The sequence below is a fragment of the Chitinophaga sp. 180180018-3 genome, assembly GCF_037893185.1.
Taxonomy (GTDB): Bacteria; Bacteroidota; Bacteroidia; order Chitinophagales; family Chitinophagaceae; genus Chitinophaga.
In genome coordinates, this window is sequence record NZ_CP140772.1 from 7,211,372 (window position 1) to 7,326,714 (window position 115,343).

At 46.0% G+C, this 115,343-nt stretch carries 107 protein-coding genes (2 of these 107 running past the window's edge); 52 read left to right on the forward strand and 55 right to left on the reverse strand.

The genetic code is table 11. From position 1 onward, the window contains the following. From UNH61_RS28365 to UNH61_RS28380, 4 genes are all read right to left on the reverse strand, one after another. Nucleotides 1-563 carry the 5' portion of an MBL fold metallo-hydrolase gene (locus tag UNH61_RS28365; RefSeq protein WP_326995379.1) on the reverse strand. It extends 841 nt beyond the left edge of the window, so 563 of the gene's 1,404 nt are visible here — the first part of the coding sequence; its start codon is at nt 561-563; the stop codon falls past the left edge of the window. 131 nt (nt 564-694) lie between these two features. Next, complete coding sequence (locus UNH61_RS28370) at nt 695-1,054, reverse strand: metalloregulator ArsR/SmtB family transcription factor (RefSeq protein ID WP_012788619.1); 360 nt, start codon at nt 1,052-1,054, stop codon at nt 695-697. A 212-nt stretch (nt 1,055-1,266) separates the two neighbouring features. Beyond that, nucleotides 1,267-1,944, reverse strand: coding sequence for a tRNA (adenosine(37)-N6)-threonylcarbamoyltransferase complex dimerization subunit type 1 TsaB (gene tsaB, locus UNH61_RS28375; RefSeq protein WP_326995380.1), 678 nt, complete (start codon nt 1,942-1,944; stop codon nt 1,267-1,269). Nucleotides 1,945-1,952: 8 nt separating this feature from the next. Next, nucleotides 1,953-2,618 (reverse strand): 3-hydroxyacyl-CoA dehydrogenase family protein, encoded by a 666-nt coding sequence (locus UNH61_RS28380; RefSeq protein WP_326995381.1) that lies wholly within the window; start codon nt 2,616-2,618, stop codon nt 1,953-1,955. A gap of 99 nt (nt 2,619-2,717) precedes the next feature. Here UNH61_RS28380 and UNH61_RS28385 point away from each other — a divergent pair, with 99 nt between their 5' ends. Then, a complete protein-coding gene (locus UNH61_RS28385) occupies nt 2,718-3,101 on the forward strand; it encodes a RidA family protein (protein ID WP_326995382.1) in 384 nt (127 codons plus the stop codon). Nucleotides 3,102-3,161: 60 nt separating this feature from the next. On the opposite strand, the gene UNH61_RS28390 is transcribed toward UNH61_RS28385, so the two are convergent. Next, complete coding sequence (locus UNH61_RS28390) at nt 3,162-4,835, reverse strand: L,D-transpeptidase family protein (RefSeq protein ID WP_326995383.1); 1,674 nt, start codon at nt 4,833-4,835, stop codon at nt 3,162-3,164. 166 nt (nt 4,836-5,001) lie between these two features. Here UNH61_RS28390 and UNH61_RS28395 point away from each other — a divergent pair, with 166 nt between their 5' ends. Next, complete coding sequence (locus UNH61_RS28395) at nt 5,002-5,334, forward strand: cupin domain-containing protein (RefSeq protein ID WP_326995384.1); 333 nt, start codon at nt 5,002-5,004, stop codon at nt 5,332-5,334. A gap of 59 nt (nt 5,335-5,393) precedes the next feature. Here UNH61_RS28395 and UNH61_RS28400 read toward each other — a convergent pair whose 3' ends face one another. From UNH61_RS28400 to UNH61_RS28410, 3 genes are all read right to left on the reverse strand, one after another. Further along, entirely contained in the window at nt 5,394-6,944 is a 1,551-nt protein-coding gene (locus UNH61_RS28400) for an Rne/Rng family ribonuclease (RefSeq protein ID WP_326995385.1), read from the reverse strand. 454 nt (nt 6,945-7,398) lie between these two features. Continuing rightward, nucleotides 7,399-8,241, reverse strand: coding sequence for a tetratricopeptide repeat protein (locus UNH61_RS28405; RefSeq protein ID WP_326995386.1), 843 nt, complete (start codon nt 8,239-8,241; stop codon nt 7,399-7,401). A gap of 24 nt (nt 8,242-8,265) precedes the next feature. Next, nucleotides 8,266-8,553 (reverse strand): HU family DNA-binding protein, encoded by a 288-nt coding sequence (locus UNH61_RS28410; protein ID WP_073084475.1) that lies wholly within the window; start codon nt 8,551-8,553, stop codon nt 8,266-8,268. A gap of 219 nt (nt 8,554-8,772) precedes the next feature. Here UNH61_RS28410 and mutY point away from each other — a divergent pair, with 219 nt between their 5' ends. From mutY to UNH61_RS28440, 6 genes are all read left to right on the forward strand, one after another. After that, on the forward strand, nt 8,773-9,846 hold the full coding sequence (gene mutY / locus UNH61_RS28415; RefSeq protein ID WP_326995387.1) for an A/G-specific adenine glycosylase: 1,074 nt from the start codon (nt 8,773-8,775) through the stop codon (nt 9,844-9,846). 196 nt (nt 9,847-10,042) lie between these two features. After that, the gene (locus UNH61_RS28420) at nt 10,043-10,501 is read left to right on the forward strand and encodes a single-stranded DNA-binding protein (protein WP_326995388.1); all 459 of its coding nucleotides are present in this window, start codon (nt 10,043-10,045) and stop codon (nt 10,499-10,501) included. A gap of 131 nt (nt 10,502-10,632) precedes the next feature. Then, nucleotides 10,633-11,970 carry a gliding motility-associated protein GldE gene (gldE, locus tag UNH61_RS28425; RefSeq protein WP_326995389.1) on the forward strand — a complete coding sequence of 446 codons (1,338 nt, stop codon included), beginning with the start codon at nt 10,633-10,635 and terminating at the stop codon, nt 11,968-11,970. 28 nt (nt 11,971-11,998) lie between these two features. Further along, nucleotides 11,999-12,601 (forward strand): hypothetical protein, encoded by a 603-nt coding sequence (locus UNH61_RS28430; RefSeq protein ID WP_326995390.1) that lies wholly within the window; start codon nt 11,999-12,001, stop codon nt 12,599-12,601. Nucleotides 12,602-12,671: 70 nt separating this feature from the next. Continuing rightward, nucleotides 12,672-13,244, forward strand: a complete 573-nt coding sequence (locus tag UNH61_RS28435; protein WP_326995391.1) for a DUF3109 family protein — start codon at nt 12,672-12,674, stop codon at nt 13,242-13,244. 104 nt (nt 13,245-13,348) lie between these two features. After that, the gene (locus UNH61_RS28440) at nt 13,349-14,722 is read left to right on the forward strand and encodes a LutB/LldF family L-lactate oxidation iron-sulfur protein (protein ID WP_326995392.1); all 1,374 of its coding nucleotides are present in this window, start codon (nt 13,349-13,351) and stop codon (nt 14,720-14,722) included. Nucleotides 14,723-14,725: 3 nt separating this feature from the next. Here the strand turns inward: UNH61_RS28440 and UNH61_RS28445 are convergent, their stop codons facing one another. The 5 genes from UNH61_RS28445 to carB all read right to left on the reverse strand — a co-directional run bounded on the left by UNH61_RS28445 (nt 14,726) and on the right by carB (nt 23,770). Continuing rightward, complete coding sequence (locus UNH61_RS28445) at nt 14,726-15,922, reverse strand: energy transducer TonB (protein ID WP_326995393.1); 1,197 nt, start codon at nt 15,920-15,922, stop codon at nt 14,726-14,728. Further along, complete coding sequence (locus UNH61_RS28450) at nt 15,915-16,496, reverse strand: sigma-70 family RNA polymerase sigma factor (RefSeq protein WP_326995394.1); 582 nt, start codon at nt 16,494-16,496, stop codon at nt 15,915-15,917. The genes UNH61_RS28445 and UNH61_RS28450 overlap by 8 nt, the downstream gene beginning before the upstream one ends. A 204-nt stretch (nt 16,497-16,700) precedes the next feature. Further along, a complete protein-coding gene (purH, locus tag UNH61_RS28455) occupies nt 16,701-18,215 on the reverse strand; it encodes a bifunctional phosphoribosylaminoimidazolecarboxamide formyltransferase/IMP cyclohydrolase (protein WP_326995395.1) in 1,515 nt (504 codons plus the stop codon). Between the two features lie 133 nt (nt 18,216-18,348). Continuing rightward, nucleotides 18,349-20,463: a ComEC/Rec2 family competence protein gene (locus UNH61_RS28460; protein WP_326995396.1), complete on the reverse strand. Its 2,115-nt coding sequence runs from the start codon at nt 20,461-20,463 to the stop codon at nt 18,349-18,351. Nucleotides 20,464-20,953: 490 nt separating this feature from the next. Beyond that, nucleotides 20,954-23,770 (reverse strand): carbamoyl-phosphate synthase large subunit, encoded by a 2,817-nt coding sequence (carB, locus tag UNH61_RS28465; protein ID WP_326995397.1) that lies wholly within the window; start codon nt 23,768-23,770, stop codon nt 20,954-20,956. A 202-nt stretch (nt 23,771-23,972) separates the two neighbouring features. On the opposite strand from carB, the gene UNH61_RS28470 reads away from it, so the two are divergent. The 4 genes from UNH61_RS28470 to UNH61_RS28485 all read left to right on the forward strand — a co-directional run bounded on the left by UNH61_RS28470 (nt 23,973) and on the right by UNH61_RS28485 (nt 26,722). Next, nucleotides 23,973-24,632, forward strand: a complete 660-nt coding sequence (locus UNH61_RS28470; RefSeq protein ID WP_326995398.1) for a hypothetical protein — start codon at nt 23,973-23,975, stop codon at nt 24,630-24,632. 219 nt (nt 24,633-24,851) lie between these two features. Then, nucleotides 24,852-25,094, forward strand: coding sequence for a hypothetical protein (locus tag UNH61_RS28475; protein WP_326995399.1), 243 nt, complete (start codon nt 24,852-24,854; stop codon nt 25,092-25,094). 55 nt (nt 25,095-25,149) lie between these two features. Beyond that, on the forward strand, nt 25,150-26,076 hold the full coding sequence (locus tag UNH61_RS28480) for a DUF692 family multinuclear iron-containing protein (protein WP_326995400.1): 927 nt from the start codon (nt 25,150-25,152) through the stop codon (nt 26,074-26,076). A gap of 4 nt (nt 26,077-26,080) precedes the next feature. Then, entirely contained in the window at nt 26,081-26,722 is a 642-nt protein-coding gene (locus UNH61_RS28485) for a hypothetical protein (RefSeq protein ID WP_326995401.1), read from the forward strand. Between the two features lie 20 nt (nt 26,723-26,742). Here the strand turns inward: UNH61_RS28485 and UNH61_RS28490 are convergent, their stop codons facing one another. Together UNH61_RS28490 and UNH61_RS28495 are read right to left on the reverse strand one after the other, a co-directional pair. Further along, complete coding sequence (locus tag UNH61_RS28490) at nt 26,743-27,897, reverse strand: MFS transporter (protein ID WP_326995402.1); 1,155 nt, start codon at nt 27,895-27,897, stop codon at nt 26,743-26,745. Between the two features lie 48 nt (nt 27,898-27,945). After that, nucleotides 27,946-28,692, reverse strand: a complete 747-nt coding sequence (locus UNH61_RS28495) for a DeoR/GlpR family DNA-binding transcription regulator (protein WP_326995403.1) — start codon at nt 28,690-28,692, stop codon at nt 27,946-27,948. A gap of 83 nt (nt 28,693-28,775) precedes the next feature. On the opposite strand from UNH61_RS28495, the gene UNH61_RS28500 reads away from it, so the two are divergent. After that, entirely contained in the window at nt 28,776-29,318 is a 543-nt protein-coding gene (locus UNH61_RS28500; RefSeq protein ID WP_326995404.1) for a 5'(3')-deoxyribonucleotidase, read from the forward strand. A gap of 10 nt (nt 29,319-29,328) precedes the next feature. Here the strand turns inward: UNH61_RS28500 and UNH61_RS28505 are convergent, their stop codons facing one another. Next, nucleotides 29,329-29,868 carry a hypothetical protein gene (locus UNH61_RS28505; protein WP_326995405.1) on the reverse strand — a complete coding sequence of 180 codons (540 nt, stop codon included), beginning with the start codon at nt 29,866-29,868 and terminating at the stop codon, nt 29,329-29,331. Between the two features lie 143 nt (nt 29,869-30,011). After that, nucleotides 30,012-30,608, reverse strand: a complete 597-nt coding sequence (locus UNH61_RS28510; RefSeq protein ID WP_326995406.1) for a helix-turn-helix transcriptional regulator — start codon at nt 30,606-30,608, stop codon at nt 30,012-30,014. 481 nt (nt 30,609-31,089) lie between these two features. Between UNH61_RS28510 and UNH61_RS28515 the strand changes: the two genes are divergently transcribed. The 4 genes from UNH61_RS28515 (at nt 31,090) to UNH61_RS28530 (ending at nt 35,773) form a co-directional block, all read left to right on the forward strand. Continuing rightward, entirely contained in the window at nt 31,090-31,365 is a 276-nt protein-coding gene (locus UNH61_RS28515) for a hypothetical protein (RefSeq protein WP_326995407.1), read from the forward strand. A gap of 221 nt (nt 31,366-31,586) precedes the next feature. Continuing rightward, the gene (locus tag UNH61_RS28520) at nt 31,587-32,732 is read left to right on the forward strand and encodes a hypothetical protein (RefSeq protein WP_326995408.1); all 1,146 of its coding nucleotides are present in this window, start codon (nt 31,587-31,589) and stop codon (nt 32,730-32,732) included. A 114-nt stretch (nt 32,733-32,846) separates the two neighbouring features. After that, on the forward strand, nt 32,847-34,760 hold the full coding sequence (gene acs / locus UNH61_RS28525) for an acetate--CoA ligase (RefSeq protein ID WP_326995409.1): 1,914 nt from the start codon (nt 32,847-32,849) through the stop codon (nt 34,758-34,760). A gap of 71 nt (nt 34,761-34,831) precedes the next feature. Continuing rightward, nucleotides 34,832-35,773 (forward strand): alpha/beta hydrolase, encoded by a 942-nt coding sequence (locus tag UNH61_RS28530; protein ID WP_326995410.1) that lies wholly within the window; start codon nt 34,832-34,834, stop codon nt 35,771-35,773. Between the two features lie 177 nt (nt 35,774-35,950). Here UNH61_RS28530 and UNH61_RS28535 read toward each other — a convergent pair whose 3' ends face one another. From UNH61_RS28535 to UNH61_RS28565, 7 genes are all read right to left on the reverse strand, one after another. Next, nucleotides 35,951-36,517, reverse strand: a complete 567-nt coding sequence (locus UNH61_RS28535) for a L,D-transpeptidase (RefSeq protein ID WP_326995411.1) — start codon at nt 36,515-36,517, stop codon at nt 35,951-35,953. Nucleotides 36,518-36,756: 239 nt separating this feature from the next. Further along, nucleotides 36,757-37,974 (reverse strand): IS4 family transposase, encoded by a 1,218-nt coding sequence (locus UNH61_RS28540; protein ID WP_326992991.1) that lies wholly within the window; start codon nt 37,972-37,974, stop codon nt 36,757-36,759. A 116-nt stretch (nt 37,975-38,090) separates the two neighbouring features. Continuing rightward, complete coding sequence (locus tag UNH61_RS28545; protein ID WP_326995412.1) at nt 38,091-41,030, reverse strand: insulinase family protein; 2,940 nt, start codon at nt 41,028-41,030, stop codon at nt 38,091-38,093. 145 nt (nt 41,031-41,175) lie between these two features. Further along, a complete protein-coding gene (locus tag UNH61_RS28550) occupies nt 41,176-41,523 on the reverse strand; it encodes a hypothetical protein (RefSeq protein WP_326995413.1) in 348 nt (115 codons plus the stop codon). A gap of 29 nt (nt 41,524-41,552) precedes the next feature. Beyond that, nucleotides 41,553-42,503: an outer membrane beta-barrel protein gene (locus tag UNH61_RS28555; protein WP_326995414.1), complete on the reverse strand. Its 951-nt coding sequence runs from the start codon at nt 42,501-42,503 to the stop codon at nt 41,553-41,555. Between the two features lie 16 nt (nt 42,504-42,519). After that, entirely contained in the window at nt 42,520-43,614 is a 1,095-nt protein-coding gene (locus UNH61_RS28560; protein ID WP_326995415.1) for a zf-HC2 domain-containing protein, read from the reverse strand. A 32-nt stretch (nt 43,615-43,646) separates the two neighbouring features. Continuing rightward, entirely contained in the window at nt 43,647-44,132 is a 486-nt protein-coding gene (locus UNH61_RS28565; RefSeq protein ID WP_326995416.1) for an RNA polymerase sigma factor, read from the reverse strand. Nucleotides 44,133-44,512: 380 nt separating this feature from the next. Here UNH61_RS28565 and kbl point away from each other — a divergent pair, with 380 nt between their 5' ends. The 4 genes from kbl (at nt 44,513) to UNH61_RS28585 (ending at nt 48,669) form a co-directional block, all read left to right on the forward strand. Then, complete coding sequence (gene kbl, locus UNH61_RS28570; RefSeq protein ID WP_326995417.1) at nt 44,513-45,703, forward strand: glycine C-acetyltransferase; 1,191 nt, start codon at nt 44,513-44,515, stop codon at nt 45,701-45,703. 142 nt (nt 45,704-45,845) lie between these two features. Continuing rightward, nucleotides 45,846-46,652 carry a class D beta-lactamase gene (gene blaOXA, locus UNH61_RS28575; protein WP_326995418.1) on the forward strand — a complete coding sequence of 269 codons (807 nt, stop codon included), beginning with the start codon at nt 45,846-45,848 and terminating at the stop codon, nt 46,650-46,652. 186 nt (nt 46,653-46,838) lie between these two features. Continuing rightward, a complete protein-coding gene (locus UNH61_RS28580) occupies nt 46,839-47,858 on the forward strand; it encodes a VWA domain-containing protein (protein WP_326995419.1) in 1,020 nt (339 codons plus the stop codon). A 13-nt stretch (nt 47,859-47,871) separates the two neighbouring features. Continuing rightward, on the forward strand, nt 47,872-48,669 hold the full coding sequence (locus UNH61_RS28585) for a tetratricopeptide repeat protein (RefSeq protein WP_326995420.1): 798 nt from the start codon (nt 47,872-47,874) through the stop codon (nt 48,667-48,669). A gap of 55 nt (nt 48,670-48,724) precedes the next feature. On the opposite strand, the gene UNH61_RS28590 is transcribed toward UNH61_RS28585, so the two are convergent. From UNH61_RS28590 to UNH61_RS28610, 5 genes are all read right to left on the reverse strand, one after another. Continuing rightward, the gene (locus UNH61_RS28590) at nt 48,725-48,862 is read right to left on the reverse strand and encodes a hypothetical protein (RefSeq protein WP_339070469.1); all 138 of its coding nucleotides are present in this window, start codon (nt 48,860-48,862) and stop codon (nt 48,725-48,727) included. 291 nt (nt 48,863-49,153) lie between these two features. Continuing rightward, nucleotides 49,154-50,302 carry an efflux RND transporter periplasmic adaptor subunit gene (locus tag UNH61_RS28595; RefSeq protein WP_326995422.1) on the reverse strand — a complete coding sequence of 383 codons (1,149 nt, stop codon included), beginning with the start codon at nt 50,300-50,302 and terminating at the stop codon, nt 49,154-49,156. Nucleotides 50,303-50,325: 23 nt separating this feature from the next. Next, nucleotides 50,326-53,577, reverse strand: a complete 3,252-nt coding sequence (locus tag UNH61_RS28600) for an efflux RND transporter permease subunit (RefSeq protein ID WP_326995423.1) — start codon at nt 53,575-53,577, stop codon at nt 50,326-50,328. 69 nt (nt 53,578-53,646) lie between these two features. Further along, nucleotides 53,647-55,062, reverse strand: coding sequence for a TolC family protein (locus UNH61_RS28605; RefSeq protein WP_326995424.1), 1,416 nt, complete (start codon nt 55,060-55,062; stop codon nt 53,647-53,649). 117 nt (nt 55,063-55,179) lie between these two features. Beyond that, entirely contained in the window at nt 55,180-56,043 is an 864-nt protein-coding gene (locus UNH61_RS28610; RefSeq protein WP_326995425.1) for a helix-turn-helix domain-containing protein, read from the reverse strand. A gap of 141 nt (nt 56,044-56,184) precedes the next feature. On the opposite strand from UNH61_RS28610, the gene ispG reads away from it, so the two are divergent. The 6 genes from ispG to UNH61_RS28640 all read left to right on the forward strand — a co-directional run bounded on the left by ispG (nt 56,185) and on the right by UNH61_RS28640 (nt 62,172). Next, entirely contained in the window at nt 56,185-58,146 is a 1,962-nt protein-coding gene (gene ispG, locus UNH61_RS28615; protein WP_326995426.1) for a (E)-4-hydroxy-3-methylbut-2-enyl-diphosphate synthase, read from the forward strand. An 82-nt stretch (nt 58,147-58,228) separates the two neighbouring features. Beyond that, complete coding sequence (locus tag UNH61_RS28620; protein WP_326995427.1) at nt 58,229-58,588, forward strand: hypothetical protein; 360 nt, start codon at nt 58,229-58,231, stop codon at nt 58,586-58,588. 232 nt (nt 58,589-58,820) lie between these two features. Further along, on the forward strand, nt 58,821-59,819 hold the full coding sequence (locus tag UNH61_RS28625; protein ID WP_326995428.1) for a c-type cytochrome: 999 nt from the start codon (nt 58,821-58,823) through the stop codon (nt 59,817-59,819). 21 nt (nt 59,820-59,840) lie between these two features. Continuing rightward, nucleotides 59,841-60,260, forward strand: coding sequence for a DsrE family protein (locus UNH61_RS28630; protein WP_326995429.1), 420 nt, complete (start codon nt 59,841-59,843; stop codon nt 60,258-60,260). A 78-nt stretch (nt 60,261-60,338) separates the two neighbouring features. Further along, complete coding sequence (locus UNH61_RS28635; RefSeq protein ID WP_326995430.1) at nt 60,339-61,256, forward strand: substrate-binding domain-containing protein; 918 nt, start codon at nt 60,339-60,341, stop codon at nt 61,254-61,256. Nucleotides 61,257-61,278: 22 nt separating this feature from the next. Continuing rightward, a complete protein-coding gene (locus tag UNH61_RS28640) occupies nt 61,279-62,172 on the forward strand; it encodes a LysR substrate-binding domain-containing protein (protein WP_326995432.1) in 894 nt (297 codons plus the stop codon). A 20-nt stretch (nt 62,173-62,192) separates the two neighbouring features. Here UNH61_RS28640 and UNH61_RS28645 read toward each other — a convergent pair whose 3' ends face one another. The 6 genes from UNH61_RS28645 to UNH61_RS28670 all read right to left on the reverse strand — a co-directional run bounded on the left by UNH61_RS28645 (nt 62,193) and on the right by UNH61_RS28670 (nt 65,803). Further along, nucleotides 62,193-62,699: a GNAT family N-acetyltransferase gene (locus tag UNH61_RS28645; RefSeq protein ID WP_326995434.1), complete on the reverse strand. Its 507-nt coding sequence runs from the start codon at nt 62,697-62,699 to the stop codon at nt 62,193-62,195. A 290-nt stretch (nt 62,700-62,989) separates the two neighbouring features. Further along, entirely contained in the window at nt 62,990-63,481 is a 492-nt protein-coding gene (locus UNH61_RS28650; protein ID WP_326995435.1) for a hypothetical protein, read from the reverse strand. Nucleotides 63,482-63,600: 119 nt separating this feature from the next. Continuing rightward, entirely contained in the window at nt 63,601-64,092 is a 492-nt protein-coding gene (locus UNH61_RS28655; protein WP_326995436.1) for a hypothetical protein, read from the reverse strand. Nucleotides 64,093-64,218: 126 nt separating this feature from the next. Beyond that, nucleotides 64,219-64,692, reverse strand: coding sequence for a hypothetical protein (locus UNH61_RS28660; protein WP_326995437.1), 474 nt, complete (start codon nt 64,690-64,692; stop codon nt 64,219-64,221). Then, on the reverse strand, nt 64,683-65,162 hold the full coding sequence (locus UNH61_RS28665; protein ID WP_326995438.1) for a sigma-70 family RNA polymerase sigma factor: 480 nt from the start codon (nt 65,160-65,162) through the stop codon (nt 64,683-64,685). Before UNH61_RS28665 ends, UNH61_RS28660 begins: the two co-directional genes overlap by 10 nt. Before the next feature lie 140 nt (nt 65,163-65,302). Continuing rightward, the gene (locus tag UNH61_RS28670) at nt 65,303-65,803 is read right to left on the reverse strand and encodes a GNAT family N-acetyltransferase (protein WP_326995439.1); all 501 of its coding nucleotides are present in this window, start codon (nt 65,801-65,803) and stop codon (nt 65,303-65,305) included. A 147-nt stretch (nt 65,804-65,950) separates the two neighbouring features. Between UNH61_RS28670 and UNH61_RS28675 the strand changes: the two genes are divergently transcribed. From UNH61_RS28675 to recR, 4 genes are all read left to right on the forward strand, one after another. Continuing rightward, nucleotides 65,951-66,274: a hypothetical protein gene (locus UNH61_RS28675; protein WP_326995440.1), complete on the forward strand. Its 324-nt coding sequence runs from the start codon at nt 65,951-65,953 to the stop codon at nt 66,272-66,274. A gap of 26 nt (nt 66,275-66,300) precedes the next feature. After that, nucleotides 66,301-66,834 (forward strand): hypothetical protein, encoded by a 534-nt coding sequence (locus UNH61_RS28680; protein WP_326995442.1) that lies wholly within the window; start codon nt 66,301-66,303, stop codon nt 66,832-66,834. Between the two features lie 66 nt (nt 66,835-66,900). Further along, nucleotides 66,901-68,367 carry an Ig-like domain-containing protein gene (locus tag UNH61_RS28685; RefSeq protein ID WP_326995443.1) on the forward strand — a complete coding sequence of 489 codons (1,467 nt, stop codon included), beginning with the start codon at nt 66,901-66,903 and terminating at the stop codon, nt 68,365-68,367. A 62-nt stretch (nt 68,368-68,429) separates the two neighbouring features. After that, complete coding sequence (gene recR / locus UNH61_RS28690) at nt 68,430-69,047, forward strand: recombination mediator RecR (RefSeq protein WP_326995444.1); 618 nt, start codon at nt 68,430-68,432, stop codon at nt 69,045-69,047. A 92-nt stretch (nt 69,048-69,139) separates the two neighbouring features. Here the strand turns inward: recR and UNH61_RS28695 are convergent, their stop codons facing one another. Further along, on the reverse strand, nt 69,140-69,358 hold the full coding sequence (locus tag UNH61_RS28695; protein WP_326995445.1) for a hypothetical protein: 219 nt from the start codon (nt 69,356-69,358) through the stop codon (nt 69,140-69,142). 404 nt (nt 69,359-69,762) lie between these two features. Between UNH61_RS28695 and UNH61_RS28700 the strand changes: the two genes are divergently transcribed. From UNH61_RS28700 to UNH61_RS28725, 6 genes are all read left to right on the forward strand, one after another. Then, nucleotides 69,763-70,779 (forward strand): homocysteine S-methyltransferase family protein, encoded by a 1,017-nt coding sequence (locus UNH61_RS28700; RefSeq protein WP_326995446.1) that lies wholly within the window; start codon nt 69,763-69,765, stop codon nt 70,777-70,779. A 45-nt stretch (nt 70,780-70,824) separates the two neighbouring features. Beyond that, nucleotides 70,825-73,584 carry a methionine synthase gene (gene metH / locus UNH61_RS28705; RefSeq protein WP_326995447.1) on the forward strand — a complete coding sequence of 920 codons (2,760 nt, stop codon included), beginning with the start codon at nt 70,825-70,827 and terminating at the stop codon, nt 73,582-73,584. A gap of 12 nt (nt 73,585-73,596) precedes the next feature. Further along, a complete protein-coding gene (locus UNH61_RS28710) occupies nt 73,597-74,361 on the forward strand; it encodes an exodeoxyribonuclease III (protein WP_326995448.1) in 765 nt (254 codons plus the stop codon). 22 nt (nt 74,362-74,383) lie between these two features. After that, nucleotides 74,384-74,686: a DUF4286 family protein gene (locus UNH61_RS28715; protein ID WP_326995449.1), complete on the forward strand. Its 303-nt coding sequence runs from the start codon at nt 74,384-74,386 to the stop codon at nt 74,684-74,686. Nucleotides 74,687-75,002: 316 nt separating this feature from the next. Beyond that, the gene (locus UNH61_RS28720; protein ID WP_012788562.1) at nt 75,003-75,272 is read left to right on the forward strand and encodes an HU family DNA-binding protein; all 270 of its coding nucleotides are present in this window, start codon (nt 75,003-75,005) and stop codon (nt 75,270-75,272) included. Nucleotides 75,273-75,427: 155 nt separating this feature from the next. Next, nucleotides 75,428-75,544, forward strand: a complete 117-nt coding sequence (locus UNH61_RS28725; protein ID WP_326995450.1) for a 30S ribosomal protein THX — start codon at nt 75,428-75,430, stop codon at nt 75,542-75,544. Between the two features lie 55 nt (nt 75,545-75,599). Here the strand turns inward: UNH61_RS28725 and pdxH are convergent, their stop codons facing one another. Then, on the reverse strand, nt 75,600-76,247 hold the full coding sequence (pdxH, locus tag UNH61_RS28730) for a pyridoxamine 5'-phosphate oxidase (RefSeq protein ID WP_326995451.1): 648 nt from the start codon (nt 76,245-76,247) through the stop codon (nt 75,600-75,602). 86 nt (nt 76,248-76,333) lie between these two features. Between pdxH and UNH61_RS28735 the strand changes: the two genes are divergently transcribed. Next, on the forward strand, nt 76,334-77,467 hold the full coding sequence (locus UNH61_RS28735; RefSeq protein WP_326995452.1) for a DUF3298 domain-containing protein: 1,134 nt from the start codon (nt 76,334-76,336) through the stop codon (nt 77,465-77,467). Between the two features lie 111 nt (nt 77,468-77,578). Here the strand turns inward: UNH61_RS28735 and pyrH are convergent, their stop codons facing one another. From pyrH to UNH61_RS28765, 6 genes are all read right to left on the reverse strand, one after another. Beyond that, nucleotides 77,579-78,268 (reverse strand): UMP kinase, encoded by a 690-nt coding sequence (gene pyrH, locus UNH61_RS28740; protein WP_326995453.1) that lies wholly within the window; start codon nt 78,266-78,268, stop codon nt 77,579-77,581. Between the two features lie 209 nt (nt 78,269-78,477). Next, on the reverse strand, nt 78,478-79,302 hold the full coding sequence (tsf, locus tag UNH61_RS28745; RefSeq protein WP_326995454.1) for a translation elongation factor Ts: 825 nt from the start codon (nt 79,300-79,302) through the stop codon (nt 78,478-78,480). 123 nt (nt 79,303-79,425) lie between these two features. Then, nucleotides 79,426-80,433 carry a 30S ribosomal protein S2 gene (gene rpsB, locus UNH61_RS28750; protein WP_326995455.1) on the reverse strand — a complete coding sequence of 336 codons (1,008 nt, stop codon included), beginning with the start codon at nt 80,431-80,433 and terminating at the stop codon, nt 79,426-79,428. 84 nt (nt 80,434-80,517) lie between these two features. After that, nucleotides 80,518-80,907, reverse strand: coding sequence for a 30S ribosomal protein S9 (gene rpsI / locus UNH61_RS28755; protein WP_326995456.1), 390 nt, complete (start codon nt 80,905-80,907; stop codon nt 80,518-80,520). A 14-nt stretch (nt 80,908-80,921) separates the two neighbouring features. Further along, nucleotides 80,922-81,365, reverse strand: coding sequence for a 50S ribosomal protein L13 (gene rplM, locus UNH61_RS28760; RefSeq protein WP_326995457.1), 444 nt, complete (start codon nt 81,363-81,365; stop codon nt 80,922-80,924). A 239-nt stretch (nt 81,366-81,604) separates the two neighbouring features. Next, on the reverse strand, nt 81,605-82,294 hold the full coding sequence (locus UNH61_RS28765) for a zinc metallopeptidase (protein ID WP_326995458.1): 690 nt from the start codon (nt 82,292-82,294) through the stop codon (nt 81,605-81,607). A 561-nt stretch (nt 82,295-82,855) separates the two neighbouring features. On the opposite strand from UNH61_RS28765, the gene radA reads away from it, so the two are divergent. The 6 genes from radA to ricT all read left to right on the forward strand — a co-directional run bounded on the left by radA (nt 82,856) and on the right by ricT (nt 89,094). After that, nucleotides 82,856-84,235, forward strand: a complete 1,380-nt coding sequence (gene radA / locus UNH61_RS28770) for a DNA repair protein RadA (RefSeq protein ID WP_326995459.1) — start codon at nt 82,856-82,858, stop codon at nt 84,233-84,235. 35 nt (nt 84,236-84,270) lie between these two features. After that, a complete protein-coding gene (locus tag UNH61_RS28775) occupies nt 84,271-84,960 on the forward strand; it encodes a ComF family protein (RefSeq protein ID WP_326995460.1) in 690 nt (229 codons plus the stop codon). Between the two features lie 141 nt (nt 84,961-85,101). After that, nucleotides 85,102-85,623 carry a glutathione peroxidase gene (locus UNH61_RS28780; protein ID WP_326995461.1) on the forward strand — a complete coding sequence of 174 codons (522 nt, stop codon included), beginning with the start codon at nt 85,102-85,104 and terminating at the stop codon, nt 85,621-85,623. A gap of 119 nt (nt 85,624-85,742) precedes the next feature. Further along, nucleotides 85,743-86,291 carry a hypothetical protein gene (locus tag UNH61_RS28785; protein ID WP_326995462.1) on the forward strand — a complete coding sequence of 183 codons (549 nt, stop codon included), beginning with the start codon at nt 85,743-85,745 and terminating at the stop codon, nt 86,289-86,291. A gap of 32 nt (nt 86,292-86,323) precedes the next feature. After that, entirely contained in the window at nt 86,324-87,463 is a 1,140-nt protein-coding gene (locus tag UNH61_RS28790) for a hypothetical protein (RefSeq protein WP_326995463.1), read from the forward strand. A gap of 146 nt (nt 87,464-87,609) precedes the next feature. Continuing rightward, nucleotides 87,610-89,094: a regulatory iron-sulfur-containing complex subunit RicT gene (gene ricT, locus UNH61_RS28795; protein ID WP_326995464.1), complete on the forward strand. Its 1,485-nt coding sequence runs from the start codon at nt 87,610-87,612 to the stop codon at nt 89,092-89,094. A 235-nt stretch (nt 89,095-89,329) separates the two neighbouring features. Here ricT and UNH61_RS28800 read toward each other — a convergent pair whose 3' ends face one another. Then, the gene (locus UNH61_RS28800) at nt 89,330-90,382 is read right to left on the reverse strand and encodes a nucleoid-associated protein (RefSeq protein WP_326995465.1); all 1,053 of its coding nucleotides are present in this window, start codon (nt 90,380-90,382) and stop codon (nt 89,330-89,332) included. A gap of 153 nt (nt 90,383-90,535) precedes the next feature. Between UNH61_RS28800 and UNH61_RS28805 the strand changes: the two genes are divergently transcribed. Continuing rightward, on the forward strand, nt 90,536-91,435 hold the full coding sequence (locus UNH61_RS28805; protein ID WP_326995466.1) for an SMP-30/gluconolactonase/LRE family protein: 900 nt from the start codon (nt 90,536-90,538) through the stop codon (nt 91,433-91,435). A 101-nt stretch (nt 91,436-91,536) separates the two neighbouring features. Here UNH61_RS28805 and UNH61_RS28810 read toward each other — a convergent pair whose 3' ends face one another. From UNH61_RS28810 to lptB, 8 genes are all read right to left on the reverse strand, one after another. Then, nucleotides 91,537-94,557: a glycoside hydrolase domain-containing protein gene (locus UNH61_RS28810; protein WP_326995467.1), complete on the reverse strand. Its 3,021-nt coding sequence runs from the start codon at nt 94,555-94,557 to the stop codon at nt 91,537-91,539. A gap of 116 nt (nt 94,558-94,673) precedes the next feature. Next, on the reverse strand, nt 94,674-96,158 hold the full coding sequence (locus UNH61_RS28815; RefSeq protein ID WP_326995468.1) for a RagB/SusD family nutrient uptake outer membrane protein: 1,485 nt from the start codon (nt 96,156-96,158) through the stop codon (nt 94,674-94,676). Between the two features lie 21 nt (nt 96,159-96,179). Beyond that, entirely contained in the window at nt 96,180-99,347 is a 3,168-nt protein-coding gene (locus UNH61_RS28820; protein ID WP_339070474.1) for a TonB-dependent receptor, read from the reverse strand. Between the two features lie 246 nt (nt 99,348-99,593). Then, a complete protein-coding gene (locus UNH61_RS28825) occupies nt 99,594-100,682 on the reverse strand; it encodes a FecR domain-containing protein (RefSeq protein WP_326995470.1) in 1,089 nt (362 codons plus the stop codon). Between the two features lie 72 nt (nt 100,683-100,754). Continuing rightward, a complete protein-coding gene (locus tag UNH61_RS28830) occupies nt 100,755-101,309 on the reverse strand; it encodes an RNA polymerase sigma-70 factor (RefSeq protein ID WP_326995471.1) in 555 nt (184 codons plus the stop codon). A 133-nt stretch (nt 101,310-101,442) separates the two neighbouring features. After that, the gene (fabG, locus tag UNH61_RS28835; protein WP_326995472.1) at nt 101,443-102,192 is read right to left on the reverse strand and encodes a 3-oxoacyl-[acyl-carrier-protein] reductase; all 750 of its coding nucleotides are present in this window, start codon (nt 102,190-102,192) and stop codon (nt 101,443-101,445) included. Between the two features lie 17 nt (nt 102,193-102,209). After that, the gene (locus UNH61_RS28840) at nt 102,210-103,742 is read right to left on the reverse strand and encodes a GH3 auxin-responsive promoter family protein (RefSeq protein ID WP_326995473.1); all 1,533 of its coding nucleotides are present in this window, start codon (nt 103,740-103,742) and stop codon (nt 102,210-102,212) included. Between the two features lie 22 nt (nt 103,743-103,764). After that, on the reverse strand, nt 103,765-104,526 hold the full coding sequence (gene lptB / locus UNH61_RS28845; protein WP_326995474.1) for an LPS export ABC transporter ATP-binding protein: 762 nt from the start codon (nt 104,524-104,526) through the stop codon (nt 103,765-103,767). Between the two features lie 159 nt (nt 104,527-104,685). Between lptB and metF the strand changes: the two genes are divergently transcribed. Continuing rightward, entirely contained in the window at nt 104,686-105,639 is a 954-nt protein-coding gene (metF, locus tag UNH61_RS28850) for a methylenetetrahydrofolate reductase [NAD(P)H] (protein WP_326995475.1), read from the forward strand. Nucleotides 105,640-105,924: 285 nt separating this feature from the next. Here metF and UNH61_RS28855 read toward each other — a convergent pair whose 3' ends face one another. The 3 genes from UNH61_RS28855 to UNH61_RS28865 all read right to left on the reverse strand — a co-directional run bounded on the left by UNH61_RS28855 (nt 105,925) and on the right by UNH61_RS28865 (nt 109,041). Further along, on the reverse strand, nt 105,925-106,569 hold the full coding sequence (locus UNH61_RS28855) for an outer membrane beta-barrel protein (RefSeq protein WP_326995476.1): 645 nt from the start codon (nt 106,567-106,569) through the stop codon (nt 105,925-105,927). Nucleotides 106,570-106,804: 235 nt separating this feature from the next. Further along, nucleotides 106,805-107,428 (reverse strand): porin family protein, encoded by a 624-nt coding sequence (locus tag UNH61_RS28860; RefSeq protein WP_326995477.1) that lies wholly within the window; start codon nt 107,426-107,428, stop codon nt 106,805-106,807. 206 nt (nt 107,429-107,634) lie between these two features. After that, nucleotides 107,635-109,041, reverse strand: a complete 1,407-nt coding sequence (locus UNH61_RS28865) for a thioredoxin-like domain-containing protein (RefSeq protein ID WP_326995478.1) — start codon at nt 109,039-109,041, stop codon at nt 107,635-107,637. Between the two features lie 35 nt (nt 109,042-109,076). Here UNH61_RS28865 and rlmD point away from each other — a divergent pair, with 35 nt between their 5' ends. The 6 genes from rlmD to cysS all read left to right on the forward strand — a co-directional run. Beyond that, nucleotides 109,077-110,576, forward strand: coding sequence for a 23S rRNA (uracil(1939)-C(5))-methyltransferase RlmD (gene rlmD, locus UNH61_RS28870; protein ID WP_326995479.1), 1,500 nt, complete (start codon nt 109,077-109,079; stop codon nt 110,574-110,576). 6 nt (nt 110,577-110,582) lie between these two features. Then, on the forward strand, nt 110,583-111,410 hold the full coding sequence (locus UNH61_RS28875; protein ID WP_326995480.1) for a rhomboid family intramembrane serine protease: 828 nt from the start codon (nt 110,583-110,585) through the stop codon (nt 111,408-111,410). A 47-nt stretch (nt 111,411-111,457) separates the two neighbouring features. Then, nucleotides 111,458-112,387 carry a rhomboid family intramembrane serine protease gene (locus UNH61_RS28880; RefSeq protein ID WP_326995481.1) on the forward strand — a complete coding sequence of 310 codons (930 nt, stop codon included), beginning with the start codon at nt 111,458-111,460 and terminating at the stop codon, nt 112,385-112,387. Nucleotides 112,388-112,502: 115 nt separating this feature from the next. Beyond that, complete coding sequence (locus UNH61_RS28885; RefSeq protein ID WP_326995482.1) at nt 112,503-113,615, forward strand: endonuclease/exonuclease/phosphatase family protein; 1,113 nt, start codon at nt 112,503-112,505, stop codon at nt 113,613-113,615. A 73-nt stretch (nt 113,616-113,688) separates the two neighbouring features. Beyond that, a complete protein-coding gene (locus tag UNH61_RS28890) occupies nt 113,689-114,831 on the forward strand; it encodes an endonuclease/exonuclease/phosphatase family protein (RefSeq protein ID WP_326995483.1) in 1,143 nt (380 codons plus the stop codon). Nucleotides 114,832-114,987: 156 nt separating this feature from the next. Further along, on the forward strand, nt 114,988-115,343 hold the start of the coding sequence (gene cysS / locus UNH61_RS28895) for a cysteine--tRNA ligase (RefSeq protein WP_326995484.1). 1,144 nt of this gene lie beyond the right edge of the window; only the first 356 of its 1,500 coding nucleotides appear in the window; the start codon lies at nt 114,988-114,990; the stop codon falls past the right edge of the window.

Genomic DNA, 115,343 nt, shown 5'->3' on the forward strand with positions numbered 1-115,343 from the left:
TTACCACAGGCAGATCCCGGTCCATGTGCAGGATATACGATCACGTTATCCGGTAATGTCTTAATACGATTATTCAGCGAATCAAAAAGATGAGCAGCGAGCTCCTCTTTAGTGAGGTTGCCACTGAACAGATCCGGTCGGCCAACATCCCCCACAAATAATGTATCTCCCGTAAAAACAGCATATGGTTGTTCCTGCTCATCCAGCAACAGGTAGCACGACGATTCCAGTGTATGCCCCGGTGTGTGCAATACTTTCAGAGATACCCTGCCGATTTGGAAAACTTCATTGTCTTTCGCCAGATAAGCCTCAAAACCTGTCTGCGCATCCGGGCCATACACAATCTTAGCACCGGTAGCTGCAGCCAGTTCAAGGTGACCGGAAACGAAATCAGCGTGAAAATGGGTTTCAAAAATGTACTTAATGGTGGCGTTGCGTTCTTTTGCCAGTTCCAGATAAACGTCGATATCTCTCAACGGATCTATCACTATAGCTACCCCTTCTGATTCTACGAAGTAAGCCGCTTCTGACAAACAGTTGGTGTACAATTGTTTTACGAACATGGTTTTTGATTTTTACAAATTTACAACTTCTCCGGGGCTACACTTATGGATATAATCTATATCAAAATAAAAAAGTAGCCGCCTGGCTACTTTTTTATATAAATTCTTCCGTATGTGATACGGTATTGCTTTTAACCAACAAGTTCTTCCACAAATTTCGCCACCTCAGCAATACGTTGCTTATTAATGGTGTAGTGGATAAACTTACCATCTCTTTCTGTAATTACAATGCCAGCACGCCTTAAAATAGCGAGATGTTGCGATGCTACCGATTGTTCCAGACGCAATTTCACATAAATCTCTGTCACAGTCATTTTCTTATGATCTTCCAGCAGCTTAATCATCTGCTGACGCAGCTTATGGTTGATAGCACGTAAAACCATAGCAGCTTTCTTTACGGCAATGTAATCCAATTTGATCTGGTCTTTTTCATTGGTACCTCTAGAAATAATAAGAGTATTAGAAGAGGTAGTTAATAATGTTTTTTCCATCGCATTAATAGTTTAAAAAATGATGAAATGAAAGGGATCAACGGACAGTACTCGCAAATAGTTAGACAACAATTGCGGTAATCGATTTATACAAAAATATAATATCTGTCACAATAAAAAAAATTTCCATACCTTATTTTATCATATATATGCCCCAGATACTTGCAAATTAGATGTAATTTGACAATGTCATGACAAATAGAATGAATGTATTAAGGCTTTTGAGGAGAATAGAAAGGTTTGAGGTAAAATGGACTGAAATAAGCCAGATCAACAAATTGTTTTTCATTAAAAGCAGCCTCAGAAATAACAGCCATATGAGCGGCATTTATCTGATATTGGGCAAATATAGCATTTTTGTGTGAAGATAGCATTACCTGCCATTTCGGACTTCCATCGCCGAAAAAAATAATACGATGCGTGGACAACTGTTGCTCAAAAGACGCAGGCTCCAGTATCATAGCCTGTGGAGGTAATATTTCCTGTAACTGTACATCGTAAACAGCCGTAAACACTTCCTGCCGCCGCGCATCCAGCATAGGACAATACCATGCCGATGCATCACTAACGGTAGTCAACATTCCCTGCGCCATCATCTTCAGCGTGGAAATCGCCAGCAGCGGCTTATTCCAGGCATAACACAAACCTTTCGCAGTAGCCACACCTACCCGCAAACCCGTATAGGAACCCGGGCCGGCACTTACCGCAATGGCATCCAGCTGTCCAGGCAAAATACCCTGTTCTTTCAGGATCTGCTGCACAAATAGCGTCATCGTTGCTGCATGATCCTGCTGCTTCTCATTGATCAGCGTCTGAATAACTTTCCCATCCCGGGAAAGACTTACGGAGCCTGATGTAGTTGCAGTGTCTATATTGAGTATAAGTGCCATGAAAAAAATTAAATCGCTTCGTATGCTGTTTGTAATGAGGCGGCCACCTGGTATCTGTCGTCGCCGGTAGCTTCGTGAACCGCTTTCAGCACTTCATATACATGCCGTATCCCGATCCGCTCACTCCATTCAAATGGCCCGTGAGGATAATTAGTACCTAGTCGCATGGAAGTATCAATGTCTTCCCGGGATGCGGTACCCTCTTCTGCCGTCAGGTATGCCTCATTGATGATCATACAGATCACCCGCGGCGTTACCATTCCCACAGCATCAGACACCAGCGCATATTCCCATCCCAACTGATAGACGATATCGTCCAGAACAGCCTGCTGTCCTTCATCGATAAGAGACACCTCCAACACCGGCGTGTTGATCAGCCCGGGTAAAAAGTTGCAGCCCATGATATTAAATCCCTGCTCAAAAGCATACTGATTCATCACTTCTGTCAGCGATGTTTTTACCATCCCCGCTAATACAGGAATACCCGGATTTTTTGCATACACACGGGCATTCTCCGGCCGGTCATCGAATATCAGATCCAGCACCAGATCAAATGACCTGAGCGATAATACTTCTTCCAGGCTTGTTTTCCACTGTATCTCGTGCCGCCCGGCTATCTCCTTCCCCTGCAACTCCTCAAAACGCTGGGCATCTGCTATTACCAGGATATTCATGCGTTAAATTTCGGCAAACCTAATAAAGAATCATTAATTATAGCACATCCCGCCCCAGATGGTATGGCGCCTCATCAATTATTATTTACTTTCGTTGCTATGGAAAAACAAATCATAAATACCAGCAAAGCCCCCGCTCCTATCGGGCCTTATAATCAATCTGTAAAGGTGGGCAATACCCTGTATGTATCCGGCCAGATTCCTATTGATCCCGCTTCCGGCGAATTGATCAAATCCGGTATTGTGGATGAAGCCCATCAGTCCATGAAAAACCTCGGAGCTGTGCTGGAAGCAGCAGGCATGGATTTCCGGAACATAGTAAAAACTACCATCTTCCTCACCGATATGAATACATTTCCGCAGGTAAACGAAGTATATGGCAGCTACTTTTCCGGGGATTATCCTGCCAGAGAAACAGTACAGGTAGCCGCACTTCCGAAAGGAGTAAACGTGGAGATATCTGTAATAGCGGTTAGCTTTTAGCTGTCAGCATCCAGCTAAGCGAAGACTGATAAACGCCTCCGCTTAGCTGGATGCCGGTTGCTAGCGGCCAAACAACGCTTTTGCCAGCTTTTCATCATGCCCGTATACGTCGTTGCGGAAGTTAAGCTTTCCGTTACTGTCTACGAACGCTGTGAAGTATACAATGAAAACCGGTATTTTTTCTTTCAGGGTAACAAATTTCTCTTTGTTACCATTCATTGCTTCATCTATTTTCTGTTCTGTCCAGGTAGAATCATCCCTCAACAGCCATTCTGCCAGATGTTTGGGCTCAGCTATCCTGATACAGCCATGACTGAATGAACGGTCGTTTTCTCCGAACAGGTAACGTGCAGGTGTATCGTGCAAATAGATATTATACTCGTTCGGGAAAAGGAACTTTACTTTCCCCAATGAGTTTTTACCTCCCGGTTTTTGCCGTACAATGTAAGGGAAATTGGCGCCGGAGTATTTGCTGAAATTAATAGATCCTGGAGAAATTGTTTTCCCACTGGCTCCTACTATTTCCATATTCTGACGCGCCAGATAACCCGCCCCACTGCGTTTCAGACCGGGTAACACTTCTTTGGCCAATATTCCCGGAGGTACGTTCCAATACGGGCTGAACACAACATAGCGAAGGTCTTTTGTAAAGATCACCGTGCTTGCCCCTGGCTTTCCAACCACCACATTACAGCTCCACGCCAGCTTTCCTTTATCGTATACGTGCATTTTAAACTGGGGAATATTCACCAGGATATAATCGGTTGTTGGCTCCATGGGCACCCAGCGGAGGCGCTCCATATTCAACAGGATCTTTTGTACCAGTTGTTGTATAGGAATATTCAGGGCATCCAGCACACCTTTGTTAATAGTACCGTCTTCTTTTAATCCCATACGGTTCTGAAAACTACGTACTGCTGTATCCAGCGCTGCAGTGAAACGCTTGCTGCTATCAGTTCCCGGCAGATCCCCAAATGCTTCCAGGCGATATTTCACCTGCGCAATCACTTCTGACGAATCTCCTTTCTTAAAACTTTTCTGTGTAGTACGGATAGAATCCCACTTGCTGGTTGATTCAATCTTAGCCAGTTTTTTCAACTGCTCACGGAGCATTTTATAGTGCCTGTTCACCGGTTCGTCGTCCTGGAAAGTATTGTTGCCTTTTTTATTCACCACCGAATCCAGGAGGCTTTCCATATCTATTTTCTTGCGGGGGATAAACCATTCCAGGTCTTTCGCTGAATCGGCGGTAAGCCCACCCCATACTTTATTTCCGTAAGCAAAGAACTGAGTAGTGAGCATCATTTCAATGCGCGGGATAGCCGTATCTCCAGGCTTCAGCCCTTCGTCGCTCACCAGCAATGTATCGGTTAACTGCTGCAGCTCCGGCGTCATCAGCGTACTGTCTTTAATCCCATAAGCAGCGTCGTTCTTCATCATATTAATGAAGTTACTCGCCTGCTCTGTCAGCCCGTCTTTGTTGATCCAGGCGTAATGAAAATCACGCTTACGATAAAAATTCAGAATATACTCATCATACGCATTGTAGGTCTTATGCGTTTGCAGAAATTTACTGACGAAGTTGCTGTCTAACGTTTGTTCTATATACGCCTGTTTGGTATAGTGAGTGGTATCTCTCGTCCTTGTCTTTTTTTGGGTTCCGACCTGTTGTTGACAGGCAACAAAAATCAAAACGGCCGACAAAGCGAGTACAGAGTAAAAACGTGTAGTCATATGTGTTAAGGGTGTATTTTAAAACTTTAAAACAACACGACAATAATACTATTGGGGATTAAAGGGTATTGTAACGGTAAATGTATGAAATATATACGCTTATACAACCCTGCCATTGCCGGAATCTCCTGTAACCGTTATATTTAATATCTAAATAACACCCGGTATGAATAAACCCGTTTCCCTGGATAATATTCCTGTTAAGAATACGATTGCCGGCCATTATGGCCAGTTTGTGCATGGGAGTAAAAGTACGTTGGCATTTTGGGAGATAACAGCCGGATCTGTATCTCCTGTTCACGAGCACCCGCATGAGCAGATCACTTACGTGGCGGAAGGTATTTTTGAGATGGAACTGGCAGGGCAGCGGTACACGCTGCGGCAGCACGATACGCTGGTAATTCCGCCGAATACGCCACATGGTGGCAGGGCGCTTACCGACTGCCGGCTAATCGACAGTTTCAGCCCTGCGCGCGACGATTACCGTTTTGGGCAATAAAACAAATGACCGGTGCAATTAGCTGCCCGGTCATTTGTTTTAATAATATTTCGCTCGGTTTAGAGTTTAATTTCTTCATCGTTTGCATCAAAGAAACGATATTCAGTGAGGTGGTAGTTGTTATCGGCTTTCAGGCGTATCCACTTCTTATAATGGAAATACCATTTCCATTGTTTAGACACGAGGAATCCTTTGGTAAGGTAAGCATACAGGATTGGATGTACGCGGATAGTCAGTCCTTTATGCTGATGGTTAAGCAGGTATTGGAGATTTTTCTCAATATCTTCCAGGATAAGCATGGAAGCACCTATTTTTCCGGTACCACGACAGGTTGGGCAATCTTCTGCAACAGAAATGGTGATTTCAGGTTTCACCCGTTGACGGGTGATCTGCATCAGACCAAATTTTGAGATAGGCAGGATAGTGTGTTTAGCTCTGTCCTGTGCCATGAATTTCTCCATTGCCTCGAAGATGGCCTTTTTGTTTTCCGGCAGTTTCATATCAATGAAGTCAATGATAATGATACCGCCCAGATCCCTCAGGCGCAGCTGGCGGGCAATTTCAGCAGCAGCTTCCAGGTTGGAGGCCAGCGCATTCTGCTCCTGGTTATTGCTGGAGCTTTTATAGCCACTGTTCACGTCTACCACATGCAACGCTTCAGTAGCCTCAATAATGAGATATACACCACTGTCGAGATTTACAGTTTTACCAAACGAGGCTTTTACCTGGCGGGTAATACCGAAATTATCGAAGATGGGAGAACCGTTGTTATAGTAGTTGACAATATCAGATTTCTCAGGCGCTATCTTCTGGATATACGTCTTTGTATCTGTATAAATGTTTTTATCGTTGACCACAATACGATTGAAACTCTCGTTGAGCAGATCCCGAAGTATGCTGGTAGTCTTCGTTTGCTCGCTCAGAATCTTCTGGGGCGCCTGGCCGCCATTAAGATTCGCCTGGATATTCTTCCAGGTTTGAACGAGCGTGGTCAGATCCTCATGTAATTCAGCCGTTTTCTTTCCTTCAGCAGCAGTGCGGACAATGACACCGAAGTTCGGTGCCTTGATCGCTTCCACAATCTTTTGCAATCTTTTTCTTTCCTCGGAAGAGTGGATCTTTTTAGAGACCGCAACAATGTCATTAAAGGGCGTTAACACGATAAAACGTCCGGGAAGAGAAATCTCACAACTAAGACGGGGGCCCTTGGAAGAAATGGGTTCCTTTAAAATCTGTACGAGGATATTGGGTTTGCCACCCAAAACATCTGTGATTTTTCCGGTTTTGACTATTTCCGGTTCATTTTTAAACTTCGTAAAATCAAATCCATCGGGCGTTTTATCGCTGATGGCCATTGAAGTAAATTTAAGAATGGAGCGGATATAGGGGCTGAGATCCGTGTAATGTAAGAAGGCATCCTTTTCGAAGCCTACGTCAACAAATGCAGCATTTAAGCCGGGTATCAGTTTTTTCACTTTACCCAGGTATAAATCGCCTACTGCGAAGTTCGGATTGCCACTTTCGTGATGCAATTCCACCAGCTTCTTATCTTCCAGTAACGCAATTTCCACCCCTGTGGGAGCCGCATTTATAATAAGTTCCTTATTCAAGCGTCCAAAATTTTAACCTTTAAAACTTCACCTTTATGCTATGCACACGGCTATTTAAGAACAGCTTACTGCATACCAAAACAATAGCTCACCATAAAGTTAGCGTATTTATTCACGTTCGTGATGATGGATTGCTTAAGGGTTCAGCGATCACAGCAGGTAATGTCCGGAGAATTCAGTTGCGGGATCTATGGAAACAACCTGCATGACTATAGCAATTTAAGAAGTAAATGCTAAAATCATGCAGGATATATGAAAATTTTTATCCGACCACCGCGCCGGGAGCATACCTTATTAGTATAAATGGCGGGAAACTGGAGTAATTATTTCTTCTTACTTTTATGCCGGTTCTTTCTCAGTCTTTTTTTACGCTTGTGAGTAGCAATTTTATGTCTTTTTCTTTTCTTACCGCAAGGCATACGCTGATACGTTTTTAAATGATTGAAAAATAATATTATTGAATACTTTTAATATAATTGTCCACTTCCTTCTTCAACTCCGGATCTTTCATCAATTCCCTGCTTTTTTGAAACAGTTCAATTGCCTTCTTCTTATCTCCTTTACTCCTGTATGATTCCGCCAGTACAAAAAGTACCTTGGCATCATCCGGATGCTTTTTCACCACCCCTTCCAGCCGCTCAATGGCCTTGTCGTACTGACCGGATGTTATCGCCAGATTGGCCAGTGTCACCTGTGCATCAATATTATCCGGATGCTCAGCTACTACTTCTCTTAATCTGGCTACCCCTGCCATAGGCTGACCGGTGTTCATATACACCATCGCCTGAGAGATTTTCAATGTATCGTTGCCAGGATTAAGCTTCAGTGCCTGATCAAACAACTCAATTGCATTGTCGGCCTCCCATTTCGCAACACGCGGATCTTCTGCATGTTGCAGGTGAGCTAAAAATAAATTGGCTGCAAAGGTGAGGCTTTTTTCGGAATTTTCCAACTTAGCTGCTTCACTCAGATAATATGCAGCTACCGGAAGTTGATTGAGGCTGTCCCAGGTATTGTATAATTGATGATATGCGGCTATCTTTTGGGCTTTCACGTCTCCGCGCACAATATTGGTTTCGACGGTATTGATCTGAAGCAATTTGTCGGCAGGAATCTTACCTTTAGCGGTTGTCAGCAGTTCAGAAAAGGCAATAGCCTCCACTTCCTGTCCACCCTGCATTGGGGCAGCAGATGACATAGGTTTTTTTTCTGACCGGGGCACAGTTCGGCCAAAGGCGAATAATATCACCAATAGTGCTACCGCAGCACCCACCAGAAGAACTTGTGTTTTTTGCATCGCCTAAAATATTAGGCAGCAAAATTAAGAACTTTTGAGCTTCTTTACCTCAGCTACAAATTCTTTCGAAGGTTTGAACGCCGGAATAAAATGCTCAGGAATCTCCACAGCTACGTTCTTCTTGATGTTTCGTCCAATCTTGGCAGCCCTTTTCTTGGTTATGAAACTTCCAAAGCCACGGATATAAATATGTTCTCCGTTTGCCAGTGCTTCTTTCACCTCCTTGAACATGGCCTCAAGTGTGACTAGCACATCAACTTTAGGGATGCCGGTTTTTTCAGCAATGTTGTTTATTAAATCAGCTTTTCTCATATGAAAGCGAGAGGATTACTTTACTCTCAAAGTTAATTTAAAAATTCTAATTGCTGAATTTTAAGCAAATAAATTTTATCATTTTTTCTTATAACTGGTATTGGCGATAATTTATATTTATTTGCAGGCCCGGAAAGGGGTATTCTGTTGTTCCTTAAGGGTTTTCTACAGCATTTGCCATATCAATATACTAAATAATTTTATTAAAATAATATATAAATGACGTCACCCCGACTTTTTTTTACCGAAAAATTACTGGAGTGGAACCAGGACACCAATACCAGGCAGATGCCCTGGAAAAATGAAAAAGATCCGTACCGTATATGGCTGTCTGAAATCATTCTTCAACAAACCCGCGTAGAACAGGGCTGGCCTTACTATGAACGCTTTATAGAAAATTATCCTACCGTGAAAAAACTGGCCGCTGCCCCGGACGAAGCCGTTTTCCGCCTCTGGCAGGGACTCGGATATTATGCCCGCTGCAAGAATATGCTCGCCGCCGCCCGAACAATCGCCAATGACTATAACGGTAAATTTCCCGACCAGTACGAACAGATCAAAGCATTGAAAGGCATCGGACCTTACACCGCCGCCGCTATTGCATCGTTCGCCTTTAACCTGCCCCATGCAGTACTGGATGGCAACGTTTTCAGGGTACTCTCCCGCTTCTTTGGTATCGATACACCGATCGACAGTACCGCCGGCAGGAAACAGTTCGACAAACTCGCCGGAGAATTGCTGCCAGCCGGTCGCTCCGCAGAATACAACCAAAGTATTATGGACTTCGGCGCCATAGTATGTAAGCCACAGCTGCCACTCTGCGATGAATGCCCGCTGCAGAAAAAATGTACGGCTTATCATCAGCAACTGGTTACATTGCTTCCGGTAAAAACCAAAAAACTACAGATTAAAAAAAGATATTTCAATTATTTCATCGTCCACCATAAAAACAACACCTTCATCCGCAAAAGAACAGGCAATGATATCTGGCAGAACCTGCATGAATTTGTACTGATCGAAACTACTGCCCCGGCTGATATGACCACCCTTCAGGATTCTGCTGTACTCAAAGAATTATTCGGTAGTATTCCTTTCGAAATAGAAAAAATTTCAGCGCCCTTTAAACAACAACTCACCCATCAGACTATTCACAGCCAATTCATTACCCTGTCGGTTAAACAGCCACCACAGCTCTCCGGCTATATACAGGTGCCGCTTGAAAAACTCGACAGCTACGCGTTTCCTAAAACAATCACTACATTTCTGGAAAGCAACAAGCTGCAATTATTCTGACCAGAACACATAGGAATAAAAAATATACATTGGATACAGACACTGTTTAAGATCAATTGCTAAAATGAAAATCCGGCTTAACCTGCTGCCAGTAAGAAATTTTTCCCTATCGATTGGAAAAAAACCTTAACTTTAAGAAGGTTGTTTATTTATTAAAAGAAGAACTTTTTAACAATAGACTAAAAAACCTACAACTATGAGAGGTGTTAATAAAGTAATCCTGATTGGCAATTTGGGAAGAGATCCGGATGTACAGTTCCTGGAAGGAAATATTGCAGTAGCTAAATTTTCGCTGGCTACAACAGAAACATTTAAGGACAGAGCAGGCAAGCTCATTTCACAGACAGAGTGGCATACGGTGGTACTATGGCGGGGGCTGGCCGAATTGGCTCAGAAATACCTGCACAAAGGCAGTCTTGTTTATATCGAAGGACGTTTGCGCACCCGCAGCTGGGAAGATAAGGAAGGCAATAAGAAATTTGCCACTGAAGTTGTAGGAGATAACCTGGTTATGCTGGATAAACGCATGGACCTGAACAACCAAGATCACCCCGTACCCCACCATAGCAGTGCTGGAACAGGTAGTGGGGAAAATTTTTCGGGATTGGACCTCCCCCCTTCTCTGAACGAACCTGCAGACGATCTGCCGTTTTAGATTGCAAAAAAATATTAAGTTTTGATTGTACGTAATCCCGTATAGGGACATTACATTATATTTGCGTGCAGGGAAAGCAATTCCATGAATTACTTTCCCCTTATTTTTGTTTTACATCAAAGTTGAACATCTTGGGTATCATTCCGGCAAGCAACGTATCCTTTGTTTTACAAGCCAGCGCTCCTATCGGCACCCCTAATGTGGTGGTATTTACGCTTGTTATCTTTATTATACTGCTACTTACATTCATTGTTTCGGGGGCAGAAGTAGCCTTCTTTTCCTTAAATCATAAGGATCTGAATGTGCTTAAAACCCGGCAAAACGCCTCCGGTAAGCTCATCACCAAGCTGCTGGAAAAGCCCAAATCACTGCTGGCATCCCTCCAGATCGCCGGTATCCTGCTGATGATCGCATTCATCATGATCACGAACTATCTGGTTACCCAGATGGAAGACCTGCAAACCCTGCCTGTCATTTCGCTGATGGTACGCATCTCCGCTATCTGCCTTATTCTCCTGTTCTTCGGCCAGATCCTGCCCCGTGTATGGGCTGCCCAGAACAACATCCGTTTCGCTACCTATTTCGCCTGGTTCGTCAGCATCATTCACGCTACCCTGGAACCCATCAGCGACTTCTTCGTTGGCCTCAGCGGCAGCATTGAAGCCCGGCTATTCCATCGTGGCAGCGGCCCGGTTAACTACCAGGAAATTGATGAAGCCATCGAAATGAGCGTAGACCCCGCCGCCTCCCAGGAAGAAAAAAATATCCTGAAAGGCATTCTCAAATTCGGCAACATCACCGTAAAACAGATTATGCGCGGCCGCCTCGATGTAAACGGGGTGGAATACGACAGCTCTTTCAACAATATCATCAAACAGGTGGCAGACCTTCACTACTCCCGCCTGCCTGTTTATAAAGATAATCTCGACAACATCGTGGGGGTCATTCATACCAAAGACCTGCTCCCTCACCTCGATAAAAGTAATACGTTCGACTGGCACGAGGTAATGCGCCAGCCCTTCTTTGTACATGGGCACAAACTGATCGAAGACCTGCTGTCTGAATTCCAAAGCAGACGCATGCATTTCGCCGTAGTAGTCGACGAATTCGGTGGTACCTCCGGGATTGTTACCCTGGAAGATATCATGGAAGAAGTAATCGGCGATATCAAAGATGAATTCGATGAAGAAGAATTTAACTATAATAAAGTAGATAACTTCACTTATGTTTTTGAAGGCAAAACCATGCTGAACGATGTTTGCCGCATCATGAACGTCCCTCCCGAAACCTTCGAGCAGGTAAAAGGCGAAAGCGATTCACTCGGTGGTCTGATCCTGGAACTGGCCGGAAAATTTCCGGAAGAAAACAGCGTTATTAACTATAATAACTATGATTTTACTGTACTTGAAGTAAACAAAATGCGTATCCAGAAAGTACAGGTCACCATCAGGCCGGACGCCGCTGAATAAGTATAGCTGCCTGCTAAATACTCGAAAAATGCCAGTTGTAAAAGGACAAACCCTTGCCATAATTTCATTGCTGCTATTCTTTTTCACTGCATGTGAAAATACTCCTACGCCCAGGCCCAGAGGCTATTTCCAGATAAAATTCCCGGAAAGGAAGTACCGTACTTTTGATATGCCCGGTTATCCTTACACCTTTGAATACCCAGCGTACGCAAATATCATTAAGGATACCTCTTTCTTTGGGGAAGCCCCCGAAAACCCGTACTGGATCAATGTCGACTTTCCTACCCTTAACGGAAAGATCTACATGAGCTATAAGATCATCGGCCCCGGCAACAATTCCTTCCGGAAACTGGCGGACGACGCTTTTAAAATGACTTATAAACACACTTATAAAGCAGAGTACATCGACGAAAACGTCATCCGGACACCCAATCATGTCAGCGGTACCTTCTATGAGGTAGGCGGGAACGCTGCTTCTGCCAAGCAATTCTTCGCCACCGACTCCGTAAAACATTTTCTCCGGGGAGCCCTTTACTTCGATGCTACCCCCAATGCCGACTCCCTTGCCCCGGTACATAAGTTCCTGGAGCAGGATATGTGGCACCTTGTAGAAACCCTACGATGGAGATAAGCAGTTTATACTGTAACTTTGTATGCTAAAGATGGCCTGTACATAATCTCAGGCCCCAGAGCATTCTCAGATGATTATTATTGACGATAAATACATTAGTGACGAAGTTGTAGAAGAGCAGTTCGTATGCAATCTGTCGGCATGTAAAGGAGCCTGCTGTGTTGCAGGTGATTGCGGCGCCCCGCTGGATAAAACCGAAATCAAGACCCTGAAAAAGATCTACCCGAAAATCAAATCTTATCTGCGGGAAGAAGGCATACAGGAAATTGAACGCACCGGCACCAATACCACCGACGACGAATATGGCTACGTAACCCCCATCGTGAATAAAGGCATCTGTGCCTACGCTACCATCGATGAACACGGCATAGTAGGCTGTGGCATAGAAAAAGCGTTTAACGATGGTGTGGTGGACTTTAAAAAGCCCATCTCCTGTCATCTCTATCCCATCCGTGTAAAAAAATATGAATCTTTTGAGGCGGTAAACTACGACCGCTGGGACATCTGCAAACCCGCATGTAAAAACGGGAAATCGCTGAAAGTGCCCGTCTATCGTTTCTTAAAAGACGCCCTCATTAGAAAATACGGCACGGAATTTTATGAAGTGCTGGATAAAATAGCAAAAAAGAATTACGAATTATGAAATACGAATTACGAAATAACCTGAAGACCAGCTTCACTACTATCTCCCGGTTATTTCGCAATTCCTGATTCGTAATTCGTAATTTCCGTAAAACCTTGTTGCTTATGCATCAACTCGCGTCCACTTTTCTCGAAGAAAGTGAAAAAAAAGCATCCGATCTGAATCACCGTCAGACGATTAATTTTAATATCAGCAGATATAATTCCGCCGTAAAGGTGGGTAAACAACAGTTTGCGGATCTGCCCGGTGCCAGAGAACGTGCGAAGAATATCAAGTGGAGGGCTATTGAGCATCTCGACAATCACCTCGAAGAATTTGAACAGAACTTTACCCGCCGCGGAGGCAAAGTGATCTGGGCCGAAACTGCAGAACAGGTACAACAGGAAATACTGGCCATTTGCCAGGCCAAACAATGCAAGAGCATTGTCAAAAGTAAATCCATGGCCACCGAAGAAGTGCATCTGAATGCCTTCATGGAAGCCAATGGCATCGAATGCGTGGAAACCGACCTCGGTGAGTATATCCAGCAGCTCGATGGCGAGCCACCTTATCATATCGTAACCCCTGCCATGCACAAAAGCAAGGAAGATGTGGCCCGTTTGTTTGCCGAAAAGCTGGGAACTGATCCCGGCCTGACACCCGAACAGCTTACCCTCGTAGCGCGTGAAAAGCTCCGTCATAAATACCTGGAGGCAGAGATAGGCATCACAGGCGCCAACTTTATTATTGCAGATACCGGCTCCATTGCTGTCACTGAGAATGAAGGTAACGCCAGACTTACTACTGCCTTTCCCAAAACTCATATTGTTTTGGTGGGAATAGAGAAAGTAATTCCTTCCATCACCGACCTGGGTCTGTTTTGGCCCTTACTGGCTACCTATGGCACCGGCCAGCAGATAACTGCCTATAACAGTATCTTCAGTGGGCCCCGCCAGGAAGGAGAAACTGATGGCCCGGAAGAAATGTATGTTATATTGATGGACAATGGCCGTAGTAACATCTTACAGGACACCGTGGCAAGGGAAAGCCTCTATTGTATCCGCTGTGGTTCCTGCCTGAACGCCTGCCCGGTTTATAAGAACATCGGCGGGCATACTTATGCGGCCACCTACAGCGGCCCTATCGGCTCTGTTATTACTCCGCACCTGAAAGGAATGGACTCCTACATGCACCTTAGTTTTGCCTCCTCTCTCTGCGGTAATTGTACAGAAGTATGCCCTGTGCGCATCAATCTGCATGAACTACTCCTGCACAACAGGCAGAAAGCGGTAGAAGAAAACTATACATCCGGTGGGGAAAAATTTGCATGGTACCTGTGGAAACAGGGCTGCAACAGCCGCAAAATGATGAATATGGCCAGTGGCAAGACAAAGAATTTTATGCTGCGGAAATTTTTTGCTAAAACCTGGGGCGATAATCGTGAACTACCGGTGTTTGCGCCTAAGTCTTTTAATCAGCTGTGGAAAGAGCGGAAATAATTATCATTCCGCCTGCCGGCCTCTGAATGGTACTTTAACTTTTACCCTGGCAGGTTTCCTGTCTGACGCTGCGCTCCATTTCGGCCCCTCTTTAATTACTCTTATTGCCTCTGCATCGCAAATTTCGTTCAGGCTGCGAAGGATCTTGAAGTTCTGCAAAGTTCCGTCTGGCATCACGGTAAAGGCTACACGTACTATACCTCTATACTTATCGTCGGGATTAACTGTTTTGGTATGGAGATAATTTTCAAAGGCGGTCCATCCTATAACCGGTTCCGGCGCCTGATACCCGGGATTCTCAGCATCAGATTCTATTTGCACACCGGCAACTCTTCCGGACAATGATCTTTCTAACTGACCAGAATCCGTATTGGCATTAAGCCCCCGAATTACCACACTGCCCGTCATGTTCTGCTTCTTTTTAGCTCCCATACCTACCACCACCACTTCGTTCAATGCTGAACTTGCTGAGTCGCCAGGTGTTCTGGGCTTCGGTTCCAACACCTTACTATCAACATTATGCTGCGCCATGAATGCCCTGTTATTATCCCGTGCTGCCGGCGTTAATGCTGAAGCTCCGGGAGTACCCTGTGCAATGAGCTTTCCGGCAGAATCGTCGTCCTTTGTATAGGCCGACACTTCAGCGCCTGCGGCCTCAGCTGCAGGAGAACTAACCACTGGTGCGGCAGATGGCACACCCTTCGCCCGCGGCTTCATTTCCTTTGCCTTTGCTAACATCGGCGGCTCAGGTACAGCATCTTCCTTTGCGGATTTCTCTACATTAGCCAGCATAGCAGCAGTATCTGCAGCTGCAGGTACGCCGGAATCAGCTGCCGGAGCAGCCGGAGATTTAACACTGGCAATGGGAGGCGCCACCTGTTGTTCACGCCACAAATACCAGCCCGCAGAAACCATCAGTAACAGAATAGCAGCAACAGCCGCCCAGCGATAATACAGTGCACGCACACGCCCTCTGACAGGAGCTATTCTGGCAGCCAGCCTTCCGGCAAGATCTTCCTGATGGGCCTGCTGGTCCGGACTATGCATAGCATACCCATCCAGTGCATCAGCCAGGAACGGATCGTCCAGGGCCTGGTGCTCCAGGGCATGCATAGCTTTATCGTCCAGCTCCCCCGCCAGATATTGACGGATGAGGCTGGCAAGCTCTTCTGGTTTTATATGTGGCCGTTTGTCAGGCATGTTGTTGTTGCTCCATACATATTTTCAGGTTACGCTTTCCGTTCTGGATATAGCTTTTCACCTTATTCATCTCATATCCTGTAATAACACTCACTTCCCGGTAGCTTTTTTCCTGTAAATAAAACAGGTCCACGCTGCGCTTTTGTTCCTCCGGTAAAGTTTCCAGGCATTTTTCCATGCTCTGCAGGTTATCCTCCAGTGACATTCCATTTTCATGATGCCCGGTTTCCCCGTTTTCCACAATGGGATGATCATCTATAGATACCTGCCGGGATTCCTTGTTTTTCATCGCCCGCAACTTCATCAAACAGTGGTTACGGGTCAGTACATGCAGCCAGCTTTTGAAGTTCTGCACCTCATGCTGCTTCACTTTACCGATCAGTTCTTCAAATATCTGCATAACGGCATCCTTGCTGGCTTCTTCATCAAAATACTTCAGGCATACCCCATACACCAGGCTCATATAACGCTGGTATAAGGCGGCCAGAAAGTCCAGTTTGCCGGTGGATTTGTACTCCCCGATCAAATAGGCATCATCTGCATCCTGCATGATATTTTGGCGAATGAACGACATAAACAGCTGTCAGCTATTGGATTTTAACCTTTAACTACGGAACTATATTGATTTACAGCACAACAATAGTATTGCTTTTTTTTGAATATCAAAAAACTGAAAAGACGACAAAACAAAGCGGTTGTAACGAATGATGCGTAACTGCCGCATTGACCCATCCGTTACAACCGCTGCCTGTTTAAATAATGAGTTAGTCAGCAACTATTAGTGCCTGAAATGCCTCATACCGGTCATTACCATGACCATATCATGCGTTTTACAGAATTCTATAGAATCGTTATCCCGTACAGAACCTCCTGGCTGAATAACCGCATTGATGCCGTGTTCATGCGCGATGCTCACACAATCATTGAACGGAAAGAACGCATCGGATGCCATTACAGCACCCTTCAGATCAAAATTGAACTGGCCTGCTTTTTCAATTGCATGGCGGAGTGCATCGATCCTGGAAGTTTGTCCGCATCCCTTACCAATCAGCTGTTTGTCTTTCACCAGTGCGATCGCGTTTGATTTCAGGTGCTTGCAGACAATATTAGCAAACTCCAGATCAGACCTTTCTGCACTTGTTGAAGAACGGGCTCCTACTTCATTCCACTCATTATAGTTGCCATTATCACTATCCTGCAGCAATACGCCATTCAGCACATTCTTGAACATATACTTACTCTTAACCGGCTGCTTTTGTTCGAGCAGAATGCGGTTCTTTTTAGCTTGCAGTACAACGAGGGCATCTGCATCAAATGCAGGCGCGATCAGGATTTCGAAGAATATTTCACTGATGGATTCTGCAGTTGCTTTATCAATCGGCTTGTTGGTAACCAACACTCCGCCGAAGGCACTTTCCTTATCTCCTGCGAGCGCAGCTTCCCAGGCTTCTTTGAGTGTGGTACGGGAAGCGATTCCGCAAACGTTGGTATGCTTGATAACAGCAAAGGTAGTAGCTTCAAACTCCTGGATCAGCTGGCAGGCAGCGTCTACGTCTACCAGGTTGTTGAACGACAGTTCCTTACCATGTAATTTATTGAAAACTTCTTCGAGGTTACCGTAGAAGATCCCACGCTGGTGCGGGTTTTCACCATAACGGTTCACCTGACCCTGTGGGATGGAAAGCTGGAAATCAGCACCAGGCTCGTTGTTCAGGAAATATTGTGAAATAGCTACATCGTAGTGTGCACAAACTTCAAATGCTTTTGCTGCAAAGCTTCTGCGCTCTTCGATAGAAGTAGCTCCCTTATTGTCGGTCAGCACCTTTTCCAGGTCTGCATACTGATCTTTAGAAGCCACAATCACTACATCCTTGTAGTTCTTACCTGCAGCACGGATCAGAGAAACTCCCCCTATGTCAATTTTTTCGATGATAGCCTGCTCTTCGCTGGTGCTTTTCACAGTTTCTTCAAACGGATAAAGGTCTACTATCACCAGGTCAATCTCAGGTATCTCATACTGCTTCAGCTGTTCCAGATCCTGCGGATTTTCACGGCGGGCCAATATCCCCCCAAATACTTTAGGGTGCAGCGTTTTAACACGGCCACCCAGGATAGAAGGATATGCAGTAAGATCTTCTACTGCCACACAGGATACGCCCTGTTCTTCAATAAATTTTTGCGTACCGCCGGTAGAATAGATAGTCACACCTTGTTCGCCCAATTTCTTTACAATGCCCTCCAGGTTATCTTTATAGAAAACGGAGATGAGCGCTGATTTAATTTGCTTTTGCATGAACGGAAAACATTAGAAATTATTAACATAGATTCCTGATCCGGAACCGAAAGAAGCGCAAAGTTAACACGTAAACATCATTTTTCCATTCCTGTATCCCACTATACTACCATCGTTTCAAAACTTCATGTCACTATTCCGGGCCTGCAGGCCTGCATCTCACTACCAATGCACCCTGTTCGGGTATAGAATAAAAATTAATTCCCGCGGCATGGCATTCTTCTTTCCATTGCTGTATCCTTTTCCGGGAGTTAGCAGCACCAGCCACTATACAATGGCTGTCGTAACAGGTCATAATTGCAGGGATATTTACATGCGGATTATTGTTCAGGAAGACATAATCAACCCGGAACCTGCTGCTCATACGGCCGGTGGGAAGTATACTGTCTATGATCACCAGCTGTTTTCCCCAAAAGCTGATGTACCGGCCGTACTGATTAAATCCCATCACCGCACCCGGCTCCACACCCAGGTACTGCCGCGTTGCCACAATCTGCGCCCCGGCTGCCTGCCGGAAAATGGTGTCCTGCCCGGTGAACCGGGCCTTCCGCCCGTTGATACAGTCTATTGCCGTATATCCGGTCACGTTATATATAACCATCAGCCGCTGCTGCCGGCAGCGGGTCTCCCACCCTGCCCGTAACACAAGGTATCCCCAGCAACTAATTAAAACCAGCCACAAACCGGGTCTCCACCTGATCATGAACAACAGGGCGGCCCCTGTAATGAACAAATACAACAGGGCGGCCTGCGACAATGAGCAATGAATATCCTTTATCAGCGCTCCCGGCAGGTCGCCAAGCCATTTTACGCTGCTATTCATTATCATGATGAGGAGCTGCAATCCCTTCCCCACCCAGGAGGCGAACATACCAAGCGGCGCCACCAGTAATAACAGGATCTCTCCATAGATCGCTACCGTTGACAGAGGTACAGCCACCAGGTTGGCCGGCAGAAAGTAAACCGGGAACTGGTGAAAATAGAACAGGCTCACCGGTGTGGTGACCAGCTGTGCAGCCAGCGATAAAGCGACCATCTGCCATAACAGGTCCACCCATTTTCGCTCCGGCTGCCAGCACCGGTACAACGGTTGGTAGAAAAGCAGTATTCCAAGCACTGCGAGATAAGACAGCTGGAACCCCGCATCCGTGATCAGGTAAGGATTGAACCAAAGCAGCAATACCGCCGATGCCGCCAGCGTATTATAAGTACTGCTATACCTTTCCAATATCAAACGTCCGGTAGTAATACCGGTAAACATAACAGCCGAACGAAGCACGGAAGCCGAAGCGCCGGTGAGCAGTGCAAATCCCCAGAGTACCCCCAAAACCAGTATCGCTTTGGTGAAATTAGCCCACCGCCCTGCCGGCAGCCATTTTAACATCCACAACAGCGTACTGTAAAGCAATGCCAGGTGCATACCCGAAATGGCAATGATGTGCACAATACCCGTATTGCCATAACTCTGCACCACGTCTTTGTCGAGATCCTGCCGGTAGCCAATCAGCAAAGCTTCCGCCATGCCCGATTCCGGCCCCTTCCCTATGAAAACTTTCAGGCTCCCCAGGCAATAATCCCTGGCGCTGATCAGCCACCGGTCTATTGGGTTACCTCCTTCCTGCGGCAATAAATAATAATCCCTGTGAACCAGGTGCAGCTGCTGATAGATCTGCTGGCCGGCACAATACTGCTGGTAATCAAATGCCCCCGGATTCCCATTATTTTTGATCAATACAGGCTTTTTCCGGGTGATGATCTGTTGCCCATAGGCAAGATCCGGCAGGGAGTCTTCCCTTGTTAAATAAAGCTGTAAATAGCCTTTAACAGGTATCCAGCGGCCCTTGTTACAAACAGCATTGATAGTTGCAACTGCACGGCATGTCCGCTCCTTTAACACAGGTGGAGCATTCACCTCCAACAACAACCAGGAGCTGTCAGCAGCCTGTTTTTCCCAGAAGCTACGCTCACGACGGAGATCAGCTTTATATATCAACAGGCAGCCGCAGGCCGTTACCAGTACCAGCAATAACAGGCCCCTCACCGGAATGGCGGCATATCTCCACTGAACCGGTAACTGCCGGCACAGTAACAAACCGCCGGCAGCAAACAGTATCAGTATCATTATAAGTGTAAAAGACAGGGACAGGTATGACTGTAAACAGATACCAGCCATCAGCGGGATGGCCACCCTGACGAATGGCGCCCGTTTCCAGTGCATGTTAACAAAACCGGATGATTCAAAATGCATAAAGGGTTAACTTTTGGGTAGTCAAACCTCGCTTTTCATCCTGATAAAAGTGTTTCAGAATTGTTAAAAACGGTGAATCTCAGGCAATAATATCTATATATGATTTCTAGGTAAAATTCGCTCAGAGATGTTAAAATGAGTATAAACAACCAATTTTATCATTTTTATAATATATTTAAAGTCATTTGTTTAAAAATTATAAATATATTCATCTGTTATTGATTAGTTAACATCTCTTTTAAATATAATATTATTTGTAAACTGCATTACCGGTCACGCTATTTGAATTGTATCAAGATTCAATAGTCGTGTCTTTAATGGTTATTTTGAGGGAAAAGAAGGAGCCTGATTTTTATCAGGCTCTGTTTATTTTACCAGTCTTTAGTCTTTAGCCTTTAGCTATTAGTCTTTAGTAAAAATGCAGAGGAGATTAACATCTACAATAATGTTAATCTCCTCTGCATTTTTACTAAAGACTAATAGCTGAAGGCTACTTGCTCAGGTACATACTCTTTTCTTTATACAACTGACGGAAGTAAGGATCACGCAGATCTTTGATAAAGCGGATCGCCTCCCCGGTTGATTTCATTTCAGGTCCGAGCTCTTTGTTTACACCCGGGAATTTATTGAAGGAGAACACAGGTTCCTTGATAGCGAAACCGGTGAGCTTTTTCTCGATCTTAAAGTCCTGCAGCTTGTTAGCACCTATCATCACTTTTGTTGCTATGTTCAGGTAAGGTACCTGGTAAGCTTTCGCGATAAACGGTGTCGTCCGGGAAGCACGCGGGTTTGCCTCAATTACGTAAACGTTGCCGTCTTTGATAGCAAACTGGATGTTGATCAATCCACGGATATCCAGTGCGCGGGCTATCTTCTCGGCATAATACTCCATGGTGGTCACTTCGATGGGCGACAAATTAAACGCCGGCAGCAACGCATGGCTGTCGCCACTGTGGATACCAGCTGGTTCAATGTGCTCCATCACGCCCATCACATGGAAATCGGTACCATCAAAAATTCCATCGATCTCCGCCTCCTGGCAGCGATCCAGGAAGTGATCGATCAGGATCTTGTTACCAGGCAGGTGCCGTAACAGGCTGAGTACAGATTCTTCCAGCTCTTCTTCATTAATCACGATCCTCATACGTTGTCCACCTAATACATAAGACGGGCGAACCAGTACGGGATAACCTACTTCCTTGGCCACTTCTATGGCGTCGTCGGTATTGTAGGCAGTTCCGTATTTAGGATAAGGAATCTTCAATTCTTTCAGCATATCGGAGAAACGGCCACGGTCTTCCGCGATATCCATATTATCGAACGAGGTACCTATGATCTTCACACCGTTTGCTTCGAGGCGTTTGGCCAGCTTCAGCGCAGTTTGGCCTCCCAGCTGTACAATCACGCCTGCTGGTTTTTCCAGCTCGATGATTTCCCAGAGGTTTTCCCAGAACACCGGTTCGAAGTACAGTTTATCTGCCATGTCGAAATCGGTGGATACTGTTTCAGGATTACAGTTTACCATGATAGCTTCGTAGCCGCAATCCTGGATCGCCTGCAGGCCATGTGTACAGCAGTAATCGAATTCAATACCCTGACCGATCCTGTTCGGGCCGGAACCCAGTACAATGATTTTCTTCCTGTCGGAAACCTTGCTCTCATTTTCTGTATCGAAAGTAGAATAGAAGTAAGGCGTCTTGGCTTCAAACTCGGCACTGCAGGTGTCCACCATCTTGAAGGTACGGGTGATGCCCAGTTCCTTACGTTTGGCGTACACTTCATCATCATCGCAATCACCGAACAATACTGCCAGCTGTGCATCGGAGAAGCCCATTTTCTTGGCATCTCTCAGCATATCTGCCGGTACCGTTTTCAGTTCATGCTCCAGCAATTGTTTTTCCAGGTTTACGATATCCTGGATCTGGTGCAGGAACCAACGGTCTATATATGTCAGCTGGTGGATATGCTTTACAGATACACCCGCCATCAGCGCATCTTTGATGCGGAAAATACGATCCCAGGTAGGACGTTTCAGCTTTTCGACCAGCTGCTCTGTTTTCATGAGCGACTTGCCGTAGTAACCCAGGCCCAGCGCATCGTTCTCCAGGCTCTGACAGGCTTTCTGCAGAGCTTCGGGGAAAGTGCGGCCGATAGACATTACCTCACCCACAGATTTCATCTGCAGTCCTAAGGTATCGTCGGCGCCTTTGAATTTATCGAAGTTCCAGCGTGGCATTTTTACAATCACGTAGTCCAGCGCAGGTTCGAAGAAGGCAGAAGTAGTTCTGGTGATCTGGTTTTCCAGTTCATCCAGGGTGTAGCCAATGGCCAGTTTAGCAGCGATCTTCGCGATCGGGTAACCAGTGGCTTTGGATGCCAGCGCAGAAGAACGGCTTACGCGCGGGTTGATCTCAATAGCTATCAGCTCTTCATTTTCGGGATTCAGGGAGAACTGAACGTTACAGCCTCCGGCGAAGTTCCCGAGGTCACGCATCATCATCATGGCTTTATTACGCATGTCCTGGAAAGCAGTATCGCTCAGGGTCATGGCAGGCGCCACTGTGATAGAATCACCGGTATGAATCCCCATCGGATCGAGGTTTTCCACCGTACAGATGATTACCACGTTGTTGTTCTTATCTCTCAACAACTCCAGTTCATATTCTTTCCATCCCAATACCGCTTTTTCCACCAGCACTTCATGGATGGGAGATGCTTTCAAACCACGGTCCAGGGCTTCGTCCAGCTCGTCTTTGCTGTGTACGAAACCGCCTCCGGTACCACCGAGGGTAAACGATGGGCGAATCACCAACGGGAAACCTATCTCTTGTGCAAACTCCTTACCTTCCAGGAAGGAATTCGCTGTCTTGGCCGGTGCTACCGGTACTCCCAGCTCAATCATCCACTGACGGAACTGCTCACGGTCTTCCGCTTTATCGATCGCTTTAATATCCACACCGATCAGGCGCACATTGTACTTTTCCCAAATCCCCAGTTCATCCACTTCTTTACAGAGGTTCAATGCAGTCTGACCTCCCATGGTCGGTAACACAGCATCTATCTGGTTTTCCTCCAGGATCTGCTCAATGCTTTCCACCGTCAGCGGCAGCAGGTAAACCTTATCCGCCATCATTGGGTCTGTCATGATAGTAGCCGGGTTGGAATTAATAAGGATCACTTTAATTCCTTCTTCCCGAAGCGAACGTGCTGCCTGGGAGCCGGAATAGTCAAATTCGCAAGCCTGACCAATAATAATAGGTCCAGAACCGATAATGAGCACAGATTTGATAGATGAATCTTTTGGCATTTGTATAATCTATTGAAAATGAAAAACCAAATTGATTTTTCTGTTGTACGAGGGAACAAAAAAATCGTGCAAAGCTACGTGATTTGAAAATTATTATTGGAAATAAATTTTTGTTTTCGGTGTTATTTTTTTGAAAGGTGCCCCGACGCGAATAAATTTACATACCTGGTTTATTCCATTTACCTATAACAACAAGCATCGCATGAGTACTGTACCTCGCTTCAGGCATTCATATCCCTCCTCCTGGGAAACCCTGGTCCGCAGATTCAACAGCCGGGCATTAATGGTGGAAGGAGACCATGACCAGCCAGTTTATCGATTCTCTTTCCGATTCGAATATCAGCAAACCAGAGGACAATTTATATTCACCTGGGAGAATACAAAAAATGACAGAACCTTCGTGAATATTAACCTGTCCAGATCCCGTGGTCTCGGGGTGCTACTGCCTTTTGATACACCAGATCTGATCCCGGGACACATTTACAATCCCGAAACAACCCTGCTCCTTGAGTTGGCGGAAAGGCACGACCAGCTGAAAATATCACCTAACACGCGGTTACGGAGGCTCCTCTCCCGTTTTAATTCCCATCGCGTTTTAACTGGTAATGCCGGATTTGATGCAGCGTTCATTACCATTGCCAGGCCAGCCTCTATTGTACCCGCACTGATGCCGGGTCTTTCTTTCCTGAAGCATCCTTCAGTAAATCATTCACCCCGTATTGATACAGACTGGGAAGATGCGGAAACTGCCCGCTTCAATCTGCGGCTACGCACAAAGTGCCTCTTCAATAACAACGCTGTACTGGAAAAGATGCTGGCGGACTGTTCCTGGCTGGTTCAGCGGCTTAATCATGCTTCCTAAGCCTGAGAACGTCTGCCAGCGTACATTTCCCTTCTCTGAATTGCGTATAAATACTTATCCTCATCTCATTTTATTCTCCTAACTTTACGCTCCGCAATCATCAGATATTGCGCTATCCCAAAACGACTGGCACTGAAAATATCAAGCCCTGCCTGCGGCAGGGAGAATTATTCCGATCCTGATATTTATTATTATCCAAACACCCCAAAAACAAACGTCATGCGTACAGCTGAAGTTCATGTAGGCGAAAACGGCCATGTAGATCTCGCCGTTCCCAAAGGCACTAAATTGGAAGACCTGAGCAAACTGCAAACAATGGTGATTAGGCAAATCAATCCGAGAGGCTGCCAGGCCTGTCTTTCCGGCGTTCACTTCAACATCAGGGAAAAACTGGAAGAAGTGATCAACGTAGATCTGGACAAAATGGCTGTTGTCAAAGATGTAGCCGCTGCTCATCGTTAATGTTGCACTGCCGCTTCCGGCTATCTACCGGAAGCGGCTATTAAATCCATTCATCATGTCACACATTATTTCTCCTGCAGGAACCGGGCATCTTTATCAACAATCCATTCCACAGCTGGGAGTTGGGCTGTTGTACAATCCTTCTCTGGAATTATACCTGGATAGCTGCCCCGATAGTTGCGACTATGTTGAAATTATTCCTGATATGTTCTGGACTGACCGCGGCAGCCGCCATTTCCCGAGGTTTGAAGAAATAGAATCCTGGATGAAAGTACTGAACAGGTTAGCGGCGCACTTTCCGCTGACAGCTCACAACATCTCTTATTCCCTCGGCAGTGCCGGGGTTTTCGATAAGGAATATCTTTATAAAATGAAGGAGTGGCATGAACGTTATCATTTCAAATGGCATAGCGATCACCTCTCTTTTGTGAAAGTCCATAACGACCAGCACGAGGAACATAACGCAGGACTGGCAGTACCGGTTCCTTACGATTACGAGGTACTGGACATGATTGGTGGCAGGATCAATGCGATCCGCCGCGTCATCGATACGCCTTTCCTGGTGGAGAACAATGTATATTTTATAGATCTCCCCGAACAGGATCTCAGTGAAACCGGTTTTCTGAACGAGCTCTCACATGATACGTCCTGTGGGCTGCTGCTGGATATCCATAATGTATACACCAATTCCGTCAATCATCACTTTGATCCCAGGAATTTTATTGCACAACTGGAGCTGAACAAGGTGGTTGAAATACATATCGCCGGGGGTAATGACCTTGGTGGTATGTATACCGATTCTCACGCAGGCCCTTGTCCACCTGCAGTTTGGGAGCTTCTCGATTATACGTTACCGTTAGTACCGAATTTGTGTGGCATCACCTTCGAATTTCATGAATCTTATTTTCACCTGCTGCAGTTCGAAGGGATCACGCGGGAACTGAACAGAGCAAAAACCTCCTGGAACCTTTATCATACCTGAGTATATGTCGTTGTTATCATTTCAGCAGGCATTAACAGACCTGATTGCTTCACCGCAGCTATGTGTGCAGTTACGGCATCATCCGGAGGAAACGCTGGCCCCGTATGATCTTACGGCCAGGGAACGATTCCGGTTACAGACAGTAGTCATGCAACATGGCATGTCTGTCAGTTGCACGTTGTATCGTGTCAACAGGATCACGCCGGTTTATACTATGCTTCCCTATACCTGTTTTTTGTTGGGAGCAGCATTGATACCATTGGCAGAAGAATTCTGGACTATCGATAACAGGTCGGATCTTCAGTTCAAAAGGGAGATCAATATTTTCGGAGAATTTCTGTTGAAGAAAATAAACGAAGGAACATTACAGAACCCATATCTGGCAGAGATCATCCGGATGGAGCTGGCCATCAATGAGCTGAAATTCCTGCCTAAAGAATCTTTGCTGGCAGCCAACACCAGCGAATTAGCCGAACACCCACTTGTCAGAATGGTGCCTTTCGTTCATCCGCCGGAAAAGTTGCTGACCGCGCTGGCAGCAATGCAGCAGCCGGGGCAGGAAACGAGAGGTACCTACTGGCTGGTGATTGATTATCGTGGTGAGGAGATGATCTTTGCAGAAAAGCTGCCAGCTGCCAGCGAATAGCAGCCGGCGCCAGCAGTTTCTTATACTTTTATTCTGGAAGACATGATGGCGATGGCAGCGCCCATTACTGCAATCATTGTAAATGCCACCCCGAGGTTGGTAGCCTGTGCCACAAATCCGATGAGCGGCGGTCCGAACAGGAAGCCCAGGTAGCCGATAGTAGATACAGTTGCCAGTGCCATGCCCGGTGGCATGATCGTGCTTCTGCCGGCAGCACTGTACACCAGCGGTACCACCGCGGATACACCTGCCCCCACCAGCATGAATCCGAGTGAAGCGGGCAGAAAATAAGGAAAGATCACCGCTACCATCAGGCCGATGGCGGTGAGCGTGCCGCTGATCAGCAACATCTTCTTCACGCCAAACCTGGTAGTCAGGTAATCTGCTACAAAACGGCCGGAAGCCATCGTACTCATAAATGCAGCGTATCCGGATCCGGACCAGCCTTCACGTACCTGCAGTACTCTGCGGAAATATACACCACTCCAGTCGAACATCGTTCCCTCACATATCATAGAGCACATGGCAATAATGCCGAGCGTGAAGAGGAAGACGTCAGGTTTCCCGAACAGGGAGGGCGCGTTGTTTTCGTTAGGCACCCTGGGCACAAGTTTATTCATGGTAACCAATACCAGCGTCCAGGCAACGCCGGTGATAATGAGGAAGTGGTATACCGGTGCAAGGTGCAAACCAGTCATCCATGTACCGAAGGCCGCACCGGTGAATCCGGCCACACTCCACAACCCGTGAAAGGAAGCCATGATAGACCGCCCGTACATGGCCTCTACTCCTACCGCCTGCGTATTCACCGCTATATTGGCGAGGTTACCACAGAAACCGAAGAATACCAGGAATATACTCAGCTCCCAGGATGTTTGGGCCAGTCCGAGTACCGGCAAAACGGCGGCATAAGCTACTGCAGCAATCAGCAATACCTGTCTGCTGCTGAATTTGGAAACCAGTATTCCTGCAATAGGCAGAGAAATGATAGAGCCAACAGGCAACGCCAGCAATACGCTACCCAGGCCCGCGTCGTTCAGTTTCAATGCCTGCTGGATATCGGGTATACGTGAAGCCCAGCTGGAAAAACATAAGCCGGTGAGGAAAAACAACGCACTTACCGCAATACGCGTCGCCCGCTTGTTGACCATCACCATTGATAATTCCTGTAACATTCGATCAATTTCATTATAAAAATAAATGCCTGATTCTCTTTCTGAGTGCTAAACTATCTGTATGCCCAGATTGGCGTACTGTTTCAGCGAGGGCAGATCTGGTTTATCTGTTACAATAGTATCCAGGTCTGTTATATTACATATTTTGAATGGCTCTGCAGTACCCATTTTGTCGCTGGTTGCCAGCGCAATTGTTCTATTGGCAGCTTCCACCATAGCGGTTTTGATATCAGATTCTTCCAGGCAAAGCCCGGTCACTCCTGCTGTGGGGTGTAAACTGCAAACTCCCAGGAAACAGATATCCGCGCGCAATTTCTCCAACATCCTGATAGTATCGAAACCAACGGCAGTCCGCGATTCCTTACCAATTAGTCCACCAGTGAAGATCACTTCTATCAGCGGATGTTCCACCAGCTGTGCAACTACCGGAACGCTGTTGGTAATAACCCTGATATTCAGATTAGGTGGGAACAATGCGGCCAGCATCAGTGTAGAAGTACCCCCGTCGAGGATAATGGTTTGTCCGTTCTGAAGATATCCCAGTGCCTTCTGCGCGATATATTTTTTATCTTCTTCATGATACTGGATCCGTTCCTTGAAGGAATAGGGGTTGGGAGAATGCGGTATAGCTCCGCCTCTTACCTTGATCAGCTGTCCGTTTTGGGCCAGTGATTCAAGATCCCTGCGTACCGTATCTTCGGATACCTGCAGGTCGTTGCTCAGTTCTACCTGTGTTACCTTGTGATCCGTCTGCAACTTCCGGAGAATGTAATCCAGCCGTTCCTCTTTCAGCATATATTTGCCATTTTCTGCAATATTATGAAAGATTTTGCGATATTTTGCAGAATATGGCATAAATTTGCAAAAAACAGCAAAATATGGCAAGAATAGCAATTGACATGGACAATGTAATGGCTGATCTCACCCAACATCTGTTGGATATTTATGAGCAGGAGTATGGTCAGGTGATAGCTCCTGAAAGCATCCGGGATATACCTGAGGGAGAAGCGTTGCCAGATGGGGTTGCGCTGAAATTACTTTATTCTCCGGGCTTTTTCAGGGGCATACCGGTGATGCCGGGCAGCCAGGAAGTAATCAGGGCATTGATGGAAAAGCATGAAGTATTTGTGGTATCTGCTGCTACTGAATTTCCTTTATCTCTTGCGGAGAAACAGGCATGGCTGGGCGAGCACTTTCCTTTCATCAGCTGGAAGAATATAGTGTTTTGTGGTTCGAAAACGATTGTGGAGGCGGATTATATGATAGACGACCATGAAAAGAACCTCGCTCCTTTCCTGGCAAAGGGTACTCCGTTATTATTTACTGCTCCTCACAATTTCTCGCTCACGGGTTATAAGCGCCTGGACAACTGGGAGCAGGTGGCTGAATACTTTGCAGTGAATAAAGTAGCGGCTGTATAAGCGCGCTGGCTTACCTGGTTTCCAGGAGTTGCAATTTCTTCTCCAGGACATGCAATCTGCGGGCATATTGTTGTGCTTCCGCGCATTTATCCAGGTAGGCCTCCACCCAGTTAACATCCTGCTTCAATTGTTGCGGATCGGTGAACCAGGCAGGTGCAATACCTGATTTCGACTGCAATAGCTGTAGCTGTTCGTGACTGAAACGGGCAGTATCCAGCCAGTCGGATATCACTTCGATGTCCAGTTCCAGCTTGTTGGCCAGTTGCTGTGTGGTGATCTTGTTTTGTGCAAGATACAGTTGCAGCAGTTCTCCCTGATGTAATATGCTTCCGTCGAGCGAATTCCATTGATAGAATTCTTCCATTGTTACAGGAATCGCCTCCAGCAGCACTTCCAGCTTGGATCTTTTAATCGAGGGCTGTGAAAAATAACGATACAACCCCTGAGGGGTAAGCTCCGCTTTCTTTGCGTAGTGCAGGATAATAATTTCCTTTTGTCGCAATATGCGCCTTAGCCTGGCGCCGGCATGTACATAATAAGGAACGGCCATGTATCATGGGTTTGGGTTAAAAAAACAGGGTGTATACAAATGTAACAGTTTTATATTCTCAATATAACATTATTTAAAAAGATTTTTAAATAAATCCACGGCTAAACAGCTATCAGATATCATTACAATAATTTCCAATCATTCTAATTCTTTTGTTTACGGCATGCTGCCAGTTCCTTTCTGGTCTGCAGCAGTTCATCTTTCAGCGCAGCATGGCTCTTCAACAGCTGCGTATATTCTTCCAGTTGTTTATAATATTTCTCTCTCAGCAACATCATTTCTTCGCTATCGGTATTCCTGGTTTCATGCAATGTTCCCGGGTTCAGGAATTGGTCCGTACTCATGTCCAGTCCCTTTGCAACCCGGTCCAGTTCATCCGGGGAAAAATTGGTTTTCTCAAACAGGTTATACATTGTTCTTCTGCTCATTCCCAGACGGCCTGCCAGCTTGCTCTTATTCAATCCTTTCTCCGCGATAATATTCTGAAGACGTTCACCATGGTGCATACTTTTACCATTGCCTGGCTGCAGTGTATTCCATCTCATGAACTCGTCGGGCGTGATCCCTATCAGTGCACAAAAACGCTCCATAGTGGCTCTTTTCATGTCACTTTTCCGTAAATGATAATGGGCAATCTGGTTGGTAAAACCAGCCATGACAGCGAAATCGACAATTTTAATCTTCTTCTGTTTCAGTATCTGCTTCAACCTCTGTCCCATGTGAATCAGGCTAGTCTGCATCCTATACTTTTTTATGATAATGCTACAGACAGGACTCGTCCCTGTTGTATTACCGTATAATTTAAACAATTAATAGTTCATTCTGTAAATAAAAATGTCAATTTAATGAAAATAATACAAGAGTAGGCGCAGAAACAGAGAAGGGATTGGGTAACTAACGTAAACGGTTATACGCAGTAACAAATATTCAAATTGATAACAATAAAATCATAATAAAAGAAGATGCTTATCATCGTGTGTTCTCTACACACTTATTTTACAGCAAACAACATCACATACAAATCAATATATCCCTTAAAACACAATACTACAGCCAATCATAAACGAAAATATTTTTTTCATAAAAAGTAAAAATTTATACTTATAAATTGCATATTTATAAATACATTTGCTGATATCAAAAGTTGTAATGATTATGTTTCTACAGGACACAATTTTATTTGTTAACCATATCCAATAATTCTGAAAAAACTATTCCATTATGAGTAAAGATGCTATTAATGTGTTGCTTGATATCCATACCAAACTGTCCAGCTTACCTGTACTTTTTAGAGAAAAGGTATGTGAAGAATGCAATTGGAGTACGCCTACATTCTACCGGAAAATGCGAGGAAGAGACAAACCGAATCCAAATGAGAAGGGAAAAGTCATTCCAGCACTCAGTAATGCGGAAAAACAGAAAATCATTGAGATTATGAATGAAGTATTTGCACAGGGCGAAATATACCTGGAAAAATACCAGAGAGCTGCCCGATAAGCTGCTTTTCTATTTTCATCCGCTGTCTGTAGAAATATTTTCCACAACAACATCTTCCTAAAGCCTTGCTCCTCCGGGAAACAAGGCTTTACTATTATCTCCCCGGCAGTTTTCTGTATCTCCACACAAACAACTAATCAGCTTCTTTCAACTATACATTATCAACTAAGTTTTTCTTTTTAAAACTAAATTCTTAGTTTTAAGGTTATAAAACTGATGCTATGTACTGTTTAATGACCCGCGCGACCGCCACAGTAATCTTTTTGCTGCTCTTCCTGCATATACAGGCACAGCAGGCGATAGACCGTTCACAGGTGATGGAATACCTTCAGAATCAGCAATACGACAATGCAATTGGTTATCTGCAGCCACGGATCAACGAAAAAGATCCCGGCCAGTTGCAGCTGCTTGCTTATACTTATTATCTCTCCGGCAAAGCCAGGGAAGCCATTACTACCTATGAGAAGGTAGTGGCGCTTGACAGCAATATCATCACAGCCCACCAATACCTGGCTGCTCTGAGCATACAAACGGAAGCTCCCACCATGGCGATTCCTCACTACCTGCAGCTGCTACGCCTGCAACCGGGCAATGCCACGGTTACCCGCCAACTGAGCTTTGCGTTTTATGCAGCGAAACAGGCTGATTCCGGTTTTGTATGGCTCCAGCGGGCCTATGCGCTGAATCCCGCCGATCCCAAGGTGGTAGCCCGCCTCGGAGAAGCATTGCTGGAACACTCGGAACATCAGCGGGCCGACAGCGTCGTTCGGGCCTTCCTGGCAACGGATTCCCTGCAGCCCTCTGTTATTATGGTAGCCGTACGCTCCGCCTGGTACCTGAAAGACTATGCCCGCTGCGACACCCTGGGCAACCAGTTAATGGAGCTCAAATCAATTTCTCTCAATACTTACGCGATCGTGGCAGCGGCATTGTATAATCTTAAAAAATATAAAGAATGTATAGGTATCCACGAATTTCTGCAATCATTCCAGTTGCAATCAGAAGCAGTGATGTACTATGCAGCGCTCTCCAATACTGCATTGAAAAATTATGATGTCAGTAATGAATTACTCCAGACCTGTATAGACCTTGCCACCTCTAAAAGCCTGGATGACTATTACTGTGGAAAATCTACCAACTACGAAGGGCTGCGACAATACAAAACCGCTATCGCCAACCTGGATACTGCATATTATCTTTTCCGTGCCCCCCTGCGCCAGTACAGCATCGGCAGGATATATGATGTTAGTCTTAAGAACAAGGAACAAGCCACCCGGTACTATAAACGTTTTATGCAGATAGCAGACCGTAACAAAAAACAGGAAGCGGATATTTATAAGTATCTGCACTCCTATGTTGGAAAATAATCCGGATTTAAGATGCTTTTTTAGAATTTTTCTACCTAAGCCAGGTGTTTTTTCTTAAATTTAAAGCCCGTTAGGAAAAATGCTTGTACTTAACCAATAAACAATTACGGTGCTATGTCGTACCCATACCAGATCAAGAGTATAGAAGACTATCAGCAGGCTTATCAACAAAGTGTTATGGACCCGGAGGGCTTCTGGGCCAATATTGCGGACCATTTTTACTGGCGCCGCAAATGGGATAAGGTATTAGACTGGAATTTCAAGGATCCGGAAATCAAATGGTTCACCGGTGCGAAACTGAACATCACAGAAAATTGTCTCGACCGTCACCTGGGTACCCTGGGCAACAGGCCCGCTATCATCTGGGAGCCTAATGACCCCGAAGAACATCATCGCATTATTACTTACCGCGACTTATATAATAAAGTCTGCCAGTTTGCAAATGTGCTCAAGAATAACGGTGTTAAGAAAGGCGACCGGGTTTGTATTTACATGGGTATGATCCCTGAACTGGCTATTGCCGTACTGGCCTGTGCACGTATCGGCGCCATCCACTCTGTAGTATTCGGAGGTTTCAGTGCACAGAGTATTGCAGACAGAATACAGGATGCTCAGTGCAGCCTCGTTATCACTTGCGACGGCGCTTTCCGCGGCGCTAAGGACATCCCGTTGAAATCTGTTATGGATGATGCGCTGATGGCCTGCCCCAGTGTAAAAAAAGTAATTGTATGTACCCGTACCCGTACTCCTATCAGTATGCTGAAAGGCAGGGATGTATGGTGGGAAGATGAAATCAAGCAGGTAGAAACAATGGGCAACCCTCCTTGTCCGGCTGAAGAAATGGATGCAGAAGATCTGCTGTTTATCCTTTATACTTCCGGTTCTACCGGCAAGCCTAAAGGGGTTGTACATACCTGTGGCGGTTACATGGTCTATGCCAACTATACATTTGTAAATACTTTCCAGTATCAGCCAGGCGAAGTATATTTCTGTACTGCTGATGTTGGCTGGATCACTGGTCATAGTTATATCGTTTACGGTCCGCTCAGTGCAGGCGCCACCACCCTGATGTTCGAAGGGGTACCTACTTATCCGGATGCCGGCAGGCTTTGGGAAATAACTGACAAGTTCAGGGTGAATATCCTGTATACCGCCCCTACTGCTATTCGCAGCCTGATGAGCTACGGTCTTGGCCCGGTGAATCACAAGGATCTCAGCTCCCTCAGGAAACTGGGCAGCGTGGGCGAACCAATCAATGAGGAAGCCTGGCACTGGTTCAAGGATAATATAGGTAAAGGCAAATGCCCGATTGTGGATACCTGGTGGCAAACAGAAACCGGTGGTATCATGATCACTCCCATTGCCGGTATCACCAAAGAAAAACCGGGCTATGCCACTTTACCACTTCCCGGCGTACAGCCTATCCTCGTCGACGAAAATGGGAAGGAGCTGAAAGGAAACGGTGTAAGCGGCAACCTTTGCATCAAATTCCCCTGGCCAGGTATGCTTCGCAGCACTTATGGCGATCACGAACGCTTCCGTAAAACCTACTTCACCACTTACGAGAACCTCTACTTTACCGGCGATGGTTGCTTACGGGATGAAGACGGATATTATAAAATCACTGGTCGTGTAGATGATGTGCTCAACGTTAGTGGTCACCGTATTGGTACCGCGGAAGTGGAAAACGCCATCAACATGCACGCCGGCGTAGTAGAAAGCGCAGTAGTTGGGTATCCTCACGAAATAAAAGGACAGGGTATATACGCTTACGTGATCATGGAACGACTGACCCACGATCCGGAGCTGACCAAGAAAGATATCGCGCAGACAGTAGGCCGCATCATTGGCCCTATCGCCAAACCGGATAAGATACAGATTGTTTCCGGCCTGCCGAAAACAAGATCCGGAAAGATCATGCGCCGTATCCTCCGCAAGATCGCTGAAAACGAACTGGACAACCTGGGCGATACTTCCACATTACTTGATCCTACCGTTGTAGAAGAGATCAAAGCCGGACGATTATAAAATATTTTCCGCATTTTTGTAGAAAGGGATGTAGAAACTTACTTCTACGTCCCTTCTTTATAATACAACCGATGAAGCCATTCTTTAAGAAACTAGCCTGGATCTGTCTGTCTCTTTTTATATTACTCAATGTAATAGCAGCCTTTCATGCCTGGAAATTCACTCATTTCTACGACGACAAAGGGCATAAAAACAAGCTGCCGGAGCAAATGAACATGGGTGAAAAACTGCAGATGATATTTTTTGGTGTCCGTATTTCAAAATCAGTAACAGCGGTACACCCTACTGTTCCTTACGAAACAATATGGCTGAAAACCAAAGACAATCTGAAGCTGGAAGGCTGGTGGATACCGGTCGACGCCCCTGCGGGTACGGTGATCCTGTTTCATGGGTATAACGGTAATAAAGGTTCTCTTCTTCCGGAGGCAGAACGCTTCCGCAGACTGGGTTATAATACTTTCCTGCTCGATTTCCGTGCTCATGGCAACAGCGATGGCCATGCTTGTACCATTGGGTACCGGGAGGCCGAAGATGTAAAACTGGCCTGGGATTACGTTCGCGGCAGGAGCGACAATCCGGTAATACTCTGGGGAGTAAGCATGGGTGCTGCAGCCATATTAAAGGCGGTGCCGGAATACCAGCTGACACCTGAAAAGCTGATCCTTCAATGTCCGTTTGCAACACTTACAGATGCGGTGAAAAGCCGTATGCGAGCTGTGCATCTTCCGGCCAGTCCTCTTTCCCAACTGCTAACCTTCTGGGGAGGCCTGGAACTGGGTTTCAACGCAAGTACTTTTAAACCTGAGAGTTACGCCCGGCAGATCCATATACCGGTACTTTATTTCTACGGCCAGAAGGATATCAGGGTAATGCCTCACGAAACACAGGAAGTATTTACGCATCTTTCCTCCCAACAGAAGAAGCTGTATATTTTCCCCGATGCCGGCCACCAGTCTTTCTGCGGCAAGGATTCAGTTGCCTGGATGAGGGAGGTTACCGCATTCCTGCAATAAAAAAGCGCGCACCATACGAGTGGAGCGCGCTCTTCACAGGATCTGACCCTTCATGTTTTATATTGGAGTCATGGTGCAGGATCACTGCGCCACTAGATGCCGTACAACCGCTGTTGAATACTAAATTAAAGCAGATGGCTGCCGCCGGAAGTCACCCTGAAATGTTCAGCAAAAACCTTACCGACGTATTACAACCGGAGTACCTACTTTCAATATTTCGTATAATTCATTCACATCTCCATTTTTCATACTAATGCATCCCAAAGTCCAGTTAATCCGGGACTCCACATAGCTATCGCGGATACCGGAATGAGTTTCCACACCATGTATACCTATTCCCCCGCCAATAGTAGCGTTGAAAGATACTTTACCTTCTTCCTGAGCATGGTGGAATTTCTGCCAGGATGCCTCGTTTGGATAATCCAACAGCATAAACCGGCTCCAGCTATTATCATAGCGTTTACTCTGAATATGGAATGTACCTTCAGGAGTTCTCCGATCCCCTTCCACCAGTTTATCCCCCTGATCACGACTTCCGAAAACAACCTTGTAGATCTTTCTCAAAGTCACATCTTCATACACATACAATCTGTAATCACTCTTGTCTATAAGCAGAAAAATTTTGTCCGGATCAATGTTGGCTGTGGTCAATCTTACAGAGTATAAATCAGATTCGCTGTTAAATCCACTTAGTGGCAATAGCAGCATGGCAGCTATCCACCAGTAATGACGACACTTGTTCATAGGAGCTATAAATATCCTGATAACGGTTTTTGAGGGAGAAATATTGTAATTACGAATTAGGAATTACGAATTACGAAATAGCGGGTAGATAGTAGCGAAGCTAATCTTCGCGCTTACTATCTACCCGCCATTTCGTAATTCGTAATTACTGGTGTCCGGTAAAACTTAGGCTTGATCAAAAAGCCTAGGTTTTACGGGCATAAAAGGTTCAAAAAAGGGATATTTAAAGTTCCAGGCCCCTATGTGGCAAATAGCAAAAGCGGAGAATCTTTAGCTTTATACTGATTGAACCTGTCTAAAAGGCTTTTTTCGGCCGCCGTGATAAAGGCTTTAAGGTTCATATAAGTCATCATATGTAGCCTGACCATACTAACCAGATTAGAAAAGGACCATTTGCATTTGTAGTTAGAGCTGATTACTTTAAGAATAAGATCAGCAATCATTACACACCAGATTTGTATTTTAATAGCATTGGGGCTATCTCCCAGAAAGTATCTAAGGGGATAATTTTGCTTTAGCCGCTTAAATAATAATTCAATCTGCCACCTTTTATGATAACAATCAGCTATAGTAGCAGGTTTGAGATGAAAATCATTAGTTATAAATTCAAAGATATGGCCGCTTTTTTTGTCCTTATAAGTAATAAGTCGGGCCTTTACCTTAGCATTTTTTTTATTATGATTATGTCCTAACTCAATTTCCCGGTCAGCTAAAACCCCCTTGTTTACCTGCGACTCACTGATGGGACGATCTTCGATAATTGTATGAATGGAACTATCGATGTTACGGGTTATCCATGTAATGGCTCCTTCATCCAAAGTGTTATAAGCACTATAGTCTCTGTATCCTTTATCAAATACCAGGATTGACCCGGCAGGTAACACCACTTTTTTAAGAAAGGAAACATCAGCTTTGGCAGCAGCGCTGAATCTAACCATACAGGGTACATCCTGATCGCTTCTCATTAAAGTGTGTACTTTAATACCGCCTTTGCGTCTTCCATCCATATCAGATTTACCTGCCCCTTTTAATATCTGCTGAAACAGGCTGATAGTGGTAGAATCAAACAGATAAAGTTTTGATGCCAGTTTTGCCGGCCGGCTGTCCGGTAAAAATTGTCCATACCGCTTTAATAGTTCCAGGTAGATGGCTTCAAAAACTTTTGTACCTCTACGTATACTGGCATCAGAAATAGTACTCCTTCTGGGCGGATGGGTGATGCCCAGATGGGCTAGTCGGTGCTCCCAGGCCAGCATGCCTGTAGTAACCTCCCGCAAGGAGCTACACTGATTAATTATACTGTAAAGTAGCGTCACCAGATGATCATAGGTCTTGAATCGCTTACAGCAACGATCTGCCTGATAGTGAATGGCTAATTTGTTCACCAGCGGTCTGGGAATAAAAGAAAGTAACTGACTAAATATCGGCTGTCCGGTAAAATATATACCTTTACTCATGGTACTTTTTTTAAGTGTGGTAACTTGAAAATACCAAAAAACGGGGACGATTGTCCCCGTTTTTATTCATTGACTTCTTTTTTTCCCCGGACACCAATGATTCGTAATTCCTAATTCTAGTAGCCGAATATCTCCTCAAGAGACAGCTTCTTCACGTCTCCATACTTCTTCAGGTCGTCCATGCTGATCTTCTTTTCAGACGCTACAATGCAATAAGTATATGGCTTATGCGCCAGGTACTCGTCATGGAATTTTTTAACTTCATCGAAGTTCATTTTATCGATAGACTCATACACTTCTTTACGAACGTCGTAGTTTAATCCGAGTTTTTGCGCAGCAAGATAGCTGAAGATGATACCGTCGTTAGTAATACGTTCTGTTTCGATATCCTGTTTCATGCTTTCTTTGGAAGTTTCCAGCAGCTTGTCGGAACGCGGAATATCATTCAGCAGTTCATTCATGCCCTGGATAGCATCGTTCATTTTATCGGCCTGGCTGCCAACGTAAGCGATGGCCGAATAGCGTTCACTTTTCTTATCGGGCGACACATAGAAAGCATAGGTAGAATAAGCCAGTGCTTTTGATTCGCGGATGGTCTGGAATACCACGGAGCCCATGCCTCCACCGAAGTAACTGTTGAACAGGGAGATGATACCGGTTTTCGCCGGACTGTAAGTATCTGCATTTCTCAGCCAGTTTACTTCTGTCTGCACCATATCATAATCCGCAAACAACACCTGATTTTTATCCTGGTTATCTTTTACAAACTTAACGGCTTCCGGAGCAGCTTTAAAGCTGGCAGGAAGTGTATGCAGTTTCTTTATATCTGCAGCAGCCGAAGCTAATGGCTGAGGCCCCCAATAAATAATGGTGTGTTTATAGGAAGGCAACTCATGTAATATGTTGGTAAGCTCAGTGGCAGTAATACCATCCAGCTCAGTCTGCGATAACTGATTATTGAACGGATTTTTAGCTCCGTACATAGCATAGTTCATCACTCCTTTCATAATGGCGCCCTTGTTCAGTTTGCTGTCGGTACGGGCTTTCTGTAAACGGGCTTTCAGCGCTGTCAACGCTTCTTCATTCGGCTTACAGTTGGCAATGATGTGTTCAAATAATGATACTGCCTTGTCGAAATTCTCCTGCAAACCTGTAATTACCACTACAGTATTTTCAGTGGAAGCTGAAACGTTAAAATTACATGCGATGTTATAGAACTCCTTGCTGATCTGTTCGGTGGTATATTTATCAGTACCGAGGAACTGTAGATACTGTGCAGCAAGCGCGAGTTTTTTATTGCTCCAGGTACCCATGTCGAAACGATAGTACAAACGGAAAAGACCATTGTCTTTGTTCTGAACGTACATCATATCTGTACTACCCACAGTTGCTTTCTGGATATCCTTTTCATAATCCAGCCACTGCGGTTTCACAGGTGTAGCCGGCATGGCTCCAACTTTCTGCAGAAAAGCCGACTGAGCTTCCCTATTCACTTCCACTGGTGTAATAGCCGGTTTTTCTACTTTCTGGATATTCTTGTCTTCGCCCTTGCGTTTATAAACGATCACATAATTATCATCCAGATACTTGTTGGCGTAATCTACGATCTGCTTCTTGGTAACCGTATTCATATCATCCACGTAGGATACATCGAAAGCCCAGTTCTTACCCCGGCTTTTGATAAAGGCATCCATCAGTGATTTGGCCCTGTTATTATTATTTTCAAGTCCTTGCAGCTCATCCAGTTTAGCATTATTAACAATCGCTTTAACGAGTGTTTCATCAAAGTCGCCTTTCTTCAGAATTTCCAGCTGGCCGAGTAACAGGTTCTTTACATCATCCAGTGTTTGGCCCTGTTTAGCTTTTCCACTCAGGGAGAAGATAGAATAATCTTTCAGAGACATCACACCAGCACTGGCATTCAGCACCTTTTGCTGTTTATTGATATTCAGATCCAGCAGGCCGGCTTTGCCGTTTTGCAGGATAGATCCCAGCACGCCAAGTATCAGACTGGATTTAGTATCGAGGGCACCGGGCATTCTGAATGCGATGTCGATGCTTTCAGCATCCGGGCCAAGTACTTCTTTTACAACTGGCGATTTGATTGGCGACTCAGGTGTTGGTTTATATTCCTTCACTGGCTTCGCTTTCATGTAACCAAATTTCTCATCGATGGTTTTGATTACATAATCAGGATCGAAATCACCGGCCATTACTACCGACATGTTATTCGGTACATAATATTCGTTATAGAATTGACGGATTACCTTCAGATTCGGGTTTTTCAGATGCTCTACAGTACCGATGGTAGATTGCTGGCCATAGTTATGAGTTGGAAAAAGTGCCGCCAGCATGGTTTCATATACCTTGCGGCCGTCGTTATCCAATCCTCTGTTCTTTTCCTCATATACTGCTTCCAGCTCAGTGTGGAACAGGCGGAAAACCGGATCACGGAAGCGTTCTGCCTGAACAGTGAGATATTTATCAATGGCATTTGATGGAATATTTTCCTCATAAATGGTTTCTTCCACCCAGGTATGCGCGTTAGTTTCCTGAGCGCCCATACCCGTCATCATTTTATCGTACTCATTGGCAATGGCGTATTTGGCAGCAACACCGGATACGCTGTCGATTTCATGATAAACGGCTTTCCTTGCAGCAGGGTTCGTGGTTTTGTTGTACTTGTCGTACAAGTCAGAGATCTTATCGATCAGTGGCTTCTCCTTTGCCCAATCGAGAGATCCATATTGTTGAGTGCCTTTGAACAGAAGATGCTCCAGGTAGTGGGCAAGACCAGTATGATCTTTCGGATCATTGTTGCTACCGGCCCTGGTACCAATCAATGTCATGATGCGGGGCTCTTTCTTGTTAACACTCAAAATAACTGTCAACCCATTTTTTAGGGTATAAAAGCGGGCCTTCATGGGGTCATCGGTCACATACTTGTAAGTATAACCGCCGGAAGAGGCCCCTTTCCATTGAAATTTGCCCTGGGCAACAGCCAATTGCAGCGAGCAGGCAAACAGGAATAGTAATACGACTCTTTTAAGACTCATACAAATAGTTGGTTTTGCTTTCAAATATACCGGAACTGTGAATTATAAAAATGGAAAAGGGATAGAAATATATGAACGGTAGATATAGAACGGTCATCTGGTTCTGAAACCAGTGGGTCAACAAGATAAATTTCCTGTTGTTGGCTCAGGGTGTATTAACCGGAAAAACAGTGAACCGGCCCCTGACCAATGCATTGGTAAACAGCATAGAGTCTGTTGCAATATTTTCGGTATCCACCCGCTTTTTTAAGCGTTTCTTACCCCTCCGGATGGCGGCAGCAACCAGGCTGGCTTCCTGGGCTGGAATGGTTACCAGAGAAACAGATAAAGCTGGCGCAATAGCAGTAGCTGGTGTAACGGCTACGGGTAATGGTTGTGCCTGGTTGTTAATAAGGTTTTTGTCTTCGAGTCTAACGCCTAATAAACGTTTTTCACAGGAATGAATCCATGCAATGCAACCAATACATGTCATCAAAGCAACAAAAGAACGCATAAATACATTTTAGGACTGGCTAAAAAATCTTAGAATCCGTTCAAACGGATACCTATCGAAAATGGATATTGTTGTAATCCATAGTCATGTAATGCCGTAAGGGCAAAATTTGCATACAATTTTACTGGTCCATAACCCAATTCACTTGTAAGACCAAAACGCCATTTATTTAAATTAAAGTCGTCCGTTTTACGCACCTTCCCTCTTTCTGCACTTACCTGCTTGGTTCTGGATTTCAGCAGGTATCCGCCAGAGACGCCGAAGCTCGCCTGGAACGCACGGCCAGGGCGGGCAGGGTTAGAATTAAAATTAAGCATCACCGGGATAGTAACATATTCGGCAAATAGCTTATTCTTTGAAAATTCTACAGAGTCTCTGATTATTTTGGTGGGGTAACCCGGCACATAAGTAATATTACGGGCGTACCTGTAATTGTTCATTTCCAGACCCAAAGCATATAACAAGTTAAGTTTGTGTTTTGTTATATTAAGTCGCTGTTGAAATAACCAGATATTAAAATTGATCGATTTTCCGGTGATAAGTTTAAATTCAGATGGAGTTAAAGGGTCACTTGCTTCCCTTGGCGCAAATGTTTGCAGTCCCTGTGCCGAATAATCATACGACCTGGACGCTGGCGCGGGTGTTGCCAATGCCCCATTATAGTAAGTACTCTGATTGGGGTAGTAATTCAGGAAAAGGGCTCCGCCATAGTCGCTCCGGTCAATGTAATTATTAAAGCCTATATCAAAGACGAACCATTTGGTTTGCAGGTTCTTCTTGAGCTTCTGCCGGGCATAAGCTGTATCCTTATATAACTTATAGCTGGTTCTTCCTTTTTCATTTTTCCATTTCAGGAGAATAAGACCCTTGATTTGAATAGTATCTGTGGTGGCTGGGACGCTTTTAGTATCTGCCTTCTGCGCATGAGCCCATTCTCCACAAATAGCCAGTAATAAAAAAAGTAAAATTTTATGCTTCATATGCGATGACCACTATTTATGATTTATTTCGCCTGCGGGAGAAAAATTTCGCCACATTAGTAACCTTATCTAATATCTTACTATCGCTGCCACTGACCGACATGATCAGTTCACCGTGTACACTCTGAGGCTCCGATGCAGGCACCACCTTGTTAGTGCTGGCCGCATTAGCAGCTGTTGACACACTGGCCGCGAGTACTGTTTCTTTTTCTCTGTTAACTTCCGGACGAACAGCCGCTACCTGGGCATTGGCTGCCTGTTGCAGGTGCTGTTCCACAACTTCGTCTACCGCATTTCGTTGTACAGGTAAGGAGGTCACTATAGGCGCGTCCTGCCTGGGAGCAGCAGCTGATGCCATAGCAACATCTGCCTCTTCTTTTTTCAGGTGTGATTTGGCAAGCGATTTAGCAGTATTTGCCAATACCGGCTTGTTGATTTTTGGGGCCTTACTTACTGTTGCATCAGCAAGAATAACTGGTTTTTCAGCAGGTGCGGTGGCCACCTCTGGTGAGGAGGACGTTTGCTTTTGCTCCGGAAGGGCCGGGGTTACCGGGGAAGTCACAGCCGGGGTATGACTGGCAACAACAGGGGCATTCTTAGAAGTATGATCTCCGCCAACAGACAGCCAGAAAATAATGCCCGCTACAGCAGCTGCTGCTGCAGCCCATCCTATCCGCTTGTAAATAAAGACCGGCTTCCTTTGGCTGGTCCGGTAAAGAGTTGTTTTATCCGGGAATACCAGTGATGTATCCGGGCTCAGTTTTACCGCCTGTAATAGCGCCAGCTCTTTCCTTGCTGCAGGTTGCTGTTGCAGATGTTCCTCCAGTTCCTTCTTTTCAGCACCAGAAAGCTCTCCATCAATATAACTCAGCATCAATGCCTCATAATCCAGCTCTTCCTGCCCACTACGATAGAGGGCTGCCTTATTATCAAAAACGATATCCGTATCCGGTACCAGACGGGTGCCTTCCAGCAATTCCAGTTCCTGCCGGAATTGAGGGTGATTTTCCAGGAAAACCAACAGCGCCGCACGTTCCGCGTCGCTCAGCTCATTATCTATGTAGCTGAGAAAATACGATTCGTAGTTTGATATGTTAATTTCGATAGACAAGTAATTAAATTAATATATTGTTTATCAATTTGTTATATAACATTTTCCATTTTGACCAGATAATTCTTCAGATGTATTCTTGCCCGGTGCAGGTAGACTTTTACCTGCGAAGGACTGAGATTCATCATTTCGCCGATCTCTTCATAAGAGTACCCTTCATAGTCCTTCAGCAATATCAAGGAGCGTTGTACTTCGCTCAACTTTGACAAGGCCTTTTCTATCACTTCTTTTGCGTTATGCACCTTGTGATCAGCAACTTTCTCTTCTTCCTTAAACTGGTCTACCAATGTGATCCGCTTCACCTTACGCACATGATCGATCATATTGTGGTAGCCAACTGTAAATAAATAAGACTTAGCCTTTTCAAAAGGCACGTCCTTGCAGTGCTTCCACAATATTTCGAATGAATTCTGTACTACGTCCCTTGCATCTTCCGCGTGTTCAAGATTTTTTACGATAAAGCGGAATAGATTGTCCGAATACAGATCCACACACTTATTGTACTCCTTTTCCGTCATTCAGGTGGTGCGGGGATTTTAGCGCTAATTTCCGACAAATACTTTAATACCTATCATTGACAAAGTCCATTTTGTTGCCCACACCTACTCTAAATTGGTTATTTACGCGCTCACAGTTGCAGGACCAACACCTTTCAAACTGATTATCAGCCGATTATAAAATATACCCTTTTGGTACTTCTCTTCGGTTGATAGAATTATCAGTTTTCATTTCATGGCATTTATAATCATGATAGTATTATGACGGAGTCCAGCAACTAAATGTTACACCTCAGTCAAACTTTTTGCATATCCGGTCGTTACTCATTTACGCGATAAATAATCGCAATACATTTATTGCACTTAATTTTGGAAGATCCACTTAAAACATAGCAATTTTTATGAATGAGAAGTTTATAACCCGTTTACGGGAAGAACTGGATGATATCAACAAAGCCGGTCTTTATAAGAGAGAACGCATCATCACCTCTGAGCAGGGAGCTGAAATACAGGTGGGAGGCCAAACGGTACTGAATTTCTGTGCTAACAACTACCTGGGGCTTTCTTCGCATCCTGCTGTGATCAAAGCTGCCAAAGAAGCAATTGATACGCACGGGTACGGTATGAGCAGCGTTCGCTTCATCTGCGGCACACAGGATATTCATCGGGAGCTGGAGGAAAAGATTGCTAAATTCCTGGGTACAGAAGACACAATTTTATATGTAGCCGCATTTGATGCAAATGGTGGCGTATTTGAGCCTCTTTTTGGTGAGCAGGACGCTATTATTTCCGATGCCCTGAACCACGCCTCTATTATCGACGGCGTCAGGCTCTGCAAAGCACAGCGTTTCCGCTATGAGCACAACAATATGGCCGATCTGGAAGTGAAATTACAGGAGGCTAAAGACTGCCGTAGCAGGATCATTGTGACAGACGGTTCCTTCAGCATGGATGGTACCATTGCGCAGCTCGACAAAATCTGCGACCTAGCGGACAAGTACGATGCTATTGTGATGATCGATGAGAGCCATTCTTCCGGCTTCCTCGGAAAAACCGGAAGAGGCACCCACGAATACCGGAATGTAATGGGCCGGGTAGACATTATCACCGGTACCCTGGGTAAGGCCCTGGGTGGTGCATCCGGAGGATTCACCAGCGGACGTAAGGAAGTGATCGACCTGCTGCGCCAGCGCAGCCGTCCTTACCTGTTCTCCAACTCAGTAGCCCCCAGCATCGTAGGCGCTTCCATCGCTGTACTGGATATGCTGAGTGAAACAACCGCCCTCCGCGATAAACTGGAACATAATACCCGGTATTTCCGCACCAAAATGACGGAAGCCGGTTTCGATATTAAACCCGGCGACCACCCGATAGTACCCGTAATGCTGTATGATGCTGTGCTGAGCGCCCAGTTTGCGGACAAACTGCTGCAGGAAGGCATTTACGTGATCGGATTCTTTTTCCCCGTGGTACCCAAAGGGCAGGCCCGCATCCGTGTGCAGCTGAGCGCCGCCCACGAACAGGAACATCTGGACAAAGCCATTGCAGCCTTTACCAAAATCGGGCGGGAACTTGGCGTTATCAAGCACTAAGCTTTTAGCTTTTAATACAAATGCAGCGGAGATCACAGAGTATGGTGGTCTTCGTTGCATTTTTACTAATAGCTAAAAACTAAAGGCTGACAGCTGTTTCGATGCTTTACCCTATTTTTGCAGCAACTTAATCAACACAAGAATGAAACGATTTGGCTGGTTATTATTGGCAATGGGTCTGTTTATGGTTGCCTGTGCACCCAATAATGTAAAAGAAGAGAAAGATTGGGAGAAATATTTTGCCCAACACAAGCTGGAAGGTACTTTCATGCTATTCAACAACAGCCAGGGCGAATTTAAAGTATATAACCTCGAAAGGGCTAAAAAACGTTTTCTGCCTGCTTCTACCTTCAAGATATTCAATACCCTTGTGGGCTTGCATACCGGCGCCATCAAAGATACCAACATGGTGATCAAATGGGATGGTGTTACCCGGGATGTACCTGACTGGAACCAGGACCTGACCATGGCCCAGGCTTTCCGGCTGTCGGCAGTGCCCTATTACCAGGAGGTAGCCCGCCGGATCGGCCAACCGACCATGCAGATGTGGCTGGATTCTGTCAAATATGGCAACATGAAAATCAGCCGGATCGACACTTTCTGGCTCGACAATTCCCTGCAGATTTCTCCCGACGAAGAGCTGGGCCTGGTGAAAAAGCTGTATTTCGATCAGCTCCCCTTCGCCAAAACCACTATGAAAACGGTCAGAGATGTAATGCTCATGGAGAAGGCGCCTAAATACGAACTCTCCTATAAAACAGGGATGGGCCGTTACAATAACACCAAACGCCTCGGTTGGATAGTAGGCTGGATAGAAGAAAACAGGCATCCCTCCTTCTTCGTCCTGAACCTGGAAACCGAGGACCCCAGCCTCGATATCCCCAAAATCAGAATGGAGATCCTCAGGAACATCCTTACTGATGCCGGATATTTCAAAGGAGAAATGTAGCACCGACTTTATTTTTTGGAAGAGAGCAGGGATACCCGTAGTATCTTTGCTCTCTTTGCTTTAAAGACGGGGGTAAGCGTTAAAAAAACGATAAAACCCCGCCCCTGGCTTGCAATAAGAGACAAAAAAATTATTTTTGGTATCTTACCAGGGTTACTACCGGTAACGGATATCTTAATAACGAATATGTTACGATTTCAGCATAGCGAATATTTATGGGCATTGATACTCTTGTTGGTATTACAGGCGGCATTTCTGGGGGTATCCTGGTGGAAACGCCGCTCTATACGCCGCATTGGAGATCAGGCCCTGGTGGAAAAACTTTTTACCGGCTATTCCCGGAAGCTGTTTGTACTGAAATTCCTGCTTATTTTTCTCGCCTTCTTCTTTGGGGTGGTTGGTCTCGCCAACCTACAGAAAGGCAGTCGCATGGAAAAAATCACCCGCAAGGGAGTGGATGTAATGATTGCGCTGGATGTCAGCAAAAGTATGCTGGCTACCGATATACAACCCGACAGGCTTTCCCGTGCGCGGCAGCTGATCAGTAAGCTAATGGACAAGCTGGATAACGACCGAATCGGGCTGGTGGTGTTTGCAGGCAATGCTTACCTTCAGATGCCCCTCACCATAGATTACTCCGCAGCAAAAATGTATCTCAGTACGGTATCTCCCGATATGATTCCCACACAGGGAACCGCCATTGGACAGGCCATACAGGTTGCTGACGACGCTTTTAACAAAAAAGAAAGGAAACATAAAGCACTGATCATTATCTCCGATGGAGAGGATCATGACGAAACAGCCATCCAGCGGACCAAAGCAGCCTTCGAAAATGGAACCGCCACTAATACGATCGGTATCGGCTCCCCTACCGGCTCTCCGCTACCCGATCCGGAAACAGGGGGTTATAAAAAAGACCGGGAAGGTAAAACCGTTATTTCCAAACTCAATGAAACCGAGCTCAAATCAATAGCCGCCGCCGGAAAAGGGATCTACCAGCACCTGGATAACAATACAGATGATGTAGTGAATACCCTGGTAAATAAGATCGATAGTATGGAACAGAAAGAGTTCGGCGAAAACGTATTCACTGATTATAACAGCTATTTTCAATATTTTCTGGGCATATGCCTGGCACTGCTGCTGATTGAATTTTTCATTCCGGAAGTTCGTTTCAAACAGCCTTCCGGCTCAACCGCAGCTTAATTTACAACGGCTCATGAGAACCAGTTTTATAACATATTGCTTCTTTACAATTGCTGCGCTGCTCTCCGGCTCTGCTCTGTTTGCGCAAAGCAATTCCAATAAATATATCCGCAAGGGTAACGAACTATATCAGAAACAACAGTATGTTGATGCAGAAGCTAACTACAAAAAGGCACTCGAACAAAATGCTAAATCAGCTGAAGGCAGTTACAACCTTGGTAACTCCCTTTACCAGCAGAAACGATACGACGACGCCCGCGCTCAATACGCCAACAGCCTGAAACTGGATGGCAAACCTGGCGCTAAATCCAACGCGGATTATAATATCGGTAACACTTTCATGGAAGGGAAAAAATGGGAAGAAAGTATCAAATCCTATAAACAGGCCCTGAAAATAAATCCCAACGACGAAGACGCCCGCTATAATCTTGCCTATGCGCAGGCAATGCTGAAAAAACAACAACAAGGCGGCGGCGGTAATGATAACAAAAACAATAAGGATAAAAACAAAAATAAAGACAAGAACAAGGACGATAAGAATAAAGACAAAAACAAGGATCAACAGAATAAAGATCAGAACAAAGACAAACAGGACAAAGACAAGAAAGATCAGAACAAAGATCAGCAGAATAAAGACCAGGACAAGAACAAAGACGAGCAACAACAGCAGAAACCGGAACCCCAGCCCAGTAAGATGAGCAAGCAGGAAGCGGACAGATTACTGCAGGCATTGTCGCAGGAAGAAAAGAAATTGCAGGACAAAGCTAAAAAGGTGAAGGGGCAACCTGTTCCTGTGGAAAAAGACTGGTAATTCATATTCCTCCCGATAAATTACATCCAAAAGTGGTATTCCGCTTTTGGATGTTTTATTTTACGGAAGATGGTAATGCGCCGGTGTATCCTTTATAAGCTTTAATAAAGTGATTCTGATCATAATAGCCATTAGTCACTGCAATACCGGCCAGCGAATCCTCTGCCTGCTGCTCAACAACTGAAGCCAACAAAAAACCGGAATAGGAATATTCCGGTTCTTTACCTAAACCTACAACTGTTACGCGGCGTAACAATTATCGTTCGTGTTGTAAAGCAACAGCGCTTCACTGCTGGAAGCGCTGTATTGCCTGATTCATTGGGAAGTACGTTTGCCTGCTACAGGTCACTCTTTACATTTACCGTATCCAGGCCAGTCAACAGATCCTTTCGGCTTTTTGTTTCTTTATACCAGACTGCTGTTTCTTTTTCTGCTTAATCTATTATCCACAAACTACTTCCCACTGTTAAACACACATTATTTCCTACTGGCGGGCAACAGCCAGTTGTGCTCCTTCTTTTATCTCGTCACTTCCGTTCCGTACCAGCATATCATTATCAGCGAGGTTACCGAATATTTCCACCTTCCCGTCTGATTCGTTTCCACATTTCACGGGCACCCATACCGCCTTATTATTGACTGATTTAATCACGAAGATCTTCTCTGAATTGCTGACAATAGCGGACTTAGGGACGATATATACATCTTTCTTCCCTGGTACCGGCATTTGTACCTCTGCGTACATACCAGGCAGCAAACGGCCATTCTTATTGGCTACGTCCATTTCCAGCGTTTCCGAACGGAGTTTCACATCCAGGCTGCCGGCTATACGATTCACCCGGGCAGTGAAAGTATCTCCCGGCAGTGATTTCACTGTAAAGTGTACATCGGTGGCGTGGTGAGCTTCTTCTGTATATATCTCAGGAACGGCAACGGATAAACGTAGTTTCTGCTGTTCTTCGAGCCGGAACAATGGTTTATCAGATCCTTTACCAGCAGGCCCTACATAGGTTCCGGGATGTATATTACGCTGGCTGATCACTCCGCTGAATGGAGCACGGATTACGAGGTAACCCAGCATCTGCTGTACCTCCTGGTAAGAAGAGCGGGCTGAAAGCAGCTCTGCACTGTCGGCACTCATCTTCTCAAATGCCATATCCAGGTCGTTCGGAGAAATGGTACCGGGCACCCTGCTGGTCTTCAGCAGGCGTTCATAGGTAGCTCTGCGGGCCCGGAACATCGCCTCTTTTGTATGCAACCGCGACTGTGCCTCCAGCAGCTGGGTATTCATTTCAGGCGCTTCCAGTGTTGCCAGCACCTGACCGGCCATCACCTGGCTGCCCAGATCCACATTCACTTTTTTTACATAACTGTTTACCTTCGCATACAGGTCAGCAAACTGGAAAGGCTTGATTTCTCCCGGTAGCCTGAGCGCCGCATCCAGCTGGCTTTTCTGCAGATGAATCACTTTCACCTGCACACTGTGATTTTCTACCGCGCTTTCATCTTCTGCATGGGTACTGTTGCAGGCAGTGAAATACAAACTGGCAGGCAGCAATACGGCAGCTGTCATCACCCGATACGACAGGCCGTGTTTATTTATGTTCATGATATTGATATGTCGTTTAGTCATAATAGTTACAGATAAAAACAAGGCTATAAACGTTGAGCACCAGGCACATAATATGGACTGTTCTCATCCTCCGGATCCAGCGATACAGATTTAACAGATGATCGTTGTTGTACCCAGGAGAATACCAGTGGCAGAATAAACAGCGAGGCAAAAGTACTCGCTATCAATCCTCCTATCACAGCCCTGCCCAGTGGCGCTGTCTGATCGCCCGCTTCACCAAGTCCGGATGCCATCGGTATCATACCAGCCACCATCGCGATACTGGTCATCAGGATCGGGCGCAGACGAATAGAAGCGCCTTCCAGCGCGGATCTGCTGGCATTATGATTCTCCAGCCGTAGTTTTTCCGCGTTGGTGATCAGCAAGATGGCATTTGCTACGGATACGCCAACAGACATGATGATCCCCATGTACGACTGCAGGTTCAGTGTTGATCCTGTAAGGAGCAGCATCACCAGCGAGCCGGCAAGTACTGCCGGGATCGTGGAAATTATTACCAGTGCAACTTTGAACGACTGAAAGTTTGCCGCCAGCAATAACAGTATTACAATGATGGCTACCAGCAACCCTGATTGCAGGCTTTCCAGCGTTTCATTCAGCAGCGTCATCAGGCCCCGTTTCTCTACGCTGATCCCCCGTGGCGGCTCACCTGCCCGTTTGATCGCTTCAGCCACCGCTGCGGAAGCCTTACCCAGATCTTTTCTATGAATATTAGCGCCGATGGAAACAATTCTCACCGCCCCGATACGATCATATTCCCCCACCACCGTATCCGGCTTCAATGTTGCGACATCGCCGAGGGAAGGGCGCGACTTATCTTTGCTGACAGGAATGGCCGCCATGTCATTGATACTCGACATCTCATTCTCCGGCACTGAGATCTGCACGAAGTAGGAGGTAGCATTCCTTTCATCCAGCCAGTTATTCTTCTCGGTGAACCTGCTCGAAGAAGTAGAAGCAGTCAGCGATTTAGCGATATCGGAAATACTTACACCCAGCTGTCCGGCGCGTTCACGATCGATATTGATACGGATGGCAGGATATTGCATCGGCTGGTTGATCTGCACATCCCTGAGATACGGGATCTTTTTCATCTCAGCCAGCACCTTCTGCGCATAGGGCAAACTTTCTTTCAGATTCTTACCCATCACCGCTATTTCGATGGGGGTAGATGCTCCCTGGCTCATTACCTTGTCTGTAAGATCAATCGGCTCAAAGCTCATCTTCACCTCTGGCAACTGTTCATGGATACGTTTACGCAGCTTTTCCTTAAATTCATCCATGTTTACCTTGAAGTCTTCCTTCAGGTTCACTTGCAATACGGCTTCATTCGGAGTAGCCATGAACAGGTAAATAGGGTTGGTAGAGTAAGACGACGGATGGGTACCCACGAAAGAGGAAGTGATATCGATGTTTTTAGCACCTACCATCTCTTTCAGTATTTCTGTGGATTTAATAAGCATGGCTTCCGTACGTTCCAGGCGGGTTCCCGTGGGCTCTTTCAACCGCAGCTGAAATTGCCCGTTATTCAGTTTAGGTAAGATATCGCGTCCGATAATATTCATGCAGATGGCTACTATGCCTAGTACTCCCACGAAATACGCGCCTATGACCAGTTTCCTTTTTTTCATCAGTGACTCCAGCCATCCGATAAAACGCAGTTTAAACCGGTCGAATCCCGAAATGGTTTTACTATGCTGCTTTTCATCTGCAATTTCTGTTTCAATATAGCCGGCAGTTTTATGCAGTTCATCACTATGTACATGCGGATGTGCGCCATGCCCATGATGTTGAAACTTATCTGCTTTCAACATCCAGTTTGCCAGGATGGGTACCAGGGTTTGAGATAGCAAATAAGAGGCGATCATGGAAAATCCGATAGCCAGTGAAAGCGGCATAAACATAGAACGGGGCACTCCCTTCATGGTAAACGAAGGTGCAAAAACCGCGAGAATACACAACAGAATCAGCAATTTCGGAAAGGCGATCTCCTGGCAGGCATGCCACACTGCCTGAGCTTTGGTTTTTCCCATCTCCAAATGCTGGTGAATATTTTCTATTGTTACTGTTGATTCATCCACCAGGATACCTATGGCGAGTGCCAGCCCGCTGAGCGTCATGATATTGATCGTCTGACCGGCCAGCTTGAGAAATAAAACACCGGTAATGATGGATACCGGGATGGTTATGATCACGATATATGCACTTCTGCGATCTCCCAGGAATAACAATACCATCAGGGCCGTGAGCACCGCTCCTATCACACCTTCGCTGATAAGACTTTTCACTGCGTTGATCACGTACACACTCTGATCAAACACAAAAGAGATCTTTACATCTTCCGGCAATAATTTCTGAATATTTGGCAATGCCTGCTTCAGGTTGTTCACCACAGTCCAGGTAGAGGCATCAGCTGTTTTGATAATAGGCAGGTAAACAGAACGCTTGCCATTGATCACCGCATAACTGCTGGTGATATCCGCCGCATCTTCCACTTTCGCGACATCCTTTACAAACACCGTGGGGCCATCTCCCATTACCAGTGGTATATTTTCAAATTCCTTTACCGTACGGATAACAGTATTAGCCGGCGTGAGATAGGTAATATCTCCGATCCTCACGTTACCGGCGGGCGATATCTGGTTATTATCTTTGATGGCAACTACTACCTGATCAGCGGTCAGGTGATGGCTCCGCATCAGCTCCGGATCCACATGTATCACCACGGTACGGGAGTTCCCGCCAAAGGGCGCGGGAGAGGTCAGTCCGGCAATACGGCTGAAAGAAGGCCGTACAATCGTCATTGCCAGATCCTGCAGTTCGTTGTTGGTGCGGGTGGCACTGCTCAGCGCCAGCTGTCCGATCGGCAGAGTGGAAGCATCGAAACGGATGATGAATGGCGGCTGTGTGCCTGCCGGCATGGAAGCAAAAGCACGGTTGGCCATAGCCGTTACCTCCGCTGCTGCCTGAGCCATGTTGGTGCCTTCATAGAAGGTAATCTTCATCATCGTAAGCCCCTGAATATTCTTCGCTTCAATATCTTTTACACCGGTAACATACAGGAAAAGATTCTGGTAGTTGGTAGCGATAAATCCCTCCATCTGCTGGGGCGACATACCACCATAAGGCTGCGATACATAGATAGCAGGCAGATTAAGGTCAGGGAAGATATCTATCTTAATATCCCGCGTAGCCTGAATGCCAAAAAACAATAGTCCCACCACCACAACGATGATAGCTATCGGTTTTTGTAATGCGGTTTTTATGAGATTCATAAAAAGTTTTGTTCTGTTGTTAGATTCTTTTTTCAGCATACCCGGACTGTTTCCACGGGCAGCTGACAGTTACAGCTGGTTTAAAAACAGTTGCAGATCGCCTACCGTAGCCGACTTATACAATATTGCCTGCCATACGCCATTGTAGGCGATATCCCGGTCAGTTTCTGCGCGGTTGATGTTGTACAGCGCCTGTGCCAGGTCGGCGATATTGGATAACCCATTTTCATACAGCGTGCTTTTCTGCAAAAAAGCGTCGCTGGCTGCTTTCAGGCCCATAGGCGCTTCCCTGTATTTCTTCACGGCGTTTTCTATCTGCTGTTCCGACAGCTGTAACTGGTGCTGCAAACGGCTGTAGGTTTGATTGTATTCGTTCTTTAATCCTTCGGTTGTATAGTACTGGCGGGTAACCTGCGAATGGGTACGCCAGAGATCCGTCACCGTCCAGGAGAGGTTCAGACCCAGGAGATAATTGCCTACCTGTGGCTTTGCTCCTGACCAGTAGCTCTGGCTATAGTTGTGCAGGTTGGCGGCGCCATAGTCGTAATCAAAGCCGGAGCCGCGTGTTTGCAATACCCCCATAAACGATAACCGGGGCATTACATTTTTGCTGATCAGCTGTTGGTTGGCCTGGCTCAGCGTCACTCTCGCGTTATACAACCTAAGCAGCGGCTGTGTTTTAAGCGTGGTGGTATCATCCGGCGTGACGGTTTCCAGCAGCTGGTTCGGAATCTTGGTAATGAAGGTGGTGTCCAGCACAAACTCCTGCGGCGTCACGTCCATCATTTCTGATAACTTATTGCTTTGTACGTTTTCATAATTTACCGCGTCTACCAAAGTCAGTTTCGCTTTGGAAACTTCTGCATTGGCAATCGAGCTATCTACCCCTGCACTGAGCCCGTTCAATGCCCTGGTCACGATGATCTGCCGCAGGTCGTACGCCCGCCTGAGGTTCGATTCCATCGAAACTCTCAGCCGCTGCGCAGCGAGCAGGTTCAGATAAGCGCTGGCGATGCGCACCTGTTGCTCAAATTTCTCCTGCTCCAGATCTGCCTGATTAGTATTCAGCTGTTCTTTGGCCATTTGCACTTTGGCGTGCTGGCGGCCGAACGTAACCACATCCCAACTAATATTGGCAAGATACAAACCACCAAAGGCTGCGTTCCAGTTCTGGGTTGGCAATGCAGGTCCGGAGGCTCCGGTAGTCCATCCTTTATATCCCCACATGGGGCCATTCTCTCCGTTCACTGTTCCAAAGCTATTCTGTGCATTCAGGTTCAGGTCAGGTAGGTATTCCCGTTTGACCGCACTGATGTTGGCAGTAGCAGCCCTGGCATAGTTCTCTTTCGCCTTAATAGACTGGTAATTTTTCAATCCTGTTTGCAGGGCCTCCTGCAATGTAAGAGGGCGGGTCTGACTGTTCACCGTTACCGGGCTACAGGCCGCCGTAATCACCAGCAGATAAAGCGGTTTCCAGATGTTCATATATTAATCTATAGCGTCTAAACAAAAAGCCGTTTGGTAAGGGCTGGCAATTTTAAGTACGCAAATATAGAGTAGGGGTATCGGAGCATGTTAGGACAATTCAACTATTGACTTGTACTATTTGAACATCATATCGCGGAAGTCCTGTGGAGAAATACCTGTATTATTTTTAAAAAAACGGCTGAAGTAGGCGGGGTCTTCGAATCCAAGTTCGTAGCAGATCTCCTTTACACTTTTATGACTAAAAGCAAGATTGCGTTTGGCTTCCAGTACAATACGATCGTGCAGCAGCTCTGTTACAGTGCGGCCGGAGCATTCTTTCGTGATTTCATTGAGTCTTTTCGGAGTCAGCGCAAAAGCATTGGCATAAAATGTCACCTGATGTTCTGTGCGATAATGCTCTTCGAGCAGGCGGCGAAGTTGTACCACCCTGGCATCGTGTGTATGAGGCATCATGGTGGTGGCGGCATTGCGGGTTTTCTCCCGTTCAATCAGGAGCAGAAATGCATTCAGGTAATGTTTGATAATTCCGCTGCTGCAATGTGGCGCACAGCTTTTCTCGAGGCTCATGAGTGTTACCAGTCCGGCCAGCGATTCACCTGTGGCGGCTGTAATGCTTATTGGTCCGTATCCATGCCAGCTATCGAACAGGGAAGTGAAATCGTACAATGTTTCCTTATCGTGCTTGTTGGTGAAGTAAAACTGCTCGGTAAAATAGAGGAAAGATCCTTCCCGCTCGCAATCCAGCTGGTGTACCTGGCCAGGGCGTAACAGAAAGATCATATTATCTTCCACTTCGTACCATACAAAGTCTACCATATGCCTGCCCTTGCCCTTTGTGATCCAGATAACCTGAAAATGATCATGGCGGTGGGGCTGGTCAGTCAGCTCATTTCTGAACATGCCCAGTGCTGCAACATTGAACTGCCCCTTGAATGGCAGCTGCTGGTAAGGTATGTCAATACTCCTGTTAACTAACATAAGGTGGTTTCAAAAATACACCATTATCCCTTATTTATTCTCCACTGTAACTGCCGTTCGTGGAATTTAATGTAGCTTTAAGTACGTTTTTTAATCTCACATGTTTACTAACTTTGCACCCTCAGGAAAATAAAAAATTGTATGCAACTGTATTGCAACTCGCTGACAACATATAAGCGCCTCTCCACACTGGAAGTGAAGGTGGGAGATCTTATCATCGGAAACCTGAACCCTATTCGTATTCAAACCATGACCACCACCGATACGATGGATACAGCTGCTACAGTAGCACAAACCATCCGTTGTATTGAGGCGGGCGCCGAACTGGTGCGTATCACAGCTCCCAGTAAAAAGGAGGCAGACAATCTGCTGGTTATCAGGAATGCACTCCGCAGGCAGGGTTATACAACACCTCTCATAGCAGATATACATTTTACACCTAATGCAGCGGAGATTGCCGCCCGTATTGTGGAGAAAGTGAGAGTGAACCCGGGGAATTATGTTGATAAAAAGAAATTTGAGCAGATAGATTACACCGACAGTGAATATCTCGAGGAAATAAACCGTATTCGTGAGCGATTCACGCCGCTGGTAAAGATCTGCAAGGAATATGGTACTGCCATGCGCATCGGTACCAATCATGGATCCCTGAGCGATCGTATTATGAGCCGCTACGGTGATACGCCAAATGGCATGGTGGAAAGCGCCATGGAGTTTCTCCGCATTGCAGAAGATCTCCATTACCGCAATATCGTGCTGAGTATGAAAGCCAGCAATCCGCAGGTGATGGTACAGGCCTACCGCCTGCTTGTAGAAAAGATGCAGGAAGAGCTTGGCCATTGCTATCCGCTGCACCTGGGCGTAACCGAAGCCGGCGATGGCGAAGATGGCCGTATCAAATCCGCGATCGGTATAGGTACACTGCTGGAAGATGGTGTAGGCGATACCATCCGTGTGTCGCTGACAGAGGACCCGGAATTTGAACTGCCCGTGTGTAAGGACATCGTAAAGAGATATACTAACAGAAACGACCATACGAATATTCCGCCGGTGACACAGGTCCCCTACTCGCCCTTTGAATATAAACGCCGGGAAACAGTTCCGGTAGAAAATACAGGCGACAAGCAGGTGCCCGTAGTGGTGGCCGACTACAGCAGCTATACGGCTATCAGCCCCGAAGACCTGACCGGTATCGGATACCAGTACGATGAACCGAGCGACAAATGGAATATAGGAGACGCCGCAGCAGATTATATCTACACCGGCAGGCAGATTCCCTCCTTCGGCTTACCAGGCACCCTCCGGGTAGTAGTGGATGCCGACATCTGGCAGCAGCAACACGATAAACAAACGCTGGTCCCCTGCTTTGATGCACGCCAATTCGTGGCAGCCACAGCTGCTCAACAGATCGGGCATATCAATTTCGTAAAATTCGACTGTAACCACCTGGAGGCCAATGATAATCAGGCGCTGTTACAAGTGCTTGCCCAGCAGGCTGCCGCCAATCATACAGTGCTGATAGCTACTGCCACAGGCGATAATGCCATGGCAGCGATCAGGCGTCTGTTCATGTTGCTGCTGGAAAAAAATATCAAAGTGCCTGTTATTATTCATAGCATCAGCGGGCAACAGACTGCCGATGAACACCTGATCCATCATGCTACGGAAGCAGGGGCACTGTTACTGGACGGCTTCGGCGATGGATTATGGCTCAGCAACGAGGGCCAGCAGCCAGCGCAGACAGCTGCTATTAACAATATTGCATTCGGCATTCTGCAGGCCACCCGAACCCGTATTTCCAAAACAGAATATATCTCCTGTCCGTCGTGCGGGCGTACCCTGTTTGATCTGCAGGAAACCACCGCAAGGATCCGTGCCGTGACCCACCATCTCAAGGGCGTAAAAATCGCCATTATGGGCTGTATCGTAAACGGTCCGGGGGAAATGGCAGATGCTGATTTTGGCTATGTGGGCAGTGGTGTAGGCAAAATAACGCTCTACAGAGGTAAGGAAATCGTGAAACGTGGCTTAAACAGTGACGTTGCCGTGAACGAACTGATCAACCTCATCCGTGAAAACGGCATGTGGGTAGACAAAAACTAATGCTTAAATATTCCTTAAAAACGGGGTCAGCAGGTTGCAGTAATGAAGAAAAAGGCTTAAATTTCAATAAAACATATTTGATATGAAAAAGCTCCTCACCGGATTGTTAGCCATGTTCATGGGAATGACCGTAGCTATGGCACAAGCACCCGCGGCTGCACCTGCAACTGCTGCCAAAAAAGAAGTAAAAACTGCGAAGGCTAAAGCTGAGCACAAAGTAGAAAAAACAGAAAAAGCTGCTGCCGCTCCCGCTGCTACCGCAGCCGCTAAAACCGAGCAGAAAGCCGACCATCTGAAAAAAGACGGTACTCCTGACAAACGTTTCAAAGAAAACAAAGGTGCTACTGCAGCTCCTGCCGGACCACTGAAAAAAGACGGTACTCCGGACATGCGCTACAAAGCAAACAATAAAAACGCAGGTAAGAAGAAAGCCAAATCCTAACCTGTCTGTAAACAGATTCTTAAAAAAGAAGGCTGTATCCTTATCGGATACAGCCTTCTTTTTTATATACTACTCCTTCCTTTTCAGGCCATTTTTGCTATTTTTATCGCTTCGCACGTATGAATTCACCCGTTTTTAATAACTAAAAGTTATCACTAATAGTTATTAGTTATTTGACTGAACTCTGGTGGGCAGCTACATTTGCAATGTAATCCACCAACCTGTAATTGTAATGGGAACCAACAACATCCAACGTTATAAACGGATACTATCCGGCGTTCTTGTATGCCTGATGATGTTAATACTGATAGTCGGTATTGAGACCTTTTTCATTTTTGCGCGCACTTTGTCCGGCAAGTCCCTGGCTAAAGATGCAGCCATACCAAATTCTCCCGCTGCGTGGCAGCCACCATCCATGGCCAGCATTCCGGCCGGTGAAAACGGGATATCTATCCTCTACGGTCAGATGCTTGTCAGAGAAACCGCCCGTTTCCTGGGCCCTAAGGGCAGCGTTATGCAAATCACCAATGGAATGAATTGTCAGAACTGTCATCTGCAGGCCGGTACCAAGCCATTCGGGAACAACTACAGCGCCACCGCTGTTTCTTATCCTAAATTCAGAAGCCGGTCTAACAGCATTGAAACCCTGAACAAGCGGATCAGCGACTGCTTTGAACGCAGCCTGAATGGGGAGGCGCCCGACAGCAACGGCCGGGAAATGACCGCTATCCGCCATTATATCGAATGGGTGGGAAGCGATGTACATCGCGATCAGCAACCGGAAGGCAGTGGCATCCGGAAGCCAGCCTACCTGAACCGTGCTGCCGACCCTGCGAAGGGGGCAAAAATATATACGCAAAAATGCCAGAGCTGCCATGGCGCCAATGGTGAAGGCGTTCAACAGGCCGATGGCGTCGCATATACTTATCCGCCGCTATGGGGCGAACATAGCTATAATGATGGCGCAGGCCTTTACCGGCTATCGAACTTTGCAGGTTACGTAAAATACAATATGCCCTTCGGCGTTGATTATACCGCACCTCAGCTGAGCGACGAAGAAGCCTGGGATGTTGCTGCGTTTATCAATTCACAGCCACGCCCGCATAAAGATCAGTCGGCCGACTGGAAAACCCTGAAAAAGAAACCCGTTGATTTTCCTTTCGGGCCTTATGCAGATGCGTTTTCAGAGCAACAACATAAATACGGGCCATTCAAACCCATGCAACAATAATCGTTAAACAAATAAACAACCATGAAAAAAACACTGCTGCTACTAAGCCTCATCTGCCTTCTGGGCACACAGTATGCAATGAGCCAGCGCAAACCCAGGTATAAAGCTGTTTATCAGCTGAACAGCGATGACGACAAAACGATCCGTAGTACCCTTCGCAATATCAAGAATGCATTGGAAGATCCCCGTTTGCACGATAAAGTGACCATTGAACTCGTAGCGCATGGTGGAGGTGTAACCGTTTACAGGAAAGATCATCCATATGAATCACTACTGCAGGAACTGCAGACGAAAGGAGTTATCCTCCTGGAATGCGAAAACACGCTGCGGGAACGGAATATCTCCAAAGAAGAGCTGTTCCCGTTCATCAATTACACTCCCAGCGGTAATGGAGAACTGATCATCAAACAATCCGAAGGCTGGGTGTATGTTCATCCTTAACCCGGAATACATCTCGTTCAGGCTAACCATTAGCTGTTAGCCTGAAATACCTCCCTCATTCATTTAAATCAATCAATAATGAAATACTTTACAAAAATGCTGGCGGCGCTGTTGCTGTTGGCCGGAGTGTTACACGCCCAGGAACACCGCTTTGATCCTCCCTGGAACACACCTCCCGCAGCAGGCGTATCCTTTACTGTGTATGGCATAGACAATGCCCCCGACCTGTACGGCGATATCACAGATCCTCAGCTTGTAATATTCTTTGCCGGCAATCAATTCATGGTGATCGATTCTCTTATCGGCGATTTTAAGAAGGCATATCCGCAATACCAGCGTGTATTTGCAGAAACGCTGCCACCAGGCATTCTGGCGAAACAGATACTAAGCGGCTCGCTGGTAATGGGCAACCTGCGGATCAGCCACCGGCCGGATATTTATACAGCAGGCAAGAACCGGATCGATCAGCTGCGCGACAGCTTCTCCGTGGTGAAGAACTATGCCGGCAACACCCTGGCGATAATGGTACCCCGGAACAATCCTAAGAAAGTTCATTCCCTGGCCGATCTGGCGCGTAAAGACGTAAGAATAAGCATGCCCAATCCCGCCTGGGAAGGGATAGGCAAACGCATTGAAGAAGCCTATATAAAGGCCGGCGGTAATAAACTGCAGCAAAAAATCATGAAGGAAAAAGTGACCGCTGGCACTACCTACCTGACCCAGATACACCACCGCGAAACACCCATGCGTATCCTGTACGGGCAGTCTGATGCAGGGCCTGTGTGGTACACAGAGGCGTACTATCAGCAACTGGCCGGGCATCCTGTTAGCCTGGTGCCGGTGCCGGAAAAGGATAATATCAAAGCATCCTATTGGGCGGGGATCCTGAAAAGTGCACCGCATCCTCAGGCAGCGCTCGACTTTATGACCTTCCTGACAGGGCCACAGGGCCAGGGCATTTACAGGCACTTTGGCTTTACGCCACCAGAGATGTAAGGTATTTTTGTATTTTTAATGCATGTTCGATTTCAGACTCAAGGTATTTCATACCGTGGCCAGGCGCCTAAGCTTTACCAAAGCCGCAGAGGAATTATACATCTCCCAGCCGGCTGTGACCAAACACATACATGAACTGGAGCAACAGCTGGGAATGGCGCTGTTCGAACGGATCGGCAATAAGATCAAATTAACGAGAGCCGGATTACTGGTCATGCACCACGCGGAAATCATCTTCACAGATTACCGCAACCTGGAGTATGACATCAATCAGCTAAAACATATGCAGGGTGGGCTGTTGCCAATAGGCGCCAGCACCACCATTGCACAATACCTGATTCCTCCGCTGCTGGCCAAATTCAACCAGCGCTATCCGGATGTTAAAACATCACTGACAAACGGGAATACGGAACAGATAGAACAAGCCCTCTTTGAAAAAAGTATACAGCTGGGTATCATCGAAGGCAGTTCCAAAAATCCGCTGCTGAAGTACATCGAATTTGCCAAAGATGAAATCGTGCTGGTGGGGAATATGAAACATCAATACGGGAATGGGGAGCCGTTAACACCAGCGGAGCTCAAAACCATTCCATTACTGATGCGTGAACATGGTTCCGGTACCCTGGAAGTGATCACTGAGGAGCTCAAACGCCTCAAACTAAAAATCACCGACCTGAACGTAGCCATGTATATGGGTAGTACGGAAAGCATCAAATCTTACCTTCATCACTCCCCCTGCGCAGCGTTTATATCCCTGCAGGCAATACAGCGGGAACTGGAGCTGGGTGAATTCAGAATATTACCTGTGAAGAATTTCAAACTCGTCAGGAAACTTCATTTTACATACCTGCAGGGGTTGCAGGATAAACTCTGTCAGCTTTTTATCCGGTTTGCCCGGCAGAATATGACCGAGTAGCAGGAAGCCACTATCAATAGTTATTTATTCAACAACTGCCAGTACAACATTTCTGCAGAACTACCCGACTCCTTCATCCCGAGGTATTGCAATACCTTCATTGAAGGGATATTGGTAACATCGCATTCGGCTATCAGCTTTCTGACGAACGGCTGCCGGAAAGCCCATTCCACCAGCGCTGCTGCAGCTTCACGCATATAACCATTACGCCGGTATGCCGGTAAAAGGGCATATCCAATTTCCACTATTCCCTGTTTATCGGGCTGCCCCTTGAAACAAATATCTCCGATCACGGTACGCTCCTCTTTAGCAATAATAATCCAAAGCATCCACGGATATGATCCGGGATCGTGCTGCAATAATTCTATAAAATGAGGAAGTTGTTCCTTTAGTTCCTGTTGTGGCCAGTTGTCCGGAATGCGGGCCTGCAATACCTCTCCGACATGTGGATGCCCAAGATATATTTCCGTCAGCAAAGGTAAACGGCATGGGTGTATCAGTAAACGATCTGTATGAAGGGGTAACATTAAAAAACAGTTATTAAAAATAAAACATCCTGCTACTGGTGGCTAGCCAGGACTAATGACAATTCCATTGTTGTTCCCGGTTTTAACACATGAACTCTCCGGCGTTCAACATCTTCCGTAAATACTTAAAAGTTTTTCTGGATATCAGGGATTTTGAATGCTGCGCGTTTGTGTTCCGGTATATGGTTACTACCCGGATATCCGATAATACCTGAGTGCCTTTAAAGCCAGCGGGCGGAACGATTCAATAACATTCGTTCCGCCCGCTCATATTAATATGCTGACTCCAATTATTTACGTTGTAATGTATAGATAATAGCAGCATTATTGTTTTCAAAATTCACATTTGCCCTCCAGGTCATCACGCTACCAGCGCCGGTTACTTCCATTCTGTAACCTGTGGTTACATTTTTAGCCTTATCGCCGGTGAATAATTTCTTGAATCCGAACATGGTAACACCACCCTGTTTGGTCAGTGACCAGGCGATTTTTTGTGTAGCAGGATTACAGCCATTATCGGTAGCCGTCAGTGTATATGAACCTCCTGCAAAGTTATCCGGCAGTGTCCAGGTACTACCGATGAAGCATTTTGCATTGGCCTCATCAAATACAGTCACTTTTGCATTATCAGGAATGCCTTCGTATTTGATATCTGTCAATACCCAGTTACCTCTCACTGAGCTTTTTGTAATGTCCTGTGTTACACCTTGCTTGGGGGAACATGATGAAGCAAAAACGGCTACTATTGCCATCAATAATGCTGCAAAAGAGAATTTTTTCATGAGAAAAGAATTTGTGTGTTTAATTGCCAATGTATTCAACACGCAGTTACCGGATAAGGTTCTATAACAGGCCAGAATACGGCAGCAAGTTCAGCATTTGCAATAAACGTACCAAATGGTTAATGTGTATTCTGAACGGGAGTAGTCATGGAAGAGACTTTTAATTTTATCAATACATCTTCCAGCTGTGTGGCCCGTTGATAAAAATGCCACGTACTTGCAGCCAGGGCCATAGTTAGTACAGCCATCGCCAGAAACGCACAACGCCACCAGATACTTACAGTAATACGGCGGTTCCAGAAGGGCTCGAGCGGTATATAGCCGGTAGTCCTGTTCGTTTGTTCATAGGCGTTATACCCTCTCCAGGTATGATCCTGCCATTCATGATCAGTATTGATCTTGTGCAGGATAGTAGTTTTAATTTTCTCAGGAGGTGGCACCCCTTCCTCCAGCAGTTTTTCTTCAAACCTCAGTTCGGTAGCAGTGATCTCCACATCAAGCAGCGGGTATATCCTCCGGAGGTATAATAATTCCTCTTCCTGCGCCGAAGTGGCCAGGCCCAGGAGGTAACGCTCAATAATGCCGCTTTCTATGTAATCGCTGATATTCAAAAACACATGTTTAACAAAAAACCACGATACAAATATGATCAATAAATCATATGTCTATAGATACGTTTAAATACGGTTGGTTGGATTCTCACAAATCTGTAAAATAACGGCAATCTCCCTTAAAAATTATGACCAATGAACGGTTGTTTCACTGGCCTGGGTGTGATAGAGGAAGCGATCACTGTGCTGTTCCTGGGACTGGCGATATTTGAGGTAGTAAAAGATCGCCAGAAAAAGGAACACTTTAGACATAATAAAGAAGATAATAAAGAAGATCTTCCACCATTTGTGTACGGTGATATGATCACCATCCTTGGGTTGAATGTTAATAAAGGTGTAATTGGATCCCGGGTCGGCATAAGCGCGTCCCTGCTGATCCCAGCGTATTTTCTGTAGTACCCGGCTCCGTATCTCTACAGGGGGCATAACGGCCTCATCAAACGCAGCTCTTTCCAGACGGCGCTCTACATGTTCTACTTCGGTATCAAGTTCGGGGTATAGTCTTCTGAGATGTTGCAGCTCCGCCACCTCCTCGTCTGTGGCAAGGCCCAGCACGAAAGACTCAATGATACCACTCTCTATGTAAAATTTTAACTCCAATTTTCTTTTAGGAATTGTCTGAAAGATCTCATAGCATCCCCCAGGGTTTCATTTACTTGCCCTTCCGGCTGCGCCAGGATCCGGGCTATCGTTGCTATTGTTAAGCCGTTAAAAAAAATCAAGCGGAACACTTGCTGCTGTTCTGTGGGCAGTTTCAGGTAAAACTGCTCCATCATTCCTTCTTTTGGTTTCATCAATTCCGAGCCGGTTGAGATGGGGGCCGGCAGGGCTTCCTGGATAGCCAATTCTCTTGTTTTACGCATCAGCCAGGCGAATAACGTATGATAGCCTGATGAACGAAATGTCCCGATATGATGAAAAGCCCAGATAAAGACTCTTACTATTATATCATTTGCCCGGTCGCTTTGCGGAATCAGCTGGAGCACTACATTATAAAGGGCTCCTGCGTAGCGGTCGTACAACAACTCCTTTGCTGCCTGATCCCCTGTTGCTAACCACTCAATAAGCATCTGCTCATTTATATGTGCCAAGTCGCGCCGCAAAGAAATTGTACCGGATTTTAGATCGCTAATATAGAGAATTTAACGATGTGTAGCTCATCCCAGCCCGTGCGATTTATCCACAGGCACAGCTAAAACGGACAACATTATCAGAGGTCCATCCGGTAAAGCCAGTACTGCTGGCCCAGCATAGGGCCTAACTCCTGTACAAGACCGAATCCCAGCTTTGAATAGATATGCCTGGCATCCGGCATCATTGTGCTGGTATGTAACCCCAATATCTTCTCGCCACCGGAACGGGCCCTGTTAATGCACATCTCCGTCAACTGCCGGCCTATCCCCCTTCCTCTCTGAGCAGGGGCTACTGCCAGCCGGCGTATGTAAGCCCAATCGGCCGGATAAACATCTGTAGGGTTACCGGAAGGTACCAGGAAAATTACCCCCGCCAGCGTTTCCCGGGTCTCACAAACAAAGGTGATGGCTGATGACATTAACGTAGCCAGGGCTTCCATATTGCTCATTGCCTGGTTCATTTTTTCCCAATGCTCCGGCTCCAATACCGCTGCAAACTGATCATAACTGCGGAGCGACAGATCCCGTATCGCCTCCGTATCTCCTTTTGATGCTTCCCTGTAATTCAGTGTATCCATAAGCGTTATTTAACAAGGGCCTGTTCAACAAACTCCGATATTTACCTATTATAAGCCGGGCGTGCTCAGGTATGTAAAATTACATGATGAGGCAGCTCACTGTGATTTTTTTTATTGCACGATAATTTCCGAGAAAATTGCCAGTTTATGTCCTTCCTCACCAACCGGAACACTGTTCTGCCGATGAAGACATTCACCGATACTACCTTCATGGGATACAATGCTTTGCTTCAGGGAGGAATCTTTAAATCGAGAGATACCAATTTCCAGGAACTGGAAGCTAACAGGCAATCGAAAATGCACCATTTTTCTATCGGAATGGACTATGGCATCGGTATTGTTATAAGGCGCTTTACACTCGCCTACACACAAAAGACGAGCACTGCCTGGATGAGTGGCACCGGGAAACATTCGGTGGGTAATATTACCCTGCTTATTCCCATCTCCCGTAAAACTATTCCCGGCAAATAATGTTATGTAACAAAAACAAATCGCTCATGCAATTCAAAACTACTCTTCTTGCTGTTTGCACCCTGGCCACCGTTTCCTGTGCCAATAACGGGAAAAAAAATAACACTGACTCCAATACCGATACCAGCCTGGCAGTTAAAGCCGACAACAGCAGCCAGCTGGAAGTAAAGCCCCTCTCCGGTTACTTTCTGAAAAACACTATTAAAGTGAGCGACAGCCTTACTTTCTGGCTGATCGACAATCAGGCGTCATTCGACAGTCTGTTTGGGGTGGCTAAAACCATGAATAACACCATCGACCAACCGGATTTCGGTACACAGATCGTTGTAGCCGCCACCATGCCCGCTACCTATTATGGTACACAGATCCAGCTGGCCTCTGCTACTTCGGATGATAGTAATAATAATGCAGAGATGCATTTCGCAGCAGTTGCCAACCCCGACAAAGCCTCCTATTCGATTGTTCCATTGTGGATAGGCGCTGTTCCGAAAACAGGGAAGAGCACCTTCAAACTGTATACCGGCGACCAGTTAAGCAGTACGCTAACCACCCGCCAGTAAACGGAACACGCATCTTTTCCATAACCATCGCATCGGGATTTCTTCTTTTCCCTTTATCTTCGTTAAATGAATCAATATTTCAGGGGCTGGGTTTTCTGGCTGATGGTTATAAGCGTTTCCATTTTATTTACGAGGTGTGCCAATATTGTTCCACCCAGCGGTGGCCCGAGGGATAGCCTGCCTCCCGTATTATTGCAGGTGACACCGGGCGACTCCACCCTGCATTTCAAAAGCAAAAAAGTATCATTCATATTCGATGAGTATGTGGAACTCGATAATGTGAACGATAAGATGATAGTTTCGCCAACCCTGAAACGTATACCCATAGTCACTGCCAAGCTCCATACCGTTACCATGGAGATCAAGGATACACTGCAACCCAATACCACCTACACCTTTAACTTTGCTGATGCTATCCGGGATATCAATGAACGCAATGTTATCCAGGATTTCCAGTATGTTGTGTCTACCGGCGACTATCTCGACAGCCTCCAGGTTGCGGGACACCTGATAGATGCAGAGAACGGGAAAGTAGACAGTAACGTGGCCGTGATGTTGTACCGTGACCTCAGCGATTCGGTAGTATCAAAAGAAAAGCCGGTGTATTATGCCAAAACCAAAAGTGATGGCTCGTTCCGCTTTAAGAATATTGCACCGGGAGTGTATAAGATTTTTGCGTTGAAGGAAGAAGACCGCGACCTTCAGTATAACCAGCCATCAGAAATGATTGCATTCCTGGAAGCGCCCATTTCCTTAAAGGAATCCAACCTCTCCGGTGTAAACATGTTGCTGTTCATGGAAGCCGACAGCACCATCAAGCCTCCTCCGGAACCGGTAGATTCCACCGATCTCCAGCAACAACAGGAAGAAGAGAAGGATAAGAAAAAGAAAAAATTGCCAAAGCTGGCCGCTACGGCCGCTCTCGACGGAGGAATGCAGGAACTGCCGGCTCCCCTGAAAATCACCTTCTCTCTGCCGCTGAGAAACCTGGACAGTTTAAGGACGATACTGGGAGAAGACAGTGCCTATACGCCGGTAGACTTCACCAGTACTATGGACTCCACACATACACAACTAACGATCAGTCATACGTGGAAGGAAGGTACTCCTTATCGCTTTATTATTCCGAAAGATGCGGCCACCGATACCTCGGGGCAGCAGCTGCTGAAGCCTGACACCATTAATTTCCGGACAAAGAAGGTGGCAGACTATGCCATTTTTACGGTCACGGAACTGAATATCAGCGACAGTGCCAAGGCTGCCATCAACGACAGTGCCATGCACTATGTAGTACAGCTGGTACAGGATAAAACCGTTAAATATTCAGGCACCGTTGTAAACGGTAAATGGAGCCAGCGGTTTATTACCCCCGGAGAGTATGAAATACGGCTGTTGCTGGATACCAACGGCAATGGCAAATGGGATCGCGGGGTGTACTATAAAACGCCTAAACGACAACCGGAACGGGTTATTTCGCTGGAGAAAGTAAATCTGAAAGCCTACTGGACGGTGCCCAAGAAGCTCAGCATATAAACAATGGCGGAGGAAAAGTACAGCTGCTGTTTCCTCCGCTGCAATATTCCTAACTTTGCCATATGATTTTTTCTTCCGCACTGATAGAAAACGCAGTAAATGAATTTGCCAGGCTCCCCGGTATCGGGAAAAAAACGGCGCTGCGTCTTGTGTTGCATCTCCTGAAGCAGGAAACTGCCCAGGTAGAACAATTTGGAGAAGCGATAGCACGCATGAGGCAGCAGATACAATTCTGCAAAGTATGCCACAATGTGTCGGATGCAGAGGTATGCAGCATTTGCAGTAGTCATTCCCGGCAAAAGCAGGTAGTATGCGTAGTGGAGAGTATCCGCGATGTTATGGCCATCGAAAACACGCAGCAATTCAATGGGTTATACCATGTGCTGGGCGGTATTATTTCTCCCATAGATGGCATCGGCCCAGACCAGCTGAACATCCATTCCCTCGTGGAAAGGGTCCGCCAACACGGCGTTGAGGAAGTGATCATGGCGGTCAGCCCCACTATCGAGGGAGATACCACCATCTATTATCTCTCTAAAAAACTACAGGATCTCCCCGTAAAAATCACCACTATAGCCAGGGGTATTGCGTTCGGTGGCGAGCTGGAATATGCCGACGAAATGACACTGGCCCGCTCCATCAGCAACCGGCTGCCATTGGAGAGTTACGTGAACAAATAGCAGAAAGAAATTAGGAATCAGGAAAAAAAAATACGGGTGTTCAATAACACCCGTCTTCGTTTAACCTGTAATTCCACGTTATGAAAAGTTGTTCAGACAGCATCCTTTATAGAGCGGTCTGCAAATATGGTATGATTGGTTTCTGATTCGTTTTGCTGCCGCAGCTCTTTCCACCGCTGCATTTCATATTTATTCAGGAAACATACCTTGAAAACTTCCGGCTGGTTAGCGTCAGATTCCTGGGGAACCGGGTGCAGCCCCAGGCTTGCCAGGTGTTTATGCAGGGTATGGATATGTTCTGATATTGTCATGTCTGACCTGATTTTGTTGTAATAAAAGATTTCCGGGAAGAACTAATGAAGAATGGCTCAATTGCAGCAACAGCACTGACAACGAGTGTGGGCGGAGGGCTGGTGGATGGCCGTAGCCGGGTAAATCACTGTATTTCTGTCATTTTGTTTCATTGCGCTTTTCTATTACTCCACAAATATAATAGACTTTATAGACTGATTCCAAATTAATTTTAAAAATATAATCAAAATCTATATACCCGATATAAAATATAGAGGCTCTAAACTGCCTTTCCTGACAGGGGATAAAACGGAAAAATAGTGGGGAAAAGGTTATATTTGTGAGACTTTTTACGGGGTGGATTTGTTTATTGTTCGACCCCGTTCTCATTTCTTAACTGTAACTAATAAACACCTTGACAGATATGAAATCTTTACAAGACTGCGCCCGTGAGCGCATACTTATCATTGATGGTGCAATGGGCACCATGATTCAACGATACCAACTCCAGGAAGCTGACTACAGAGGCACCCGCTTTGCTGATTATCATGCAGACCTCAAAGGCAACAATGACCTCCTTAATCTTACTCAGCCTCAGATCATTGAAGCGATACATAAAGAGTACCTGGAAGCGGGCGCTGACATTATTGAAACCAATACATTCAGCAGCACCACTATTGCCATGGCAGATTATGATATGCAGTCGCTGGCCTATGAACTGAATGTGGCTGCCGCGAAGATTGCAAGAATGGCTGCCGATGAATACACTGCCAGAAACCCCGACAAGCCCCGCTTTGTAGCCGGAGCCATCGGCCCGATGAACAAAACGTTGTCGTTATCGCCGGATGTGAACAATCCGGGTTTCCGTTCCGTGTACTTCGATGAAGTAGCCGCTGCTTATGAAGAACAGGTTAAAGGATTGTCAGAAGGTGGAGTGGATATTCTGCTGATCGAAACGATCTTCGACACGCTGAATTGCAAGGCTGCTATCTACGCCGTTAAGAAATACTTCCGTGAATCCGGCAAACCGGAGCTGCCGGTGATGATCTCCGGTACCATTACGGATGCTTCCGGCCGAACACTCAGCGGGCAAACGCTCGAGGCATTCTATATCTCTGTAATGCATGCCAATCCTTTCTCTGTTGGCCTCAACTGCGCGCTTGGCGGGCAGCAGATGCGCCCTTATGTAGAGGAATTATCTAATATAGCCAGCTGCTATGTGAGCTGTTATCCAAATGCCGGCCTGCCGAATGCATTTGGAGAGTATGATGAAGAGCCGGAAGATACCGCCTGCATCATTGAAGATTTTGCCACATCGGGCTTCGTGAATATCGTAGGAGGATGCTGTGGTACTACCCCGGATCACATACGCCATATCGCAGAACATGTAAAACATGTTAAGCCACGGCCGAAACCCGTGCTGGCCGAAACACTGGCCTGATCAATATCCCTGCAGGTTTTCATTTAAATACCAGTAACAGCAATAATGAGTGACGCAACAATAAATACTACGCCCATCAGTGAACCTGTCAATGAAGAAAACAGGGTAATCAAACCGTTTCTTCGCCTAAGTGGACTAGAGCCACTGGTAGTACGTCCTGAAACCAACTTCATTAATATCGGGGAACGAACCAACGTTACCGGCTCCAAGAAATTTGCCCGGCTGATAAGGGAAGGTCACTACGAGGAAGCACTTTCCGTAGCCCGCCAACAGGTGGAAAACGGTGCGCAGATCCTCGATGTGAATATGGATGATGCACTGCTCGATGGAGAAGTGGCTATGACCACCTTCCTCAACCTGCTTGCAGCAGAACCGGATATTTCCCGTATTCCTATCATGATCGACTCCAGTAAGTTTTCCGTGATAGAAGCCGGATTGAAATGTGTGCAGGGTAAATGTATTGTTAACTCTATCAGCCTGAAAGAAGGAGAAGCTAAATTCATTGAGCAGGCATATATCTGTAAAAGCTTCGGAGCTGCGGTAGTAGTGATGGCGTTTGATGAGCATGGACAGGCAGATACGGAAGATAAACGGGTGAATTTTAGTCACCGTGCCTATAAGATACTCACCGAAAAAGTAGGCTATGCCCCCCAGGATATCATCTTTGATCCCAACATTTTTGCCATCGCCACTGGTATTGAAGAGCATAACAATTATGCAGTGGAGTTCATCAGCGCTACCCGGCGCATTAAAACACTGATGCCACTGGCAAAGATCAGCGGAGGGGTTAGTAACGTGTCATTCTCTTTCAGGGGCAATGAAACAGTGAGGGAAGCCATGCACTCTGTGTTCCTGTTCCACGCTATCAGAGCAGGTATGGATATGGGCATTGTGAATGCCGGTATGTTGCAGATATACGACGATATTGAACCACAGTTGCGTGAACTTTGTGAGGATGCCATACTAAACAGACGGGAAGATGCTACAGAAAGACTGATACAGTTTGCCGACACCGTGAAAGCCAAAGGCAAAGTAGTGGAGAAAGATGAGAGCTGGCGTCAGGGCTCCGTGGAGGAGCGCCTGTCTCACGCCCTCGTAAATGGAATTACTGATTATATTGATGGAGATACGGAAGAAGCCAGACAAAAATACCCTCGTCCGCTGGATGTGATCGAAGGCCCCCTGATGGACGGCATGAACATCGTGGGCGACCTGTTTGGCAGTGGTAAAATGTTCCTGCCCCAGGTAGTGAAGAGCGCAAGGGTGATGAAAAAATCTGTGGCTATCCTGACCCCATATATAGAAGAAGAGAAGCTGCGTATACAGGCAGAACAGGGAGGAGAAATCAAAACAGCGGGCAAGATATTGCTGGCTACCGTAAAGGGCGACGTTCATGACATCGGTAAGAACATCGTAGGGGTGGTACTTGCCTGTAACGGATATGAAATTATAGACCTGGGAGTGATGGTACCGGCAGAAAAGATCCTGCAGACCGCCCGCCAGGAGAAGGTAGATATTATTGGGCTGAGTGGCCTTATTACCCCAAGCCTGGACGAGATGGTGCATGTGGCCAGGGAACTGAAACGGCAGGATTTTGATATTCCACTGATCATCGGAGGAGCTACCACCAGCAGAACGCACACCGCTGTGAAGATAGCCCAGGAGTATGCTCACGGGGTGGTGCATGTACTGGATGCGTCCCGTAGCGTAACCGTTACCGGCAGCCTGCTTAACAAAGCACTGAAACCCGGATTCCTTGCAGGTATCAGAGAGGAATACACCAAGCTCAATGAGGCGTTTAAAAACAAGAAGCAAACCAAGCAGTTCCTTCCGATCGCCGAAGCACAGGCAAACAAGACAGCGATCAATTGGGACACCTTCACCGCTGTAAAGCCCAGGATACCGGGAGTAAGGAAATTCGAGGAATACGATCTGGCCGAAATAGCCAAATATATCGACTGGCAGCCGTTTTTCATTGCCTGGGAACTGCACGGGAAATTCCCGCAGATTCTGGAAGATGAGGTGGTGGGCAAGGAAGCCACCCGTTTATATCACGACGCACAGGAATTACTTCAAAAAGTGATTACGGAAAAATGGCTGACTGCCAACGCGGTGATCGGTCTCTTCCCGGCTACCAGGGTGGCAGCAGATTCTGTGAAGGTAACACCGGAGCAACCGGAGATATCTCCTGTTCAACTGGAATTCCTGCGCCAGCAGGTGAAAAAAGCCCCCGGACAACCGAACTTGTCGCTCGCAGATTTCATTGCTCCAACCGAATCCGGCAAAGCGGACTATATCGGCGGATTTGCAGTAACGGCGGGGATTGGCATTGAGAAGTGGCTTGACAAATTTAAGAAAGAGCACGACGATTACAACAGCATCATGCTGAAGGCGCTGGCCGACAGGCTGGCCGAAGCTTTTGCTGAGTTGATGCATGAACGCGTCCGCAAGGAGTTCTGGGGTTATGCCGCAGATGAGCATCTGAGCAATGATGATCTGATCAGGGAAGCATACGAAGGCATCCGGCCTGCACCAGGCTACCCTGCCTGTCCTGATCATACTGAGAAATATAAATTGTTTGAGCTGTTAAATGCCACCGCCAATACCGGGATAACCCTCACTGAATCCCTGGCGATGTACCCTGCTTCCAGTGTAAGCGGCTGGTATTTTGCTAATCCTGAGGGTAAATATTTTGGGTTGGGCAAGATAGAAAAAGACCAGGTAACAGACTATGCAGCCCGGAAAGGCTGGACAGTAGAGGAAGCTGAGCAATGGCTCCGCCCCAATCTGGAATATGATATTTAGAAATCATCACCCATGCGCATCATATCTTATAATGTGAATGGCCTGAGGTCGGCTATGACCAAAGGTTTTACAGACTGGTTAAAAACAGACCCGGCTGATATCATCTGCCTTCAGGAAATCAAGGCCCACAAGGAAAACATCGATTTTGAGCAGTTCGATAAACTGGGTTACGATCATTACTGGTTCCCTGCTCAGAAAAAGGGCTATAGCGGAGTAGCGGTACTTACCCGTATCAAACCTGACCACATACAATATGGCAGCGGCCATGAACAAAGCGATGCGGAAGGCCGCTTTATACGCCTTGATTTCGGTGATATCACGCTGATCAATGTGTACTTCCCTTCCGGCACCAGTGGCGATGAGCGGCAGACATACAAATACCAGTGGCTGAACGAGTTCCAGGCATACCTGGAAACGCTGAGAAATACCCGGCCCAAACTGGTAGTCTGCGGCGATTACAACATCTGCCATAAACCAATTGACATTCACGACCCTGTCGGAAACAAGAATTCTACCGGGTTTCTGCCCGATGAAAGGGCTTGGATGGATCGTTTCTTTGAAAGCGGCTTTGTGGACAGTTTCCGGCATTTCAATCCCGCTCCTCATCAGTACAGCTGGTGGAGCTTCCGGGCCAATGCCAGGAACAATAACAAGGGCTGGCGTATCGATTATGCTAATGTAAGTACCCCCTTAAAGGAGCAGCTGAAACATGCCACTATCTATCAGGAAGTAAAGCATTCCGACCACTGCCCTGTTTTTGTAGAACTTACAGTTTAGAAAATCAATCCTGTAAAGAAATATGGTTATATATAATATCACCACCAAAGTGGCCACAGACACGTATTTACAGTGGCTTCAATGGATGAGGGAAGAGCAGGTTCCTGCTACGCTGGCAACAGGGTTATTCCACGGGCACCGCATCTGCCGGCTGTTAGAGCAGGATGATGAGGAGGGGCCAACTTATGTGGTGCAATACTTTACCGATCATCTGAACAGCTACAATACCTTCGTAGAGAAGCACCAACAAGCCCTGCGGCAGAGAGGATACGACCTTTTCGGGGATCGTTTTATTGCCTTTAGTACTGTTATGGAGGAGGTTTAAGTAAGGGGTCTTGACTAAACTTATCCACAGGAAATTCACTATTTTCAAGGCCTCCGTACTTTGGTACAATAGTTGGTTTAAAGCCGCGTTATTACTAAAAAAAACGGCAAACATGCCACTGCTCAGGGTTTTGAGAGATCCTGCTAAAGCTGACGACTTTAGCACTTAATACCTCAATCAGCTGTAACCGTTACCAGTAGCGTTTTTCAGCCGATAAAATTTTCTATAAAAAAGTTGTAAAAAATTTGGTAATCTGATAAAACGCGCTATATTTGCTCACATCAAACATTTTTTCACTAGTTAAATCTTACTAACTATGAACAAAGCCGAATTAATCGACAAGCTTGCTAAAGATGCAGGCATTACCAAAACCCAAGCTAACGAAGCTCTGGATTCTTTCACCAAAGCTGTTGCTGATACACTGAAAAAAGGTGGTAAAGTAACTTTGGTTGGTTTCGGTACTTTCTCCGTTTCTAAACGTGCTGCACGTAACGGTAGAAACCCACAGACTGGCCAGATCATCAAGATCAAAGCTAAGAAAGTTGCTAAATTCAAAGCTGGTAAAGCTTTATCTGACAAGCTCTAATCAGTTAGCACAACTTATTCAAGCAAGGAACAGCTATGTTTCTTGCTTTTTTTATTATATCAAATGGCCGGCACTACACTATTTCACCGAATTACAGTAATTTGCCGCCTGAAAACATCATCATTTAACAAACAACACATTTCAATTTATTCGTTATGGGTAGAGGAGATATCAAAACCAAAAAAGGTAAGATAGCCAATGGATCTTTCGGCAAAGTAAGATCAGCTAAAACAAGAAAGAAGGCTGCAGCTAAGACTGAAAAGAAAGGATAAACATAAGTAGCTGTTAGCTGCCAGCTATTAGTGGCTGGCAGCTAGCAGCGCTGCTTTATGGCGCCAGCCGTTCTATTTTCCAGCTTCCTCCCGGTACCTGGGTATACAGTATCCGATCATGTAACCGGCTGCTTCTTCCCTGCCAGAATTCAAGTACCTTGGGTTGTACAAGGTACCCACCCCAGTAATCAGGTCTTTCAGGCGAATGCTGCTGATATTTTGCTGCAACCTGGTCTACCTCTGTTTCGAGGAAAGATCGGTCAGGAATCACTTTACTTTGCGGCGACGCAATAGCCCCAATTCTGCTTCCCAGCGGACGGGTGTTATAGTATTCATTGCTGACAGATGCAGGTGCCTTGATAACGGTCCCCTCTATACGAACCTGCCTTTGCAGCTCTCTCCAAAAGAATAGTAAGGTAACATGTGGATTGAGTGCTAATTCCTGCCCCTTGCGGCTTTCGTAATTAGTGAAGAATAAAAAGCCATCTCCGTCAAAACTTTTAAGCAGTACTATCCTCGCGGAAGGATATCCGTCGGGTGTACTTGTAGCCAGCGTCATGGCATTAGGTTCATCTATTTCGCTGTTGATTGCTTCCTGCCACCACTTGTCGAACTGCACCAGTGGCGATGGCGCCACTTCACTTTCATCCAGGGTAGCCAGCTGATAATCTTTCCGCAGATCGGCTATTTTCTGGTTTAACATGGTTGTATATTTTTATTGATTCATTCCGGTTATCAAAGGTATGGAAGGATAATAGTATTTTTGGCGGACCTGATATAAATCATACTATGAGAAAAGTTGCTATACTGATACTGTTGACGGTAATGGCCCTGTTTTCCTGCCATACCCGGAGTAATAATAGCGGCGGCAGTCCTCTTAACACCACTGACATAGTGGTTCCCCTTGCCACTGCTCCCCTCTTTTATACCCAGTTAAAAGGCACACTCGGCGATAAAGAAATTACCATGCAATTGCTGAAAACAGCGCCCAATCTGTTTCGTGGATATTATGCCAGCGACAGTACCGGGGTTCCGGTGAGCATTTGGGGAACATTAGACTCCACACTGGTTACTATCTATGAAGAAACCGGCAGCAGTGCAGAAGACCGCCTGTTCAGCGGCAATCTGTCGGACGACGGCCATTTCAAAGGGGTATGGCATGGTAACGGCACTTCTTATCATTTTGATCTTCATACTGATCTAAAAAATGCTGTACCACTGAAAGTGTTTTACCAGATCGATTCTGCGCGGCTAATTCCGTCTTATCCATCCTCCCCTGTAGGAACAGTTTCCAACTGCACTATCTGGCCGGATTCCCTGGTAGATACTGCTACAGCCCGGTTCATTGTAGGGCAGATAACAGGCAACAGCCATATAACCGATCCTCACCAGTTTCTGAAGCGGGGAATAGATTCGTTTATTACCGGATATCGTATCTCCGCCAAGGATGCAGACAGCAGCGAGATCGTGGATGAATCGTCATCCGCCTCCTGGAACTGGACCACCGAAAATGATATGAAAGTAGTGTACAACAAATGGCCTTTACTAGTGATAGAAAAGTATGCGTACGACTTTACAGGAGGGGCTCACGGCAATTCGGGTGCTTTTTACCGGACGCTTGACTTATCCAGGAAAAAAGTGCTGACTCCGGACGATATTTTCAAGCCTGGTTATAAAGAAACGCTGAGTGCCTTATTAGACAAAGCATTCAAAAGCAAGTACCATATGAGCGAAGAAGAGGCTTTGGATCAGAATCTGCTGGTAAAGAGTATTCCAACCAATAATAATTTCATTGTTACCAATAAGGGGGTGGCATTCAGCTACGTACCGTACGAAATAGGTCCATATGCCCTGGGGCAGGTAACATTATTCATTCCGTTCACGTCAATGAAGGGGATACTGAAACAGCCATTAAGCATATAGCATATAGAATTAAGAAATAGCCCGAAGATTTTAGCGAATGATAATTTCATGATCCGCTAAAATCTTCGGGCTATTTCTTAATTCTATATACTACATACTTAATTCTAAAAACTATCCTTTCACTAAGGTTCCGACGTTTTTGCCCATAATAACGTTCAGGAGGTTTCCCTGACGGTTCATGTCAAATACGATAATAGGCAGCTTATTTTCCTGGCAAAGGGTAAACGCTGTCATATCCATTACATTGAGGTTTCTCTGGTATACTTCGGAGAAAGTAATGGTTTCGAAGCGGGTAGCTGACTTATCTTTTTCCGGATCTGCGGTATAGATCCCGTCTACGCGGGTACCTTTCAGGATCACATCTGCCTGGATCTCTATAGCGCGCAAAGAAGCGGCTGTATCGGTAGTAAAGTAAGGGTTACCGGTACCACCACCAAATATTACAACACGGCCTTTTTCCACATGGCGGATAGCACGGCGGCGGATATAAGGTTCTGCGATTTGTTCCATTTTTATAGCCGATTGAAGGCGGGTATAAAGGCCAACCTTTTCCAATCCGCTTTGCAGGGCCATACCGTTGATAACTGTTGCCAGCATACCCATATAGTCACCCTGAGCTCTTTCTATGCCAGTATCGGCTTCATTCATTCCACGGTAGATGTTTCCTCCTCCTATTACAATGGCCACCTGAACACCCAGATCAGTAACGGCTTTGATATCATAGGCATATTGAGCTATCACCTTCGGATCAATACCATAATTTGCATCCCCCATGAGGGCCTCTCCGCTCAATTTGAGCAAAATTCGCTTGTACTTTGGCAACATGACGCTATAAAATATTGTAAGATTGTGATTTTTATACTGGTTACAGCATTCTAATATACAACTTAAATAGAGAAGCCAAAAAGGAAGAAATAATGCCTTTTTGGGTATCCGGTTAAGTGTACAATGAATTATGCGCAAAAAAAAGGAGAGAAATAGTTTCTCTCCTTTTTTTCAATATAAAGTTCTTAACCTAAAGCGATTCGCTTAAAGCCAGCCACTTTCAGGTCAGCATCCACTGATTTCAGGTAATCCGCTACGGACTTGTTGCTGTCCTTAACAAAAGCCTGTTGCAGCAGGGTGCTTTCTTTGAAGAATTTATTCACTTTACCGGCAGCGATCTTTTCAGCCATTTCAGCAGGTTTGCCTTCGGCTTTCACCTGTTCAACAGCGATTTCTTTTTCGCGTGCGATTACATCAGCAGGAACGCTTTCTGCATCTACAGCGATTGGGTTCATAGCTGCGATCTGCATAGCAATATCTTTACCTACTTCTTCAGTAACCGGTTTAGAGAATGCTACCAGTACACCCATACGATAGTTACCGTGGATGTAAGCGGTTACGCCACCAGCTTCAACAAATTCAAACTTATTGAGCGTGATTTTCTCACCGATCTTAGCAACCTGGTCGTTTACTTTATCGGCTACCGTAGCTCCATCCAGCTGAGCAGCGTTCAGGTCTTCAACGGTTTTGATACCATTAGACAGCGCCAGTTCAACGATAGACTGAGCAAATTTTATGAAGTCTTCGTTTTTAGCAACGAAGTCAGTTTCACAACCCAAACCCACGATAACACCGGTTTTACCATCAGCAGCAGTTTTTGCGATGATAACACCTTCTTTGGTTTCACGATCGGAGCGTAAAGCAGCCACTTTCTGACCTTTCTTACGCAGGTAGTCTACTGCTTTTTCAAAATCACCATCACTTTCTACCAGTGCCTTTCTGCAATCCATCATACCAGCACCAGTTTGCTGACGCAGTTTGTTTACATCAGCTGCTGTAATTGTTGCCATGAGCTATTATAAGTTTAATTTTTTGTAAATTTTTTTATTGACCTGCTTTTAACTATTAGCCTCTAGCAGTTAATCCCTACAGGATTTAACAGCTAAAGGCTAATAGCTTATAGCTAAAGAATACTATCTGTTAGGACCGCCTGGTTTTCTGGGGCCATTGTTGCCGCCAGTACCGGAAGGACGACGTTGACCGCCACCCTGGGCACCACCGCCACGGTTTGCACCGCCACCACGGTTAGCGCCGCCTGGACGGCTGGCACCACCTGGACCGCCCGGACCACGGCCACCGCCACGGTTTGCACCGCCGCCCTGACCTTGTCCACGACCAGCACCACCTGGTTTACGGCCTCTGTCACGATCTTCACCACCTTCTACGTCAAACTTACGTGACTTGTCATCTGCTTCTTCTACTTCTTCCTCTTCTTCAGATTTTTCAGTAGCTCTTTCAGACAAACCTTCAGCAATTGCAGCGCAGATGTAGCTGGTAACGATAGCAATAGATTTAGTTGCATCATCGTTAGCAGGGATCGCGAAGTCTACTTTAGTAGGATCTGAGTTAGTATCTACCATACCGAAGGTAGAGATGCCCAGGCGTTTAGCTTCTGCCAGTGCAATGTGCTCATGGCTGATATCAACCATGAACAGAGCAGCCGGAACACGAGCCAGTTGAGCGATACCACCCAACACTTTTTCCATTTTCTCTTTATCGCGGCTTAAAGTAAGACGTTCTTTCTTAGTGATGTTATCGAAAGTTCCATCCTGCAGCATTTTTTCAATGCTCTGCATTTTCTTCACACTCTTACGGATGGTAGCGAAGTTGGTGAGCATACCACCTAACCACCTTTCAGTAACAAAAGGCATGTTGATGTTACGCGCAGCATCAGCTACGATTTCTTTCGCTTGCTTTTTAGTAGCAACGAACATGATCTTCTTACCGCTCTTAGCGATAGATTTCAGGGCAGCTGCTGCTTCCTGTAATCCTTCTACGGTTTTGTTCAGATCAATGATATGAATACCTTTCTTTTCTGCGAAAATATAAGGCAGCATTTTTGGATTCCACTTTTTCTTCAGGTGACCGAAGTGAACACCTGCTTCCAGTAATTGCTGCTGCAATGAGGTATTATTTTCCATGTTTGTATTACTCAATTAAAAAGGATCAAATAATGTTTACCTGTTAGCTTCAAATAAAAACTAATAGCTAACCCAATAAAAGTATTAGCGTTTAGAGAACTGGAAGCTTCTTCTTGCTTTAGCTTTACCTGGTTTCTTACGTTCTACGCTACGTGGATCACGTTTCAGCAGACCTGCAGCTTTCAGTGCGGGACGGAACTCGATGTTCACTTCGCAAAGCGCACGGGCAATACCCAGCTTAATGGCTTCTGCCTGACCTTTGATACCACCACCCTGTGCATTTATTTTAACATCGAATTTATCGAGTGCATCGATGGTTTTTAAAGGCAGTTCTACCTGGTTCTGCAGGTAAATCAGAGAGAAATAGCTTTTATATTCCTTGTCGTTAACAGTAATGTTACCGGTGCCTTTTGCGATGTAAACGCGGGCAACAGCTTCCTTACGACGACCAATTGTATTTTTTTGCTTTTCCATGTATCAGAGAAAAATTAGAAAGTTAAAGGTTTTGGTTTCTGTGCAGCATGAGGATGCTCAGCACCGGCGTATACAAACAGCTTTTTGTACATAGCACGGCCCAGGCGGTTTTTAGGCAACATACCTTTAACAGCCTTTTCGATCAGTACCTCAGGGCGGCGACGGATCAGGTCTTTAGCCAATTCAATTCTCTGACCACCGGGGTAACCAGTGTAGTGCATGTATTCTTTCTCCTCCATTTTATTGCCGCTTAAAGCAATCTTTTCTGCATTGATTACAATGATATAATCACCGCAATCAGTGTGAGGCGTATAGTAAGGTTTGTTCTTACCTCTTAAAATCGCAGCCATCTTAGCAGCCACTCTTCCGAGTGTCAGGTTAGTAGCGTCTACTATATGCCATTCGCGCTTAACATAAGCGTCGTTAGCTGACTTAGTTTTAAAACTTAATGTATTCATTGTTGTATACGATAAAAATTACGTCTTATAAACAATTCCCCGTTATGAGGAACGCAAAGGTACATTGCTCAATCTGAATAACCATACTTTTTATCGACTTTTTTGCAAGACACCCTTGTAACTTATTGATTTTTAATAAAAAATTTGTATCAAAGTTATTAACAACCACACAAAGCCCCGTGAATAACTGACTTTTAACAGGTTGCAGGACGGGAAAACACCAGGCTCATCCGGTATATTTAATCGCGCATTCTTCCACCTGAGTATATAAGAACATATTCCAGTAATGTTGCCACAGAGGCCAGCGCCCCGGCCACATAGGTCATAGCGGCCCACCATAGTGCATCTTTGGCCTTGTCGTGCTCCTGGCGCTGCAGTACCCCGCTCCGGTCCATCCAGGCCAGCGCCCGCCGCGAAGCATCAAACTCAACCGGTAGCGTCACCAATGCGAATAAGGTTGTAACACCAAATAAGATAATACCGCCTAATAATAACGGCGGAAATATATGTATCAGTAAAACACCAGCCAACAACACCCAGGGTACAATAAATGAGCTGAAACGTGTAACAGGCACCAGCCCCGACCTGAGTCCCAGCCAGGGATAAGCAGCTGCATGCTGTACCGCATGCCCGCATTCGTGTGCAGCCACGGCCGCGGCCGCCACATTCCGGCCACTATACACATCCGGGCTCAGATTCACACTTTTATCGGCCGGATTATAGTGATCCGACAGCAAACCTTCCGTCATCCGGATCTCAACATTGTATATCTGATTGTCTGTCAACATTTTCTCTGCAACTTCACGACCCGTTAGGCCCGAAGCAATGGGTATCTGGCTGTAAGCCTGGAACTTACTCCTGAGTCTGTAGCCTACCAGCATACTGATACCAGCAAAAATCAACGATAAAAACATCATTCCAGGTGTCATCTTTATAAAATTTTAGACACCCTGGGGTACAAATACCCCTCCACCCCCTCTCCTTTAAGATATATTTAGCACTTCCCTGCCATCCCTTCTTTTTACCACTGAAATATAAATTTAACACTGTCTTTTTGTCTTAAAAACATCTTTCAAATCATTAAAAAGAGACACATTGTCACAAAGGCAAACAGCTTTTATTAGTAGTTTTTCATATGCAAAAATGATCAACATCAACCCTATTTATCAACATTTTACGAGCAGCCAATGAAAGTAATATTGAACAAAAACAAGCGCTGAAACAAGCGATGGCAGCCACTTTATCAGATCGGGGAAAAGGCTCAAAAGTTATTCACATCAATTAAATAAACTTTTTTATTCTGAAGCCATTTTGTAATTTAGACCTGAATTTAATGGGTTAGTAAGTAGAAAGAGTCAGCGGAATCTTCCGTTTGGCTCTTTTCTCTTTTTATACCTTTTTACCCCCCTCTTTTTATCCCCTGTTTTTATCAATCTGACTCCTTTAGAGATAAAACTATTTACTTTGTATGCATCCTGTTTAAGAAAATTATGAGTAAGATAAGAACTGCTTTTTTTTGTCAGAATTGCGGATATGAATCAGCTAAGTGGAATGGAAAATGTCCGAGTTGTGGTGAATGGAACACTTTTGTTGAAGAACGTGTACAAAAAGATACCTCTCCGCGACAACAAGACTGGAAATCCGACGATACTACCCGTAGCAATCGTAACGGGAAGATCATCAATATTGCCGAAGTGGTAACCCGTGAAGAAGAAAGAATCCTCACTCCCGACAATGAGTTGAATCGTGTACTCGGTGGCGGTATAGTAGCCGGCTCACTGGTATTGGTAGGTGGTGAACCCGGCATCGGTAAATCAACGCTCTTTCTGCAAAATGCACTTCAACTGAAGCATATCAAAACATTATACATCAGTGGAGAAGAAAGTGAGCAACAGATAAAAATGCGGGCCGACCGCATTAAAAATTCCAATGAGCAGTTTTATCTGCTTACAGAAACGTCCACCCAAACAATTTTTCAGGAAATTAAAAAGCTACAGCCGCAACTGGTGATTGTAGATTCCATACAAACACTGCATACTCCTTTTATAGAATCGGCTCCTGGCAGTGTATCCCAGATCAGGGAAACTACTGCCGAGCTGCAACGTTTTGCCAAAGAAAGTAATATTCCTGTATTCCTGATCGGACATATTACAAAAGACGGCTCCATTGCCGGTCCGAAAGTACTGGAACATATGGTAGACACGGTGCTGCAGTTCGAGGGAGATCAGCATTATGCTTACAGAATACTGCGTACCATTAAAAACAGGTTTGGTTCCACTGCAGAACTGGGCATATATGAAATGACCGGCACTGGATTGAGACAGGTCACCAACCCTTCCGAGATACTGATCTCACAACGGGAAGATCTTCTCAGCGGTGTGGCTATATCTGCTACCATGGAGGGAATGCGACCATTGCTGGTGGAAGTACAGGCACTGGTCACGCAGTCGGTTTACGGCACGCCGCAACGCACGGCAACCGGGTTTGATCTGCGCAGATTGCAATTGCTGCTCGCCGTACTGGAAAAACGTGGTGGGTTCCATTTCGGGGTGAAGGATGTTTTCCTCAACATTGCCGGTGGCATCAGAGTAGAAGATCCTGCGATAGACCTGGCTGTACTATGTGCCTTGCTTTCATCGTATGAAGACAATGCCATTTCTCCTAAAATTTGTTTTACCGGAGAAGTGGGACTAAGTGGTGAAATCAGGGCAGTGAACCGTATTGAACAGCGGATTGCAGAAGCAGAAAAACTCGGCTTTGAAAAAATATTTATCTCCCGGTACAACAAAAAAGGGATTGATTTCAGTAAATTTCAGATTGAAGTGATTGCTGTTGGAAGAGTGGAAGAAGTTTATCAGCGATTATTCTGAGATATCGCATTAACCATATCCTTAAACACCATCTGATGTTAACCAGTTTGATTTCCCCGCTGGTTCACCTGTTCTACCCGCACTGCTGTGAGCTGTGCGGGACTGACCTTCCCGGAACAGATGAACTATTATGCCTGCGTTGTCAGGAATCTTTGCCACTAACCTGTTTTCATCAATACAGCAATAACCCTGTCGAAAAAATTTTTCATGGCCGGGTACAACTGCACCGGGCAACGGCTGTTTATTACTACCATCAGTCGTCCGGTATCCAGCAGCTCATCCATCGCCTGAAGTACAAACAGCGCGCCGATATAGCCGGCTGGCTTGGAAAGCAGGCTGGTTGTCAGTTACAGGAAGCATCCTGGATAAAAGACATCACCATGCTGGTACCGGTTCCGTTAAATCCGCTGAAAGAAAAAAGACGGGGATATAATCAGGCTTATCTTCTTGCAGCAGGAATTGCGGAAATCGTTCCGCTTCCGGTAGTACCCAAAGCGCTGTACCGGGAACAATTTACCGCCACTCAAACACGCAAGGGAAGAGCTGAGCGATGGCAGAATGTGGCAGCAGCATTCCGGGCAAATGAGCAGGTGCTGGCCGGCCAGCATGTATTGCTGATCGATGATGTTGTTACCACGGGGGCCACTACAGAAGCCTGCTGCCAGGCACTACTGCAGGCCGGAGCCACTGCCAGTGTATGTTGCATGGTCTATGCCTGGAAATGACAACTGTGGCCTGTTGATGATCAGCCCGGTTTCATAATTCTATAACCGAAAAGCCCGAAAACGGAATCTAAAAAACATTAACTTTACAAATACAACAGCTATTGCTGTTACACAATAATCATCTCTTTTAAACCTGATAATATGTTCAGACTAGCTATATTGTCAATTTTCATGCTGTTTACCTCATCCCACTTATACGACTTCAAAGTAGATGCAATTGACGGAGGAAAGATCGATTTTTCTGCCTACAAAGGGAAAAAGGTGTTGATTGTGAATACTGCTTCTTTATGCGGAAATACCCCTCAATATGAGGGTCTGGAAAAACTCTACAAAAAATACCAGGATAAGCTGGTAATTGTAGGTTTTCCGGCCAACAACTTTGGCTCCCAGGAACCAGGCTCCAATAAGGAAATACAAACATTCTGTACAAAACAGTATGCAGTGACTTTTCCGATGGCAGCCAAGATCTCTGTAAAAGGAGCTGATATTCATCCACTATATAAATGGCTGCTAAGCGAAAGTAAAGCTAAGCATATGGAGCCGGCCGAGGTTACATGGAATTTTCAAAAATACCTGCTGGATGAAAAAGGTAATCTGGTAGCGGTATTTTCTCCAAAAACTCAACCGGAAGCTCCTGAAGTGATTGCTGCTATTGAAAAATAGGTTTGTCTTTCTGCCTGTTATCAGTTTTATAGCTTAATCTTTTTCCTCAGATACCTGCGTTTGACGTATACCCGTCGGCGTAAGTGCCTGTTGCTATTATTCAACGTGTAACTGTATTCATGAAACACCTCTTTGCCTCCAGCCGTTGCCTCCGGCTATTGCTCGCAATGGGCTGCCTTTTGGCTGCCTGTAAGAGTAACAGTGTAGACACTCCGGCGATTTCCTGCCCCAATATGAAAATGGCCGTGACCGTGGGAACCCGGTCTGACTCGCTGAATTTTACGCGGGGGCTTCTGATCCGCCAGCGTACCGACAGCGGGATACTCAAACTGCTAAGTGTGGAAACCATATCTGATTCGTTCAAGGTCATTTTGAATATTTCGGATGGCATTTACGATGAAACATCTATGAAAGACGACAGTCTCCATCTGAAAACGTATACTTATTCCCGGCTTGGCCGCCCGCAGGGTGGACTCGTAGTAGTAGGTATGCGGAAGATACCAGGAACCCCATTCGACTTTCTGACCACCGACAGCTCCAGCATTACGCTGGAAAGGGTAAATGTGACGACGAAAACGATTACCGGTACATTCTATTTCACGGACAAAAGCAGAGCCATCAGCGGATCGGGCAGATTTGAGACTGCCTGTTTCCTTTCCCTTGAATAACTGATTCACGCCCTTTTCATTATCTTGCGGCCATGCTATTTTCAGATATCATAGGACAGGCTGATGTGAAGCAGCAACTCATTCAATCCGTTCAGCAAAACCGGCTGAGCCATGCCATGATACTGCTTGCCCCGGAAGGTGCAGGTGGTTTGCCACTGGGGCTGGCATTTACACAATACCTTGTTTGCGAAAATAAACAACCGGAAGGCGCGTGTGGCCGTTGCGCACCTTGTCTCAAAGCCAGCCAGTTTGTACATCCGGATATACATTACTCCTACCCTGTTATACCCCGTAAACCAGGCGACAAACCCGTCAGTACTGATTATATCAGTGAATGGAGAGAATTTATTTCCACTCATCCATACGGCAATACTTATGACTGGCTGCAATTTATCGGCGCAGAAAACAAACAGGGAAACATTACCGCCAACGAATGTCAGGACATTATCCATAAACTGAACCTGAAAAGCTTCGAGAGTGGTTACAAAATATTACTAATGTGGATGCCGGAGTACCTGGGCAATGAGGGTAATCGCCTGTTGAAGCTGATAGAAGAACCTCCGATCAATACTCTTTTCATATTGGTAGCAGAGAATCAGGAACAGATCCTGGCAACGATCTTATCAAGAACCCACCTGATTCGTATAAATCCGATGGCAAAAGATGATATGATCGCAGCGCTGGTTGGCAGAAATCAGGTAGCTCCGGCCAGAGCAGGGCAGATTGCCACTATTACTGCAGGCAATTACCGCGAGGCGCTCTACCTGTTACAACACTCAGACGACGACTATCACGAGCTGCTGCGCAACTGGCTCAACCATCTTTTCACCGGCAATCGCGTGGCATTACAGGAATGGATTGATGGTATCTCAAGTGCCAAAACAGGACGCGAGAACCAGAAACAGTTCCTTCGCTACTTCGTCAACCTGCTTGAACACACCATCCGGTTGCAATACCTCGACAAGAACCTGTTGGCATTTTCTCAGGAAGAAACAGATTTCGCCGGCAAGCTGGCCAAACTGGCTAACCTCGACCAGATGCAGCAAATCGCGGAAGCACTGAATAACGCCAGTTACTACATTGAGCGCAACGCCAATGGAAAAATGCTTTTCCATGCGCTGTCCATCAAGCTACAATATATATTTAAAAAGAAACCTATGCCTGTAATGTAATAAGCGGGCATCTCCATACAGCTTATCGACGCCTTTTCCCTATCTTTGTTGCTTCCGGTGCTTTGTTTTTCTGCAAGGAAAAACGTATTTTGAAGAACTGGAATAACCTGAAATGCTTATTTATAAAATTTAAACTAATTAATAATATGGCTTGTGCCGGATGTGGTACGGGTGTGGAAGGGAAGCCGTCAGGATGCAAGAGTAATGGAGGATGCAGCACAGGAGGTTGTAACAGACTGAATGTATTTGATTGGCTGTCCAATATTCCCCTTGGTGATAGCTTAGCACCATTTGACATTATAGAAGTCAGTTTTAACAATGGCAGCCGCAAAGACTTTTTCCGCAATGTTACCAAACAGCTCTTCAGCAAAGGAGAAATGGTAACGGTGGAAGGGGTTAGTGGGTTTGACGTTGGAACGGTAAGTCTGACCGGCGAACTGGTAAAACTGCAGATGAAAAAAAGACGTGCAGAAGACACCCCCGAAGTAAAAAAAATTCTTCGTCGTTCTACGCAGGATGATCTCCAGAGAATGAGCGACAATAAGGCCCGCGAAAAAGAGGCGCTTATCAGATCAAGAGCACTGGCCCGCAACCTGGGGCTGGAAATGAAATTGGCAGAAGTTGAAATACAGGCTGATGGCCGTAAAGCAACCTTCTTCTATACTGCAGACGATCGCGTTGATTTCAGGGAACTCATCAAAGTATACGCATCTGAATTCCGTGCAAAGGTGGAAATGCGCCAGATTGGTGCCCGCCAGGAAGCCGGAAAGGTTGGAGGCATCGGTAGTTGCGGCCGCGAATTATGCTGCTCTACCTGGTTATCCGACTTCAAAAGCGTAAACACTACTGCCGCCAGGTACCAGAACCTGTCTATCAACCAGGCAAAATTGTCCGGACAATGCGGCAGGTTAAAATGCTGCCTCAACTATGAGCTGGATACTTACCTGGATGCCCTGAAAGACTTCCCCGAAGACGCCGACAACCTGGAAACAGCTAATGGCGTTGCTCATCTTCAAAAAAGGGATATCTTCAAATCTCTCATGTGGTATTCTTACGAAGGCAGTAACAAACAATACCCGCTCACTATTACAAGGGTTAAAGAGATCCGCCAGCTGAACAAACAGGGTGTCAGACCAGATGACCTGAAACCAGTAGAAGTGGTGACAGCCAAACCGAAAGAAGCCGACCTGGGCTATGCAGAGGTAGTAGGACTGATCAGTTTGAAATCTCTCGAAAAAACTGCACAGAAACGCAAGCAGAAAGATAAAGACAAACAAAAGCAACAGAAGGCGGCGGAGCAACAGAAACAGGGCCAGCAAAAAGGTGAACAGCCTAAAGCTGCCAAGCCCGACAATCGTCAACAACCGCAGAAAACCAGGGAAAACCGCCATCAACGGCACCAGGGGTCTAAACAAGGCAAGGAACAACAGCCTCGCCCTGAACAACCTGCCCGTTCCGAACAGGGCCAGAAACAGCAACAGCCGCCCCGGCAGCAACAGCCTGGACAACCTGCGCAGCAGGGACAGGCGCAGCCTGGACAGGCACCCCGGCAAGACAGACGTCCTCCCCGGCACAAACACAAATCAGGAAATAAAAATAATAATCCGGAAAAAGGAGAAAAACAGCCCTAGCTGTTAGCTATCGTAATAAAGCAAATGACCGAAGTGATGATATTATCGCTTCGGTCATTTGCTTTATTACGATAGCTAACAGCCAGTATAAGCTAAAATAAAAGGCCGCCCAGACGAGGCAGCCTTTGTTAACAATTGGTTTTTGCTTATGAGAAAATTTTGAATATTTTTTTACCCTCCCGTCACAAAATCAACCACACAGGCGCCCCTTCCGGGCTTAAACGAATCCAGGATCTCAGGATTCGTTTTCAAACATAAGTTTATAGTAATTCATGTTAGTAGCTTCATCAAACCCACGTTCTATCATTTCACGATTACCATGAATATACACATGAAAATTCCGGTCCAGTTTCAAAATGCTTTTGAATACTTTCTGCTGTTTCTTCACAGCAGGTGCTGATATTTCAAATTCATCAGGAATATCTTGCTGAAAATGGCTGGCATATTCATTCCTATACTCTTTAAACGATGCGATAGCATCCGGATGGCCCAGTACCTCATTAGCAAAATCGTCCATCTGAAACTGCTCTTTTTCTTTGAAATACGTGGCTGATTTATTCAGCAGATCAACCTGATCTACCCGGCTCATCTCATATTCTGCAGGAAGTTTATTGTGAATGAACTGCCTGCACATGTCCACTGCTGTTTCTGTTTGCAGGTAACTATCTTCCCTGCGTTGTACCTGAAGAAAGGCATCTTTCCAATATACAGCTTCGGCCTGCTTACCATTACTGTCTACAATACTTACTTTATATCCTTCTGACTCTTCGGTGTTAAATACCAGACATCCTTTGTCCAGTTTGTTGATATTGATACCATCTTCGTAATTAACCTGGTAATTTTCATCCGCCAGGAATACCTTCAGGTATGTATCCCGGTTTTCCGATTTAAAGATACCGATGGCTTCTACATCTTCCCCATCTACATGACATTTGCTAAAGTAGGCTATATAAAGCTCTCCCCCTTTTATTTTGGGATGGGTGGAGTGTTTATACAGATGCCTGGCAATATTTACTGATTGCTCCTGGAACTCATCCCTGTCAGTAAATATACGTCGACAATATTGAAAAATTTCATTCAATTGTAAATCTGCATCATGACGAAACCGAAAATATTCGGCAGTATTAGCAAAAGGCTGAATAAAATATGTAACCAATAACTGGCTGATCGTTTCATCCTCCAGCTGCAAAGGCGCTTTGGAACACAGCAGGGCCTCATCGTTAGAGGAATTGCCTACCTTGTGAATCGTTAAATGCGCCAGATCTTTAAACTCCGAAACATGGATCATGGGCGCAAAATTAATAAATTAGTTGACAGCCAGAAGGGGCATATTAACCGGTAATTATTTCTTGATAATTTAATTACATATCTGTATTTCACCAGTCCAAAATTAAATTTTCTTAAATAGTTATTTAACTTAAAGCTCCAAAAAAAGTGGAACATGAAAAAGCATTTATACCTGCTGTTAATAGCCGGTGGATATAGCCTGTCGCTGACAGCTCAGCACAAAGCAGCTGAAAGGCCACTATATGAAGCCCGGGATCTTACCGCCGAGCATACCTTCTCTTCTAATATTGAAGGACCCAACTTTGACAAATCGGGTAATTTTTACGTGGTAAATTTTCAGAAAGATGGCACTGTAGGGAAGATCAACACACGAACCGGTGCCGGAGAAATATTTGTGACCCTGCCGGATAGCAGCGTGGCAAATGGCGTGCACTTCAACAGCAAAGGGAACATGTTCCTGCCCGATTTTATCCGTCATAATGTGCTGATGATCGACATGCACACCAAAAAGGTCAGTGTATATGTCCACTCCGATCAGTTCAACCAACCTAATGATCTGTGCATCAACAGCCGTGATCAGATCTATGCAACAGACCCTAAATGGGCCAACAATACCGGGCAGCTATGGCGCATTGATGCCAACCGCAAACCGGTGCTACTGGAAGCCAATATGGGTACCACTAATGGCATAGAACTCAGTCCGGATGAAAAAAACCTGTATGTGAACGAAAGTTTTCAGCGCAAAGTCTGGAAATATGATGTGGACAAAGCGGGTAACATCTCCCATAAAACCCTGTTCGCCAGCTTCCCTGACTATGGCTTCGACGGCATGAAATGCGACAAAGCCGGGAATCTGTATATCGCACGCTGGGGAAAAGGAGTGATTGCGGTAATGTCGCCACAGGGGAAACTGATCCGGGAAATTCCGCTCAAAGGTAAACAATGCAGTAACCTGGTATTTGGTGACAACGATGGTAAAACCCTGTATGTAACGCTACAGGACCGGAAATGCGTGGAAACGGTGAGGGTGGATATTCCGGGGAGGAAGTTTTAGAGAATATAGAATTAAGAAATAGCGCGAAGACCTTAGCAATTGATAATAATTTGCTAAGGTCTTCGCGCTATTTCTTAATTCTATATTCTCAATTCGTCATTCTACCTGATGATCAGCATCCAGCCTTTATTTTTAGCAACCGGGATTTCAGCATTTTTATCGAATACCTGTCCTTTCTGGAAATTACGTATATCCGGTGCAGTTATAACAGCCTTTGCAGGGTCGATGCCCAGGGCTTTCCAGTCGATATTCAATTTGATAGTTGTATCTTCTTTGGCCCAGCTGGCAATGGATACAAGCACGGCGCCATTTTTTCTGTAGATGGTGGCTGGTACCGCCGGGTTATTGGTCTTAACCGGATTATTTTCCACCCAGTATCCGATCATGCCGGAGCCTTGTATACCGAAATCGTCCCAAACTTTCCAGATAGGTCGGGGATCTGAAGTGGCAGTCCATGGCATACGGTTGGTCATCCCATACACCATGCCTCTCCATTGATTCCCGCCATCCTGCAGCATTTCGCCCATCAGGCCGAAAGGAATACCACTTACTTCAGTAAGGAAGAAATCCGGGCTGTTGTTCTCATAATCAAAGTATTCCCCGAACCAAAGCCTGTTCAGGTAAGGAAAATGCTCCATATACAGCACCGCGCTGTTAATAAATCCGTCCGATTTATTGTATTGATTAGCAGAATGCAGGTCAATAATACCAGGATGATTATCGCGTGTCAGCACGCGTTTCACCCGTTTCATTGTTATCCGGTCAAATGCCACATCGTCCAGGTAGATACCGTCGATACCTACGTTCTGAACCAGCCAGTTCATGCCCTCCACGTAGTAGTTATGCCAGCGATTCATGCCGCTGTTGATAATGGCCGCATCTTTGAATTCCGGTACAAACCAGGCTGCAATATAATCCTTGCCGACATGTTCCTGTAACCAGGAGAAGCCTCCTCCTTTGCCCGGGCTGTATACTTCATGTCCGAGACTTCGCAGCGGGAAGGTTTCCCATGCATGGTTCGACAGCTCCCTTACCGTATTGTATATCTTCACACGAAGCCCTTTGCTGTGGGCGTCGTCGATATATTCCTTCATTTTCTTCCATTCGATGAATGGATAGTTAATCCAGGGATTGATATCAGTACCATGATGAATATTCACGATGGTGGCACCTTTGGCCCGGATGCTGTCGAGGTTGTCGTATTTGTGATAGAAGCGGGTCGCCCACTGGAAGTCGGTGTTGATGGGGTGGAACGGCGTAATGATAAGGTGAAAATTGTAATACAGCACATCGCCTTTGTGCATGATACGCTCGCCACTATAGCTGTTCACAAGGATCGCTTTGCCCTTCTCTCCTATGGTGATACCGCCTTTATTATCATTCCCCCAGGATACAGGTAACAGCAATGGTTTCTGCAGATAGAAATTGGTATTCAACGGGCGTACGTAATGCTCATCGCGAAGATTGAACTGTATCCCGGCATTTACATCTCCTATCCAGGCGCCATCCTGATTTTTGTGTTGCACATCCCATTTCCAGTCGATCTTCTCAGGACGCAGACCGCCCTTCTGATTCAGGCCCATCATGTATTTGGCGGCATCTTTCTCGAAGGGCAAATGCATGGTAATCTCTTTCAGGGCAACATCTTCCTGTGCTGTCACTTTCACGATGTAGTCTATAAAGCCATCCGCTTCGATAGACGCCGTGATATCCATTTGCAGACCAGTGGTGGTGTTGGTAGCCTTCCAGCTGATCTTTCCCGGTTCTTTCGAGATCACCTCCCAGCCGCTGTTTTTCCAGGAAAGGTCTTTTCCGCTGGCGGCCGATGTGAAATGAAAGTGTACCGGTTCTGTAAAAATATTCTTTGGATGATCAGCCAGGCTCGTCATTTCAGGTGTGAAGAAGGTCTGGATCTGCGCCGGAAGCCCATCTTTAGCGATGCCTATTTTGCGTCCGAGCAAGCTGATCACGCTGTCTTTCATTTCCAGCGGTGTATATGGTGCAATAACCGAATTATCCTGTGCCAGCGTAGAATTAAGCCATTTCAGCCTGGTTTGCTTCCAGGGTTCATTAAATCCGCTGTTTACAGCCAGTTTATCCGTTACGGTTAGTGTCAGCTCAACAGGTGTTGAACGCATGCCCGGCGCCGATATGGTCGCTTTTCCTTTGTAAGTTCCAGCCACGGTACCAGCGGGTACATCAATCCCGCACCACATTGCCTGTACTTTTCCCTCCGGAATATCCACCGTAGCGGTAAAAGGCTGTGCATCATAGGTGGTTCCGGTGGTATTAATGCACGAAATGCTGTTGGCTGGAATCATTTTCCCGTTGGCGGCTTTAAGGTCAGAGAAAGCAATTTTTACATCTCTCATTTCCTTTCTTGTATATATGCCCAGTTGAAAAGCATAGTATTCTCCCCTGTTGGCCTGTCCGGAAAATGCCTGTGAGGGGCCTTTCTTTATCCAGCGCTGGGGCAGGTCGTCCGTCATTCTGATGGGAAATTGCCTGTCTTCCGGAAACACCAGATATTCCGGTCCTTTGTGTGTTTCATTCAGGTGCTTTAATTCAGCTGCGGTGGCAATCACTTCCATAGGATAGAAGGTGTTGAAGGAATCTATGGCCTCTATCTCCTTAACAGTGGTATTGGGTTTCATACCTGTAGGGATGGTCTGCAGCCAGCTGTCGCTGGCGGTATTTTCCGGGCTCAGGTATACTCCTTTGGGGTAGTTATTGCGGCCTTCGTTTTTTGAAGGAAGATAGTAGATGTAATAATCACCTTTCCCTGAAACAGGCTCGAAACAGATATCTCCCTGTTCCCGGGTGGCTGTCACTGTTTTTACGTTCAGTACTTTCCCGCCTGTTTTCGCATCCTGAACAATGATGCGTTTTAATTCCGGCTGTTCATCGCGCCGGCGCCAGGGGACTACAACACGGGCTACCTTGCCGGTACCGCTGAAAGCAACTACTGCCCTGTGATTACCCAGAGAATCTGCATTCCAGGTATGGTTACCGGACGTGTATTTCAGCTCCTGGGCATTGACGGCAGTTATGATGCCGAAAGCCCATCCTGCCAGCAGTAATCCTCTCTTTAAGGAACGGCGATGATGGTTGATTTGATACATGAAGAATAATGTTTTTTAATGTTCACCGGTCATAAATTTACTACTGTTGTATTTTCTTTTCCGGAATATTTTATAAAAGCGAAAGCCCCGTTTTACGGGGCTTTGCCAGGTTATTATCATTGAATCGGATTTTGTACCAGATTGGGATCCAATATGATCTCCTGTTCTGGTATAAAGTGTACCACGCGGGCATCCGTATAGGAAATGGTTTGCGGATTGGTTTGTACTCCGGGATAGTTCCTGTAAACATTGCGATTGTTACGGAACAGATCAAAAACACGATGCGTTTCAAAAGCCAGCTCCAGACGGCGTTCATCCAGTACTACGTCCAGCACGGAAGGATAACCATGCAGGTCACTCAGGGAGTTGAACAGGGCGTTTCCGCTAAGGCCGGCTCTTCTGCGGATGATGTTCACATCATCGAGGGCTGCCTGTGCATTACCCATTTTGGCATTGGCTTCTGCCCGGATCAGGTACATTTCGGCGAGGCGCAGTACTACCGGAGAACTGAGGGTAGGCACATTATCCTGGTTAGAGTATTTCAGGATGTACCATTTCTTCACACCATTGCGGTTCGCCATCACTTTCTGGCCTGCATTATCCACGGAATCTTTGCCATACTGATCTTTCAGATAAACCGGTTGTACGAAGGCATTACGCGCATCTTCCGGATGCTGTTTCAACAGCGCGAGATAGGATTCTGAAGCATATATTTCACCGTATCCCATACCGCCGGGCGACATATAATACATAGACCCGATAGCGCCCCAGGTACGATCATCCTGCAGTGTGTGGTGAATGGCGAAAATGGTCTCCTTATTGCTTTCATTGTTCCGGGTGTAATAGGCCGGCAGATCTGAAGTAGGAACAAGGCTGTACCGGTCGGAACGGATCACAGAATCAGCGTAGATAGCAGCAGAATCATTCCTTCCCATGTACAGGTATGTTCTTGCCAGCAGGGCCATGGCAGCGCTTTTGGTGGCATAGCTGCTAGTGTTGGAATTATCCATCAGATCCTTTCCCTTCTTCAGGTCGGCAATGATCTGTGCATATACTTCCTTTACCGTATTACGTTTAGGCAATGCCGTTACATCGAACTTTGTGATCACCGGAACGCCTGGATTTGTTTCAGGGCTCTGGCTGTAAGGGCGGCCAAAAGTACGTACCAGCGAAAAATGTGCAAAAGCGCGGATGAACAGGTTTTCACCGATCATTTCATTTACCGCTGCCGACCTGCCTTCCGGCATTACTTGCAGCAGCATGTTACAGCCGTTAATCGCTTTATATGCCATGCGCCACAGCTGTAGTGCATTTCCCTGGTTGGTCAGATGGCCGTATGTATAAGAAAAATACAATGGATCAGTAGTGGCGCCGCTTAAAGCAATGTCGTCACTGGGGAATTCTCCCATCTGGAAATAGTTACGGGTAAAATCTGCATTTTTCAGCAAGGCATAATTACCCACTGTTGCGGCTGGCCATTTGGTTTCATCTTTCAGGATCTTATCATCCGGAATAGCGCTGTACGGCTCTTTTTTGAGTGAACAGGAAGATGCTGCTGACAACAGTAACAGTCCTGCTATATATTTAGACATGTGTTTCATGATCATCACTTTTTGCTCCTGTTAAAAATTGATTTCAAGCCCTGCAAACCATTTGGTACTGGCCGGATACTTCACGTAGTTGATACCGCGGTCGTCCACTTCCGGATCGATGCCGGAGAATTTGGTCAGCGTCCAGAGGTTATCACCTCCTATAGAGATTCTTGCACTGCCAATATGTACGCGGTCGAGCCATGCTTTGGGCAGCGCGTAGCTTAGGTTCACATTTCTCAGACGCAGGTAGCTTCCATCTTCCAGGAAACGGGAAGAGGTTTTCTGGGAGTTCTTATTGCCTTTGATAACGTATTTTGGATGCGTGGCTACGTCACCGGGTTGCTGCCAGCGGCTCCAGCCTTTATCGAGCGCCATCATGTTATACGTGTAATATGCGCCATCGTTGTCCATCAGTTCGCGCGTGCTGTTGTACACCTGGTTACCGGAAACAAACGACAGGAAGGCACTCAACTGGAAGTTTCTGTAAGTAAAAACGTTCCGCATACCTCCGAAGAATTTAGGCGTTGCTGAGCCTACAATCTGCAGCGTTGCATCGTTATAGTTGCTGGTAGTCGCCCTCGTTTCTTTCCCGTTGGCATCGGTTGTAACCTTTTCCCACAGCGGGTTACCGTTGCCAGGGTCTACGCCGGCCCATTTACGCATGAAGAAGCTGCGCATATCCTGTCCCTGGCGCAATACAAAGTAACCACTGATCGGGTCAATGATCTGTGCCTGGCCACCATACAGATCTGTTACCCTGTTTTTATTGAATCCGATATTAAAGTCGGTGCTCCAGCTGAATTCACCAACAAGGTTATCAGTATTCAGGCTGATTTCGATACCCTGATTGCGTACAGAGCCCACATTCCGGGGAATATAGCTGTAGCCGGCCGTTCCGGGCAGGGGCACATTGAACAGGAGATCTTTACTGTCTCTCTGGTAGATGTCTACCGTCAGGTTAATGCGATTAAACAGTCCCAGGTCGAAGCCTACGTTAGTGTTATACGCTTTCTCCCAGGAAAGCCGGGGTACATTGTAAACACTGGGATAAGCACCAGGGAAACCATTATACTGTGTGTTGATGGCATAGGCGCCGATGGCTGTATAATCACCGATCTCCGCGTTACCGGTTGTCCCATAGCTGGCCCTGATCTTCAGGTTGGAGATCGCCTTGATCTGCTTAATGAATTCCTCTTCTGAAGCGGCCCAGGAAGCACCTACTGCATAGAAATTCCCGTACTGCCTGTCGAACCCGAATTTTGAAGAGCCATCTCTTCTGAAGGATGCAGTGAGATAGTATTTATAATTGTAGTTATAGTTTGCCTGTAAAAAATAGGAGTTAAACGCCCGTCCTATTTTTGTTCCGCCAACAGACATCGGAGAAGATGTACCATCCAGTACTTCCACTCCCTGCAGCACTCCCTGGCCTTTTCCTGACATATTATTCAGGTTAATCTGCTGGAATTCCGCACCCACCAATCCGTCTATGTTGTGTACTTTATTGATGGTGTAACGGGCTTTCAGCAGGTTGGAGCTGATATAGGCAGCAGAGTCCTGGTAGTAGTTATAGAGCGTGCCCCGGTAGTCGGAACCGGCTGACGTTCTGGAATCTTCGTTGCTTTCCTGGTTATAGTGATAATACTGAGCCCTGTTAGTGGAACTGAACGACAACCATCTGGTGATATCATATTCCAGCTTCAGCAACGCTTCGATCGATTGCCGTTTATTTTTTATGTAGTTATACTGCTGATCATATACAAAGTTGGTCATATCCCTGCCATACCATTTTGCTACGTCGAGTGGGTTCACTGGTTTACCCTGACTATCAAAAGCCTTATCCCAGGGCAGGTTAGTGTAGTATTGATACAGGGAGCCGTTTGAATTGTCGCGGCTTGATGTTTGTGTGCCGGCAAAATTAGCGCTTACTCTTAATTTGTCGGTAATGTTGTGATCCAGATTAAGTCTTGCGCTGAACCGCTCCAGGCCAGTACCTTTCAGAATACCATCTTCCTTATAATAGTTACCACCCAGGTAAAATCTTGTTTTCTCATTACCACCACTGGTCGATAGCTCATAGTTCTGGTTGGTGGCGCTCTGGAAGGCCAGCTTCTGCCAGTCGGTGTTGATATTCTTTACTGCCGGATCCAGGTTGGCGCCAGCAGCCTTCTGCAGGTCATAGAGATCGGCACCGTTCATGAGGTGAAAATGTCCGGTGTTAAGATAGGCAGCGCCTACGTTTGTGCGGAAATTAACCTTCGTTTTGCCCGCTTTCCCTCTTTTGGTAGTAATTACCATTACGCCGTTGGATGCGCGTGCTCCGTACAATGTAGTGGCAGCAGCGTCTTTCAGGACAGTCACGCTTTCTATATCGCTGGGGTTAGGTAGCCCGCCGATAATTCCATCTACCACTATAAGTGGAGTATTGCCGGCAGTGAGGGTACCATTACCGCGGATACGTACAACCGGAGCAGCAGCGGGATCTCCTGAACTGTTTCCTACAAATACGCCACTCACTTTACCCTGCAACATTTTATCCATGCTGCTCGCGGTAACGTCTTTCAGTTTAACAGCACTTACAGCCTGTGCAGCACCCGTAAGGTTCTTGGTGGTGGTGGTGGTGTATCCCATCACCACTACTTCTTCCAGCTTTTTGGTATCTGCGTCCAGTTTTATCTGTAGTTCCTGACGGCCGCCAATAGCTACTTTCTGTGTGTTATAGCCTATATATGAGAACACCAGCGTGCTGTTCTCAGCAGGAGCCTGTATGGTAAATTTGCCCATGGCATCTGTAACAGTACCAATGGAAGAGCCTTCCACAGACACGGTTACGCCCGGCAGTGGATCTTTTGTAACAGCATCTGTTACAAACCCGGTCACTTTTATTTGTGCTGTACCCGTTGGGGTAATCACTACCAGATTGTTTTCCAGCACCTTGTAGGTAACATTGGAAGAATTGAAGAGCAGCTTCAGTACATCATTGATCTTCTTGTCTTTTACATCTATGGTAATGGGTCTGTCCAGGTCTGAGAAACTTTCGTTGTAGAAGAAGCGATAATTACTGTTACTCTCGATCAATTTAAAAACCTCTTTCATGCTTTTATTTTCGGCATGCAGTTCTTTTATCTTTTCCTGGGCATAGGCGCCGGCAGATACTTGTAGGAACGCTCCGAAAATAAGTAGCCCGGTCATTTTCATCATGAGCAATAATTTTCGCCCGGGGCAAAAAAATGCCGCCGGGTTTGCAGTGGATTTCATAAACTTGTATAGATTTTAGTTAAACGAATAATTACGGTGGTTGCCCGTCGCAAGGGCAATTCACCTATCATGTGATTTTCGTTGGTTGGGGTAAGTCGCATTACCCCAATTTTTTTAGTTTTTCGTACTACCGCGCATTTAATTTTGGTTTACAGGTGATTGAATGTTGATACCGTACTTTCCGGGTTCTTACCGGTTCCTGATTGCTTTTGAATATTTCTCTTTCAGTTCATTGTCCACCGCCAGCGTTACTACGCCTTCATCGATGCGGTATTTCAACGGAGCAGTGAGTTTCAGGATATTGAGCACCTGTTCCAGTGTTTCCTGCCGGAATGTTCCGCTGAAGCGATACCCTTTTAGTTCCTCGTTTTCAAAATGTACTTTGACATTGAATCTCCGTTCCATGGTAACTGCCAGCTCGTCCATGGTTTGAGCCGATATGATCCAGTTGCCGTCTTTCCAGGCAGTGTATATCTCTGTATTGTTCACTTCCCTGCTTTCTACCGGAGCAGCAGCGCTGCTGTCTCTGACAGACACAGGTTGTTTCAGTTGTTCATTGTTATTGGTGCCCGGCGGTTTCTTATATACTACATGCTGATGTGGTTTCATCATCAGGCCGAAAGGGGTGATCGTTTTGCTGCCATCGATCTTCACTGCTCCATCTACCAGTGTTGTTACCACTGTTTTGTCTTCCGGGTATGCCTTTACGTTAAAAGAAGTTCCGAGCGCCATTATCCTCAGGTCAGCAGCCTTTACTGTAAAGGGTTTTCTGGCGTTGGTATGTACCTGGAAGAAAGCTTCACCTTCCAGCAATACTTCCCTGTTCTGTTGATTGTAATGTTGTGCATATTGAAGCCTGCTACCGGCATTCAGCCACACTTCAGTACCATCGGAAAGCACGATCCTTGTAGTAGCTCCTTTTGGGCTGGTGACAGTTACCAGTCCATTGTCGCTTTGCTGTTTCCTGAAAGAAGACCAGCCATATACCAATCCGCCACCAATCAGAAACGGCAGCATATAAGAAGCTGCTATCCTGAAATAGCCTCTCCATGGCCGCACGCTGTCGGGACGAACATTGGTCCAGGCTTTATCAGTATCATAGCTTCCGGCCGAAGCAGTTGCCTGCCAGGTATCACGCAGCTGCAGGAAATAATTCCTGTTTCCCTCTTCAGCATGCACCCATTGCGTCAGCATTTCCTGCTCTTCAGCAGAAATATTTCCCGACAAAAAACGTATTATCAGGTCGTCTACCTGTTCCTGTGTATAGTTAAACTTCATCTTCCAGAAAACAGATAATAAGACAATCCAACAGATCCGGCAGGGTGACAAGCAGCCAAAAAAAATTTACAATTATTTCAGGAGGGGTAGCAGTTCGTCCCTCAATTTCTGTAGTGCGCGGGTCATCTGGGTTTTTACGGTATTGATGGAGATGCCCAAATGCCGCGAGATTTCGGGATAACTTAATTGTTCGAAGCGGCTCAGGCGGAAAACATTCTGGCATTGGGGTGGCAGCCTGCTGATGGCTTTTTCTGCAAGTCCTTCCAGTTCGGATGTTTCCAGCTTTTCAGCGGGGGAAGCATTCAGGCTGAACAGTGCCACACGCGATTCCAGCTGTTGCAGTAATTCAGCACTGTATTTTGTCCGTACTTTATGCTGTTTCAGGTAATTGAGGCAATTATTCTGTACTGCCCTGTAGAGGTAGGCTTTTTCGGAGACTTCGATATGGAGTTCATGATATCGTTCCCATATCCTGGTGAAAGTGTCCTGTACTATTTCTTCTGCCAGCTCGCGGCTATTCACAAAATCGAACGCGAAAGCACAAAGCACGGCATAATATTCCCTGAATAGAGATTCAAAAGCAGGAAGTTGGCGTTGTTGGGTTATATTTGATCTTACATCCTCCACTGTTCCGGTCGAAAAGACTGTGACTTTTAGCTATTAGCCTCTGGTAAAATGCAACGAAGACCACATTATTATTAATGAAATATAACATGGTCTTCGTTGCATTTTTTGCCAGAAGCAGGCAGTTAAAAGCTGTTTACATGCAAAGTCCACCGCAAACGCTGAGCGTTTGGCCGGTTACATAGCTGCCCATATCGGATGCCAGGAAAAGACATACATTGGCAATGTCTTCCGGTTTACCGAAACGGGCCAGTGGAATTTGCTGAATATAGTTGCCAGCACTCTCCCCTTCTTTGAGGTAACTGGTCATATCGGTTTCAACGAACCCCGGAGCTACCGCATTGCAGCGGATATTACGGCTACCGAGTTCCTGTGCTATGGATTTGGTGAACCCGATTATACCGGCTTTAGAGGCAGCATAACTGCTCTGGCCGGCATTTCCCATGATACCGATTACAGAGCTCATGTTAATGATGCTACCGTTTTTCGCTTTCATCATTGGGCGGATCACCTGTTTAGTCATGTTGTATACACTCTTCAGGTTCACATTCATTACTTCATCCCACTGTTCCGGGCTCATACGAAGCAGGAGATTGTCTTTGGAGATACCGGCGTTGTTGACACAAATATCTATTTTACCAAAGTCTTTCAATACTTCAGCAACGAGGGTTTCGCATTCCTCATAGACGCCGGCGTTGGATTTATAAGCTTTAGCCTTAACTCCCAATGCACTGAGCCTGGCTTGTAGTGCCTGTGCTTTTTCATCGGAGCTAACATATGTAAAAGCAACATCAGCGCCCTGTTCGGCAAATTTCACTGCAATTGCTTCTCCGATGCCGCGGCTGGCTCCTGTTACAATCGCTACTTTGTTCTCCAGTAATTTCATGTTATAGTTGATAGGTTTTAAGCATTCATATTTTCAGCCACAAATTTCAGAATCTCTTCCAGGTATTTGCGATCATTGTTCAGTCTGGGTACTTTATGCTGACCACCCAGTTTCCCTTTACTCTTCAGGAATTCACAGAATGTTCCTTTGGGTAAAACGTGTATTACGGGCATATGCAGCGCCAGGTTTTTATACCTTTTAGCTTCATAGTCAGAATTGATAGATTTCAGTGTATCGTCGAGGATGGTAGTAAAACGCTCCAGGTTGTCGGGGGCTACTTCAAACTCCACCAGCCACTCATGGCCGCCATTACCATGATCACTGAAATAAACCGGGGCAGCGGTATAGTCGTTCATAACAGCGCCGGTAGCCTCGCAGGCTTTTGCCATGGCGGTATCTGAATTTTCTACAATCACTTCTTCCCCGAAGGCATTGATAAATGATCGTGTACGGCCACTTACCTTGATCCGGTATGGAATAAGAGAGGTGAATTGAATAGTATCGCCCACCAGGTAGCGCCACAAACCGCCATTGGTGCTAATAACAAGTGCATAATTCTTTCCCAGTTCCACTTCCTGCAGTTGCAGGGTCTGAGGGTTATCTTTCCCCAACTCTTCAATGGGCATAAACTCATAAAAGATACCGTGATTCAGGAAAAGCAGCAAGCCTTCTTCTCCAATGACATCCTGGGCAGCAAAAAAGCCTTCAGACGCATTGTAGGTTTCCTGATAGTGCATCAACGGGTTCCGGATAAGCTTTTTAAACTGCTCCCGATAAGGAGTAAAGCTGACCCCACCATGCATATAGAGCTCCAGGTTGGGCCAAACATCTGCCAGATTATCGGTTCCGGTAAGCTCAAAGATCCGCTTGATCAGCACAATGGTCCATGTAGGTACCCCTGCGATAGAAGTTACATTTTCATGGATCACCGCATTGGCCATACGTTCTATTTTTTCTTCCCATTCATCCATCAGTGCTATCTCCAGGTCTGGTGTCCGGATCATATTGCCGTAAAACGGCATATTCTGCAACATGACCGCACTCAGGTCTCCGAAATAGGAGTCGCTGTTTTCGGAGAGTTTGTTCACCTGGTGGCTTCCGCCGATTACCAGCGACTTACCGGTGAACACATCCGAATCCGGGAAGTTATTATAGTAAAGCGTAATTACATCCCTGCCAGAGCGATAGTGACATTCGTCGAGGCTCTCCACTGTAACAGGAATGAATTTGCTTTTATCTGCTGTTGTTCCGCTCGATTTAGCAAACCATTTGATGGGCGTATTCCACAGCACATTTTGCTGCCCTTCCATCGTGCGCTGAATATAGGGTTTGATGGTATCGTACGTGTGAACGGGTACCTGCTGTTTATATTCATCTATTTTGTAAATCCGTGAAAAGCCGTACTGTTTACCGAACTCGGTATACTGTGCAGCGCTTATAAGGTTTTGGAATACCTGCTGCTGTACCTGCACAGGATACTGCATAAAATATGCAATACGCCCCATGCGTAACCTTGCCAGTTGTGATATTGCAGGACTTAAAATTCTCATATAGGAAACGGTAGAATAATTTTTACTTTTTAGCTGCTTCGTCTAAATAATCCTTACGGCGCAGAATGAAATTCTGGCCAAGATACACTTTTCTTACCTGTTCGTCTGCTGCCAGCTCTTCGGCAGTTCCGGATTTAAGGATCTTTCCCTCAAATAACAGGTAAGCCCGGTCGGTGATAGATAATGTTTCCTGTACGTTGTGATCCGTGATCAGAATACCGATATTCTTATATTTCAGCTTCGCTACAATTCCCTGAATATCTTCTACGGCGATAGGGTCGATACCGGCAAACGGTTCATCAAGCAGAATAAACTTAGGATCTACCGCCAGCGCCCGCGCAATTTCGGTACGACGACGCTCTCCCCCACTCAGTACATCTCCGGGGCTTTTCCGCACGTGCGTGAGTCTGAACTCTGCCAACAGGCTTTCCAGCTTATCTTTCTGTTCTGCTTTCTTCAGCTTTGTCATCTCCAATACAGCGGCAATATTGTCTTCCACGCTCAGTTTTCTGAATACAGAGGCCTCCTGTGGCAGATAACCTATCCCCATCTGCGCCCGTTTATACATAGGCAGTTTGGTAATTTCCTGTCCGTCGAGGTACACATTCCCTTCGTCGGGCTTGATAAGCCCTACCACCATGTAAAAAGAAGTCGTTTTCCCGGCTCCGTTAGGGCCCAGCAGCCCTACTATTTCTCCCTGCGACACCTCCACAGATACATGGTTTACCACCGTTCTGTTGCCATAACGCTTTACCAGCTGGTCTGTATGTATTCTTAATGCCATATGATCAAACTTAGCAAAAATAAGCATTTCATTCAGTTAGCCTAGTTATAGTTAGTATAAGATTAAAATTGATCTGATTATAATTAAAGTATATCTTATTTTTGCCCCCGCACATTTCTGACCGGGAGCCAATACCGGTTTCCAAAGCATTTATACAATATGAAAGTAATTGAACATATTGCCCGGGCAAAAGATACATTGATTTCTTTTGAAATACTTCCCCCACTCAAAGGGAAGAGCATTGAGTCTATCTATGATCACCTGGATCCGTTGATGGAATTCAAGCCGGCTTTCATTAATGTGACTTATCATCGCAGCGAGCATATGTTCAAGAAGAAGGCAGATGGGTCTTTTGAAAAGGTGGAGATCCGCAAACGCCCCGGCACAGTGGGGATTTGTGCTGCTATCATGAACCACTATACCGTAGATGCTGTTCCTCACCTTATCTGTGGTGGATTCAGCAGGGAAGAAACTGAAAATGCGCTAATCGACCTGAATTTTCTCGGGATCGATAACGTATTGGTTTTAAGGGGAGATGCACCCAAAAACGAGACCTTCTTTGAACCAGACCCACACGGACACAGCTATGCCATTGAACTGCTGGAACAGGTAGCTCACATGAACAACGGCGTGTACCTGGAAGATGATCTGCAGGGTGGCGTAAAAACCAATTTCTGCATCGGTGTTGCCGGCTATCCCGAAAAACATTTCGAGGCGCCTAACATGCAAACAGACCTGACGCACCTGAAACGTAAAGTAGAAAGAGGAGCTGATTATATCGTTACCCAGATGTTCTTTGATAATCAGAAATTCTTTGATTTCGTCAGCAAATGCAGGGAGATGGGTATCACCGTTCCCATTATACCCGGATTGAAACCTCTCACTACCCGGAAGCAAATGACCATGCTGCCACGGATATTCCATGTGGATATCCCAACCGACCTGTCTAACGAAATCCAGAAATGTAAAACCGATAAGGATGTGGAACTGGTAGGCGCTGAATGGCTGATTGCCCAGTCAAAAGAACTGAAAGCTTTTGGTGTACCGGTATTACACTACTACACACTTGGCAAACCCAAACTGGTCCAGCAGGCGGTTGCCGCAATCATGTAACCTGATCATATTTTCTTTGTAATATAAAAGAAGGGAAGGACGAAAGTCTTTCCCTTTTTTGCTGTCTTTCATATAAAAAATGCCATCACGTAGATACGTAGTGGCATATCCCTATAACTGTCACACTTTTAATTATAACTGTCCAATGAATGAAACCACCGTCTGGCGGTCTCTTTCCCTTATATGACGCGTCCGGGTAAGCAAACCCCTATCGGTCATCCAAAAAAATAAGAAGACCGCCCTGAAAAGGCGGTCTTCTTCAAAAATATGGTGATCAGGATGACGTTACCAGTCTTCCCGGTTAAAGAAAAATCCCAGGCTGATTCCCCAGTAGCGGTTCTTATATGAATTATGCCCGGATCTGTCGATATCAACCATGCCATACCCATAATGTGCATTCAGCGTCACACTGGAATTAAGTTCGATGCCTCCGATGAAGCTAAGTCCTGCATCCCATCTCTGTAAATCAACACCAGTTCCGAAGATATTGGGAGTAGCATCAAAATTCACCCGCTGAAAGCTGCTTTCTACCTGCTTATCGTTATTATAAGCCACCACCTTGTACCTGGCGCCTGTGCTATAAGCCACATAAGGACCAGCTCCCAACACAAAATTTCCGATCCCGATAGGAACCTTGTATACGATATGAACCGGCAATTCGAGGTACTGTAAGTTCAGCCGGGTAACGCCGGATGTTAGTACGTTGTTGGGGTGACTTGTCAGATAATCCAATTTAGCGCCCTTAACGATATAGTTAAGTCCTGGCTGAAGATATCCGTTCCTGAAAAGGGGCACATTGGTGTACAATCCAACCTGCCAGCTGTTGGCATTTTTTGTAGGCGGGGCAACATTGTTATCCGCCGATTCCAGGCCGGTATTAATATAACCGCCCCGAATCCCAACGCTGATCTGGGCATACGACGTCGCCATAACAACAAAGATTATGGCACAGAGAAATGTAAAGAATTTCATCAGTAGTTCGGTAAAAAAAAGACAATAAAATTCACTGCGACGATCTGATTATTTTGGGGAATAGACTCTCACACAATGCTAAACTGGTTACTATATGATAAAAGTAAACAAAGGTTTTGATAAAAATAAATAACCACCCGATAAATTCGGGTGGTTAATGAAAAAATCAAATTGAGTTAATATTGTACTCCTGTTATTTACCGCCAAATTTGTAACCAACAGATACACCAAACGATGTATTTTTGAAACTACGGCTATTGTCGGTATTAGCAGCGGTGTTCACCAGGCCGAGATCGGTATTGAGGCCGAAGAAAAGCCCTACCGGCAGCTCATAACCAACGTTAATGCCTACACCGGAATCAAAACGTTTCTGCTTAAAAACTCCCGCTTCATCATCAAAAACATTCTTGTCGCCACCTGCAATACCTTTCACTTTACCACCGAGGCCATAAGCGACATACGGACCGGCAGACAGTACCAGCTTACCGGTACCTACTTCAGGCTTAAACATAAAATGCACTGGTAATTCAAGATAGGAAAGCGTTGTTTTCACATCAGAATTGTCTTTGTTTTTACCTCCTTTGCCTGAAAACAAGAGCCCGGTTCCAATGTAAAAATCATCTCCTAAAGGAACATCTGCTGTAATACCTGCCCTGAGGCTTGTCAGCAGAGAACTTGTTGATTTTCCGGAACCAGGAAGAACGTTCTTCGCAGTTATGCTGGAAAACTGAGGTCCTGCCACAATTCCCCATTTAGTTTGACCGAAAGAAACACCGGCTATCAGCAGAGCGGCTAAAGAAAATAATAACTTTTTCATGTGTGATGTAATTGAGTTTAAAAGCGATACTTACAAATGAAGCATCGCTTCCTGATTTTTTTGATTGCCAACTATAATGAACCTGTTTTTGCTTGCTGTTTATTGCAAATGGTCCATCCCCCACTTGCCAAAGACTATGCCAAAGGATTGTTAAAGGGATCTAACTAGATGACTTTCAATAAATTAAATAGGATTCAGGTTGATCCTCAGGGTTTTGCTCCGGCCTTTTTTGCCGTAACTCTGTCCAGGAATTCCTGTAATTGCTCAACACCCAGCTTTTTAGCCAGAATCTTCTTTTTGTCGTCCAGCAGGTACACCATAGGTGTAGCATAAACATCGTAGAGTCTGCGGTAATTGGTAGCGGCCTGAGGCTCCTCTCCGTGTATCCAGCCATTGAGCTGATGTTCCCTGATGAACTGTAGCCATTCTGTTCGGCTGCCTTCGGTTTTAATACCGATCATGGCGACCCCTTTGCTCTTCCAGTTTGCTTTCCAGGCCGAGTCGAGGCGGGGAACCTCTGTTTTGCAATGCCCGCAGGTAGGATCCCAGAACACGAGGATAGTGTATTGAGCCGGGGTTTTATAGAGAGACAGCATATGCGCGGTACTGTCTTTGAATTCGAGCGGTGCCGCCTGTTTTCCGATAAGGTTTGGTGCCATTGTATAAGCCCGGTCCACGATCTTATTCAGCTGTTCATCGTTCAGCCAGAAAGCCTCTCCGGGAACGTAGTACTTTTCGACCAGGTGCACAAATACCGCATCCATCCCCATGTAAGGCGATGTTTCGTAGTTGTAGGTAAGCCACCACAGCACATATTTGAAGGCTTCCCTGCTTTTGCGGGCCCGGGCAATAACGGCGTCGCAGTCATTAATGATGGAATCAGGATAAGCCGGCACCAGCTGCGTAAAATATTTTCTCAGCTTTCCTTCCAGGATGGGAGTTCTTACCAGACGGTCGCTTTGCAGGTCCACTTCATCCCAATAATGGCTTTTATAGTAGCGATAGCCAAAGGTAGAGTCTTCCCCTGCGGGCTGAGCCGGCACTTGAGGCTCTTTCATGGCAAGAAATATAGTGCTCAGCAGGGTTCCCGGATGCGCTTTGATGAACCCGGAACGGAAATCCTGGATCTTTTTGCCCAGTTCCTGCTGCATGGGCGCCACTTTTGCCGTATCCGCCGCATTGTGTGCAGTCCGAAGCTGCTGCTGAATACTTCTGCTCAGCGCCTCCTGCTGTGCCAGGAACTTGTTGTAGCTCAGGAACTGCTCGTTATCCGGACTTCCCTTATACAGCGTTTTATTCACCAGGTCGGAAGTATCGATCGTTACGCTGAAAACCTGCTGTTTATCGATCAGGGTTTCTATATATTGTTGTTTCCCTGGCAGCACCAGGAGGTAGATCCCCGGCAGTAAAGGCTCCTTCCCTTTCAATACAGCCATCCCGGCGGGCGATACCTCAGCAGAATCTGCCAGATAAGTGGATCTTCCCATATAATGAGCCAGATAAAACCGACCGGTAGAAAAATTTTTCAGCTTCACGGCAATCTGATACCCCTGCCCTAACATCGCAGCCGGGCCTAACAGAATGGTTATCAATAAAACAAATAATTTACGCATAAGTTTTCTAAGCAATATGTAAATGTAAGCGGAAAATGGTAAAAAAGGAAAGAGGAATGCTGAATGGTAAACACAGGTTTTCCGATGTGGGATTCAGCAATTCAATTACCTTTGCAGCCGTGAGGAAAAAAAATGTTGTTTTAGAAAATGTACCGGTAACTGCTTATGCAGCAGAAGGTAAAGCCCTGGCCCGTCAAGACGGGAAAGTGATATTCATTGAAGGAGGTGTGGTACCCGGCGATGTGGTAGATGTACGTCTGAGCAAGAATAAAAAAGACTGGGCGGAAGGAAAAGCAGTTCACATTCACAGTTTTTCAGACACGCGGGTAGCTCCTTTTTGCCAGCATTTCGGTACCTGTGGCGGATGTAAATGGCAGATGCTGCCCTACAGCCTTCAACTGGAATACAAACAACAGCAGGTGGCCGACCATCTGCAGCGCATAGGAAAGCTGGCGTTGCCTCCGATGGAACCGATACTGGGCAGTGCTCACACGGAACATTATCGAAACAAACTGGAGTTTACCTTCAGTAACAAGGCCTATCTTACCAACGAAGAAATCAAAGCCAATAATGGCGAGATACCTGTAAAACCCGCACTGGGCTTTCATGTACCGAAGCTGTTTGACAAAGTACTGGATATAAATACCTGCTATTTGATGCAGGAACCTGTGAACCTGATACGTAATACCATCCGTGAGTATGCCATAAAGCACGAGCTTACGTTTTACGATATCCGGGCACAACAGGGCTGGTTACGTAACCTGATCATCCGCCTGTGTACCACCGGAGAGATTATGGTCAACCTGGTGATCCGTCATGAAGATAAGGACAACAGAACAGCGCTGCTGGATCATTTACTGGCAACAGTGCCGGCAATTACCACGGTATTGTATACCATCAATCCGAAAGGCAATGATTCGATCTTTGACCTGGAGCCGAAAGTATTTTTTGGCAAAGGTTATGCAGAGGAGAAACTGGAGAACTTTGTTTTCAAGATCGGTCCTAAATCTTTCTTCCAGACCAACACTTACCAGGGAGAAGTGTTGTATAAGGTAACGCGTGATTTTGCCGGGCTTACAGGGAAGGAAACAGTATACGATCTGTATTGTGGTACTGGCAGCATTGGCATATTCGTATCCCGGAGCGCCGGCAAGGTGATAGGCATTGAGCTGATAAAAGAAGCAATAGATGATGCCAGGGAAAATGCGGCGCGCAACCAGGTAGAAAATGCAACGTTTTTTGCAGGCGACGTGGTAGATATTTGCGATGATGAATTTTTTACACATCACGGGCAGCCGGATGTGATCATCACGGATCCCCCACGGGCAGGCATGCACGAAAAACTGGTCAATAAATTGCTGGAAATCGGAGCACCCAAAATTGTATACGTCAGCTGTAACCCCGCTACACAAGCCAGGGACCTGGCTTTGTTAGATGCACTTTATACAGTGGAAAAGGTACAACCCGTAGACATGTTCCCGCATACACATCATATAGAAAATGTGGTGTTGTTGAAAAAAAGAGTTAATAATTAAGCAACAATGAACGAGTACAGGCCCGGAAAATTTCAGTTCCTGCCATTAGTGATTAAAAATCTGATGATCATTAACGGTTTGGTTTGGTTAGTGCAGGTAACCCTGTTGAACAAGTATGGCTACGACATGAGTCGTTTGTTTGGTCTTCACTACTGGGGCTCTGAACTATTCAGGCCTCATCAGTTTATCACCCATCTTTTCCTGCATGATCCGAAGAATATCACGCACGTACTCTTCAATATGTTCACCTTATGGATGTTCGGCGCCACGCTGGAAAACCTCTGGGGTTCCAAGCGTTTCCTGATCTTCTACATGGTGTGTGGCCTTGGCGCTGCACTTTGCCATATGGGTGTACTCACTTATGAAAATCTGAATCTCACCAGATACGCTACCAACTTCCTGAATGACCCCAGTTACGCGAATTTTGCGCTGCTGGACAATAAATTCGACCTGGGCAGCCTGGCGAATTTCAATATGGAAAGTCTGAAAAATGCGCTGGCCAATCACGATCCCAACGCCATTGATATGGCCAGGATATATGTGAGGGATTTCGTTGCTTTTTACAGGAACGGAGCTACTATCGGAGCATCCGGAGCCGTTTACGGTATCCTGTTTGCGTTCGGTTTCCTGTTCCCGAACACTTACCTCTACATTTACTTCATGTTCCCTGTGAAGGCGAAATATATAGTAGGCTTCATGATCCTGGCGGAGCTATGGTCTGGTATCCAGGCATCTGCAGGAGATAACGTTGCCCACTTCGCCCACCTCGGCGGCGCACTTTTTGCTTATCTGCTGTTGAAAGGATGGAGTAAACGACGAAGCGATTTTTATTAATACAACTACATTAAAGCCGTAATTTTGTATTGAAAAATATTAGTACCATGCATGCGCTGGAAAAAGAGAAACTGCCCCGCCTCTCTTTAGGAGAAGGAAGAAATATGGTGACACAATTGTTAATCATTAACCTGACCATTTATGTGTTCCTCCTGTTCACCCAGGTGATCTATCAGATGGAAGGTGTGGGAGTGCCCCGGTTTCATCAGGATATCATGTCCTGGCTCAGGCTTCCGGCCGATGCGCGGACGCTGCTGTTTCGCCCGTGGACGCTGATTACATCGCTGTTTACGCATATCAGCTTCTGGCAGGTATTCACTAACATGATATGGCTCTGGTGCTTCGGTACGTTCATGCAGCACCTGGCCGGCCATCAGCGTATTCTGCCTTTATATCTTTTTGGTGGCATCTGCGGGAACCTGCTATATGTAGCCGTGATGCAGGCTATTCCTGCCTTCCGTGCGCTGGCCGGTTCAGAATATGCGCTGGGGGCTACCGGAAGTGTGATGGCCATAGCCGTGGGCGTTACCACTATTGCGCCGCGTTACAGGATCTTCCCGCTGCTGGCCGGTGGTATTTCTTTATGGATAGTTGCCCTGATCTATATCGCATTGTCTGCAGGAACACTGATCAGTACATCTTCCTATGGTTATACCTATATCTCCATACTGGCTGGTGGTGCACTGGCAGGCTGGTTGTATATGTATCAGTGGAAAAAAGGCCGCGACTGGGGCGCCGGTTTAAACAGACTGCTTTTCAAACTGACACATGTGTTCCATCCCGCTGCGGAACAGGTAAACCCTGATGATATCAGGAGTGCACTGGTCAATGAAACAGATCAGCAGCCGTTCAGACGTATCGGTAAGGTTCCGGAACAACGCCTGAATGAAATCCTTGATAAGATAAATGAAAATGGATTGTCGTCACTAACGCAGGAAGAAAAAGAAACCCTGCTGAGAGCAAGCAAACCAGAATAAACATCCCGGATCTCCGGAAAAGATAACGTAAGGAGAAGATGCGTAAAACAGTCGCATCTTCTCTTTTTTATTTGTATTTTAAATCCTGTTCCCAATAGTATTCTTACCTATGCCGATGCGAATTTTCCGAAAGATACTAACCTGGCTCAGTTGTTTGTTGATCGCAGCATTGCTGATGAGTGCATGGCTGCCGGTACTGAATCCCGGCAAATGGTGGATAGCGGGGTTTGCAGGCCTCTTTTTCCCCATACTCTTCCCCGTTTGTTTGTTGTTGCTGCCATTGCTGCTTCGTTACCGGCACAAAAAGCTGTTGTGGTACTGCACGGCCGCGGTCATTGTTTGTTTGCCCGCCGCATTGAGTACCTGGGGCGTACACATCTTCCGGAAAAACAACATCAGAACAGCAAATGACAGGCAGTTTACCGTGATGACCTATAACACCAGCAGCATGGGACTTGTAAAGTATAGGACAGATAAGGAAAAAGAAGCGGCTATTTATGCCGAGATCAACGCCAGCAGTCCGGATATCCTTTGCCTGGAGGAATTTTATTCGAATGATGCACCTGATAAGGAGCAGCATATTCAACGCATCATACAGGCAGGGCATTATACAGCTCATTATTTCACCCGTGACAAAATTCATTGGGATACCTGGAATTATGGCATTGCGCTGTTCTCGAGATTTCCGGTGATTGGTGCACAGGCAATTCCCTGTGGCCAAAGCCTGGCGGGCAGCGGCAGCAGCTTTCTGCAGGCCGATCTGCTGATAAAGGGCGATACCATCAGGGTATTCGCCGTGCAGCTTACTTCCTACATGTTCAATGACCAGGATTACAATAACCTGAAAACGCCGTTCAGCGGAGGCCTGATCAACAAAATGCGGAGTACATTTGAGCAAAGATCTTCGCAGGCGCAGCAATTAGCGGCACTCATTGCGCAAAGCCCCTTCCCTGTTGTTGTTTGCGGAGATCTTAACGATACGCCCACATCTTTTACCTACCGTACGGTCAGCAAAAATATGCAGGATATTTTTCTTGAAACCGGCAGCGGCCTGGGTCGCACCCTTTCGTTTCTTTCTCCTACCCTGCGCATTGACTACATCCTGTGCCAGGCTACCTTCGATATCCATGGCGGCAAGGTGCCACACCCCGCTTCTTCAGAGCATTTTCCTGTTGTTGCCTGCCTGTCACTGAAATCGTCAGGCAATACCCGAAAACCGGGGAACTGAGCCGCGATAGCAGTTAAGAAATGCTCCCTCAATGAAAAACATTAACTTTAGTACTTCAACAAAGTAGGACGCGGTGCGATTTTTAAGACTATTTACGAAAGGATTTTTTCTGATCATCAACTTCGCCGTGGTATTACTTTTCCTGGCCGCCTGCATGGCGCCCTATATCTCACCGGCGTGGTTTTGGCCCATCAGTTTTATCACCCTGGCATTCCCTTTCCTCCTGGGTATACTGGTAATATTCCTGATCGGGTGGCTGTTCTTCAATTACCGTTATGCCCTGTTATCACTGATAGCCCTGCTACTCGGATGGAAATCCATCAGTGCATTTGTGGCTTTTCATCTTCCCTCCGCCAATAAATCCGCACCGGCGGCTACCAGTCTTACTATTATGAGCTACAACGTAAGCCAGTTCGGACTTTACCGGGAAAAAGACAGTAAGTATAACCGGCAGGCTATGTTTGCCATGATAAAAAAACAGGAGCTGGACATTGCCTGCTTTCAGGATTTCTATACTTCAGAAAGAAAAAACGATTTCAATAACCGGGAAGATATCTCCCGTGAAATGGCACTTCCATATCGCTATTTTTCCAGCGATTTTAACCGGAATGGTATGCAGCACTGGGGTTCCATCATTTATTCCCGATTCCCGATTATTGCATCAGACAAAGTAAAAATGAGTATGGGTCCCCGGAGCGAAAGTCTTATTTACGCGGATATTGTAAAAGGAGATGATACCCTGCGGATCATCAATATGCACCTGGAATCGTACCGGTTCAATGAAAAAGACTACTCCGACATTCAGAAGATCAAGAGCCAGGAAGATACCGGGCTCAAAGCCACTAAAAGTATTGTGCAGAAAATGCGAGAGGCGTATATCCGTCGCAGTCAGCAAGCCGATATTGTAGGAAATTTCATCCGGCAGAGTCCTTATCCCGTGATCGTTTGCGGCGACTTCAATGATACGCCTGCATCTTACACCTATTTCACTATAAAGGGTGAGCTGCAGGATGCATTTCTGCAGAAAGGTTGGGGAATTGGGCGTACATTTACGGGGCTGGCGCCTACCTTGCGGATAGATTATATTTTCGTGAGCAATCATTTCAAGGTAAACAGCTTCCGGAAAATCATTTCAGACCTGTCTGACCACTACCCCGTCATTGCTAATCTCAGCCTGATCGGAAGTGGGAAACCGGAAGTGGAAGTAAACAAATAACTGTAAAACCATTATGAAAATGTTTAATATTTTTAGTGCTGACCGATGTTGTTCCCTGTCGTTCCCAGGAAAACAATATTTATCTTTGCCATCCATCAATAAAAAATAAGATGTCAGCACCGGCCGTACCGGATATGGCATCTGTCATTACAACATATGTCAGAACTCAGGATATATAATTCATTACACCGTCAGAAAGAAGTATTTAACCCATTACATCCCGGGCACGTAGGCATGTATGTATGCGGCCCTACCGTTTCAGGAGAATCACATCTCGGGCACGCCCGTCCTTATATTACTTTCGATGTAGTATACCGTTACCTGCAATTCCTTGGTTACAAGGTGCGTTATGTGCGGAATATCACCGACGCGGGGCATTTTGAAGAAGAAGGCCGCGCAGCGGAAGACAAGATCTCCAAGTTTGCCATACTGGAAAAGCTGGAGCCCATGGAGCTGGTGCAGAAATACACCAATCTGTATCACTGGGCCATGCTGCAGTTCAACAACCTGGA

Bases quoted from the DNA above. Each gene is read 5' to 3' on its own strand.
- UNH61_RS28370 (WP_012788619.1), bottom strand. From the start codon at position 1,054: ATGGAAAAAACATTATTAACTACCTCTTCTAATACTCTTATTATTTCT.
- tsaB (WP_326995380.1), bottom strand. From the start codon at position 1,944: ATGGCACTTATACTCAATATAGACACTGCAACTACATCAGGCTCCGTA.
- UNH61_RS28380 (WP_326995381.1), bottom strand. From the start codon at position 2,618: ATGAATATCCTGGTAATAGCAGATGCCCAGCGTTTTGAGGAGTTGCAG.
- UNH61_RS28385 (WP_326995382.1), top strand. From the start codon at position 2,718: ATGGAAAAACAAATCATAAATACCAGCAAAGCCCCCGCTCCTATCGGG.
- UNH61_RS28390 (WP_326995383.1), bottom strand. From the start codon at position 4,835: ATGACTACACGTTTTTACTCTGTACTCGCTTTGTCGGCCGTTTTGATT.
- UNH61_RS28395 (WP_326995384.1), top strand. From the start codon at position 5,002: ATGAATAAACCCGTTTCCCTGGATAATATTCCTGTTAAGAATACGATT.
- UNH61_RS28405 (WP_326995386.1), bottom strand. From the start codon at position 8,241: ATGCAAAAAACACAAGTTCTTCTGGTGGGTGCTGCGGTAGCACTATTG.
- UNH61_RS28410 (WP_073084475.1), bottom strand. From the start codon at position 8,553: ATGAGAAAAGCTGATTTAATAAACAACATTGCTGAAAAAACCGGCATC.
- mutY (WP_326995387.1), top strand. From the start codon at position 8,773: ATGACGTCACCCCGACTTTTTTTTACCGAAAAATTACTGGAGTGGAAC.
- UNH61_RS28420 (WP_326995388.1), top strand. From the start codon at position 10,043: ATGAGAGGTGTTAATAAAGTAATCCTGATTGGCAATTTGGGAAGAGAT.
- UNH61_RS28430 (WP_326995390.1), top strand. From the start codon at position 11,999: ATGCCAGTTGTAAAAGGACAAACCCTTGCCATAATTTCATTGCTGCTA.
- UNH61_RS28435 (WP_326995391.1), top strand. From the start codon at position 12,672: ATGATTATTATTGACGATAAATACATTAGTGACGAAGTTGTAGAAGAG.
- UNH61_RS28440 (WP_326995392.1), top strand. From the start codon at position 13,349: ATGCATCAACTCGCGTCCACTTTTCTCGAAGAAAGTGAAAAAAAAGCA.
- UNH61_RS28445 (WP_326995393.1), bottom strand. From the start codon at position 15,922: ATGCCTGACAAACGGCCACATATAAAACCAGAAGAGCTTGCCAGCCTC.
- UNH61_RS28450 (WP_326995394.1), bottom strand. From the start codon at position 16,496: ATGTCGTTCATTCGCCAAAATATCATGCAGGATGCAGATGATGCCTAT.
- purH (WP_326995395.1), bottom strand. From the start codon at position 18,215: ATGCAAAAGCAAATTAAATCAGCGCTCATCTCCGTTTTCTATAAAGAT.
- UNH61_RS28460 (WP_326995396.1), bottom strand. From the start codon at position 20,463: ATGCATTTTGAATCATCCGGTTTTGTTAACATGCACTGGAAACGGGCG.
- carB (WP_326995397.1), bottom strand. From the start codon at position 23,770: ATGCCAAAAGATTCATCTATCAAATCTGTGCTCATTATCGGTTCTGGA.
- UNH61_RS28470 (WP_326995398.1), top strand. From the start codon at position 23,973: ATGAGTACTGTACCTCGCTTCAGGCATTCATATCCCTCCTCCTGGGAA.
- UNH61_RS28475 (WP_326995399.1), top strand. From the start codon at position 24,852: ATGCGTACAGCTGAAGTTCATGTAGGCGAAAACGGCCATGTAGATCTC.
- UNH61_RS28480 (WP_326995400.1), top strand. From the start codon at position 25,150: ATGTCACACATTATTTCTCCTGCAGGAACCGGGCATCTTTATCAACAA.
- UNH61_RS28485 (WP_326995401.1), top strand. From the start codon at position 26,081: ATGTCGTTGTTATCATTTCAGCAGGCATTAACAGACCTGATTGCTTCA.
- UNH61_RS28490 (WP_326995402.1), bottom strand. From the start codon at position 27,897: ATGTTACAGGAATTATCAATGGTGATGGTCAACAAGCGGGCGACGCGT.
- UNH61_RS28495 (WP_326995403.1), bottom strand. From the start codon at position 28,692: ATGCTGAAAGAGGAACGGCTGGATTACATTCTCCGGAAGTTGCAGACG.
- UNH61_RS28500 (WP_326995404.1), top strand. From the start codon at position 28,776: ATGGCAAGAATAGCAATTGACATGGACAATGTAATGGCTGATCTCACC.
- UNH61_RS28505 (WP_326995405.1), bottom strand. From the start codon at position 29,868: ATGGCCGTTCCTTATTATGTACATGCCGGCGCCAGGCTAAGGCGCATA.
- UNH61_RS28510 (WP_326995406.1), bottom strand. From the start codon at position 30,608: ATGCAGACTAGCCTGATTCACATGGGACAGAGGTTGAAGCAGATACTG.
- UNH61_RS28515 (WP_326995407.1), top strand. From the start codon at position 31,090: ATGAGTAAAGATGCTATTAATGTGTTGCTTGATATCCATACCAAACTG.
- UNH61_RS28520 (WP_326995408.1), top strand. From the start codon at position 31,587: ATGTACTGTTTAATGACCCGCGCGACCGCCACAGTAATCTTTTTGCTG.
- acs (WP_326995409.1), top strand. From the start codon at position 32,847: ATGTCGTACCCATACCAGATCAAGAGTATAGAAGACTATCAGCAGGCT.
- UNH61_RS28530 (WP_326995410.1), top strand. From the start codon at position 34,832: ATGAAGCCATTCTTTAAGAAACTAGCCTGGATCTGTCTGTCTCTTTTT.
- UNH61_RS28535 (WP_326995411.1), bottom strand. From the start codon at position 36,517: ATGAACAAGTGTCGTCATTACTGGTGGATAGCTGCCATGCTGCTATTG.
- UNH61_RS28540 (WP_326992991.1), bottom strand. From the start codon at position 37,974: ATGAGTAAAGGTATATATTTTACCGGACAGCCGATATTTAGTCAGTTA.
- UNH61_RS28545 (WP_326995412.1), bottom strand. From the start codon at position 41,030: ATGAGTCTTAAAAGAGTCGTATTACTATTCCTGTTTGCCTGCTCGCTG.
- UNH61_RS28550 (WP_326995413.1), bottom strand. From the start codon at position 41,523: ATGCGTTCTTTTGTTGCTTTGATGACATGTATTGGTTGCATTGCATGG.
- UNH61_RS28555 (WP_326995414.1), bottom strand. From the start codon at position 42,503: ATGAAGCATAAAATTTTACTTTTTTTATTACTGGCTATTTGTGGAGAA.
- UNH61_RS28565 (WP_326995416.1), bottom strand. From the start codon at position 44,132: ATGACGGAAAAGGAGTACAATAAGTGTGTGGATCTGTATTCGGACAAT.
- kbl (WP_326995417.1), top strand. From the start codon at position 44,513: ATGAATGAGAAGTTTATAACCCGTTTACGGGAAGAACTGGATGATATC.
- blaOXA (WP_326995418.1), top strand. From the start codon at position 45,846: ATGAAACGATTTGGCTGGTTATTATTGGCAATGGGTCTGTTTATGGTT.
- UNH61_RS28580 (WP_326995419.1), top strand. From the start codon at position 46,839: ATGTTACGATTTCAGCATAGCGAATATTTATGGGCATTGATACTCTTG.
- UNH61_RS28585 (WP_326995420.1), top strand. From the start codon at position 47,872: ATGAGAACCAGTTTTATAACATATTGCTTCTTTACAATTGCTGCGCTG.
- UNH61_RS28595 (WP_326995422.1), bottom strand. From the start codon at position 50,302: ATGACTAAACGACATATCAATATCATGAACATAAATAAACACGGCCTG.
- UNH61_RS28600 (WP_326995423.1), bottom strand. From the start codon at position 53,577: ATGAATCTCATAAAAACCGCATTACAAAAACCGATAGCTATCATCGTT.
- UNH61_RS28605 (WP_326995424.1), bottom strand. From the start codon at position 55,062: ATGAACATCTGGAAACCGCTTTATCTGCTGGTGATTACGGCGGCCTGT.
- UNH61_RS28610 (WP_326995425.1), bottom strand. From the start codon at position 56,043: ATGTTAGTTAACAGGAGTATTGACATACCTTACCAGCAGCTGCCATTC.
- ispG (WP_326995426.1), top strand. From the start codon at position 56,185: ATGCAACTGTATTGCAACTCGCTGACAACATATAAGCGCCTCTCCACA.
- UNH61_RS28620 (WP_326995427.1), top strand. From the start codon at position 58,229: ATGAAAAAGCTCCTCACCGGATTGTTAGCCATGTTCATGGGAATGACC.
- UNH61_RS28625 (WP_326995428.1), top strand. From the start codon at position 58,821: ATGGGAACCAACAACATCCAACGTTATAAACGGATACTATCCGGCGTT.
- UNH61_RS28630 (WP_326995429.1), top strand. From the start codon at position 59,841: ATGAAAAAAACACTGCTGCTACTAAGCCTCATCTGCCTTCTGGGCACA.
- UNH61_RS28635 (WP_326995430.1), top strand. From the start codon at position 60,339: ATGAAATACTTTACAAAAATGCTGGCGGCGCTGTTGCTGTTGGCCGGA.
- UNH61_RS28640 (WP_326995432.1), top strand. From the start codon at position 61,279: ATGTTCGATTTCAGACTCAAGGTATTTCATACCGTGGCCAGGCGCCTA.
- UNH61_RS28645 (WP_326995434.1), bottom strand. From the start codon at position 62,699: ATGTTACCCCTTCATACAGATCGTTTACTGATACACCCATGCCGTTTA.
- UNH61_RS28650 (WP_326995435.1), bottom strand. From the start codon at position 63,481: ATGAAAAAATTCTCTTTTGCAGCATTATTGATGGCAATAGTAGCCGTT.
- UNH61_RS28665 (WP_326995438.1), bottom strand. From the start codon at position 65,162: ATGCTTATTGAGTGGTTAGCAACAGGGGATCAGGCAGCAAAGGAGTTG.
- UNH61_RS28670 (WP_326995439.1), bottom strand. From the start codon at position 65,803: ATGGATACACTGAATTACAGGGAAGCATCAAAAGGAGATACGGAGGCG.
- UNH61_RS28675 (WP_326995440.1), top strand. From the start codon at position 65,951: ATGTCCTTCCTCACCAACCGGAACACTGTTCTGCCGATGAAGACATTC.
- UNH61_RS28680 (WP_326995442.1), top strand. From the start codon at position 66,301: ATGCAATTCAAAACTACTCTTCTTGCTGTTTGCACCCTGGCCACCGTT.
- UNH61_RS28685 (WP_326995443.1), top strand. From the start codon at position 66,901: ATGAATCAATATTTCAGGGGCTGGGTTTTCTGGCTGATGGTTATAAGC.
- recR (WP_326995444.1), top strand. From the start codon at position 68,430: ATGATTTTTTCTTCCGCACTGATAGAAAACGCAGTAAATGAATTTGCC.
- UNH61_RS28695 (WP_326995445.1), bottom strand. From the start codon at position 69,358: ATGACAATATCAGAACATATCCATACCCTGCATAAACACCTGGCAAGC.
- UNH61_RS28700 (WP_326995446.1), top strand. From the start codon at position 69,763: ATGAAATCTTTACAAGACTGCGCCCGTGAGCGCATACTTATCATTGAT.
- metH (WP_326995447.1), top strand. From the start codon at position 70,825: ATGAGTGACGCAACAATAAATACTACGCCCATCAGTGAACCTGTCAAT.
- UNH61_RS28710 (WP_326995448.1), top strand. From the start codon at position 73,597: ATGCGCATCATATCTTATAATGTGAATGGCCTGAGGTCGGCTATGACC.
- UNH61_RS28715 (WP_326995449.1), top strand. From the start codon at position 74,384: ATGGTTATATATAATATCACCACCAAAGTGGCCACAGACACGTATTTA.
- UNH61_RS28720 (WP_012788562.1), top strand. From the start codon at position 75,003: ATGAACAAAGCCGAATTAATCGACAAGCTTGCTAAAGATGCAGGCATT.
- UNH61_RS28725 (WP_326995450.1), top strand. From the start codon at position 75,428: ATGGGTAGAGGAGATATCAAAACCAAAAAAGGTAAGATAGCCAATGGA.
- pdxH (WP_326995451.1), bottom strand. From the start codon at position 76,247: ATGTTAAACCAGAAAATAGCCGATCTGCGGAAAGATTATCAGCTGGCT.
- UNH61_RS28735 (WP_326995452.1), top strand. From the start codon at position 76,334: ATGAGAAAAGTTGCTATACTGATACTGTTGACGGTAATGGCCCTGTTT.
- tsf (WP_326995454.1), bottom strand. From the start codon at position 79,302: ATGGCAACAATTACAGCAGCTGATGTAAACAAACTGCGTCAGCAAACT.
- rpsB (WP_326995455.1), bottom strand. From the start codon at position 80,433: ATGGAAAATAATACCTCATTGCAGCAGCAATTACTGGAAGCAGGTGTT.
- rpsI (WP_326995456.1), bottom strand. From the start codon at position 80,907: ATGGAAAAGCAAAAAAATACAATTGGTCGTCGTAAGGAAGCTGTTGCC.
- rplM (WP_326995457.1), bottom strand. From the start codon at position 81,365: ATGAATACATTAAGTTTTAAAACTAAGTCAGCTAACGACGCTTATGTT.
- UNH61_RS28765 (WP_326995458.1), bottom strand. From the start codon at position 82,294: ATGACACCTGGAATGATGTTTTTATCGTTGATTTTTGCTGGTATCAGT.
- radA (WP_326995459.1), top strand. From the start codon at position 82,856: ATGAGTAAGATAAGAACTGCTTTTTTTTGTCAGAATTGCGGATATGAA.
- UNH61_RS28775 (WP_326995460.1), top strand. From the start codon at position 84,271: ATGTTAACCAGTTTGATTTCCCCGCTGGTTCACCTGTTCTACCCGCAC.
- UNH61_RS28780 (WP_326995461.1), top strand. From the start codon at position 85,102: ATGTTCAGACTAGCTATATTGTCAATTTTCATGCTGTTTACCTCATCC.
- UNH61_RS28785 (WP_326995462.1), top strand. From the start codon at position 85,743: ATGAAACACCTCTTTGCCTCCAGCCGTTGCCTCCGGCTATTGCTCGCA.
- UNH61_RS28790 (WP_326995463.1), top strand. From the start codon at position 86,324: ATGCTATTTTCAGATATCATAGGACAGGCTGATGTGAAGCAGCAACTC.
- ricT (WP_326995464.1), top strand. From the start codon at position 87,610: ATGGCTTGTGCCGGATGTGGTACGGGTGTGGAAGGGAAGCCGTCAGGA.
- UNH61_RS28800 (WP_326995465.1), bottom strand. From the start codon at position 90,382: ATGATCCATGTTTCGGAGTTTAAAGATCTGGCGCATTTAACGATTCAC.
- UNH61_RS28805 (WP_326995466.1), top strand. From the start codon at position 90,536: ATGAAAAAGCATTTATACCTGCTGTTAATAGCCGGTGGATATAGCCTG.
- UNH61_RS28810 (WP_326995467.1), bottom strand. From the start codon at position 94,557: ATGTATCAAATCAACCATCATCGCCGTTCCTTAAAGAGAGGATTACTG.
- UNH61_RS28815 (WP_326995468.1), bottom strand. From the start codon at position 96,158: ATGAAACACATGTCTAAATATATAGCAGGACTGTTACTGTTGTCAGCA.
- UNH61_RS28820 (WP_339070474.1), bottom strand. From the start codon at position 99,347: ATGATGAAAATGACCGGGCTACTTATTTTCGGAGCGTTCCTACAAGTA.
- UNH61_RS28825 (WP_326995470.1), bottom strand. From the start codon at position 100,682: ATGAAGTTTAACTATACACAGGAACAGGTAGACGACCTGATAATACGT.
- fabG (WP_326995472.1), bottom strand. From the start codon at position 102,192: ATGAAATTACTGGAGAACAAAGTAGCGATTGTAACAGGAGCCAGCCGC.
- UNH61_RS28840 (WP_326995473.1), bottom strand. From the start codon at position 103,742: ATGAGAATTTTAAGTCCTGCAATATCACAACTGGCAAGGTTACGCATG.
- lptB (WP_326995474.1), bottom strand. From the start codon at position 104,526: ATGGCATTAAGAATACATACAGACCAGCTGGTAAAGCGTTATGGCAAC.
- metF (WP_326995475.1), top strand. From the start codon at position 104,686: ATGAAAGTAATTGAACATATTGCCCGGGCAAAAGATACATTGATTTCT.
- UNH61_RS28855 (WP_326995476.1), bottom strand. From the start codon at position 106,569: ATGGCGACGTCGTATGCCCAGATCAGCGTTGGGATTCGGGGCGGTTAT.
- UNH61_RS28860 (WP_326995477.1), bottom strand. From the start codon at position 107,428: ATGAAAAAGTTATTATTTTCTTTAGCCGCTCTGCTGATAGCCGGTGTT.
- UNH61_RS28865 (WP_326995478.1), bottom strand. From the start codon at position 109,041: ATGCGTAAATTATTTGTTTTATTGATAACCATTCTGTTAGGCCCGGCT.
- rlmD (WP_326995479.1), top strand. From the start codon at position 109,077: ATGGTAAAAAAGGAAAGAGGAATGCTGAATGGTAAACACAGGTTTTCC.
- UNH61_RS28875 (WP_326995480.1), top strand. From the start codon at position 110,583: ATGAACGAGTACAGGCCCGGAAAATTTCAGTTCCTGCCATTAGTGATT.
- UNH61_RS28880 (WP_326995481.1), top strand. From the start codon at position 111,458: ATGCATGCGCTGGAAAAAGAGAAACTGCCCCGCCTCTCTTTAGGAGAA.
- UNH61_RS28885 (WP_326995482.1), top strand. From the start codon at position 112,503: ATGCGAATTTTCCGAAAGATACTAACCTGGCTCAGTTGTTTGTTGATC.